General features: G+C 40.8%; 100 protein-coding genes, 5 tRNA genes and 1 pseudogene (1 of these 106 running past the window's edge). 24 read left to right on the top strand and 82 right to left on the bottom strand.

Features of this window, described 5'->3' with window-relative positions; genetic code table 11:
* The 3 genes from rnr to HMPREF9145_RS01380 form a co-directional block, all read left to right on the top strand.
* Positions 1 to 47: the 3' end of a ribonuclease R gene (gene rnr, locus HMPREF9145_RS01390; RefSeq protein ID WP_021824582.1), read on the top strand. The gene continues 2149 nt to the left of window position 1, outside the view; 47 of the gene's 2196 nt are visible here — the last part of the coding sequence; its start codon lies beyond the left edge, outside the window; the stop codon is at positions 45 to 47.
* A 232-nt stretch (positions 48 to 279) separates the two neighbouring features.
* Positions 280 to 936 carry a PAQR family membrane homeostasis protein TrhA gene (gene trhA, locus HMPREF9145_RS01385; RefSeq protein WP_036906179.1) on the top strand — a complete coding sequence of 219 codons (657 nt, stop codon included), beginning with the start codon at positions 280 to 282 and terminating at the stop codon, positions 934 to 936.
* 33 nt (positions 937 to 969) lie between these two features.
* Complete coding sequence (locus HMPREF9145_RS01380) at positions 970 to 3447, top strand: zinc-dependent metalloprotease (protein WP_021824738.1); 2478 nt, start codon at positions 970 to 972, stop codon at positions 3445 to 3447.
* A 1029-nt stretch (positions 3448 to 4476) separates the two neighbouring features.
* Here the strand turns inward: HMPREF9145_RS01380 and HMPREF9145_RS01365 are convergent.
* Both HMPREF9145_RS01365 and HMPREF9145_RS12600 read right to left on the bottom strand, forming a co-directional pair.
* Positions 4477 to 5625, bottom strand: coding sequence for a mechanosensitive ion channel family protein (locus HMPREF9145_RS01365; RefSeq protein ID WP_021824591.1), 1149 nt, complete (start codon positions 5623 to 5625; stop codon positions 4477 to 4479).
* Positions 5626 to 6420: 795 nt separating this feature from the next.
* Positions 6421 to 6627, bottom strand: coding sequence for an Abi family protein (locus HMPREF9145_RS12600; RefSeq protein ID WP_008777678.1), 207 nt, complete (start codon positions 6625 to 6627; stop codon positions 6421 to 6423).
* A 639-nt stretch (positions 6628 to 7266) separates the two neighbouring features.
* On the opposite strand from HMPREF9145_RS12600, the gene HMPREF9145_RS01360 reads away from it, so the two are divergent.
* Entirely contained in the window at positions 7267 to 8232 is a 966-nt protein-coding gene (locus HMPREF9145_RS01360; RefSeq protein ID WP_036906175.1) for a CfxA family broad-spectrum class A beta-lactamase, read from the top strand.
* A gap of 92 nt (positions 8233 to 8324) precedes the next feature.
* On the opposite strand, the gene HMPREF9145_RS01355 is transcribed toward HMPREF9145_RS01360, so the two are convergent.
* From HMPREF9145_RS01355 to tnpA, 7 genes are all read right to left on the bottom strand, one after another.
* Positions 8325 to 9728: a hypothetical protein gene (locus HMPREF9145_RS01355; RefSeq protein WP_004339684.1), complete on the bottom strand. Its 1404-nt coding sequence runs from the start codon at positions 9726 to 9728 to the stop codon at positions 8325 to 8327.
* Between the two features lie 283 nt (positions 9729 to 10011).
* Entirely contained in the window at positions 10012 to 11127 is a 1116-nt protein-coding gene (locus tag HMPREF9145_RS01350; RefSeq protein WP_004292742.1) for a DUF6371 domain-containing protein, read from the bottom strand.
* Positions 11128 to 11130: 3 nt separating this feature from the next.
* A complete protein-coding gene (locus HMPREF9145_RS01345; protein ID WP_004338330.1) occupies positions 11131 to 12228 on the bottom strand; it encodes an AAA family ATPase in 1098 nt (365 codons plus the stop codon).
* Between the two features lie 5 nt (positions 12229 to 12233).
* The gene (locus tag HMPREF9145_RS01340) at positions 12234 to 12608 is read right to left on the bottom strand and encodes an excisionase family DNA-binding protein (RefSeq protein ID WP_004338328.1); all 375 of its coding nucleotides are present in this window, start codon (positions 12606 to 12608) and stop codon (positions 12234 to 12236) included.
* Positions 12609 to 12807: 199 nt separating this feature from the next.
* A complete protein-coding gene (tnpC, locus tag HMPREF9145_RS01335) occupies positions 12808 to 13665 on the bottom strand; it encodes a transposon Tn4555 protein TnpC (protein ID WP_004339687.1) in 858 nt (285 codons plus the stop codon).
* Between the two features lie 247 nt (positions 13666 to 13912).
* Complete coding sequence (locus HMPREF9145_RS01330) at positions 13913 to 15031, bottom strand: tyrosine-type recombinase/integrase (RefSeq protein ID WP_004338318.1); 1119 nt, start codon at positions 15029 to 15031, stop codon at positions 13913 to 13915.
* Positions 15032 to 15172: 141 nt separating this feature from the next.
* On the bottom strand, positions 15173 to 16108 hold the full coding sequence (tnpA, locus tag HMPREF9145_RS01325) for a transposon Tn4555 protein TnpA (RefSeq protein ID WP_004292844.1): 936 nt from the start codon (positions 16106 to 16108) through the stop codon (positions 15173 to 15175).
* A 791-nt stretch (positions 16109 to 16899) separates the two neighbouring features.
* Here tnpA and HMPREF9145_RS13350 point away from each other — a divergent pair.
* The 7 genes from HMPREF9145_RS13350 (at position 16900) to HMPREF9145_RS01295 (ending at position 23473) form a co-directional block, all read left to right on the top strand.
* Complete coding sequence (locus HMPREF9145_RS13350) at positions 16900 to 17055, top strand: hypothetical protein (protein ID WP_155945250.1); 156 nt, start codon at positions 16900 to 16902, stop codon at positions 17053 to 17055.
* Positions 17056 to 17133: 78 nt separating this feature from the next.
* Entirely contained in the window at positions 17134 to 17955 is an 822-nt protein-coding gene (locus HMPREF9145_RS12455) for a GLPGLI family protein (protein ID WP_021824776.1), read from the top strand.
* Positions 17952 to 18749: a GLPGLI family protein gene (locus HMPREF9145_RS01315; RefSeq protein WP_021824580.1), complete on the top strand. Its 798-nt coding sequence runs from the start codon at positions 17952 to 17954 to the stop codon at positions 18747 to 18749. The genes HMPREF9145_RS12455 and HMPREF9145_RS01315 overlap by 4 nt, the downstream gene beginning before the upstream one ends.
* 150 nt (positions 18750 to 18899) lie before the next feature.
* Entirely contained in the window at positions 18900 to 21458 is a 2559-nt protein-coding gene (locus tag HMPREF9145_RS01310) for a carboxypeptidase-like regulatory domain-containing protein (RefSeq protein WP_021824605.1), read from the top strand.
* Positions 21459 to 21576: 118 nt separating this feature from the next.
* Positions 21577 to 21849, top strand: coding sequence for a YbjQ family protein (locus tag HMPREF9145_RS01305; RefSeq protein WP_007134531.1), 273 nt, complete (start codon positions 21577 to 21579; stop codon positions 21847 to 21849).
* Positions 21846 to 22580 (top strand): SDR family NAD(P)-dependent oxidoreductase, encoded by a 735-nt coding sequence (locus HMPREF9145_RS01300; RefSeq protein ID WP_021824694.1) that lies wholly within the window; start codon positions 21846 to 21848, stop codon positions 22578 to 22580. Before HMPREF9145_RS01305 ends, HMPREF9145_RS01300 begins: the two co-directional genes overlap by 4 nt.
* A gap of 251 nt (positions 22581 to 22831) precedes the next feature.
* Positions 22832 to 23473 carry a septal ring lytic transglycosylase RlpA family protein gene (locus HMPREF9145_RS01295; protein WP_036906267.1) on the top strand — a complete coding sequence of 214 codons (642 nt, stop codon included), beginning with the start codon at positions 22832 to 22834 and terminating at the stop codon, positions 23471 to 23473.
* Positions 23474 to 23759: 286 nt separating this feature from the next.
* On the opposite strand, the gene HMPREF9145_RS01290 is transcribed toward HMPREF9145_RS01295, so the two are convergent.
* Together HMPREF9145_RS01290 and HMPREF9145_RS01285 are read right to left on the bottom strand one after the other, a co-directional pair.
* On the bottom strand, positions 23760 to 24599 hold the full coding sequence (locus tag HMPREF9145_RS01290) for a glycine zipper (protein ID WP_021824773.1): 840 nt from the start codon (positions 24597 to 24599) through the stop codon (positions 23760 to 23762).
* Between the two features lie 266 nt (positions 24600 to 24865).
* The gene (locus tag HMPREF9145_RS01285; RefSeq protein ID WP_021824702.1) at positions 24866 to 25711 is read right to left on the bottom strand and encodes an aldo/keto reductase; all 846 of its coding nucleotides are present in this window, start codon (positions 25709 to 25711) and stop codon (positions 24866 to 24868) included.
* A 134-nt stretch (positions 25712 to 25845) separates the two neighbouring features.
* Here HMPREF9145_RS01285 and HMPREF9145_RS01280 point away from each other — a divergent pair, with 134 nt between their 5' ends.
* Entirely contained in the window at positions 25846 to 26685 is an 840-nt protein-coding gene (locus HMPREF9145_RS01280) for an AraC family transcriptional regulator (RefSeq protein WP_021824608.1), read from the top strand.
* 244 nt (positions 26686 to 26929) lie between these two features.
* Here HMPREF9145_RS01280 and rplQ read toward each other — a convergent pair whose 3' ends face one another.
* The 44 genes from rplQ to HMPREF9145_RS01065 form a co-directional block, all read right to left on the bottom strand.
* Positions 26930 to 27415 (bottom strand): 50S ribosomal protein L17, encoded by a 486-nt coding sequence (rplQ, locus tag HMPREF9145_RS01275; RefSeq protein WP_021824714.1) that lies wholly within the window; start codon positions 27413 to 27415, stop codon positions 26930 to 26932.
* 35 nt (positions 27416 to 27450) lie between these two features.
* Entirely contained in the window at positions 27451 to 28443 is a 993-nt protein-coding gene (locus HMPREF9145_RS01270; RefSeq protein ID WP_007134538.1) for a DNA-directed RNA polymerase subunit alpha, read from the bottom strand.
* A gap of 12 nt (positions 28444 to 28455) precedes the next feature.
* A complete protein-coding gene (gene rpsD, locus HMPREF9145_RS01265; RefSeq protein ID WP_007134539.1) occupies positions 28456 to 29061 on the bottom strand; it encodes a 30S ribosomal protein S4 in 606 nt (201 codons plus the stop codon).
* Positions 29062 to 29101: 40 nt separating this feature from the next.
* The gene (gene rpsK, locus HMPREF9145_RS01260; protein WP_007134540.1) at positions 29102 to 29491 is read right to left on the bottom strand and encodes a 30S ribosomal protein S11; all 390 of its coding nucleotides are present in this window, start codon (positions 29489 to 29491) and stop codon (positions 29102 to 29104) included.
* Positions 29492 to 29509: 18 nt separating this feature from the next.
* The gene (rpsM, locus tag HMPREF9145_RS01255; protein ID WP_004350207.1) at positions 29510 to 29890 is read right to left on the bottom strand and encodes a 30S ribosomal protein S13; all 381 of its coding nucleotides are present in this window, start codon (positions 29888 to 29890) and stop codon (positions 29510 to 29512) included.
* A 106-nt stretch (positions 29891 to 29996) separates the two neighbouring features.
* Positions 29997 to 30113 (bottom strand): type B 50S ribosomal protein L36, encoded by a 117-nt coding sequence (gene ykgO / locus HMPREF9145_RS01250; protein ID WP_004350205.1) that lies wholly within the window; start codon positions 30111 to 30113, stop codon positions 29997 to 29999.
* A gap of 20 nt (positions 30114 to 30133) precedes the next feature.
* Positions 30134 to 30352: a translation initiation factor IF-1 gene (gene infA / locus HMPREF9145_RS01245; protein ID WP_004341775.1), complete on the bottom strand. Its 219-nt coding sequence runs from the start codon at positions 30350 to 30352 to the stop codon at positions 30134 to 30136.
* A gap of 16 nt (positions 30353 to 30368) precedes the next feature.
* Positions 30369 to 31154, bottom strand: coding sequence for a type I methionyl aminopeptidase (gene map / locus HMPREF9145_RS01240; RefSeq protein WP_021824639.1), 786 nt, complete (start codon positions 31152 to 31154; stop codon positions 30369 to 30371).
* A gap of 14 nt (positions 31155 to 31168) precedes the next feature.
* Entirely contained in the window at positions 31169 to 32506 is a 1338-nt protein-coding gene (gene secY, locus HMPREF9145_RS01235) for a preprotein translocase subunit SecY (RefSeq protein WP_021824536.1), read from the bottom strand.
* A 4-nt stretch (positions 32507 to 32510) separates the two neighbouring features.
* Complete coding sequence (gene rplO / locus HMPREF9145_RS01230; RefSeq protein ID WP_021824644.1) at positions 32511 to 32957, bottom strand: 50S ribosomal protein L15; 447 nt, start codon at positions 32955 to 32957, stop codon at positions 32511 to 32513.
* 25 nt (positions 32958 to 32982) lie between these two features.
* Positions 32983 to 33159 carry a 50S ribosomal protein L30 gene (gene rpmD / locus HMPREF9145_RS01225; protein WP_007134544.1) on the bottom strand — a complete coding sequence of 59 codons (177 nt, stop codon included), beginning with the start codon at positions 33157 to 33159 and terminating at the stop codon, positions 32983 to 32985.
* Positions 33160 to 33171: 12 nt separating this feature from the next.
* On the bottom strand, positions 33172 to 33684 hold the full coding sequence (rpsE, locus tag HMPREF9145_RS01220; protein ID WP_007134545.1) for a 30S ribosomal protein S5: 513 nt from the start codon (positions 33682 to 33684) through the stop codon (positions 33172 to 33174).
* A 6-nt stretch (positions 33685 to 33690) separates the two neighbouring features.
* Positions 33691 to 34035 carry a 50S ribosomal protein L18 gene (gene rplR / locus HMPREF9145_RS01215; RefSeq protein ID WP_021824749.1) on the bottom strand — a complete coding sequence of 115 codons (345 nt, stop codon included), beginning with the start codon at positions 34033 to 34035 and terminating at the stop codon, positions 33691 to 33693.
* Positions 34036 to 34055: 20 nt separating this feature from the next.
* On the bottom strand, positions 34056 to 34628 hold the full coding sequence (rplF, locus tag HMPREF9145_RS01210) for a 50S ribosomal protein L6 (protein ID WP_021824693.1): 573 nt from the start codon (positions 34626 to 34628) through the stop codon (positions 34056 to 34058).
* Between the two features lie 15 nt (positions 34629 to 34643).
* The gene (gene rpsH / locus HMPREF9145_RS01205; RefSeq protein WP_021824620.1) at positions 34644 to 35039 is read right to left on the bottom strand and encodes a 30S ribosomal protein S8; all 396 of its coding nucleotides are present in this window, start codon (positions 35037 to 35039) and stop codon (positions 34644 to 34646) included.
* A 267-nt stretch (positions 35040 to 35306) separates the two neighbouring features.
* Positions 35307 to 35609: a 30S ribosomal protein S14 gene (gene rpsN, locus HMPREF9145_RS01200; protein WP_007134549.1), complete on the bottom strand. Its 303-nt coding sequence runs from the start codon at positions 35607 to 35609 to the stop codon at positions 35307 to 35309.
* Between the two features lie 5 nt (positions 35610 to 35614).
* Positions 35615 to 36169: a 50S ribosomal protein L5 gene (rplE, locus tag HMPREF9145_RS01195; RefSeq protein ID WP_007134550.1), complete on the bottom strand. Its 555-nt coding sequence runs from the start codon at positions 36167 to 36169 to the stop codon at positions 35615 to 35617.
* Positions 36169 to 36486 carry a 50S ribosomal protein L24 gene (gene rplX / locus HMPREF9145_RS01190; protein WP_021824750.1) on the bottom strand — a complete coding sequence of 106 codons (318 nt, stop codon included), beginning with the start codon at positions 36484 to 36486 and terminating at the stop codon, positions 36169 to 36171. Before rplX ends, rplE begins: the two co-directional genes overlap by 1 nt.
* Before the next feature lie 22 nt (positions 36487 to 36508).
* Positions 36509 to 36874, bottom strand: coding sequence for a 50S ribosomal protein L14 (gene rplN / locus HMPREF9145_RS01185; protein ID WP_004380837.1), 366 nt, complete (start codon positions 36872 to 36874; stop codon positions 36509 to 36511).
* A 2-nt stretch (positions 36875 to 36876) separates the two neighbouring features.
* Entirely contained in the window at positions 36877 to 37143 is a 267-nt protein-coding gene (gene rpsQ, locus HMPREF9145_RS01180) for a 30S ribosomal protein S17 (protein WP_007134552.1), read from the bottom strand.
* Positions 37144 to 37145: 2 nt separating this feature from the next.
* Positions 37146 to 37340 (bottom strand): 50S ribosomal protein L29, encoded by a 195-nt coding sequence (gene rpmC, locus HMPREF9145_RS01175; protein WP_007134553.1) that lies wholly within the window; start codon positions 37338 to 37340, stop codon positions 37146 to 37148.
* 3 nt (positions 37341 to 37343) lie between these two features.
* Entirely contained in the window at positions 37344 to 37772 is a 429-nt protein-coding gene (rplP, locus tag HMPREF9145_RS01170; protein WP_004371782.1) for a 50S ribosomal protein L16, read from the bottom strand.
* Between the two features lie 14 nt (positions 37773 to 37786).
* Positions 37787 to 38512 carry a 30S ribosomal protein S3 gene (rpsC, locus tag HMPREF9145_RS01165; RefSeq protein WP_007134554.1) on the bottom strand — a complete coding sequence of 242 codons (726 nt, stop codon included), beginning with the start codon at positions 38510 to 38512 and terminating at the stop codon, positions 37787 to 37789.
* An 8-nt stretch (positions 38513 to 38520) separates the two neighbouring features.
* Positions 38521 to 38925, bottom strand: a complete 405-nt coding sequence (gene rplV, locus HMPREF9145_RS01160; RefSeq protein WP_007134555.1) for a 50S ribosomal protein L22 — start codon at positions 38923 to 38925, stop codon at positions 38521 to 38523.
* A 35-nt stretch (positions 38926 to 38960) separates the two neighbouring features.
* Positions 38961 to 39230 (bottom strand): 30S ribosomal protein S19, encoded by a 270-nt coding sequence (gene rpsS, locus HMPREF9145_RS01155; protein ID WP_007134556.1) that lies wholly within the window; start codon positions 39228 to 39230, stop codon positions 38961 to 38963.
* 10 nt (positions 39231 to 39240) lie between these two features.
* Positions 39241 to 40068, bottom strand: a complete 828-nt coding sequence (gene rplB, locus HMPREF9145_RS01150; protein ID WP_021824782.1) for a 50S ribosomal protein L2 — start codon at positions 40066 to 40068, stop codon at positions 39241 to 39243.
* A gap of 7 nt (positions 40069 to 40075) precedes the next feature.
* Positions 40076 to 40369, bottom strand: a complete 294-nt coding sequence (rplW, locus tag HMPREF9145_RS01145; protein ID WP_021824758.1) for a 50S ribosomal protein L23 — start codon at positions 40367 to 40369, stop codon at positions 40076 to 40078.
* A 16-nt stretch (positions 40370 to 40385) separates the two neighbouring features.
* Positions 40386 to 41015, bottom strand: coding sequence for a 50S ribosomal protein L4 (gene rplD, locus HMPREF9145_RS01140; RefSeq protein ID WP_021824494.1), 630 nt, complete (start codon positions 41013 to 41015; stop codon positions 40386 to 40388).
* Positions 41015 to 41629 carry a 50S ribosomal protein L3 gene (gene rplC, locus HMPREF9145_RS01135; protein WP_021824522.1) on the bottom strand — a complete coding sequence of 205 codons (615 nt, stop codon included), beginning with the start codon at positions 41627 to 41629 and terminating at the stop codon, positions 41015 to 41017. The genes rplD and rplC overlap by 1 nt, the downstream gene beginning before the upstream one ends.
* 41 nt (positions 41630 to 41670) lie before the next feature.
* Positions 41671 to 41976, bottom strand: a complete 306-nt coding sequence (gene rpsJ / locus HMPREF9145_RS01130; RefSeq protein ID WP_021824741.1) for a 30S ribosomal protein S10 — start codon at positions 41974 to 41976, stop codon at positions 41671 to 41673.
* Between the two features lie 99 nt (positions 41977 to 42075).
* Positions 42076 to 44190, bottom strand: coding sequence for an elongation factor G (gene fusA / locus HMPREF9145_RS01125; RefSeq protein WP_021824685.1), 2115 nt, complete (start codon positions 44188 to 44190; stop codon positions 42076 to 42078).
* 20 nt (positions 44191 to 44210) lie between these two features.
* Positions 44211 to 44687 (bottom strand): 30S ribosomal protein S7, encoded by a 477-nt coding sequence (gene rpsG, locus HMPREF9145_RS01120; RefSeq protein ID WP_004371792.1) that lies wholly within the window; start codon positions 44685 to 44687, stop codon positions 44211 to 44213.
* Between the two features lie 134 nt (positions 44688 to 44821).
* Positions 44822 to 45205, bottom strand: a complete 384-nt coding sequence (gene rpsL / locus HMPREF9145_RS01115; protein ID WP_004335835.1) for a 30S ribosomal protein S12 — start codon at positions 45203 to 45205, stop codon at positions 44822 to 44824.
* A 215-nt stretch (positions 45206 to 45420) separates the two neighbouring features.
* Entirely contained in the window at positions 45421 to 45810 is a 390-nt protein-coding gene (locus HMPREF9145_RS01110; RefSeq protein ID WP_021824737.1) for a DUF1634 domain-containing protein, read from the bottom strand.
* A 1-nt stretch (position 45811) separates the two neighbouring features.
* Positions 45812 to 46648 (bottom strand): sulfite exporter TauE/SafE family protein, encoded by an 837-nt coding sequence (locus tag HMPREF9145_RS01105; RefSeq protein ID WP_021824493.1) that lies wholly within the window; start codon positions 46646 to 46648, stop codon positions 45812 to 45814.
* A gap of 250 nt (positions 46649 to 46898) precedes the next feature.
* Positions 46899 to 47216, bottom strand: coding sequence for a DUF3467 domain-containing protein (locus HMPREF9145_RS01100; protein ID WP_007134565.1), 318 nt, complete (start codon positions 47214 to 47216; stop codon positions 46899 to 46901).
* A gap of 465 nt (positions 47217 to 47681) precedes the next feature.
* The gene (locus HMPREF9145_RS01095; protein ID WP_036906167.1) at positions 47682 to 48278 is read right to left on the bottom strand and encodes a hypothetical protein; all 597 of its coding nucleotides are present in this window, start codon (positions 48276 to 48278) and stop codon (positions 47682 to 47684) included.
* A 206-nt stretch (positions 48279 to 48484) separates the two neighbouring features.
* The gene (locus tag HMPREF9145_RS13345) at positions 48485 to 49594 is read right to left on the bottom strand and encodes a hypothetical protein (protein ID WP_155945249.1); all 1110 of its coding nucleotides are present in this window, start codon (positions 49592 to 49594) and stop codon (positions 48485 to 48487) included.
* Between the two features lie 111 nt (positions 49595 to 49705).
* Complete coding sequence (locus tag HMPREF9145_RS13340; RefSeq protein WP_021824756.1) at positions 49706 to 51184, bottom strand: PF13149 family protein; 1479 nt, start codon at positions 51182 to 51184, stop codon at positions 49706 to 49708.
* Between the two features lie 848 nt (positions 51185 to 52032).
* Positions 52033 to 57501 (bottom strand): porin family protein, encoded by a 5469-nt coding sequence (locus HMPREF9145_RS13890; protein ID WP_231369734.1) that lies wholly within the window; start codon positions 57499 to 57501, stop codon positions 52033 to 52035.
* Between the two features lie 21 nt (positions 57502 to 57522).
* Positions 57523 to 59931 carry an OmpA family protein gene (locus tag HMPREF9145_RS01080; protein ID WP_036906264.1) on the bottom strand — a complete coding sequence of 803 codons (2409 nt, stop codon included), beginning with the start codon at positions 59929 to 59931 and terminating at the stop codon, positions 57523 to 57525.
* 20 nt (positions 59932 to 59951) lie between these two features.
* Positions 59952 to 60509, bottom strand: a complete 558-nt coding sequence (locus HMPREF9145_RS01075) for a DUF3575 domain-containing protein (RefSeq protein ID WP_021824504.1) — start codon at positions 60507 to 60509, stop codon at positions 59952 to 59954.
* A gap of 17 nt (positions 60510 to 60526) precedes the next feature.
* Complete coding sequence (locus tag HMPREF9145_RS13885) at positions 60527 to 62164, bottom strand: DUF3575 domain-containing protein (RefSeq protein ID WP_021824701.1); 1638 nt, start codon at positions 62162 to 62164, stop codon at positions 60527 to 60529.
* A gap of 20 nt (positions 62165 to 62184) precedes the next feature.
* Positions 62185 to 63618 (bottom strand): tetratricopeptide repeat protein, encoded by a 1434-nt coding sequence (locus tag HMPREF9145_RS01065; RefSeq protein WP_036906261.1) that lies wholly within the window; start codon positions 63616 to 63618, stop codon positions 62185 to 62187.
* Between the two features lie 491 nt (positions 63619 to 64109).
* On the opposite strand from HMPREF9145_RS01065, the pseudogene HMPREF9145_RS12575 reads away from it, so the two are divergent.
* Positions 64110 to 65016: pseudogene (locus HMPREF9145_RS12575) on the top strand (IS982 family transposase).
* 273 nt (positions 65017 to 65289) lie between these two features.
* On the opposite strand, the gene rpoC reads toward HMPREF9145_RS12575, so the two are convergent.
* The 17 genes from rpoC to rpsU all read right to left on the bottom strand — a co-directional run bounded on the left by rpoC (position 65290) and on the right by rpsU (position 79907).
* Positions 65290 to 69612 carry a DNA-directed RNA polymerase subunit beta' gene (gene rpoC, locus HMPREF9145_RS01050; protein ID WP_021824540.1) on the bottom strand — a complete coding sequence of 1441 codons (4323 nt, stop codon included), beginning with the start codon at positions 69610 to 69612 and terminating at the stop codon, positions 65290 to 65292.
* Positions 69613 to 69639: 27 nt separating this feature from the next.
* Positions 69640 to 73449 (bottom strand): DNA-directed RNA polymerase subunit beta, encoded by a 3810-nt coding sequence (gene rpoB, locus HMPREF9145_RS01045; protein WP_007134576.1) that lies wholly within the window; start codon positions 73447 to 73449, stop codon positions 69640 to 69642.
* A 142-nt stretch (positions 73450 to 73591) separates the two neighbouring features.
* Entirely contained in the window at positions 73592 to 73969 is a 378-nt protein-coding gene (rplL, locus tag HMPREF9145_RS01040) for a 50S ribosomal protein L7/L12 (RefSeq protein ID WP_004373941.1), read from the bottom strand.
* A 68-nt stretch (positions 73970 to 74037) separates the two neighbouring features.
* Positions 74038 to 74556, bottom strand: coding sequence for a 50S ribosomal protein L10 (gene rplJ / locus HMPREF9145_RS01035; RefSeq protein WP_021824628.1), 519 nt, complete (start codon positions 74554 to 74556; stop codon positions 74038 to 74040).
* A gap of 18 nt (positions 74557 to 74574) precedes the next feature.
* Complete coding sequence (gene rplA / locus HMPREF9145_RS01030) at positions 74575 to 75267, bottom strand: 50S ribosomal protein L1 (protein ID WP_007134578.1); 693 nt, start codon at positions 75265 to 75267, stop codon at positions 74575 to 74577.
* A gap of 21 nt (positions 75268 to 75288) precedes the next feature.
* The gene (gene rplK / locus HMPREF9145_RS01025) at positions 75289 to 75729 is read right to left on the bottom strand and encodes a 50S ribosomal protein L11 (protein WP_007134579.1); all 441 of its coding nucleotides are present in this window, start codon (positions 75727 to 75729) and stop codon (positions 75289 to 75291) included.
* Positions 75730 to 75786: 57 nt separating this feature from the next.
* Positions 75787 to 76332 carry a transcription termination/antitermination protein NusG gene (gene nusG / locus HMPREF9145_RS01020; protein ID WP_021824559.1) on the bottom strand — a complete coding sequence of 182 codons (546 nt, stop codon included), beginning with the start codon at positions 76330 to 76332 and terminating at the stop codon, positions 75787 to 75789.
* An 11-nt stretch (positions 76333 to 76343) separates the two neighbouring features.
* Positions 76344 to 76535: a preprotein translocase subunit SecE gene (secE, locus tag HMPREF9145_RS12570; RefSeq protein ID WP_081697674.1), complete on the bottom strand. Its 192-nt coding sequence runs from the start codon at positions 76533 to 76535 to the stop codon at positions 76344 to 76346.
* A 16-nt stretch (positions 76536 to 76551) separates the two neighbouring features.
* A tRNA-Trp gene (locus tag HMPREF9145_RS01015) sits at positions 76552 to 76624 on the bottom strand.
* Between the two features lie 62 nt (positions 76625 to 76686).
* A complete protein-coding gene (tuf, locus tag HMPREF9145_RS01010) occupies positions 76687 to 77883 on the bottom strand; it encodes an elongation factor Tu (RefSeq protein ID WP_021824579.1) in 1197 nt (398 codons plus the stop codon).
* A gap of 79 nt (positions 77884 to 77962) precedes the next feature.
* Positions 77963 to 78034, bottom strand: a tRNA-Thr gene (locus HMPREF9145_RS01005).
* An 11-nt stretch (positions 78035 to 78045) separates the two neighbouring features.
* Positions 78046 to 78118 (bottom strand) — tRNA-Gly (locus HMPREF9145_RS01000).
* A gap of 18 nt (positions 78119 to 78136) precedes the next feature.
* A tRNA-Tyr gene (locus HMPREF9145_RS00995) sits at positions 78137 to 78218 on the bottom strand.
* Positions 78219 to 78262: 44 nt separating this feature from the next.
* Positions 78263 to 78336 (bottom strand) — tRNA-Thr (locus tag HMPREF9145_RS00990).
* Positions 78337 to 78434: 98 nt separating this feature from the next.
* Positions 78435 to 78734 (bottom strand): ribosome hibernation-promoting factor, HPF/YfiA family, encoded by a 300-nt coding sequence (gene hpf, locus HMPREF9145_RS00985; protein ID WP_007134583.1) that lies wholly within the window; start codon positions 78732 to 78734, stop codon positions 78435 to 78437.
* Between the two features lie 21 nt (positions 78735 to 78755).
* Complete coding sequence (gene xerA / locus HMPREF9145_RS00980) at positions 78756 to 79637, bottom strand: site-specific tyrosine recombinase/integron integrase (RefSeq protein WP_021824656.1); 882 nt, start codon at positions 79635 to 79637, stop codon at positions 78756 to 78758.
* Between the two features lie 78 nt (positions 79638 to 79715).
* Entirely contained in the window at positions 79716 to 79907 is a 192-nt protein-coding gene (gene rpsU / locus HMPREF9145_RS00975) for a 30S ribosomal protein S21 (RefSeq protein WP_007134585.1), read from the bottom strand.
* A gap of 674 nt (positions 79908 to 80581) precedes the next feature.
* Between rpsU and HMPREF9145_RS00970 the strand changes: the two genes are divergently transcribed.
* The 3 genes from HMPREF9145_RS00970 (at position 80582) to HMPREF9145_RS00960 (ending at position 83729) form a co-directional block, all read left to right on the top strand.
* The gene (locus HMPREF9145_RS00970) at positions 80582 to 81541 is read left to right on the top strand and encodes a sodium Bile acid symporter family protein (protein ID WP_021824787.1); all 960 of its coding nucleotides are present in this window, start codon (positions 80582 to 80584) and stop codon (positions 81539 to 81541) included.
* 136 nt (positions 81542 to 81677) lie between these two features.
* On the top strand, positions 81678 to 82523 hold the full coding sequence (locus HMPREF9145_RS00965; protein WP_021824537.1) for a DUF3737 family protein: 846 nt from the start codon (positions 81678 to 81680) through the stop codon (positions 82521 to 82523).
* 6 nt (positions 82524 to 82529) lie between these two features.
* Positions 82530 to 83729: a MalY/PatB family protein gene (locus HMPREF9145_RS00960; protein WP_021824613.1), complete on the top strand. Its 1200-nt coding sequence runs from the start codon at positions 82530 to 82532 to the stop codon at positions 83727 to 83729.
* Positions 83730 to 83923: 194 nt separating this feature from the next.
* On the opposite strand, the gene HMPREF9145_RS13330 is transcribed toward HMPREF9145_RS00960, so the two are convergent.
* Together HMPREF9145_RS13330 and HMPREF9145_RS00955 are read right to left on the bottom strand one after the other, a co-directional pair.
* On the bottom strand, positions 83924 to 84121 hold the full coding sequence (locus HMPREF9145_RS13330) for a hypothetical protein (protein ID WP_155945248.1): 198 nt from the start codon (positions 84119 to 84121) through the stop codon (positions 83924 to 83926).
* Positions 84122 to 84130: 9 nt separating this feature from the next.
* Positions 84131 to 84901: a hypothetical protein gene (locus HMPREF9145_RS00955; RefSeq protein ID WP_021824666.1), complete on the bottom strand. Its 771-nt coding sequence runs from the start codon at positions 84899 to 84901 to the stop codon at positions 84131 to 84133.
* A 593-nt stretch (positions 84902 to 85494) separates the two neighbouring features.
* Here HMPREF9145_RS00955 and HMPREF9145_RS00945 point away from each other — a divergent pair.
* The 3 genes from HMPREF9145_RS00945 to HMPREF9145_RS00935 all read left to right on the top strand — a co-directional run bounded on the left by HMPREF9145_RS00945 (position 85495) and on the right by HMPREF9145_RS00935 (position 89842).
* Complete coding sequence (locus HMPREF9145_RS00945) at positions 85495 to 88398, top strand: M16 family metallopeptidase (RefSeq protein ID WP_021824746.1); 2904 nt, start codon at positions 85495 to 85497, stop codon at positions 88396 to 88398.
* 13 nt (positions 88399 to 88411) lie between these two features.
* Positions 88412 to 88936 carry a nitroreductase family protein gene (locus tag HMPREF9145_RS00940; protein ID WP_021824690.1) on the top strand — a complete coding sequence of 175 codons (525 nt, stop codon included), beginning with the start codon at positions 88412 to 88414 and terminating at the stop codon, positions 88934 to 88936.
* A gap of 411 nt (positions 88937 to 89347) precedes the next feature.
* Complete coding sequence (locus HMPREF9145_RS00935; protein ID WP_021824594.1) at positions 89348 to 89842, top strand: hypothetical protein; 495 nt, start codon at positions 89348 to 89350, stop codon at positions 89840 to 89842.
* A gap of 108 nt (positions 89843 to 89950) precedes the next feature.
* Here HMPREF9145_RS00935 and HMPREF9145_RS00930 read toward each other — a convergent pair whose 3' ends face one another.
* Positions 89951 to 92086: an HD family phosphohydrolase gene (locus HMPREF9145_RS00930; RefSeq protein ID WP_036906165.1), complete on the bottom strand. Its 2136-nt coding sequence runs from the start codon at positions 92084 to 92086 to the stop codon at positions 89951 to 89953.
* 95 nt (positions 92087 to 92181) lie between these two features.
* Here HMPREF9145_RS00930 and gltX point away from each other — a divergent pair, with 95 nt between their 5' ends.
* The 3 genes from gltX (at position 92182) to HMPREF9145_RS00915 (ending at position 95821) form a co-directional block, all read left to right on the top strand.
* Positions 92182 to 93699: a glutamate--tRNA ligase gene (gene gltX, locus HMPREF9145_RS00925; RefSeq protein ID WP_021824646.1), complete on the top strand. Its 1518-nt coding sequence runs from the start codon at positions 92182 to 92184 to the stop codon at positions 93697 to 93699.
* Positions 93700 to 93738: 39 nt separating this feature from the next.
* Positions 93739 to 94962, top strand: coding sequence for a 3-deoxy-D-manno-octulosonic acid transferase (locus tag HMPREF9145_RS00920; RefSeq protein ID WP_036906163.1), 1224 nt, complete (start codon positions 93739 to 93741; stop codon positions 94960 to 94962).
* 118 nt (positions 94963 to 95080) lie between these two features.
* Positions 95081 to 95821, top strand: a complete 741-nt coding sequence (locus HMPREF9145_RS00915; RefSeq protein WP_021824532.1) for a hypothetical protein — start codon at positions 95081 to 95083, stop codon at positions 95819 to 95821.
* A 70-nt stretch (positions 95822 to 95891) separates the two neighbouring features.
* On the opposite strand, the gene HMPREF9145_RS00910 is transcribed toward HMPREF9145_RS00915, so the two are convergent.
* Entirely contained in the window at positions 95892 to 96464 is a 573-nt protein-coding gene (locus HMPREF9145_RS00910; protein WP_021824772.1) for a hypothetical protein, read from the bottom strand.
* An 886-nt stretch (positions 96465 to 97350) separates the two neighbouring features.
* On the opposite strand from HMPREF9145_RS00910, the gene HMPREF9145_RS00905 reads away from it, so the two are divergent.
* Entirely contained in the window at positions 97351 to 99780 is a 2430-nt protein-coding gene (locus HMPREF9145_RS00905; RefSeq protein ID WP_021824538.1) for a DUF3943 domain-containing protein, read from the top strand.
* A 215-nt stretch (positions 99781 to 99995) separates the two neighbouring features.
* Here HMPREF9145_RS00905 and HMPREF9145_RS00900 read toward each other — a convergent pair whose 3' ends face one another.
* The 6 genes from HMPREF9145_RS00900 to HMPREF9145_RS00875 all read right to left on the bottom strand — a co-directional run bounded on the left by HMPREF9145_RS00900 (position 99996) and on the right by HMPREF9145_RS00875 (position 113754).
* The gene (locus HMPREF9145_RS00900) at positions 99996 to 101534 is read right to left on the bottom strand and encodes an OmpP1/FadL family transporter (protein WP_021824803.1); all 1539 of its coding nucleotides are present in this window, start codon (positions 101532 to 101534) and stop codon (positions 99996 to 99998) included.
* Between the two features lie 268 nt (positions 101535 to 101802).
* A complete protein-coding gene (gene priA, locus HMPREF9145_RS00895) occupies positions 101803 to 104073 on the bottom strand; it encodes a replication restart helicase PriA (protein ID WP_021824514.1) in 2271 nt (756 codons plus the stop codon).
* A 684-nt stretch (positions 104074 to 104757) separates the two neighbouring features.
* A complete protein-coding gene (locus HMPREF9145_RS00890; RefSeq protein WP_021824612.1) occupies positions 104758 to 106521 on the bottom strand; it encodes a RagB/SusD family nutrient uptake outer membrane protein in 1764 nt (587 codons plus the stop codon).
* 27 nt (positions 106522 to 106548) lie between these two features.
* The gene (locus HMPREF9145_RS00885; RefSeq protein ID WP_021824733.1) at positions 106549 to 109734 is read right to left on the bottom strand and encodes a SusC/RagA family TonB-linked outer membrane protein; all 3186 of its coding nucleotides are present in this window, start codon (positions 109732 to 109734) and stop codon (positions 106549 to 106551) included.
* 194 nt (positions 109735 to 109928) lie between these two features.
* Positions 109929 to 112214, bottom strand: a complete 2286-nt coding sequence (locus HMPREF9145_RS00880) for a GH92 family glycosyl hydrolase (RefSeq protein ID WP_021824491.1) — start codon at positions 112212 to 112214, stop codon at positions 109929 to 109931.
* Between the two features lie 88 nt (positions 112215 to 112302).
* Positions 112303 to 113754: a glycoside hydrolase family 125 protein gene (locus HMPREF9145_RS00875; protein ID WP_036906159.1), complete on the bottom strand. Its 1452-nt coding sequence runs from the start codon at positions 113752 to 113754 to the stop codon at positions 112303 to 112305.
* A gap of 760 nt (positions 113755 to 114514) precedes the next feature.
* On the opposite strand from HMPREF9145_RS00875, the gene HMPREF9145_RS00870 reads away from it, so the two are divergent.
* Entirely contained in the window at positions 114515 to 115225 is a 711-nt protein-coding gene (locus HMPREF9145_RS00870) for a CPBP family intramembrane glutamic endopeptidase (RefSeq protein WP_021824618.1), read from the top strand.
* Positions 115226 to 115343: the final 118 nt, after the last annotated feature.

Below are 115343 nucleotides of genomic sequence, written 5' to 3'. Positions count from 1 at the left end.
AAGCCAATCTTGAGAAGAAACAACTCGACTTTACTGTGGCAGAATAGTCGGTAAAGCCATACAAAGAAGGCGCTTTCTCCATGACTTAAATCTAAGAGAAAGCGCTTTTTCAATGAATAATCCCATAGGAATGTAGAATAAAAAGCGTTCATTACACCCAGCAATTTGCCTAAACAGGGAGGGTGATTTCTTTGAAATCGGCGATAAATTAGAAATAACTCACTCAAAAATTTGACACATTACCAACAAACAACTAACTTTGCCGAAAGTACTAATTGTATGAAACTGAAAATCCATTTCAATCATCGTGAAGAACTATGGAACTCATGGAGTCATGCCGGAGGAATCATCTTGGGCATTGTTTTCGGTGTAATCTTTCTTATATGGTGCTTTCGTGAGCACAATGGTTGGGCCACAGCAGGAGTCATTCTCTATCTCTTTGGCATGCTATGTTCATATATTGCCTCCACGATTTATCACGCATTGTCGGCTTGGAGCAAGTGGAAAGAGCGACTAAGGAAATGGGATCATGCCGCTATCTATTGGCATATAGCCGGCAGTTACTCCCCCATCACACTCATTGCACTGCGAGATCAAGGCTACTGGGGATTCACTTTGTTTTGCTTTATATGGGCATGTGCCATAGTGGGGACTATCATTAGTTTCATCAATCTCAAGGACCATAGCAACTTAGAAACCATTGCTTTTGTCGGCATGGGACTAAGTGTGTTAGTTGCTTTCAAACCACTTACGAGCTCACTCACTACAAATGCGCTCATGTGGATTATCGGAGAAGGAGCTTGTTACATAACAGGTGCCGTCTTCTATAGCGTCAACAAACGTAAGTATATGCATACCGTCTTCCACTTCTTTGTGCTTGCTGGTAGCGTTTGTCACATCATTGCGGTGTGGAATATACTACTGAAATACATATAAAAACAAAAAGAATAAAACACATTACCAAACAAAATGAAACATTTATTAGTAGCACTCACGCTGTCGTTACTATCTACAACGCCAGCATGGTCAATGCCACGACACTATGATTCATTGGCAAAAGACTCTACAGAAGTAAAGAAGAATGACGAGAAAAACAAGAAACAACCTGAGAAAAAGGAAACGGAATATGAGAAACTCATCAAGAAAGGCGGTTCTTTTCAAGAGGGATTGTTTGGTGTAAGGCATATAGAGAAAGACTGGTTCTTTGAGATTCCAGAGGCAGCGCTTGACAGATTGTTCCTCGCTGTGACTCGTTTTGTGTCTGTACCACAGGACTTTGGCTTGCTGAGTGGAGAGGAAGTAAACAACAATACGGTTTATTTCGAACGCTATGATGACAAGACTTTGTTCCTCCGTTCATGGGCCCATACGCAATCAGCTGACCCAAAAAGCAACATCGCTGCACTCGTAAAGAAGTCTACTATCGACCCTATTGTCTATAAATTCGATATTATCGGTAAAGACAATAAAACGGGAAATATGCTCATTAACGTAACAAAGCTCTTTAAAGGTGACAATAAGATTGGTGGGTTTACAGCCTCAGATCGAACTGAAACGAAGTTAGGTGGACTGCAAGATGACCGCACTTTCATCGACACGATTAAGGCTTATCCTATTAATATAGAGGTATCGACATTGCGAACTTATGCTGCAACGCCTGGAAAATCAATGGCTTCACGCGATGGTTTCATGACGTTGAGCCTCAACACCAGCATTGTTGAGCTGCCCGAAAAACCTATGCGACCTCGTTTAGGCGATGAACGTGTGGGCTATTTCAATAAACCTTTGGTCACATTCAGCGACAGAGAAACCAGCAAGCACGATGCCATCATCTCACGTTATCGCTTAGTTCCTAAAGACAAGAAAGCTTATGCGAAAGGTAAACTCTCTGAACCTGAGCACCAAATCGTTTATTATATAGACCCAGCAACGCCAAAAGAGTGGGTGCCTTACCTCATTCAAGGCATCAACGACTGGAATAAAGCTTTCGAAGCTGCCGGTTTCAAGAATGCCATCGTAGGCAAAGAAGTCCCCGAAGGCAGTGATATCAGCCCCGATGATGCCCGTTATTCCTTCCTACGTTACCTGCCTTCAGAGCAAGAGAACGCTTATGGTCCGCGCATAGTTGACCCAAGAAGCGGCGAGATTATTGAGAGTCATATCTGTTGGTACCATAATGTTATGAACTTATTAACCAAATGGTACATGACACAATGTGGTCCATTAGACAAGAGAGCGCAAAAGATGACCTTCGACAAAGACTTGATGGGCAAGCTCATTCGCTTCGTTTCAAGTCATGAAGTGGGCCATACCTTGGGCTTACGTCACAACATGATAGCCAGTCATGCGACGCCCGTTGAGAAGCTACGCGATAAGAATTGGGTCGAGAAATATGGCCATACAGCAAGTATAATGGACTATGCTCGCTTCAATTTTGTTGCTCAACCAGAGGATAATATAGGTGAAGCTGGCCTCTTCCCCCGTATTAACGACTACGATAAATGGGCTATAAAATGGGGCTATCAGTATCGTCCGGAGTTCAAAGATGAGTTTGAAGAGAAGAAGGTTTTGCGCAGTGAGGTGACCAAAGTACTTACAGCGAATCACCGACTACGCTATAAAGGCGACGAAGGTCGTGGGAGAGATCCACGTTCCCAGACTGAAGATCTCGGCGATAACGACATTACTGCTGCCGAATATGGCGTCAAGAACCTCAAGCGTGTGATGCAGAATATCGTAAAATGGACGGCACAACCCGATGATCAGACTGACGATTTAAGCTCTATGTACAGTAGTGTTCGCGGACAGTTCCAACGTTACAGCAACCACGCTCAACGTCACATTGCCGGTGTTTACAGTGATAACTGGCCCTCTGCCCGCAAGAACGACATCGTGCCGGCAGCCCTCCAGAAACAAGCTATCGCTTGGTTTGGCCGTCATCTATTTACAATTCCCACATGGCTCTACCCTGACAGCATCGTCAACAAGCTTGGAGTTGATGCCGACAACGAGGTTACCATGCGCGCCAATGCTGTGCTTTCCTACCTCCTTTCGGCCTATATTCTCTACAATTGCATCAACAACAGCTTCACCGCAAGCCAGCCTTATCCTGTCAACGACTATCTGAATGATGTCTTTCAGGCTGCATGGAAGCCCATGAGTAAAACCGACTTACGTGGCAATAACTTCCGCCGCAGATTGGAACAGAACTACGTTGAGCACATCGGACAAGCCATTTACACCTCCAAGACACCCAAGGAAAACATCAAGTTCACGCGCTCTGATGTCACACTCTATGCGTTGAAGCATCTTGACAAGATTGACAACTTCTGCCGTCAACAGCTGAAGACTACTGATGCCAACAGCATCAATGCACTTCACTACAACAACCTGCTGCTGAAAACAAAGAAGATACGCGATGCTTACAATAAGCCGGATAACGATTAAACAAATGCAACTCTAACACATGAAAGCCCGAGAAAACCGCTAATTCCGTTTTTTCGGGCTTTCTTGATATAGAATAATTAATTCCAACGACGGCCATGATTTACCACGATTTCTTTGTCCATATCCTAACGTGGCACTAACTTTGCAGTGCAATTCAAAGATAAAAGGATAATAATGACAGGAGCCTGACGAGGTTCCCTAAAACTAAAAGAAAGGTAAAAAGATTATGATAACATTAATGATTCTATTAGCAGTGGTCGTAGTAACAGTTTCACTCGCAGTGAATGTGAACGACAAAATCTCTATGGGATGCTAAACTTGGTGTTCTCTTTGAAAGAGAAAGTTTTTCAAAATCAAATATAATGGCGGTTGGATGCAATAGCGTTCAACCGTTTTTTCATTCTTTCTGTTTATGAAAAGACGACCATCGAATGCACAGACACTTTGACTTCGCATCTTTTTCCATAACATAATGTCCTCCCGAGTGAAACGCAACATCCTCCGCATAATAAAAGATTACACAACAACGAACTGCCCGCTACGATAAAGAAGTGAGTAAATGCCGTCGTAATCTGTTATCTGCTGGATATCAAACTGCATAAAAACAACCAACCTATCAGCGTCTGACATCAACGCAGTTACATAAAAAATGGCCGACCATTTCCAGGCCAGCCATCCTATTTTTAGAATTAAGTCATCAGCAAATCTAAGCCTTTTACAGGCCTTAGGTGTACCAAACATCAGATTCAATAATGTGCACCTTGGTTGTTTCATTGTCGTCTTCTCTGCGTAAGTCTTGCAGAATCTGAGGAAGAACAGTTTTTTTCGTGCTCATAATAGTCTTTCTATTAAAGTTGAATAACATCTGATTTATCAATGCAAATATATGAAATTATCAAATACGTGTCAATAGTTTGCACCCTAAAACATATCACTTTTAATATAAATAACGTTAAACAAGCACCAAAACGCTTATTAAAAGACAGCAATAAATGCCTTTTCCTTACGATTTAATACTATTTAGTCAAATTACTGAACAGGTGTAGCTTCGTAGATAGTAAGCCCAAAGTCTGGCGTAACGGCATAGACATACTCCATGATTTCGGCTAATTGATGCTCATACTTTTCCCATTCCTTATCTCTCAAAAAGAAATAAAACTCAAGCGGAAGTCCAGTGTTTGTTGCCTCTTTTTGACATACAATATAAACCATATCGGTGTTAACATAGGCATTATGGCTAAGATATTGTTCGATGAAACGACGATATAAAGCCATATTTACAATATTCCCGGTGAGCTCTTCTGCCTTAAAATAACCCTTATCCACTAACTTCTTACGCAGTGAATCATCTATAACCTTCACACTTCTAAAGTCATAATAGACCATTCTTTTCACTCTTCTACCTGCACTTTGCTGCATCCCCAACCAGTTTTGAAACGAGTCTTCAACGAGTGTTTGCGGTGTAACCGTGACAATAGTATTATCAAAATTCCTCACCTTTACAGTCGTAAGTGAGATCTCTTCCACGATACCATCCACGTTAGATTTAGACACTGTAATCCAGTCTCCCTTATGAAGCATGTCATTACTCGTTAGTCGTATGCCGGCAACAAGGCCTGAAATCGTGTCTTGAAACACCAACATCAAAACGGCAGAAGTGGCACCCAATCCGGCAAACAGCGTCATTGGGCTGCGTCCTATGCCTATCGCAATGATGAAAATAGCAGCCATAAAGATAGCCACAATCTTCAAAACACCTCGCAAAGACTTGAGATATTGCTGCTTAGCCGACCGCTCTGAGGCCGTAATCTCATCGAAACTATCAAGCAAAGCAATGAAAGCTCGCGTCACCATCACCGTGATATAAATGGCTGTAACACGTGCCACAAGCTCACGCACCATATGATATTGATAGAACACGAGCGGCAAAAGTTTCCATACAACAATAGCCGGAACAACGCGACATACCGAAACTAACAGTGCATGATTCCATTTAAGTCCCTTCCGAGAGACTACTTTCGTAATCAAAAGAATCACCCGTCGTGCCACAAAATAGCTCAACCAAGCCAGAAATACAACGGCAACAATCAGCAAAACATGGCGCAAAATGGGAACACCTGCACCATGAACACCACATCGAATGATGATTTCCTCAACAAAATATCTTATTACTTCCATTTCTTTTTACCCTTTATTGGACGTCACAAAGGTAGAACTTTTATCGAAGAATCTATCAGAAATTGACAGAAAATGTGTGTGTCCTCCAAGCGCCTCCACCCTTCCAAACTTACGTTGCGATAGCCTTCTCAAAATGATTGCATTTGAAAACAAACCCTATATCACTCCATATAACACTTTGTTTTCAGAACTTTATAATACATTGACCATCAAACTATTATAAGAAACGAGCCATATCCTAGACAAAAACATATCCAATATATATGTAATTTGCATCAAATCGCACCACAATAACTATCAAATCATCGTGCAATTTGATGTAGAACACAAAGACATTTGCATCATTTTACTTTATGCGTTCCACTAATTTACAAAACATTCTCATAATAAAGAAGTTACAATCAAATTATGTATTTACAACCGATTATTACTCAATATTTTATAGATAATAAGTCAGAAATATGGTTGTTATTTTTAATTGCACATTCTAAAAGGTGAAGATTTAACGCTTTTATTGATTATTAACTCAAAAAGGACATCAACTTGGGTCGTTTCTTCTCTTTTCCTTGCTATTCGTTTCCGATATTCCACTTTTGTTTTGGTCTATCTCATATGTACTGCAAAGGTATTGATTTTTGTTTGATATTGCTCCTTGCTTGCTCCTTGTCGTAGATTAATTTTCACACAGGAATTTTTGTTCTCTTTCTATAGGGGCTTGAAACAATCCATTTATTGGAAACAATTAAAGACGGAGCTGGTTTGCCCCAGTGCTTTTTAAGAAACAGGGCAATTATTTTATCTCCACAAAGGCTCTTGTTCCCAATTATGAGGAAAGCCTAATAAACGAGTTCTTACTGATGGGTATTTCGATAAAAGCTGCTTGAAATCTGCAACAAAAGTGTTGCCCATAGAAATGGAGTTAAGCCAATACACCACATAGCAGAGTTGCGGATAAAGTGTTTGTTCACGGAACGAGAAATCCGTAATCCATGTGTTTGGCATACGCATAAGGCATCATTGGCTTGACAGGAAAGACCCGATTTGACAGTCTTGAATGATGGGCGCAGCAATTACGAAGTACGGGTCTGGGTACGGATTAAAAGGCTAAGTGATTATTTTCAGTCATTTAGCCTTTTTAATTATCTAATTTTTCCCCACATTTTCCCCACAGCTGTCTATTTATATACAGGGCAACCGCATCAAAATAACGTTAGCTTAGGAAACAAACGTAGTTTTCAACCTCCTCCTCTCCCTTATTGTCCATTTTCCTAAAAAAACCATTGGTCCAAATCGAAACTACTACCCCATAAAAATTGATTTTTTGCCCCATATAATTCAAATTTCCCTTGCGGGTAATATTTTTTAAGAAACATGATTTTTGACAACAGGCTATTATTCAGACAAATACAAAATTATGCATTTTTAAGGGGGGATATTGTAAATTGTTGAAACTTCTCATCCTTGTATCCACCCCACTTATCCCTATTAATACAAAATCGACAAGTATTGATTATCAGGTTATTGACATTTTGATGCGGTTGCCCTGATTTATATATTTTAGAAACATATTTTTCCGTAAAGTTATGTACCTTTGTCGGCAAATAAAGATATTCTCGTCAAACAAATATAAATAATATAAACATGGAAAAAAACAGAAAAAAACAAATCGTAGTTTTGAGTATAGCTTTAGTTTGCATTTTCATCTTGGTATTTTCATTGTTCCATAAATCAGCGACAAAAGATAGCGCAAATCCTCCTTTAACAAATGTTTTGACTGATAGCATTTCTCAAATTGTCTCAGCTTGTCCTGGCGAAATTGGTGTGGCGGTTATTGTTAATAACAGAGATACGGTTAAGGTCAATAATAAGAGTGTTTATCCTATGATGAGTGTGTTTAAGGTTCATCAGGCATTAGCTCTTTGTAATGACTTTGACAATAAAGGAATTTCACTTGATACCTTAGTAAATATAAATAGGGATAAACTTGACCCAAAGACTTGGAGTCCTATGCTGAAAGATTATTCAGGGCCAGTCATATCATTGACAGTGAGAGATTTGCTGCGTTATACTCTTACTCAGAGTGACAACAATGCAAGCAACCTTATGTTTAAGGATATGGTTAATGTCGCTCAAACAGATAGTTTTATAGCCACACTCATTCCTCGTTCAAGTTTTCAGATAGCTTATACGGAAGAGGAAATGTCGGCTGACCATAACAAGGCTTACTCTAACTATACATCTCCTCTTGGTGCTGCAATGTTGATGAATCGTTTGTTTACTGAAGGTCTTATCGATGATGAGAAACAAAGTTTCATTAAGAATACGTTAAAAGAATGCAAAACAGGTGTAGATAGGATAGCAGCTCCACTTCTTGATAAAGAAGGGGTTGTTATAGCGCATAAGACAGGTTCAGGTTATGTTAATGAAAATGGTGTTCTTGCAGCTCACAATGATGTTGCCTATATATGTCTGCCTAATAATATCAGTTATACCTTAGCGGTATTTGTTAAGGATTTCAAGGGAAATGAATCACAAGCGTCACAATATGTTGCGCATATATCAGCTGTAGTATATTCTTTATTAATGAAAACTTCAGTAAAATCTTAAACTGCACTTGCTTTGATAATTAATGATAAACAATCTAAAAGCACTCTAATCGTTATCGGAGTGCTTTTAGATTACTAATCAAATTGCTTCTATTATAATTTGAATCCTCTACTTTTTCTTTCTTCCTGTTGCGGCACTCTTGCTCCATATCTAAGCCTGTGCCATTGCTCCCTGAACCAGTCGGCAATCGGCTTCCTGTTTATTGTCAGGTTCAGCCTGCTTTCATCGTCAGGGTCATTTTCCACCCTTAAAATATCATCCTTTATATCAAAGTTCCGCCTGTGTTGCTCGGAATAGATTTTACCGCTACATTTCAGGGCTTCTTTTTTGACTATAAGACTTTCAGTCATTTCTTTAGAGAATCCCAGCATGGCACAAAACTTTTCCATGCGCAGCATTTCCCTGAACATCGGAAACCACCTGAAAGCCTTGTCTATGATTCTGGCGAGCCGTGACAGTTCTTTTTCTTTCATGTCAAGTTCCTGCCTGTGCATTTCTCTGAGATTGTGGATTTGCGTATCATGCTGTTTCTGCATCTGCTGTACTTGGCTCTGCAATTTTTCAATATTGGTGTTCCGTTTTGAAACCTCGTCTTGCAGTTTTTCGTTGGCACGTTCCAGTTCTTTCAGTTTTCCACTCCCGAAAAGAGAAGCAACTCCACTAGTTATGGCTGTCGCTGCCGTGGTGGCTGTCTTCTTTAACTTGTCAGTGCGTATTTCTGATTTCACCTGTTTCAGTTCCTGCTCGGCAAGATTTATCTGTTCTTCTTTGTGCCGTTTGGCTGCATCCATGCGTTGCAGTTCAGCTTTCTGCTTCTCAATGATAAAGTCGTTCCGTTCCAGATGCTCCTTACCAGTGACAGCCTTTGACTGCCCGCGTTCCATCAGCAGGATGTCGGATGCAAGGGTCTGCATCTGCATCATGTCATCGTCATTGAGCTTTCGGCTCTTTCCTGTTTCGTGGTTCATCCAGTCGAAAACGATATGGGCATGATAGTTCGGCTTGAACCATCTGTCCCCGACTTTGAAGCTTTCCCTGTCTTCCGCTTCCGGCTGACCGTTCAGCCAATGCCCTTCATCCTTGTGCAGGAAGATTTGCAGCGGTGTGATTCCCCAGCGTCTTTGACACTCCTCACCGAATTTACGCACGTCTGCCAGTGTGGTGTCCGACCTGACAAGCAGCACTCCTTCACGTATGGGGGAGCATCCCGCAATCTTGACTATTTTACCGTTCTTGCCTTTGCGTTCACGCTCCTTTTCCTGCATGGCACGTCCGGTCTTTTCCTTTACCATCTGTCTGATATTGTCATAATGCATCCGCAAATCCGGACTGCCGAAGTCGGGATTTATCCACTGCTCATTATCGGTGGAGAGTTCTGGAACCACATAGGTTCTGGACTCTCCGATGTGGCGCATGTATTCGGCAGTCCTCCTGTTGTGAGCCTCACTCGATGCGATATTGCAGGGCTTGATATGTATGCTTGATTTTGTTGCCATAGATACTTGTTTTTTGGGTTTGTACTTTATTGTTTGCTTTTCCGCTGTCCGTAAACGCATGGGGTTCTTAGGGGTGCAACCCATAAGCGGAGATTGCAAAGAGAGGGTCACTCTTTGCTCTGGGTTCTCAGGGGAGAAACGCCCTGAGTGGGTCATTAGGGTAAAACCCTAATCCCCTCGGGAGAGCCCACAACTACGTAAGCGGAGCGTGTAGTTATAGTGGGCTATATCAATGGCAAGCCATTGTCTGCAAACTCCAGCCTACGGCTTCCGCTCTCCTCCGTCAGGGAGGTTTTTCATCATCGTTGCCGATTGGAGATGCACCGACCAGCACAAGGTCTAAATCGTCTATCAGTTTTTGCAGGACGGGATTCTTCTCTATCATCCGCTGGAGGATTCTCTCAGCCTCGACCAAGTGGTTGGCTGTACTCATCACCTTGCCCTCCCGTATCTGAAAGATAATCCAATCGGCTATGTCGATATGGGCTTCTTTTTGTTTCGGGGTGGCATTCCTTTCGATGATGTCCGAAACCACCACCTTACAAAAGTACATGCTCTCGGCTCGCTGTTTCCACTCGGCATAAGCATCGGCATCGGGAAAGAGAAGCACGGTTCGCCCTGACAGTACACGGAGTTTCTCTTCTCTCATCTGACTCTTACCACCCGTAGCCAGCCATACATAATCGGGGAAGATAGCAGAACCGATAACGGCACTCTTCTCGGATTCCACCAAGACCACCACCTTGTCGGGATGCGTTTTCAACAAGTGTTCCCCGAAAAGGCATTGGGATAGTTGCCAATCCTCTGCCAACACACGCTGCTTTTTCAATATGCTGTGTATCCAGTTCACTGCCGATGTCTGTCCTCCCTTGATACGGTGTCCGTCTTCGGGATTGTACTGCATCACCTTTCCCGTGCGTACCTTGCCCGTCCTGTCTATCTGCCAAAAGATAACAGAGCCGTCACGGGTAGCCCCCAAACGGTATTCCTCCAACAACCGCTTCAACACCTCTTTCGCCTTGTCGCCATAGTAGGAAGTAAGGAGTGTGAAGAGGAAACGGAAGAAATTGCTACGCTCGCTTTGCGACTTCTCCACATAGTGAGGGGGAATATAGCCGATGGCTGTCGGCTTACTTTGCTGCTTCACTTTCTTCTGCTCTGCTCTTTGCCTGTCAAAAGAGAAATCATTGGTAGTTCTGTGTTCAGGATGCTCTTGAAAATACTCTTTCGGAGTGTAGTGATACCCACAACCGCTTTCGTGGTTACATCTGCCGACCGATGGATGCAACGGCACATTATTTTCGTCCACGTAATAGACGAAAGAATGCCTGTCTCCGCATTTGGGGCAGGTATGCCGTGTTGCCGTTCCTTTATACTTCTGTAATGAATAATTGCCCATAGCTTAGTCCGTTTTTGATGGTTGATTGTCGGCTGTCCCATCCTGTCCCATTGTCCCACACTCTAAGGGTTGGGACAGTGGGACACTTGGGACACCTGCGTTTTTACTCTCTTTGCTGCGCTGGATGATACGGTTTACGGTGGACTTGCCACAATTCACCTGTGAGGCTATCTCCCTGACGGACTTGCCCGATTGGGAGAGTTGCAGAATTTGGCAATCCCTTTGGCTTGATTCATTGTCGCCCAATTTTTTCAAGTGTTCCTTTTCCGTGGAATAGCCCCTGAACACGAACTGCAAGAAAGCATCCACCTTGTCAATCTCGTAAACGATTACATTATCCGCATCATGAGAGAACGTGCCATAGCGCACTTTAAGCTGCTTCACATAGCGAAGCCCTCCGTCTTGGGCACTTTTTCCAATGGTGAACACGCTGTCAAAGAAATTGTAGAGCCGTTTGCTTCCGGCAAGGTCGTTGGATGTGATGGGACAATCCAAAGAGCGTTTGGGCGTATGTGCCAGGACAAGGATAGAGAGCGCATATCTCTTTTTGAGATTGTTCAGCTGAATCATCAGCCGTCCTGCGGCATCGCCTTTCTCCATGGCGCAACACAGGTAGGTAAGATTGTCAATGATGAAAATCTTGCAGTCGGTCTGCACAGCCATCTGTTCAATGCCGCCTATGATAGCTTCCTCAAAGTTGGCATCCAAAAGCTGGTTGCAGTCAATAGACACCCGATAGATTTTGTCGGGAAAGGTGTAGAGCTCTCCATGCTCGTTGGTATAGCGGAGCTGGAACTGCTTTTCGGACAGTTCAAAGTCCAGATACAGCACATTGTCGGTTCGGGCGATGCGGTCGGCTATCTGCACGGCAAGGATGGACTTGCCCACGTTGGAATCGGCAAACAAGCAGGAGAGTTCCCCCTCGTACCAAAAGCTGTCCCACAGCGCACGGGGCGTAGGCAATAACGATGCTTCAAGAATGGTTTGGTTTGCCGTCTTGATATTCATCATGCCTACACTGTCGGGCATACCGTTATGCGCTTGGGATGCTTTTGTGAGGTCGCCACGTATCAGGTTGATATAGTTCTTATCCTCTTCCATATCATTCACCAGTTACGTGGGTTGGGCTTGCGACGGTGGGAAGAGGATAAGGACTTGTTCAGTTCCTCGTCTGACAACGGTATGGGATTCTTTCGGGCGGTTTCCAGCCACTTGTCCAGTTCGTCACGGTAAAGGCAATAGCGTTTGCCGGGCTTGGTGGCAGGGATTGTCCCTTCTGACAGTTTCATGTAGAGCGTACCCTTAGGGATACCTAAATACTCTGCTGCCTCGTCCACAGACATGGGCACGTGGGTGTCCACCGTTTTGGCATTGTTCACACTGCGCTGCTCGGCGAGCAGGCTTTTCAGGCTCATCACTTCGTCTCGAAGCTGAGCGACAACCTCGGGGAGGTCGTTGAAGGTAAGAATTGATTTTTCCATTCGCGTACTCGTCTCTTTTGTAAGACTTGGCGCAAAGGACTGAAATGATATATCCGTGAATATCTCCACGACACGTCATTGCAAAATAATTCCCGAATAATTAAGCCCAGCCATAAATGACGGGTAAAATTACTCGGGAAACGATGTAAAACAGGCGGTTATGAGTTACCGGATGGTTGTCGTTGGTGTCGTGATTATCCTAATTCCGCACATAATCCTCGGGATAGTGGAAATCAAGTTTGCCGTTTTCGGGTTCATCAATGGGAATTTCCGTCTTTAACGGCTCTACCTTGAAATTCTTGATGGTTGATAAGTCTGTATCAGCAAACGATTTCGGGAAAAGGGCTTTGATGAACTTGGCACGGTTATCCCCATTGTAGTATCTCTTGTACAGGAAACGCTCAGAGATATTCCATACGAAGTGACGGAGTGGAATGTTGTTGATGTCTTTGGTAAACGGTCTTTGTATGGGCTTCGGGGTATAAGTGTTAAGATTCATCCATTTGTCCACCTCAGTACAGATGTGGTTCACGGTTTCTTGGTCGGCAATGCGAGGCAGGTAATAATGGCAATACTCCATGACCATGCGGATGCGCTCTTCCTTTTCCCGTTGCTCTCTGCTTGCGTAATTGGCACGGTTCTTTTCGTGAAGATCCGGGGCGATAGTAAGCTCTATCGGTTGTGTTTGGATAAGTGTCTCTTCTTTTGTCGGGGATGATTCGGGTACAGGCTCAGGGACTGATGTAGGTCCAGGCACAGATGTGGCTTCTTCAAGTGTATTTTGTGACAGTTCTTCCTGCACCTCTATGGCTTCGGCAATCGTTTCTTTCTTGCCGAACTTGATTTTGTAGATTTCGTATGTATCAAAGATAAGTGTCTGAAAGGAGAGATAGAGCAACCATCCCAACAGGTTACAGCATACGAATACTATCCACCTGACAAAGTTGTCTTGGTTGAAGCTGTCCGCTATTACCAGCGTGGCAATGGAAGATATTAGGACGATGGCGAAGCCGACAAAGCCCAAGATGATGTATTTGTCCTTGATTGATGATTCCATATTTCGTTGAGAGATTGAATGTTCCTGTATTATTTTGTGCAAAGTTAATGCTATTTTTCCCAATTACTGCCCGTTATTTGCGGTTAGAACGGTCTTTTTCAATGTATTTCACGAAATGTCATCATATCATACTCTGTTTCATACTCTGAGGGGCTTATAAATGGTGGCATCAAGCCAAAAACATAGAGGGGCGATTATAGCCTTGTAGCCATAACCGCCCCTCTGAATACCTGTCAATGTGAGACATTTATGCCTCCTTGCGCTTCAAGGTTATCTTGTCCACCACCTGACACATCTGCTGCGCTGCTATCTTGGAATAGATTTGTGTGGTGGTAATGTTCTTATGTCCGAGATAGGCTTGGATGACAGCCATGTCCGTTCCCATTTCCACGTGCAGGCTTCCGAAGCTGTGGCGGGTACAGTGAAAGGTGATTTTCTTGGTTATCCCTGCTGCCGTGAGCCACCGTTGGAGTGGTCCTTGCAGCATCTTGTCCTTGAAATCCTCAAAGATAAGTCCCTCGCCCCGTTCTCCCAGCAGTCCATAGGCTTCATCACTGATGGGGTTATGCACTATTTCTTTGGTTTTCTGCATACGGGTGGTAACGAACATCCTGCCGTTGGTGTATGGTTGTATCTGCTGCCACGTGAGCTGTCTGATGTCGCTCTTTCTCAGTCCCGTAAGACAGGCGAAAAGAAAAGCTTTTTTCAAGACCTCCTCCTCACAGGGTGTTTCGGCAAGCCGTATCAGTTCCTCTTGGCTCAAATGCTCCCTGATGGTGGGAATGCACTCGATGCGGTCTAAGAAGCCGTTTGGGTTCTCCTTTATCTTCCTGTCACGGTAGGCGGTGTGCAGCACGGCACGGAAAGTTGACCAATAGCCTGCTGCGGAGTTGATGTGCAGCTTTTGGTTGGTGTGGATGGATTGGGGTGCATCAAGCAGGTATTCCATGAACTTGCGGCACAAATCCACATCCACCTCCTCAAAGGTGCATTTGCCGTTCACGAACCGCTGGAAATGCTTGTATACGTGCTGCCACTTGATATTCTTGCGGTCAGCCAGTCCTTTGAAATAGGCAAGGAAATCGCCCTTCATCTTGGTCTTGTCAAAAAAGCCGTTGTTTTCATTGAAAATGGCTTCGTAGCGCTGGTTGCGCAGGATGACCGCTTTCTTCATCATGCGTGCGTTGAAGTCCCGTTCCTGCTGGTTTGCAGGTTTGGCGAAGATGTAAATTCCTAAGGCTTCACGTGTAATCACTCTCATGGTGACATTGTCACGGTAGCCGGGATAGTAGTCAAGGCATAGTGAATACTGTGTCCCGTTCTTAATCTTGCGCTTACGCAAGGTAACTGTTTTGCATTTACTCATAATAATTATGTTTTAATTGGTTGTATACATTTTGGAGTTGTATCCATGTTTCCGATGGCAAAGGAACAACGTGAAATATCCGTGAATACCTCCACGATACATCATTTTGAAATAATTTTCGATAATCCCGATTTTTCACGGTTATTTGTTCCTTTCAGCCATGACACGCTCCACATCTGAGCGCAAAAGCAGGTTTTTCACACCCACCTTTATCTTTTCGATGTGCTTCACCTTGACGATATGGCAGATGTTGGCTGACGAAAGACCATAGATTTGCTGCACCTGCTCAACGGTATAGTAGCGTTCATCGTTCACAAGGTCAGTTCTGCGGAGTTCGTTCAAATGTGATTTGGAGTAATAGGTACGCCCGTACTCTCTTTTAGTGGGTATCTTATGGCGATAGGTGTAGGCACGGAGTGCGGTCGGCTTCATGCCGAACAGTTCCTCCACCTCCTCGGTCAGTAGCCAGTCGGTAATTTCGCTAATATCAACTGCCACACCGAAAAACTCGTCAATATGCTTCTTGCTGTAATAGTTCTTTCCTGCGATACGGCAGATGGGGATATGGTTACGCTTGGCGGAAGTGTAAAGCCATGACTGCTTTACCTTAAAAAGGGACATCACCTCCTCGCCCGAATAGAAGTCCAACACTTCTTCGCTTTCCTTTTCCCTTTTTTCTCTTTTGGCAGGTAAGGAAGATGAAGATGATTTCCTTGGTGTGGAGGTGTTGCCGGGCAGGATGCGGTGATAGGGATTGCCCTCCAACATCTGCTCGATGTCGGCTCTGCGGATGAATGCCATGCGGTTGCTGATGCGTGAGGCTTTCAGCTTGCCGATGGCTACAAGTTTGTAAATGTACTGTCGGGAACAGCCCATGAGGATGGCTGCTTTGGAAAAGGTGAGATACTCCTGATGCTGTATCTCCATCAAGGGTTGGGCGACTTTGAAGAGGTTGTTCTTCTGCATCACTCTGGCTCGTTTGGCTTCTGCCTGACAAGCCTCACTGCAATATCTTTGCATACCGCTTCGGGTTACAAAGGACTTGCCGCAAAAACTGCATTTTCTGGTTGCTTTCATACCGTTTTATCGTTTAATGGTTCATTTCTTCAATCCTATATCTCTGAAATGGTAAACGGATGTGAACGGAAGTCAACCATTGTCGCTTTTCTACACAGTGTGACTGTTTCCGCATATCGGGGCGGTTATTGTCGCTTGTCGTAAACGGTTGTAAACCCTTGTCAACTGTCTGCACGGTGTGACAAAAAACAAGCCCCGCAAATTCTCCACGTCAGAAATACGTCTCAAAAATATGTGGAAATTTGGGAAGCGACAAATGGCAACCGAAAAGTGTTAAATTTTAGAATATGCTGGTAATTAAAGATTTACACTCGGATATTTCTGATTAGTTTTGGTTGTTCTATGGTTATAAATACAATCTGAAAACATCCCATTTCTTCTATTGTGTAAGTGTCAAGAAAACTAAAATAAAGAGATAAAGATTTGCAAACAACAACCCACAAAATCTTTTATAATAGAATCATACCACAGAAAACGACTTTAGAATTATTAATATTTAAGCAATGTATCATTATATTCTTATCCATTAAGAAATGCTAAGTAATAGATAAGAGCATACTTCACATATTGTAATTATAAGCTATTTTAAGTAAAATAAAATAAAAAGAAAGTTTTTCCTCTATTTACTTTGAGAATCAAAAGCCTTTTCTTACTTTTGTATTGAATTTGTTTTTGAAGACCTATTCTACAGACCAAACTGTTAAAAAGGAGTGTTGCCGAAAGGCATTATAAATAAAATGACCTAATAAACAAAGGATTTATGAAACGTATTCTTATAAATTTTTGTAATCATGTTAGGCTGCATGAGCACCTATGCAAAGCATGTTGACATCACCATTACTACTTCATGTGGTTATGAATACCACGTTAGTAAAATCGGAGACAACGTAAATGGTAGACTGATGGTTGATTTTGCGGAATATATAGAGTATGCATTCTGCGGATAATATAACAAAGTAAAAACCTAAAATTGCCATTCGTTCCTGCATCAAAAGCAGGATTGGATGACATATTTATAATCTTATATGTATCAGAAACTTTTAGTTTTCATACTTACAATTATACCTAACTACTCCATAAAAGCTCAAAACTCATTAAAAGCAAACAAAGAGATTAGATATTGTGTGACTTCTATCATTGACACGGTTACCAATCGCGTTGCTACAGATACCTGCCATTTAAGATTGAATCCAGACGTTTCACTTTTCTTCAATCAGGACGATTTCAAGTTAGATTCACTAAGACATAACGACTTTAGTAAATGGACTGAAATGATGAGTAATAGTCTTTCGAAGAAAATAAGAAATGGAGATGGGAACTTTACTTGTATAGTTCAAAAAGACTTTAAACAGAGAAGATATACTTTTGAGGATAGAATATCTACTGATAGATTCAGATATGTTGATAGTATTCCTACCTACAAATGGGAAATTATAAAGGAATTTAAACTTATAGCAGGGCGGAAATGTCAGAAAGCTATAATGACATATATGGGAAGAAACTATGTAGCATGGTTCGAAATTAATAGCAATCTGCATGATGGTCCTTGGAAATTGTGTGGTTTGCCAGGATTAATCCTTGAAGCTTATGATTTGAAACGCGAGTATGTTTTTACCTATATTGATGAATATTCGACTGACACCGAGATGTCACTCCCTACTTCCAAGCATTACAATATAGACAAATCAACGTTTCTCAAACAGCAAACTGAATTCTATAAGAACCCTATTTCATACATGGAACAAAATTCAACAATCAAAATAAAGTTTGGAAATTCACAGAATCCGATGAGAGATGAGTTATCAAACAACTACAGACATAAACCTTTAGAAATAACAACAAAATGAAAAAGATTATATCATTACTTATCCTAATATTAGGAACTATTACATGTATGGCCTCATCAGACAATGCATCTATAGAGTGTTTCTATCGATTAACTTACCTTTCTGACACTGTCAATCAAGTAAAAAAGGAAGCTACAATGGTGCTGAGGGTCGGGAAAACTAAATCATTGTTTTATTCAGAAGCAGCATTTGAACGCGATTCTCTATTAAGAAAACAGTATTCAAGTATGGCAGAAATTAAAGCAATCAATGATAGTATAAAAAATAAATATGGAAGAATCAATGCTTCTTATTATGTATTAAAGGATTTCCATACAAAGAAATTAGAGTTCATCGACAAGGTAATTCAGACGTATGAGTATACGGAAAGTCTCCCACAAATAAAGTGGACACTCGTAAATCAGAAAAAGAAAATTGGCGCATATGAATGCCAAAAAGCTACATGCAGCTATGCAGGGAGGAACTATGAAGCATGGTTTACCACAGATATACCTCTTAGTGATGGCCCATGGAAATTCAATGGACTTCCAGGATTAATACTCGAAGTCTATGATACACAACACCATTACGAGTTTACTTTCCTTGGAATACAAAACTGTTCAGGTAATATCTACATTCCAGTAGATGATTATGTAAAAACAACGAAAAACGATTATCTACATATAAAACAACGTTCTATTGATGATCCTAAGGCATTCCTTGCAGGATTGGCTACCACTCTTGGAATCAAAGGGAATGGAGACAAACTTCCACAGAAGCGTATTTTCTATGCAACAATGGAACGCTTACGTTAAACGATATGAGTATTACCAAGATTACTTGCTTAAGATTATGAAAAGAATTAAGTATTATTATACAATAGTTCCTACTTAAAGGAAAGACAAAACAAGCCCTTTTAATAAATGAACAAGACTAAATTGAGGGCTTGAGAAACTAATATAGAGATGAGATTTAAGGTTTTTCTCATATTATTATTACACTTTTTATCCCTAAGATGCCAGGAAATAACCCTTACAGGTATAGTTACTGACACTGAAAATAATGCTCCAATTGCAGGTGTAATGATAAGCCTTCAAAATAGTAATGGGTTTACATATAAGAATACGACTACTACACAAGAAGGATATTTTAAGCTTAGTATTTCAAAAGAGCTATTATCTAATAGTAAATTATTTGCCAGTTGTATTGGCTATCAAACAGAATCTATATCTTTAACTGATAGGCTAAATTATAACTTTTCACTGAAATCAAAAGCATTTACCATAAAAGAAGTATACGTAAAATCATCCAAAATCACCCATAAAAACGACACAACAAGTTACCTTGTATCTTCTTTTGCTACAAAAAAAGACAGAACAATTGGTGAGGTTCTACGGAATATGCCGGGAATTGAAGTTAATAAAGATGGTAAAATTGCCTATAATGGTAAAGCTATTGATAACTTCTTTATAGAGGGGGTTGACCTTTTTGATGGCCAATATAACATTGCAACTCGAAATATCTCACATGAAATTATCTCTCGAGTCGATGTCATCGAGAATCATCAAACAGCAAAAGTATTACGGGATAGCAAGAATATAGGCGGAACTATCTTAAATCTTAGTCTTAAAAATAAGGTTAAAGGAAAATGGACGGGTAAGTTTAGACAAGCAGATGGATTACCCAAACTGTGGGAAAGCGAATTATTCGGAGCGAACCTTACAGCTAAAAGACAACATGCTATCACCATAAAGAGCAACAATAGTGGAAAGGATATATTGACAGAGAACAAGAGCCTAACACTTGAAGAATATCTTGAAAAGAGCAATAGGAATATACTCCAACCTCTGATGTCGATTTCACAACCTATCCCCTACATGCTTTCTGAAGACCGAGTACGTAATGGTCGAACTCACTTATTAAACTTTGGTTCAATAAAACCCATCTCAAATTCGACCATACTACGTACGAAACTTTACTTCACGGATTATCGAAACAAAATCAGGCAGACTGAAAACGTGTCTTATTTCATGACAGACACGACATTAATCCGTTCAACAAAAGAAACTAATATACTCAATGATAAAGAGTTGGGTGCCTCAATCTTGCTTAAAACCGATGGGGAAAAATATTTCTTTTCCAATGAGCTTAAGTATTCTTCACAATGGCAACGTAGTAGAAATATCGTCAAAGGAGATTATAACAACACTTCAGATATTCATTCAGATATACATCATTTTGAGAACAAACTACGTTGGGTTAAACCCTGGAATAAAAATTACTTGCAGGTAATTTCAACTAATGAATTTACAATTATGCCTGAAAAGATTGACCTTTTATACAAGTTTCAAAAAGAACAACATATTAACAGGCAACTCTTTTTGTCTTCTAATAAATTAAATTATACTTGCAATATCGCTCGGATAGCAGTGGCATTAGAAGCTGAAACACAAATATCGACTTTAGCTGCTAAATCTAAATACTTCCAGAGTGAGAATGATTCTATTCATAATGCAAACTTCAATTATAATTATTTTGCCGAAATTCTCAAAGCTATTTTTACCTACAAGTATCATGGGAAGCATATAGAGCTGCAACTCCCCTATAGTATCTATCATTATATTCATGCCGATAAGAATAATAAAATATATTGTGCACCAAAGTTAAAAATAGAATGGCAGTTCAATGCAAAATGGAAATCACGAGCTACTATGACATTAGGGACCAAAGAACCAATGGTAAACACTTTCTTTCCCATTAATGTAATGACTGATTATAAGACGCTCCACACACGACCATCATTTATTCAAAGTAATGAGAATCAAAGTGCAAGTTTAGCTTTATTCTATACAGATTATCAACACATGCTCTTTGCTAATCTTAGTGTTGGCTATTATTTGAATAACAACAAACTTCAAACGATAAAACAGATTGACAGAGAACAAGTTCTTTATTCATGGATAAAAGGAGACAACAAAATCAAAATGAAGATTCTTATGGGGAATATTAGCAAACAAATTGACGCAATTCATGGATCAGTCAATGTTAAATGGAATATTACCAATAATGAAGCTGCAATATTACAAAATGGTAATACTATTCCCTATAATACTATATCATCATTAACTTCACTTGAAATAAATGCATCACCTTATTCATGGTGGGATATAAACTACAGCTTAGACTATAATAAAAACACTCTAAAGCTATTCAAATCTACAAGTACATCTAAAATATTTAAGATGAATTTGACTTCATCCTTCTATCCTATTGAATCATTAGAACTATCTACTAAAGTTGAATATAATAAGTATCAATCTAATCACAACAAAGTACTCAATACGATTCTTTGTGATATGAATATCATATATAAATATAAGAAGATAGATTTTACACTTAGTTTCAGTAACCTATTTAATCAAAAGTTTTATTCAAACACTTCATTTAACGATATAAGCTATTTAGAACAATGTATATCTTTACGTAAAAGAAATGTCTTACTTGGAGCAACTCTCTACTTCTGAACTGATAAATTATAACACCTTTTCCACCGAACAATAAGAAGTTTTATATTTACTTTCATCACATTCTTGATTGTTCTATGACTTTTTTATATCTTTGTCACAAACAAAATATATAAAAATGAGTTTATTTAGCAGTGAAGTTGATGAATCAAAATTTGTGATTGATCAACAATTTGTAAGCACATTACCAAACATTATGGGTTATGAGATTAAGGAACAACGTGGGCTTTTCGTAGATTATAGTAGGAGAATCAATCCTGAACGCTGCTTAAGAAACGTGATACAAAAGGCTTATGACGCTGGCTGTAATGCCTTTGTAAACCTGCGAATCAGCGCTTCTGCAGACCAGACTGTTGTCTATGGTGACGGCGTAATTATCGAACGAAGATGAAGAAAGCCATTATCATGGGAGCCAGTAGTGGCATTGGCTATGAGCTTGCAAGGCTATTGATTGCACAAAACTGGGCAGTTGGCGTGGCCGCACGACGTGAAGACAGGTTGGAAAAGCTACGGAGTTTGGCACCAGAACGTGTCTTTGCGGCTCGCATAGACATTCAAGAAGAACAGGCTGTAGACGCATTGCACAAGCTCATTGAACGCATGAAAGGAATGGATCTCTATCTTCATGTGTCGGGAATTGGGTGGCAAAACCCCGCATTGGATAGCGAAAGAGAACTACAAACCATGCAAACTAACGTCATTGGATTTACCAAAATGGTAGATGCCGCCTTTCATTTCTTTTCGTCGAAAGGCGGAGGTCACATTGCCTGTATCACGTCGATAGCCGGCACAATGGGGCTGGGTCCTGCACCAGCTTATAGTGCTTCGAAGGCAATGCAAAGCAAATATCTTCAAGCTTTGGAGCAACTTGCCGCCAATCGGAAGTTGAATATCCGCTTCACTGATATTCGTCCAGGCTTCGTTGACACGCCTTTATTAGGCGAAACAACACATTTCCCAATGCTCATGAAAACAAAAGATGTGGCAAAATCTATTCTTCGTGCGATTGAAAAGCAAAGACATTGCTATGTTGTTGACTGGCGTTGGCACATCGTCACGCTTTTATGGCAATGTATTCCTAATTGGTTATGGCGAAACATGCGCTTGATCAGGAAAACATAAGGGCTGAAAACAGAAAATGATTTGTGGCAAATCACGCTGTAAAATGAGGGAGATTGCGACATTAACAGCGTCATTTTATCGCGTAAAGTCATAGTGTTCACAAAACAATAGATTTGGAACTTACGTAAAGTTTTTGTATATTTGCAGCATCGTTGAATTGCAATCAATTGATTACAAACGTATTGAGTGTGTAAATCATATTGGGATTTGTTTAATCCAATATGGCGAGTTACGAACGAAAAAACGGATTTGTGGACAATAAAAGATTTCTATTTATACTGATAAATCTGCTCTTATCGCTGTCACTATGTGCTCAACAACAGAGAGGAAAGGCCTCTTATTATTCAAAAAGAGCTACTGGAGCCAGAACCGCCAGCGGCGAACGACTACACCATGACAGTTTAACGTGTGCGCATCGCACCTATCCTTTCGGCACGTTATTAAAAGTAACAAACCCTAATAACGGTAATAGCGTGGTCGTGAAAGTAACAGATCGCGGTCCGTTTGGTCATGGACGAATCATTGATTTGTCGTATGGCGCTGCCAAACAACTTGGCATTTTGTCGAATGGAGTAGCCACTGTGATGGTTGAAAAGATAGGAAAAGGCGTGCCTTATTTGGATGACGAGGCCGATGATCTACCCAGAATAGATTTTGAAGCATCATCCGTTAGATATAGTATTGTGGATGATTGGAAGAACAGACAAGGCATTGTGAACAAGACTATCAATCGCGATGCGAAGAAAATTGCCAGTCAACAGAAACCTCTTCAAACCAAAACGGCAAACAAACCGAAAGAAGACGCCACGAAAGACGAAAAGAACACTACTACGAAAAAAGACAAAGAAAATCGGTGGAACAGCGTATTTGAGAAAATAAAAGGGATGTTTTAAAAGATAAAACACCCACCCCTACCCTCCCAAAAGGAAGGAGTCATGGGCCGAGCAATATAAGATTGAGGAACCAAAGATGATGTCATTACCCACTGAGAAATAGGGATGATGTCATGAAATAAATGAGACAGAGCACTTTATTCGCTGTTATATATGCCTATCGGCACCCAACAGACGATGGAAATCATTGCAAAATCAAGTACGCTGTCAGTCGTTTCAGCACATAAACGGCCTGTCTTCTCTCCCTTCTTTCGCGAGGATTGTTGCGAGTAATGACTGCTTTTTTCTACTTCTTTGTAGGGATATTAAACTCCGTTACCTTTGAAATGGCCTTATTTCCTTGGAGAACAGAGACGCAAATCTTTGCATTTCCATCTTTCAACCGATTGTCAGCTTTGACAAGAGCAGTATAACGTATGCCCTTACGCGGCTCTATTTTCTCGATATGAATGCTTGGAGAGATTTGCAAATGGCGGTTTTTATTGGCCTCAATAACCACGGGAAGGACATCATATATGGGTTGATTACCACGATTCATGACTTCAAATATCACCTTAGAAAGCTCTCCGCGTTCTATCGTTCCGTCTTCATTTGCATCAAGAAAACGTGCATTTCGCACCTCAATATTAGGCGCATACTTCAATCTTTCAATACGATTGTCGGCATTACATGAGTCAGGAAGTCTTGTGGTTGCCGTGCGAGTAGTCACATCACTCTGGTAATCTTTGCCCGTGAAATCATAGATACGATCGTCTCCTGAGTTAGTTTCGTCGAAGCCACTATCCGTAGAAGGTGCCTCTTGATAACTGCTTTCACCTGCTTGTTGCTGGCGTTCTTTCATCTTACGGTCATAGTTTCGCTTTGCACGTTCATACTGATATTGCTCTTGATCGGCTGCGCGTCGCTGGTCAGCTGCCTGACCTATCATTGCACCTACAGCGGCTCCGCCTGCCATTCCAATGATAGTCCCGATGTCAGACCCACGTGGGCCATCGGCAATTCCACCGATAGCACTGCCCAAAATGGAACCTAAGGAGACGCCAGCATAAGCACCTGACCCCGTATAACTATCGCAACTGCTGAACAACAGCGTTGCACATGCAGCATAAATCAACACTTTTTTCATCTTCGATTCAATCTTATATGGAGACAAAGATAAGTATAAAGCAACAATGTTAAAGGATGTTTTCCCTATATATCAAGGGGGAATTCCCTAAAAAAACAAACAAGTTTTAACATGTTGCCTTATACTTAGCACTAAGGAATTAAACATTACTTCGGATGGAACAACTCAAGATACTATCCATTTTGTAACATATTCTAACCTATTATCAACTTTATCCATATTCGTTTTCAGCTTATGAATGAAAATAATAAAGCCATATTTCACATTTATCCATAGTTTTCAATAAGATACTTTACAAAGTCTGGCGAAGTAAAGTCTCTAAAACCAGCATCCGATTGATTCATCGTTGCAATCTTATCCATATCTTCTTTCGTAAGAGAGAAGTCGAAAATATCGAAGTTTTGCTGCATACGTTCTATGTGACTACTCTTTGGTATGGCCACAATACCACGCTGCGTAAGCCATCGAAGCGCTACTTGTGCTGCCGACTTACCATATTCTTGTCCAATGCTTGCAAGCAGTTCGCTCTTCACAATACCATCAACACCCTGGCCACCAAGTGGTCCCCAGGACATTGTTTTTGTGTTTGTTTCTTGTAAAATAGGCTGTATGCCGTTCTGTTGTGCCATTACATTGCATTGCAACTGATTGACCATAGGCTTTACATCGACAAAATGTGCGAAGTCAAAGAAGCGTCCTGCCTGGAAGTTTGATACTCCGATAGCCCTAACTTTGCCCTCTTTATAAGCCTTTTCCATAGCACGCCATGTTCCAAATACATCGCCATAAGCCTGATGAATGAGTAAAAGATCGACATAATCAGTATCAAGTTTACGCAGACTTTCATCTATACTTGCTGCAGCTTTCCCTTCTCCTGAATTACTAATCCATATCTTTGTAACAAGGAAAAGGTCTTCACGCGCAATACCACTCTTACGCCATGCGCGACCAACTCCTTCTTCATTGCCATAAGCTTGTGCGGTATCTATCAGACGATAGCCCACTTTTAGTGCATCACTCACACAGCGTTCACACTCTTCTGGATTAACCCTGAACACACCATATCCCAATAACGGCATCTCAACACCATTCACTAATTTAATATTTTCCATATCCTTTATTTTGTTGTTACGATTGCAAAGTTACGATATCTATATGAGATTATAGTTTCACATATTAGACTTAATTTTTCACAAAAACGCCAAAACCGCTTGTTTTATTGGCGATTTAACTATAATTTTGAGGCATGGAGCAAGTTAAGTTCATTTATATCACTGATTATTATGCTATCAATAATCAACAACTAAATGGTTATTGTGGCCATATGATATGCTTGGAAGGTGAAGGAAGCTTTGTATTTAATGAAAAGAACTTTCACTTTTGTGCCGGAGATATATTAATTCTGACACAACCACACAAGTTAAAGAACCTGGCAGGAGTTAAGGAATTAAGAGTAGAATTCTTTGCTACACAATACAACTTCTTATACAAACAATTGCCTTCTAATAGCTTTGCCATTGGAGGGAGTATCAGTTTGAATACTAATCCCATAATTCATGCAACCAAAGAAGAAGGCGAACAGTTCTTAAATGACCTTCGTGTCATCAACAAACGCATGCAGGAGAAAGATAAACACAGGTTTTATATGGAAATGATGGCAAGTCTTTGTTGCACGATGATGTATGACTTGTTTTCTTTTCATGCACATCAAAATGAACTTCTACAAAGTACAGACAGACAGAGTTACGTCATAAAGGAATTACTGAACATACTTTCTGCAGGGCAATCACGTACACAACGCAGTGTGGAATACTATGCTAAACAACTAAATATCACGCCAAAATACTTATCAAAAACCGTGAAACAAACTACAAGTTTCAGTGTAAGTACTTTCATCAACCGCTATACTATACCCATCATTAAAGATTATCTTAATAATGAAAAGCTTTCACTCAGCCAGATAGCAGACGTGATGAATTTCAATTCTCTTTCCTACTTTAGCCGCTATTGCACCAAACATCTCGGTGTTACTCCAAGTGAATATCGAAAGAGTTTACAACCATCAAAACAACCCTTTGACCTCTAAAACGTTATAATATGATGCATTTTAGAGTGCGTTTTGACGTATTTCAGTGGATAATATGCATCAAATAATCAGGTAAAATGATATGAACGATTACGGCATTTCCAACTTTTGCCTACAACATAAGTATGGAAATACAATCATTTTTAACATACACAGCAGCACAAAAACAAAGTAAGGACAAATAAAAAGCGTAGTGAAAAACTTCACTACGCTTTCATTATAGGTTTGAATATTAATCGTGAGATTACTCTGCTTTAGCCTCTTCAGCTGCTGGAGCTTCTGTAACAGGAGCCTCTGTAGCAGCTTCAGCCTTGGTAGACTTACGGCTACGGCGAGTCTTCTTAGCAGCCTTCGGAGTCTTAGCCATGTTCTCATCGAAGTCAACGAGCTCGATGAAAGCAATTTCAGCAGCATCCCCCTGACGGGTACCCAACTTGATTACACGTGTGTAACCACCTGGACGATCAGCCACCTTAGCAGCAACCGTACTGAAGAGTTCCTTGATAGCCTCTTTCTTTTGAAGATAACGGAAAACTACACGGCGTGAGTTTGTAGTGTCTTCTTTAGAGCGAGTGATCAATGGTTCTACATACTTCTTCAAGGCTTTTGCCTTTGCAAGGGTCGTAGTGATTCTTTTGTGCATGATCAATGACACTGCCATATTTGCGAGCATAGCGTCACGATGAGATGCAGTACGACCCAGATGGTTGAATTTTTTATTATGTCTCATTTTATTCTTAACGTTTAAGAGGTAGAGAGTTTGTTTTACTCTCTATCTAATTTATACTTTGAAATATCGGTTCCAAACGACAGATTCAGACTTTCGAGCAAATCATCAAGCTCTGAAAGCGATTTCTTACCAAAGTTGCGGAACTTCAAAAGGTCAGTCTTATTGTACTGAACGAGATCACCAAGTGTCTCAACATCAGCAGCCTTCAAGCAGTTAAGTGCACGAACACTGAGGTTCATATCAACTAATCTGGTCTTGAGCAACTGGCGCATATGAAGCACTTCTTCATCAAATTCTTGATTACCATCTTGATCAGGAGATTCAAGAGTAATCTTCTCATCAGAGAATAACATGAAGTGATAAATAAGAATCTTCGCTGCCTCTTTAAGCGCATCTTTCGGATGAATGGAACCATCCGTAGAAACTTCAATAACTAACTTATCGTAATCGGTCTTCTGTTCAACACGATAAGGCTCTACTGAATATTTCACATTACGGATAGGGGTGTAGATAGAATCGATTGGAATAACGTTGACATCAGTGCAAAACTCACGATTCTCATCAGCCGGAATATAACCGCGTCCTTTGTTAATGGTGAGATCAATCTGCATTGAAGCTTTGGCATCTAAATGACAAATCACCAAATCAGGGTTTAACACTTCAAATCCAGTCAGATATTTACCAATATCACCAGCTTTGAATTCAGTGGAATTCTCTACGGTGATACTAACTTTCTCGTTCTCGAATTCTTCTACTACTTGCTTGAATCTGACTTGTTTCAAATTCAAGATAATGTTGGTTACATCTTCCTTTACACCAGGAACTGAAGAAAATTCATGCTCAACACCAGCAATACGGATGGTGTTGATAGCATAACCCTCCAGTGATGAAAGAAGAATGCGGCGCAATGCATTACCAATGGTAACACCAAAGCCTGGCTCAAGAGGACGAAACTCGAACTTGCCGAACTTATCATTGGCCTCCAACATTACAACTTTATCAGGTTTTTGAAATGCTAATATCGCCATTAATTCAATGATTTATTTAGAGTACAACTCAACGATTAACTGTTCCTTAATATTCTCAGGGATGTCGGCACGCTCTGGCTTATGCAAGAACTTACCACACTTTGCATTATCGTCCCACTCAATCCAAGGGTATTTACTGTGATTGAAACCTGCAAGTGCAGCTTCGATAACCTCGAGAGACTTTGATTTCTCACGAACAGCAACAACCATTCCTGGCTTAACAGCAAAAGATGGGATGTTTACAACTTTACCGTCTACAGTAATATGCTTATGACCTACAAGCTGACGAGCAGCAGCACGCGTAGGAGCAATACCAAGACGATATACTACATTGTCAAGACGACATTCGAGATTCTGAAGTAGAACCTCACCAGTAATACCATCAGCCTTAGCTGCTTTCTCAAACATATTACGGAACTGACGCTCAAGTACACCATATGTATACTTAGCTTTCTGCTTCTCTGCCAACATGACTCCGTACTCAGACATCTTTCTGCGACGGTTATTGCCATGCTGTCCAGGAGGGAAGTTTCTCTTGGACAAAACTTTGTCGGCGCCGAAGATGGGCTCACCAAATCGACGTGCAATTTTAGATTTCGGACCTATATATCTTGCCATAATATAAAAATATGTGCTAAATTTATTATTGTATCAATGATTATACCTTGCGACGCTTTGGTGGACGGCAGCCATTATGTGGCAATGGAGTTACATCAACAATCTCTGTAACTTGAATACCAGCTGCGTTCACGGCACGAATAGCAGACTCACGACCATTACCTGGACCTTTTACGTAAGCCTTAACTTTGCGCAGACCAAGGTCAAACGCAACTTTCGCACAATCTTCACCTGCCATCTGAGCTGCATACGGAGTATTCTTCTTTGAACCACGGAAACCCATCTTACCAGCAGAAGACCAAGAAATAACTTGTCCCTCGCTATTAGCTAATGATACAATGATATTATTGAATGAACTATGAACGTGAAGCTGACCGATTGCGTCTACTCTTACGTTTCTCTTCTTAGATGTTGCTTTTGTCTTTGCCATAATTAATTTACATTAAAATTACTTAGTAGCCTTCTTCTTATTAGCAACAGTCTTCTTTCTACCCTTACGAGTACGAGCATTGTTCTTAGTGCTCTGACCACGAACCGGAAGACCATTACGATGTCTAACTCCACGATAACAACCAATATCCATCAGTCGCTTGATGTTCATTTGGATCTCAGAACGGAGATCACCTTCTACTTTAAACTCAGCGCCGATAATTTCACGGATCTTGGCTGCTTGGTCATCAGTCCATTCACTGACCTTCAAGTCACGGTTCACACCAGCCTTATCCAATATCTTTGCTGAACTACTTCGACCTATACCATAGATATAAGTCAATGCGATTTCGCCACGCTTGTTCTGGGGCAAATCTACTCCAACAATTCTTATTGCCATTATTTAATTGATAAAAAATTAATAATTTAAATCTGTTTTCTCGTCAAAGAACGTGTAAAATTAGAAATAAAAATTGATTTATTTAACCTTTTACGATACTTTAACACTAACCCTGACGCAATTTGAACTTAGGGTTTTTCTTGTTAATAACGAACAAACGACCTTTGCGACGAACAATCTTACAGTCGGGTGTACGCTTCTTCAATGATGCTCTTGTTTTCATATCAGTTTATATATGAGTAATTATTTGTATCTGAAAACGATTCTGCCTTTTGTCAGATCATAAGGACTCATCTCAACCTTTACCTTGTCACCAGGAAGTATTTTGATATAATGCATACGCATTTTACCAGAGATGTGCGCAATAATCTGAACCCCATTCTCAAGTTCTACACGGAACATCGCATTAGACAGACTCTCTACAATTGTTCCATCCTGCTCAATAGCGGATTGTTTTGCCATAAAATATTCTTCTAACTTAATGATTTTCTATTTCTTCAAACGTTGATAAGATTTCTGCTTTACCTTTCCGAATAGCAATAGTATGCTCAAAATGTGCTGCAGGTTTACGATCACATGTAACAATACTCCACTTATCTGGTAACATTCCTATGTGATAATCATCCATTGTAATCATTGGTTCGATTGCAATACACATTCCAGCTTTAAGCATAACCCCATTACCATGACGCCCATAATTAGGAATCTTAGGCTCTTCATGCATTTCCTTACCTATTCCGTGACCTGTAAGTTCTCTAACTATACCATAACCAAAGCTCTCACAATAATCTTGGATAGTAGCCCCAATATCTCCTACATGTTTCCCAGCAACGGCCTGTTCAATTCCTCTAAACAAGGAATCCTTTGTGACATCCAGTAATTTTCTCACTTCAGGTGAGACTTCTCCCACAGCAAAAGTATAACAGGAATCTCCATTATATCCATCAAGAAGAGCTCCACAATCTATAGATATGATATCTCCTTCTTTCAGAACAACGTCGGCATTTGGAATCCCATGCACTACAACATCGTTTACAGAAGTACATATTGAAGCAGGGAAAGGCTCCCCATAAGGATTAGGGAAATCCTTAAAAGTTGGTATTGCACCATGATCTCTAATGAATTCCTCTGCTATCTTATCCAGCTGTAAGGTTGTTATACCAGGCTGAACATGTCGACCTAACTCTGCAAGAGTAGAACCAACAAGTTGGTTTGCCTTACGCATTAGGTCGATTTCATCTTCCGTCTTCAGAAATATTTTCATTGGACTTAATCTGATTAATAAACTGAGACACCACTATTACGTGTGTGTCCAGAGTTCAGAAGTCCATCATAATGACGCATCATCAAGTGACTCTCAATCTGTTGTAATGTATCAATAACAACTCCAACAAGAATCAACAACGAAGTACCACCAAAGAATTGTGAGAATCCTTGTTGTACATTCAGAAGTCCTGCGAGAGCCGGCATTATAGCAATAAACGCAATAAACAACGATCCTGGGAAAGTAATACGAGACATAATGGTGTCAATATACTCAGCAGTATCTTTTCCAGGTCTTACTCCTGGAATAAAGCCGTTATTACGTTTCATGTCTTCAGCCATCTGAGTTGCATTCAGTGTTATTGCTGTATAGAAATATGTAAACGCTATAATTAGTATTACATAGATTACATTATACAACACACTGCGATTGTCCATTAAAGATCGAACAACCCATGATGCATTCTCACTCTGGTATTGAACTATAACCAGTGGAATAAACATCAATGCCTGAGCAAAGATGATTGGCATTACATTAGCGGCAAACAGTTTCAGTGGAATGTATTGACGAGCGCCACCATATTGCTTATTACCAACAATACGCTTAGCATATTGTACAGGCACCTTACGAGTTCCCTGAACCAACAGAATTGAGGCACAAACTACTGCATATAAGATGAGCAACTCAACAATAAACATAACTATACCTCCACCAGAGATAGCAGTGAATCGTGAAGTTACCTCCTGTACGAATGCCTGTGGGAGTCGAGCTATGATACCAATCATAATGATTAATGAGATACCATTCCCTACACCTTTATCCGTAATGCGCTCACCAAGCCACAAAATAAACATACTTCCCGCTGCGAGGATAACTGTTGCAGAAACTATAAAAGCAGTCCAAGAGACACCGCTGGCCAAAGCCTGGCCAGCTTGTGTCTTTAGATTCATGAGGTATGCGGGTCCCTGAAAAACCAGAATGGCAATTGTCAGTAGACGAGTATACCAGTTTATCTTCTTTCTGCCGCTTTCACCTTCACGCTGCATCTTTTGGAAATAAGGTACAGCTACAGCAAGGAGCTGCATAACGATAGAAGCTGAGATGTAAGGCATAATTCCAAGTGCAAAGATAGATGCATTGGAAAATGCTCCACCAGAGAACATGTCCAAAAGTGACATTAAGCCACCTGCGGTTTGCGACTGAAGTGATTCCAACTTAGCCGGATTAATACCAGGAAGTACGACAAATGATCCAAAACGATATATTGCCGTGAAGAGTATTGTTATCAAAAGTCGCTGACGCAAGTCCTCAACTTTCCAACAGTTCTTTAGTGTCTCAATAAACTTTTTCATTTACTTAGATTATAGTTGCGTTACCACCTACTGCCTTTATAGCTTCTTCGGCAGTCTTAGAGAATGCATTTGCTTCAACATCTATTTTTGCTTTCAACTCACCATTGCCAAGAATCTTCACAAGCTTTTTACCATTAGTAAGACCTGCTTCTTGAAGTTCTGCAATACCAATCTTTGTGAGATTCTTTGCCTCTGCAAGAGATTGGAGTGTTGAAAGGTTTACAGCGAAGTACTCTTTATGGTTGATATTCTTAAAACCAGCCTTCGGTACACGACGCTGAAGTGGCATCTGACCACCTTCAAAACCAATCTTTTTCTTGTAACCAGAGCGAGCTTTAGCACCCTTATGTCCACGAGTAGATGTACCACCTAAACCGGAACCAGGACCACGACCAATACGACGACGTGTATGTGTTGAGCCTTCTGCTGGTGTCAAATTATTTAATTTCATAATTGATTCAATATTAAAAGATTAATTATTCAACTACGCTTACCAGATGATGAACCTTACGGATCATACCGCGGATACTAGGAGTGTCTTCTACTTCAATAACTTGAGAGATCTTATGAAGGCCCAAAGCATGAAGCGTGCGCTTCTGATCAACTGGATAACCGATTTTACTCTTAATCTGTTTGATTTTAATTGTTGCCATTATTTTCTCCTATTAACCGTTAAAAACTCTATCCATACTGATACCACGTTCACCAGCTATCGTATAGGCATCACGCATTTGAGCTAATGCTGCAATTGTCGCCTTTACAAGGTTGTGAGGATTTGAAGACCCCTTTGACTTTGCAATCACGTCAGAAACACCAGCACTTTCAAGCACTGCACGCATAGCACCACCGGCCTTTAGACCTGTACCAGCTGCTGCTGGCTTGAGTAGTACTTGAGCACCACCAAAAGAAACTTCAATCTCATGAGGTACAGTTCCTTTTAATACAGGAACTTTCACGAGATTCTTTTTTGCAGACTCAACACCCTTAGAGATTGCTGTTGTCACTTCACCAGCCTTACCAAGGCCCCAGCCGACAACACCTTTGCCATCACCTACAACGACGATAGCAGCGAATGTGAATGTACGACCACCCTTTGTAACCTTGGTTACACGGTTGATAGCAACCAGACGATCTTTCAGTTCTACGTCACTATTTACTTTAACTTTATTCATTGCCATAATCGTTTAGAATTTAAGTCCACCTTCACGAGCTGCATCTGCGAGAGCCTGTACACGGCCATGATACAAGTAACCGTTACGGTCGAACACTACTGACTCTATGCCGGCAGCCTTTGCTTTTTCTGCAACAAGTGCACCAACTTTCTTTGCCTGTTCTATCTTTGCCAACTTTTCAAGGCCTAATGAACTTGCAGAAGCAAGCGTCTTGCCAGTCAAATCATTAATAACCTGAGCGTAAATCTGCTTATTAGAGCGGAAAACACTTAGACGTGGACGCTCAGCTGTTCCGTTAACACTCTTACGAATGCGGAACTTTATCTTAATTCGTCTTTCTACTTTCTTTGTTGTCATAATCGTAAAATCAATTAAAATTACTTAGCTGCAGCGGTCTTACCAGACTTTCTACGAATAACTTCACCCTTGAACAGGATACCTTTACCCTTATAAGGCTCAGGTTTACGGAAAGAACGAATTTTTGCACAGATGAGACCAAGCAACTGCTTGTCACATGACTCGAGTGTAAGAATTGGGTTCTGGTTTCTTTCTGATTTAGACTCAACCTTGATTTCTTTTGGAAGTTCCATGAAAATAGGGTGAGTATAACCCAAAGAGAATTCAATGAGATTACCTTGATTAGAAACACGATAACCTACACCTACAAGTTCAAGTACTTTCTGATAGCCTTCGCTTACACCAACAACCATGTTGTTAACAAGTGAACGATAGAGACCATGGAAAGATTGTTTCTGCTTAATATCTACAGGGCTATTCTCATCTACACTGAAAGTGATATGACCATCAGCTATTTCCATCTTAATAGAAGGATCTACATACTGAGAGAGTTCGCCTTTAGGACCTTTAACTGTAACTACATTTGTCTTCTCATCGAAGTTTACTGTAACTCCTGCTGGAATACTAATTGGCAATTTACCTATTCTTGACATATTAAAATCCTCCAATTAATAAATGTAGCAAAGAACTTCACCACCGATCTTTAAATCGGAAGCTTCCTTGTCTGTCATTACACCTTGAGATGTAGATAAGATAGCAATACCTAATCCGTTAATTACTCTCGGCATGTCTTTATAACCGGTATACTTACGCAAACCTGGTGTAGACACACGCTTCAAACTCTTGATAGCGCTCTGCTTTGTTGATGGATCGTACTTCAGTGCGACCTTAATTGAACCCTGAGGACCATCTTCAATGAACTTGTAGTTCAAGATGTATCCCTTCTCGAAGAGGATCTTGGTGATCTCTTTCTTCAAGTTAGACGCAGGAACTTCAACTACACGGTGATGAGCCATGATTGCGTTTCTGAGTCTTGTCAGATAATCTGCTATTGGATCTGTCATAAAATATAAATGTTTAATTAATCGGGACAACCCCGACAATATTAAAAAAATCCGTTTAAGAACGATTAGAAGTAAAGTGACTGATGTTCTTTTGTAAAGTAAGCCGAGTAGATTGACTTTCCGATTCCAAAGAAATCATCGTATAAAAGCTATCAAATTGTAGCACAATATGACGCTTATTACCAAATGAAATATTAGGAATTATAAAGCTGATCAAAAGGAGCTTAATTACAGATGCTTAAACATCATTCACTTTGCTATTCCAAATTACCAGCTTGCTTTCTTCACACCAGGAATCAAACCAGCTGATGCCATCTCACGGAACTGAATACGAGACAAACCGAACTGGCGAATATAACCTTTAGGACGGCCCGTAATCTTGCAACGGTTGTGTAGACGGATAGGATTAGCATTCTTGGGGATAGCCTGAAGTTTACGTGCAGCTTCATAAGCTTCAGCAACATCTTCAGACGTAGCGATAATCTTTTTCAGAGCTGCGCGCTTTTCAGCGTAACGAGCAACAAGCTTTGCACGCTTAACCTCGCGAGCTTTCATTGATTCTTTTGCCATATTCCTTAATCGTTTTTAGCGTTCTTGAATGGAAGTCCGAATGCCTTGAGAAGAGCAAAACCTTCTTCATCAGTTGCTGCTGAAGTAACGAAAGTGATGTTCATACCCTGGATACGGTCTATCTCATCGATATTAATCTCTGGGAAGATAATCTGTTCGGTAATACCTAAAGTGTAGTTACCGCGACCATCAAACTTTGTTGTGATACCCTTGAAGTCACGAATACGTGGAAGAGAAACACGGATAAGTCTTTCTAAGAACTCATACATGCGCTGACCACGAAGTGTTACCATGACGCCGATTGGCATCTTCTTACGCAGTTTGAAGTTTGCAATATCCTTCTTAGAATAGGTTGCAACAGCCTTCTGACCAGTGATAGCGGTAATCTCATTAACTGCAACATCGACAATCTTCTTGTCTTGTGTTGCATCGCCGAGACCCTGATTAATCACAATCTTCTTCAAAACAGGAACCTGCATTGCTGAAGAATAGTTGAACTGCTTCTGAAGTTCAGGAGCTATAGTCTCCTTATATACTTTCTTTAACTGTGCTGTATCCATTATTTAATTTCCTCCCCTGACTTTTTAGCGATACGAATCACATTCTTGCCTTCATGCTTGATGGCAACTCGAGTAGCTTTACCACTCTTGGGATCGATCAGACTCAGATTTGATACATGAATAGGAGCCTCCATCTTTACAATGCCCCCCTGAGGATTCTTTGCTGAAGGCTTAGTGCTCTTTGATACAAGGTTACGTCCCTCTACGATAGCACAATTCTTGCTAACTAACACCTTGAGCACTTTACCTGTTTTGCCCTTGTCTCTTCCGGCAAGAACAACAACCTTATCGTCTTTTCTTATATGTAACTTACTCATTACTTACTTGTTTTATGATTAATTAAAGAACCTCAGGTGCTAAAGAAACGACCTTCATATTCACCGCACGGAGTTCACGAGCAACTGGACCAAAGATACGGCTACCACGAAGTTCTCCTGCATTGTTAAGCAATACACAAGCGTTATCGTCGAAACGGATATAAGAACCATCTGCACGACGGATTTCCTTCTTTGTGCGAACGATCAAAGCTTTTGATACTGCACCCTTTTTCAAATCACTTGATGGGATGACGTTCTGGACAGCTACCACAATAACGTCACCTACGCTGGCATAACGACGGCCGGTACCACCGAGGACACGGATACATTTTGCTTCACGTGCGCCGCTGTTATCACATACTGTAAGTCTTGATTCTGCCTGTATCATAATTACTTAGCTTTTTCTACAATTTGTACTAATCTCCATCTCTTAGTCTTTGACAGAGGACGAGTTTCCATAATCTGAACTGTATCGCCTACATTTGCCTCATTCTTCTCGTCATGAGCGTGGTATTTCTTTGTCTTTTGAACAAACTTACCATAAATAGGGTGCTTCTCTTTGAACTTAGAGGCTATAACAATGGTTTTATCCATCTTGTTGCTGACAACAACACCCTGTCTTACTTTTCTTAAATTTCTTGTTTCCATCTGGACCATTATTATTTATTAAGTTCTCTCTGACGAAGTTCTGTTTCGATACGTGCAACATTACGACGAGCTGCCTTAATCTGTGATGGATTTTCAAGAGGAGCAACTGAATGGTTCAGCTTCAATTGATTAAGCTGTGCCTTTTCACTCTCCAACTTCTCTGCCAATGCCTTGACATCGAGTTCTTTTAATTCTTTCATCTTCATAGCTTAAGCGTTTTTATCGAAATCACGTCTAACAACAAACTTAGTCTTTACAGGAAGCTTCTGTGCTGCAAGGCGCAAAGCCTCTTTGGCAATATCAAATGAAACTCCCTCTACTTCAAAGAGGATACGTCCCGGAGTTACCGGTGCAACCCAACCTGCAGGATCACCTTTACCTTTACCCATGCGGACATCAGCAGGTTTACGAGTGATTGGTTTATCAGGGAAAATGCGAATCCAAACCTGGCCTTGACGATTCATGTAGCGGTTTACGGCTACACGAGCAGCCTCTATCTGTCGGCTATTAATCCACTTTGGCTCAAGCGTCTTGATGCCGAAAGAACCAAAAGCCAGCTGTGTACCTCTGTGAGCATTGCCTTTATTACCACGCCCATCTTGAGGTCTTCTATATTTTACTCTTTTTGGCTGTAACATGATAGCTTTTTCTTTTAACGGTTATTGTTTCTCTTTCGACTACCGCGGCCATTACGGCTATTAGAACGGCCACCAACTTGTTTCTCCTGAGTAAAGTTAGGGGTCAATTCACGCTTCCCGTAAACTTCACCTCGACAAATCCATACTTTTATACCCAAAAGACCAACCTTTGTTAAGGCCTCAGTAGCACAGTAATCAATGTCTGCACGGAATGTATGCAAAGGAGTGCGACCTTCCTTAAACATTTCCTTACGTGCCATTTCAGCACCATTCAGACGACCTGTAATTTGAACTTTAATACCCTCAGCACCTGCACGCATCGTATTCTGAACAGCCATCTTAATGGCACGACGATATGAAATTTTGCCTTCCACTTGGCGAGCGATGTTGTTAGCAACGATATTTGCATCTAGTTCGGGCTTCTTAACCTCAAATATATTAATTTGGATGTCTTTTTTATAGAGTTTCTTTAATTCCTCTTTCAATTTATCAACATCCTGACCACCTTTACCAATGACGATACCTGGACGGGCTGTGCAAATAGTGATGGTAACGAGTTTCAATGTACGTTCTATTACAATACGCGATACACTTGCCTTCGCCAAACGCTCATTGAGATACTTACGAATCTTACGATCCTCAACAAGGTTATCACCAAAATTCTTGCCACCAAACCAGTTTGAATCCCAACCACGGATTATACCAAGTCGGTTGCTTATCGGATTAACTTTTTGTCCCATTCTATTCTTTATTTTTCGTCGTTAGTTTTGGCATCAACAAACAAAGTTACATGATTAGAACGTTTGCGAATCCTGTAACCACGTCCCTGTGGCGCAGGTCTCATACGTTTCATTGTAACACCTTCATCTACAAAGACTTTGCTGATATACAATTCACCATCTTCAGCTTTGCGGCCATTCTTTGTTTCCCAGTTAGCAATTGCTGAGCGAAGTAATTTTTCAACGTCCAAAGCAGCTTGCTTCTTAGAGAACTTGAGTACTCCGAGAGCACGCCCTACTTCAAGACCACGAACCATATCTACGACATAGCGCATCTTACGTGGAGAAGAAGGAACCCCCTTGAGCTTTGCGAAGTACAGATTTTTGCGAGCTTCTTTATTTTTTTCAGCTGCGATATGTTTTCTTGCTCCCATTATTATTCTTTTTTATTAAATGGATTTAATCCCGCTTACTTCTTGTTATTACCAGAGTGACCGCCAAAACGACGTGTAGGTGCAAACTCACCGAGTTTGTGACCAACCATATTCTCAGTAATATAAACAGGGATGAATTTATTTCCGTTATGAACTGCAACAGTGTGTCCCACAAAATCAGGGGAAATCATTGATGCTCTGGCCCAAGTCTTCACAACACTCGACTTACCACTCTCGTTCAAAGCGAGAATCTTCTTCTCGAGCGACACGTTGATATATGGACCTTTTTTTAATGAACGACTCATAATTTACTCTTTATTTTTTATTAGCTCTTTCGATAATATACTTGTTTGAAAGCTTCTTAGGTGCACGAGTCTTGAGACCCTTAGCGTAAAGACCTTTACGAGAACGTGGATGACCACCACTCTGACGACCTTCACCACCACCCATTGGGTGATCAACAGGATTCATAACAACACCACGGTTATGTGGTCGACGACCTAACCAACGAGAGCGACCGGCCTTACCAGACTGCTCCAATGCATGATCAGAGTTACCAACACTACCTACTGTAGCTTTACAAGCACTCAAAATCTGGCGGGTTTCACCAGAAGGGAGCTTAATAACACAATAACTGCCCTCACGAGAAGTCAACTGAGCAAAGTTACCAGCCGAACGAACAAGCAAAGCACCCTGCCCCGGACGCAATTCAATGTTGTGAATTACCGTACCGACAGGAATGTTTGCAAGTGGAAGAGCATTACCGATTTCAGGAGCAGCCTCTGCACCAGACATCAGTGTAGCACCTACCTGCAGTCCGTTAGGAGCAATAATGTAACGTTTTTCACCATCAGCGTAGAACAAAAGTGCAATGCGAGCAGATCTATTAGGATCATACTCGATTGTCTTTACTACAGCTGGAACACCATCTTTCTCTCGCTTAAAGTCTATCAAACGATACTTCTGCTTATGGCCACCGCCAATGTAGCGAACGGTCATTTTACCAGTGTTATTTCGACCACCAGTAGAATGTTTGCCGTAAACGAGAGACTTCTCTGGCACGGATGCAGTAATATCTTCGAACGTGCCAATAACCTTGTGTCTTTGTCCCGGAGTAACCGGGTTTAATTTACGTACTGCCATTTTTTATTTAAATATTGCTGTAAAAATCAATTGTATCGCCATCCTTTACTGTAACGATAGCCTTCTTAAACGCATTCTTTTGGCCTTTAATAAGACCAGCCTTTGTATAACGACTTGAACGCTTGCCGGCATAACGAAGTGTATTCACTTCAACTACTGTAACATTGTATAAGGCTTCGACTTCCTTCTTAATCTGGAGCTTATTAGCCTCTGGACGAACGATAAAGCCATAGCGACTCGCGTTCTTCTCAGTAATCTTAGATTGCTTCTCAGTAACCAATGGTTTAATGATAAATGCCATAATCTAAACCTCCTTATTATTTATTTAAGATTCCGTCAATAGCCTTAAGAGCACTTTCTGCAATTACAACAATATCTGCATTCAAAACTTTATACGTATTGAGAGATGTTGCTGTCATTACTTCAGTCCCTTGAATATTACGAGCGGACAAATATACGTTTTTATTAACTTCTGACAAAAGAACCAAAGTTTTCTTTCCTTCTACTTTTATATTTTTTGCAAAATTTACAAATTCTTTAGTCTTTGGAGCTTCAAAATTTAAGTCCTCAACTACAATTATAGCATTATCTTGAACTTTGTAAGATAAGGCAGATTTACGTGCAAGAACTTTTACTTTTTTATTTAATTTGAAGTCATAATTACGAGGTTTCGGACCAAAAACACGAGCACCACCAACTAATACAGGTGAATTAATATCACCACGACGTGCACCACCACCGCCTTTTTGGCGACCGAGCTTACGAGTAGAGCCACTTAATTCACTTCTTTCTTTCGTTTTGGCTGTTCCTTGACGCTGCGCAGCAAGATACTGCTTGACATCTAAATAAAGCACGTGATCGTTAGGCTCTATTCCAAAGATAGCCTCATTAAGAGTCACCTTCCTTCCAGTCTCCTGACCTTTAATATTTAAAACACTAACTTCCATTACTTTTTGATTAAAACGGTTGAACCATTACATCCAGCAACAGAACCCTTAACAAGAAGGAGATTGTGCTCTGGAATTACCTTTAACACCTGAAGATTTTGAGTAGTAACACGATCACCACCCATTTGACCACCCATGCGCATGCCCTTAAAAACCTTTGCAGGATAAGAACAAGCACCGATAGAACCCGGCTTACGAGCTCGGTCATCCTGACCGTGAGTACTCTGGCCTACACCACCGAAACCATGACGCTTAACGACACCCTGGAAACCTTTACCTTTAGAAGTACCTACTATATCTACAAATTTAGCGTCAGCGAAAAGCTCAACAGTAATTGTATCACCGAGGTTATGCTCCTCATCGAACTTGAACTCGGCCAAGTGCTTCTTTGGTGTTGTGCCTGCCTTCTTAAAGGTTCCCATCATTGGCTTAGAGGTACGATTCTCCTTAGCCTCTTCGAAACCCAACTGAAGTGCTTTGTAACCATCTTTTTCTTCTGTTTTTACTTGGGTTACAACACAAGGACCAGCTTCGATAACAGTGCACGGAACATTCTTACCGTCGGCACTGAAAACGGATGTCATTCCGATTTTTTTTCCAATTAATCCTGGCATTTCAATAAAAATTTATCAATTAATAATTTACTACTTTGAAATTAGACTTTGATCTCTACTTCTACACCTGAAGGCAATTCCAACTTCATCAATGCATCAACGGTCTTAGCAGTAGAACTATAAATGTCAATAAGACGTTTATAATCTGAAAGCTGAAACTGTTCACGAGCCTTCTTATTTACGAAAGTTGAACGGTTTACGGTGAATATACGTTTGTGAGTTGGCAATGGAATAGGACCACTAACGATTGCACCTGTAGTCTTTACGGCTTTCACAATCTTTTCAGCTGACTTATCAACCAACATGTGATCGTAAGACTTCAGCTTAATTCTAATTTTCTGACTCATACTTTTTAAATTATAAAATTGTTAGTAAATGAAGTAAAGAAGTACGTTGTTTAAGAGTCATACGCTAAACAACGCCTCTCAACTTTATAGTTTTCTCATTTAAAGGAGTTCTGCATGGCCATGAACTTCCTCAAGCACTTCCTTAGCTATGCTTGTTGAAAGTGCTGCGTGATGATCATACTCCATTGAAGAAGTAGCACGTCCAGAAGTAATAGTACGCAATGCTGTTACATAACCGAACATCTCTGCTAATGGAACCATTGCTTTAACGATACGTGCACCACTACGAGCTTCTTCCATACCTTGAACTAAACCACGACGTTTATTCAAGTCACCAATCACATCACCCATGTTTTCTTCTGGTGTAACAACCTCAACCTTCATGATAGGTTCCATCAAAACAGGACCTGCCTTCGGGCAAAGTACCTTGAAAGCTTGGTGTGCAACTAATTCGAATGACAACTGATCAGAGTCTACAGGGTGGAAGCTACCATCTGTTAATGTAACTTTCAAGCCTGTCATTGGGAAGCCACCAAGAACACCATTGCTTAAACAATCAGCGAAACCTTTCTGTACAGAAGGGATAAACTCCTTTGGTACGTTACCACCTTTAACTTCATTGATGAACTGCAAGTCACCTTCTGTGTAGTCTTCATCTTTCGGACCGATAGTTACATCAATACAAGCAAACTTACCACGACCACCAGATTGTTTCTTATATGTCTCACGGCTCTGTGCAGAACGAGTGATAGCCTCCTTATAGTTCACCTGAGGTTTACCTTGGTTACATTCAACCTTAAACTCACGTTTCAAACGGTCAATGATGATATCCAAGTGCAACTCACCCATACCTGAAATAATAGTCTGACCACTTTGCTCATCTGTACGAACAGTAAATGTTGGATCTTCTTCTGCAAGTTTAGCAAGACCATTATCCATCTTCGCAACATCTGCTTGGCTCTTTGGCTCAACAGCAATAGAAATCACAGTGTCAGGGAATGTCATTGACTCCAATACGATTGGTGCTTTCTCATCACAAAGCGTATCACCTGTACGGATATCTTTGAAACCTACACCTGCACCAATATCACCAGCATCAATAGATTCCATTGGAATTTCTTGCTTTGAATTCATTTGGAACAAACGACTGATGCGCTCACGCTTACCAGAACGTGGGTTATATACATAAGAACCAGCAACAACCTTACCTGAATAAACACGGAAGAACACAAGACGTCCCATGAAAGGATCGGTTGCAATCTTAAATGCGAGAGCCGATGTTGGAGCATCCTCTGAAGGCTTACGATCTTCTTCTTCATCTGTATCAGGATTCGTTCCAACGATAGCTTGCGTATCAACTGGTGAAGGAAGGAATGCACAAACATAATCCAATAGAGGCTGAACACCTTTATTCTTATAAGAAGATCCTAACAACATAGGACAGCACTCCATAGCAATACAGCCTTTACGAATAGCACGAAGCAACATTTCTTCACTGATTTCCTTACCCTCGAGATAAAGTTCCATCACTTCATCATCAAAGTTTGCTGCACCCTCTACAAGTTTCTCGCGCCATTCAGCAGCCTCATCAGCAAGCTCAGCAGGGATTTCTTCAACGTCGTATTCAGCACCCATGGTCTCATCGTGCCACAGGATAGCTTTCATTTTAATCAAATCGACAACACCTTTGAAGTTTTCTTCTGCGCCGATTGGAATCTGAATAGCGATAGGATTAGCCCCAAGGATATCCTTCATCTGCTGAACTGTCTCGAAGAAGTTAGCACCTGAGCGGTCCATCTTATTCACATAACCGATACGTGGCACGTTATACTTATCTGCCTGACGCCAAACAGTCTCAGACTGGGGCTGCACACCATCGGCAGCAGAATAGGTTGCAACAGCACCATCAAGTACACGTAGTGAACGTTCTACCTCGGCTGTAAAGTCAACGTGTCCCGGAGTATCAATCAAGTTGATTTTATATGATTTACCATCATAGTTCCAGTTACAAGTTGTTGCAGCCGAAGTAATTGTAATACCGCGTTCCTGCTCCTGGGCCATCCAGTCCATTGTAGCTGCACCATCATGCACCTCACCGATTTTATGCGTCTTACCTGTGTAGAACAAGATACGTTCTGAGGTAGTTGTTTTACCAGCATCGATGTGGGCCATGATACCGATGTTACGAGTCAAATGTAAATCGCGATTTGCCATTTTCTTTTTACCTTTATTAATTAGAATCTGAAATGAGCGAACGCACGGTTAGCCTCTGCCATACGATGCATATCTTCTTTACGCTTGAATGCACCACCCTGATTGTTGTATGCATCCATAATCTCAGCAGCAAGTTTCTCTGCCATTGACTTTCCTCCACGCTTACGTGCGAAAGCAATCAAATTCTTCATTGAAATACTTTCCTTGCGGTCTGGACGAATTTCAGTCGGAACCTGGAAAGTTGCACCACCAATTCGGCGGCTCTTTACCTCTACTTGAGGAGTAATATTATCCAAAGCTTGTTTCCAAATCTCAAGAGCTGGCTTCTCTTCTTTAGCCATCTTCTCTTTCACTGTATCAAGAGCTTTGTAGAAAATCTCGTATGAAATGGTCTTCTTACCATCATACATCAAATGGTTTACAAACTTAGAAACCTTCTGATCATTGTAAACTGGATCCGGAAGGATCACGCGTTTCTTTGGTTTTGCTTTTCTCATTTTGTTTTGAAAAATAAATTCTGCATGGGGTTGTCATTCATGTTCTTCAATATCCGCACTCGAATATTTACTCAACCTGCGTCCAACAATTCTCCAGCAAAACGTTTGAATAAAAAAAATCTTTAGCGCAGCAATTACTTCTTAGCTGCCTTTGGGCGTTTAGCACCATACTTAGAACGACGCTGTGTGCGGTTTGCAACACCAGCTGTATCAAGTGTTCCACGAACAATGTGATAACGTACACCAGGAAGGTCCTTAACACGACCACCACGAACAAGTACAATACTATGCTCCTGAAGGTTGTGACCTTCTCCAGGGATGTATGAGTTTACTTCCTTCTGGTTTGTCAAACGTACACGAGCAACCTTACGCATTGCTGAATTAGGCTTCTTAGGAGTCGTAGTGTAAACACGAACACAAACGCCACGACGCTGAGGACAATTATCCAAAGCTGGGGACTTACTCTTGTCTACGATGTCCTTTCTGCCCTTTCTTACTAATTGTGAAATAGTAGGCATAACTTAACTTTTTAATTTATATATTTATTTTATTTATTATCTACTTAGTACAGACAAGGCACACGCTCTCTTATGAAAGTGTACAATCCGCCCTGTCATTTCGGAGTGCAAAGGTACAAAGTTTCCATTAAATGACCTAATAATATGGAAACGAATAGCTTACGCAACATAAGTAATTAACAATAAATAACTATTTATTTATTATTTAACACTCATCATCCTACTCCAACGAGTGAATTTGCAATGATTACAAACAATACAATGCCTGTAATGACAACATACAACCAGTCTCGTTGAATGCCAAAATCCACCAATGAAAGCACAACGCGCATGATGGGTGTAAGCATTAAGACGACAACACTAAGCTGAACCCAACCTATTGGCGAGAAGGTTAAAACCGAATGAATAATCCCACTGAATGTAGTGTAACTGGGATCTCCACCATTTTTAAAGACCGAATAGTCTGGTAAACCCATTCCTGAAGATGAAACGATATACCAAATACCGCCTAACAACGCGATAACACAAGCCAAAAGAACTCCAATTCGCAAGGTATTGCCAATCAGAATATTCATATTATTCTTTGAATTTGAATTGTTTTCCATATCAGAACTTACCTATAATACCATTATATATCATATTTAAAGCCACTAACAAAATAGCAACAGCAAATATCTTTCTTAGGAGTTTAACATCCAAACGCTTCAAAAGTTTTGCTCCACTCATTGCTCCAGCCAACACACCTACCATAATAGGGAAGGCAATTCCTGGCTCTATATATCCTCGTTGCAGGTAAACTACAGCCGAAGTCACTGCGGTTACACCTATCATGAAGTTACTTGTCGTGGTACTAACCTTAAATGGCACCTTCATACAACTATCCATAGCCAACACTTTCAGCACTCCACTGCCAATACCCAATAGTCCTGACAAGGCACCAGCAAGTACCATCACCGCAAATCCACCTGGAACGTTCTTGAGTTCGTAGTTTTGAAGCTTCCCTTCTTTATTCGGATAACTGCCAAAGAGCTTCAATTTCATCGCCAACTTGCTTCCTTTCACGTCCACATAATCCGTCTTTTGTTTGAATTGCATAGCCACTGTGAGGAGTAACACGCCTCCAAAGATAATCGCAATGGCATTTGTTGGCATCCATAATGCCGCTGCTGCACCCAAGACTGCACCGAGACTGGTGGCTACTTCAAGGAACATTCCCAACCGAATATTGGTCATTCCTTCCTTAACATAAGCACTTGCCGACCCCGATGAAGTTGCTATCGACGCTACCAAGGCTGCACCGATGGCGTAATGAAAGTCTATTCCGAAACACAAGGTAAGCAGAGGAATGACTACAACGCCCCCTCCCAAACCGGTTAGCGAACCTAATAATCCTGCACAATAGGCTCCTAAAAACAATAAAATCGTGAAAACAATAATACTCATTGAGCTTTTTTATTTGCAAAATTAGGCAAAATGTTAGAAACCAAAGGGGTGTTTTCTATAAAAAAGGCTGCCAACGATAGAAATAATTGTCATCCATCAGTTCCTAAGCTATCAATGATTATAAACAAAAATGAGATGAATCACCGACTCATCTCATTCACTTATGGTTTTATTCAAAGTCATATTATCTTCTTTCTAAAGAAGAATTGCCAAGTTAAAGCAAGCATAAAAGGCTGCGATTACCCCTACTTTATGACTCCTTTTCCGGCACATTAAATGGTGTTGCCATGCGATCCATCTGCTCTGGAATCACAATCTTACCAAATTGTTGTTCGTACTTATAAATATTTTCTTGTAAAGCCTGCAACAAACGCTTGGCATGTTCGGGAGCCATTACTACGCGTGCACTCACCTCGGGCTTAGGCATTCCTGGCAACATCGTGGCGAAATCCAACACGAAGTCTGAGCTTGAATGAGTAATTAAGGCCAAGTTTGCATAAACACCTTTGGCGATTTCCGGTTTCAAATCTATTTGCAGGTTCTGCTGCTGATTGTTTTCATTTTCCATATATAATAATGTTTATAAAGGTTGTTAATTGAGTTATGGCAAAGATAAGAAAAAAAACTTGAAACCACAAGAAACATCTCATTTAAGAATAGATAACAAATATAGTCATATTTCAGCTCTATAAAACAAAACATCTTGCAAATCAGCAGCTTAACATCTCTATTTTATCACCTCGCAATTTGCATCAGATCACCACGCATTTTGATGCAAATCAGAGCGTGAGTTGAGTCAGGTTACAGCGCAATCTGCATCAAATTACACAGAACTTCTTGTGGAATATCAAAACAAGTTGAATAGTGTCCTCAGACTCATTAAACTATTGTATATCCCCACTGAATTCCGAGTGTCCCCGTCTTTTCCTTGTAAAGCCATAATTCATACAAATACCCGAATAAATAAAAAAGGGTACATCGGCGCCCCAATGTACCCAAACTTTGCGAAAAATAAATTTATTTTAGAAAGACTTTATTTAGGTAACATTACCTTTCCAGATTTGACGATAGCTTCTTTTGCTGCTTTCATTTCGTTACGCAGACTTTCAATCTGCTGACGAGCAGCATCTATCTTTGCCTTATAACCATCTTGTTCTTGAGCCATCTTGGTTTTATAACCTTCCTGCTCTTGAGTCATCTTGGTTTTATGAGCATCCTGCTCTTGAGCCAACTTAGCCTTTGCGTTATCAGCAGATTGCTTCATTTGATTTTTTACGGTTTCTATTTCCTGTGTCAATTGAGCAATCTTGTTCTTGAAACCATCTTGCTCCTTATCCATGGCAGCCTTGTTGCTTTCTTGAGATTGTGCAATTTTTGTCTTATAATTCTCCGTAGATTGACTCATCAGATTCTTACAATCCTCAGCAGATTTATTCATCTGCACCTTGTAATTCTCTATATCTTGAGTTAATTGCGCAATCTTTGCTTCACCTGCATTAAAATCATAAGTTACACCTTGAGGACCAACCTTGGCAAACACATGCTTCACATCTATAGAATCTTTGGGTGACAATGCAAAAGACATCGTTGTAGAGCAAGCCAACAACAACATTAATAATAATTTTTTCATATTCAACTATTTTTATTGATTAAATTATCTGTTCAGATATGATATATAATGAATAATGTGCAAAGTTAGTACTTTTTAATGAATTAACAAACTTTTTTGTATTTTTTTTAGCACATAAATCAAATGCCAGATAATTGAAAGAGACTAAATTAAACTGCCCCAAAAAGCTATTTCGCCTAACTTTCGGGGGTACAGCTTAAAATCAACTATTCAGAGATGGGGCGGACACTTAACCCATAAGACTTGGGGAAAGGCACACGAGGTCCTATACTCCATTGCTGTGGCACATGCCCCAATGCAACACCATTGTAACTTCTGCCATCTACTTCTAAAGTCCAGTAGCCAATATACTCCGACGTTAGTTGACCAATTCCAGCCGGCGAACCCATGTCGGACCACTGGTAAGGACTACCATCACGGGCTGTGGGAATAAAAGGCAAATATATAGAAGCATCATATGGAGGATAAAACTTGTTTTGGAATTCATCACGATCACCATCAACATAATTGCATTGGTTATATCCCCATCCAAAATCATGAGAAAAACCAGTAAAGGCATCGCCATCCGGAACTCTGAAGCCAACAGGACAGGGATCATAGATGGTCTTATCGACATGGGATGGTGTAGGGGAAATTCCTCCATTCATGAACCATACGTTGTCATAATTAAAAGTAGTTTCTCCATCCCCATATATATAGAATGTATCGGGATGTTTAATACTGTTAGGAATAGACATGCCGTCAACACCTGCACTAATTAAATCCTCTGTATAAGTTTTTTTATACATTCCAGGTAGGGCATCTTTACGACCAAACTGATAGACTGTACTATTTCCTTGGCGTACTTTGTGTGCAGCCTGTGAAATATCAAAATATCCTATCTGTTTGAAACCATTACCTGCAGCCTGTTCCACCTTGACCCTTACACTACGTTCACTCGAATAGGTCGTACCTTCCCACTTCGTATATTGCCAGCCTAAAGTTTCCGTAGTAAAATTAAAAATTTTGTTATCCCAGTTATAGCACTTAACGGTAGTGAGTACATCCTGTGGAGCGAACCATAACTGCCAAGACCACATAACTGTGCCCGAGGCATCCTTGACGGAAATGACAGCATTCCCGTTCTTAATCTTATCGGCGGGGACGTGAACATTGACAAAAGAATTCGCACCACTGCCAGTTACAGATAAGCCGTCCACAATATCACTTTTATCTGTCCATACAATACTGGCCTGCATTGCGGGCGCAGAAGCATTCTGTACGTTAATGTATGGCGTAGTGATATTGTGGTTTAGATGATCTTTGAAATTACTCAAGATATAGGTACCCGTATTGCTTGTCTTGTAAGAACTTGGATTATCGCTACCATTTTTGATTGCATTGCCATAAACAAGTGGAATGCTATAATAACCGGGCGCAGAAATAACTTAACAATTAGCTGTACTGCGACTCACCTTTCCTCCCTTTGTAGAAAGATCATAAGGTGCTGATGCGGTTCCTAAAGGCGTTGCTTTCTGAAGTGCTTCGTTACGCAGGGCAAGGAGATCTTTTACGTCCTTACGTACTGTGGCAACTCCGGCTTCTGCAGCATTAGGATCGCCATCGCCACTTTCCTTGCTGAGGTTGGTTAACCAATCCGGCTTCTCTTCCATAGAATAGTTATTATCTTTGTTTGCATCGTAACCGACGATCTTCCAAGCCACCGCCTGCTTCTCATGCGTTGCAGGGTCTTCACGGTAGCTCGTGATTTTGTAAGGTGCAGATGTGGTAGCATTGTAAACCATGGGGGAAGGCCATGGTCCCATTACATTGAATGTGTATTGCCAAGATGAGGTGATCTGACTAATCTTATAAGTACGTGTTGTCCCCGCTTTCCATTTTCCTTTAAGTGGAACTGTTATTGTGGTTCCATCAGTGAAATGGACATAGGCTGTCACGTGGCCGGTGAGTTCCTGTGATATCATATAGAACGTGTAGTTATCAGCGTTTTTACCCATAATAATTACATTAGGGTTTTGGCTGGTACTCACACTAACGCCAGAGAGAACCGCGTTACCACGCGTGGTATAGCCAGTGTGGTCCCATGCTGCGCCTGTACCATCTAATTCCTTAGAAAGCACATACTTACTTTTCAGCAACACACCCTGCAACTCTACACGGTCAATTGTCTTATTCCAAGAAAGGTTCTGGCCTACAGCAAAACGGATACCCGTGAGAGCGTGGCGAAAGTTGAGGTTTGTCTCCGGCGGAACACCTAATGTAGCATATCTCACATTACCAGAACAAGCAGTCATCAAGTCTACTTCTTTCATTACATCAGTTTCCACCTCGAACTCAACACTTGGACTACCTGACGCAGCGGTGTTGTTTACTGTCATCTTTGAGTAGCTCTCTACATTCGGATAAACTGCAAAGAAGCGGGCATAGGGCTGTGCGAATGTCCAGAGAATGGGCGAATAGAGCTCACCTGTCTTTTTCGTCTTCTCAGCATGAAACCACTCGGGAGTAGTAAGAATGCTCGTAGGCCCTACTCCACAAATACCCGAAGCAGAAAAATCACCAAGCGTAGCATCCGTAATGATGTTAGCACGTGTGCGGGTATCTGCCTTAACGGGGTTAACACCCTCGACAGTAGTTTCAATCAGACATACATCAATATTACGATTGTAGCGTGCAGCGAGTTTCCTACCTGCAAGATCACTGCTGCCAAGGCCGGGGGTAATGGCACCACGCGTTTGTGCACCACGGCTAATTGCACTCTCCTGTACATTATTTACATTGAAGTGTACCAAAGTACCATTATTTTGATTAGATGTCAAATCATCGTCAGCACACGAAGTGACTGACAAAATAAAACTACACATCAATAATGGCGAAAGTGCATTGTGGAAAATGCTCTTCTTCATATTGTTTCCTGTTTTATGAATATTTCCTTAATTATGCTCTCATCTCATTTAGCCTTCCAAGTTGTCGTCATCGCCTCCATCTTCTTCCTGACTATCGATAACGTGGATTTCACCTTGATGACCTGGAACGCCACCACCGCCAGGCTGTACTGCCGGACTTGCAGCTAATAAATAGTTGTCTTCATCAATACTTAAAGCTCAAGAGACAGGCTTTAAGTATTCCTGCTTTGATTTTTTGTTCATCATTTGCTCATAAATTTATTTAGAAAGTTTTGTTATAATACTATCATACAGAGAAAGTATATCCCTAATTATAGTTTTCATGTACAAAATGAATAGATAGAAAGCAAAGGAATTACAGAAAATCCTTTGCTTAAAGATGTTGAGTCTATATACTCACGTATATATACGGGAGTAAGAAAAAAGAAGAATAATCTTAAATACGTGGATGCAATTTGAAGCTACCAGAACAAAAAACTTCTTGCAGCCTCTCTCTTTATAAATTACACGCGCAAAACTTTGGCTGATATTAGAGGTAAAGAGAGGGTATGTAGTGTGTGTGTGTTATATTTGAATTGACAAAATAAAAGAGCATAAAAAATACAAACAAATAAAAAAAATATTTGTTCGAGCACTGCCATATTATCATTTATTTCAAAAAACATTCTCACACTTAACTTTGGGTGCAAAGTTAATATAAAAAAATCAGAATAGCAAAAAGAAAGAAACTTAAAATCAAAATGAGCAGAAAACAGATAAGCCCACATTAGTAGTAAAACTACCAACGTGGACTTATTCGTCTATATTACGGAGTGAAATCTACAAATAGACTTCGTGCGTGTCACAGCTTACTTGAAATTATACATTATTCCAAGGTTAAGGTTGTTTGTAAACGTACCATTCGTTGTGAAAGGTAAGCTGTAAGGGTATCTTCCTTTAGGCATGCGGTAAACCGTATTGCTGAAGAATACCGAGAAGTTACGACTAATGTTGTAGCCGACCTGACCACCGACATTAAAGCCTCCCGTCAGTCCTCCCTTACCCATGACAAGACTTGGACCGGCAATGAGATAAACATTCCAACGACGTGCAGGATTAAAACCTGCAAGGGCATTGAATGCATTGAGCTGATAGTCAAGCGACAGCAAGAAATTATTATAATGCTCAGCAGTAGAATTCGTGTTCCCGGGAAGAACGATCTTTTCGCGCATTCCCTCTCCCTGTAAACGAATAGCATGAAGAGTTGAGAAATTATAACCTGCAAACAGCATTGCATTCTTTAAGAAATCACTCTTTTGTTCTGTCAACTTCCATCTCCAAACAGTAGTGTTCCAACCTAAGCCACCACCTACGAAGAAGCCTTGCAAAGGCAAATTATGGTACTGCTCGTCAGAGACTTTTTCGTCATAAAGACGATAATATTTACTACGCATCAACACAGACACCCCTACATTGAGACTGAACTGGTTGTGACGATTATCATCGTCGGCAGACAGTTTGATTGGTGTGAAAGTTGGCTCAAGTGTCAAACGAAGATCATTGGTCAGTTTAGCCCAAAGTTGTCCACCGAAACGATAAGAATGATAATTACCTTCGAAACTATTGATAAAACCGACATTGGTCTTCTTCGCATGGCCAATTTCATAACCTGCAAAGACATTGAAACCAAAGGGTGCATCCCAATTATACTGATGAACGAAACCTAAAGGATTGATCAGTAAATCAAACAAGGCACCACGAGAACCGAAAAGATAGGTGATACGGTCGTTGCCATAGGCCCCTTCATTCCAGTTGGCATTAGTTACATGTACACCACTGCGTACACCAACAGCGGAATTAGCCCAACAACCCACAAGGAACTTCGAATCGAAACCGGTTGTCTTAAACCCACTTAACGGCGTTTTGCCCATCAAAGTCGGCCCAAAACTATATTCGAAGAAGAATGGACGACGTATCGGATCTTCAGCATCATCACGAATGATGAAATTGCGGAATGCATCGAAAGAATACATTACACCAATATTCAAGTTATTGGTATAAGTTCCATCACGTGTATAGACAAGGCTCGTGGGATAATGATGTTTATTCATCCTATAAACGGTATGACTATAGAAGAGTGACATATCATGAGTCAAATTATAGGTAATCATACCACCAACATTCGCAGCCAACTTCGTACCTCCATCTCCCATAACAAGTGTCGGACCACCATAAAGATAAACATTCCAACGATTTATTGGGTTATAACCTGCCATATAATTATACAGATTAAACTGATAGTCGAATGAAAGAAGATAGTTGTTTGGCTTCAAATCTGTAAGACTATTTGTTCCAGGGAATGCAATCTTTTCTCGCATCCACTCACTTTGAAGACGAACTCCGTGAAGTTCATTGAAATGGTAACCACCAAATATGGTTGCATTCTTCATCACACCATGTTGATGGCCAGAGAAACGCCAATCCCAGACAGTGTTGCTCCATCCCATGCCTACACCAAGGAAATATCCCTTCTTCGGTGTATTCTGAACTTCATCGTTTGTAACATCTGCATAATTACGCTCTTCTTGACGTTTAAAGAGAACAGCAAGGCCCGCCTTGAGTGCATATTCGTTGTAGTTGTAACCATTAACACCTTTAAGTCTTACGGATGAGTACATCGGTTCGAGTGTTAAACGGAGACCGTTAGCAAGGCGTGCCCATAACTGAACGCCAGCACGATAGGCATCATAATTTCCTTCATAAGAGCCTATAAATGAAGCCAGAGTACGTTTACCATGACCGAACTCATAACCACCAATAAGATTAAAACCAAAAGGCTGTTCCCAATTATAATCTTTTACAAATCCAAAAGGATTAACCATAAGGTCAGCGGTAACTCCACGAGTTCCAACCAACAACTTTGTAGGATTATTATCATATTGATCTGACTGCCAATCAGCATTGGTGACGTGGATACCTCCTCTAAGGGCAAAAGCTGAAGAGAACCACCAACCGACAGAAGCGTTCGCATCAAAACCACGAGAATTACGCATGCTCAATGGTATACGTCCTAAATAAGCAGGTCCAAAACCATATTCAAAAAAGAGACGACGTTGTGAAGCTGCCTCAAAAATATTATTATTACGATCAAAATCATAAATCAGACCAACATTCAAGTTATTGGTGAAAGTCCCATCCCGAGTATAAACCAGACTTGTTGGGTAATGATGCTTACCCATACGATAAACTGTATGGCTATAGAAAAGCGACACTTGTGGCGTTATATTGTAGGTAATCATACCACCAAAATTAGCTGCCATTTTTGTACCACCATCACCAAGGACAAGAGTCGGGCCACCATAGAGATAAGCATTCCAACGACATGCAGGATTATACCCTGCCATAGCATTGTAAAGATTAAACTGATAATCAAGAGAGACAAGGTAGTTGTTAAACTTCAAATCCGTAAGACTTACAGCACCAGGGTATGCAATCTTCTCGCGCATCCATTCCCCTTGCAAACGGACTCCATGCAATTCATTGAAATGATAACCTCCAAAAAGGGTTGAGTTCTTTAATACTCCATGTTGGTGTCCGGTGAAACGCCAATCCCAAACCGTGTTACTCCAACCTGCGCCCAAACCTAAGAAGAAGCCGCTCTCTGTTATATTACGGACTGAGTCTTCAGGGACGTCCGGATAATTACGTTCCTGCTGACGCTTAAATGTGACAGCTACACCCGCTTTGAGTGCATACTCATTATAATTATAACCATTCAAACCTTTCTGACGAACTGCAGAGTACATTGGTTCAAGAGTGAAACGAAGACCATTAGCAAGGCGTGCCCATAGCTGAACTCCAGCACGATAGGCGGCATAATTTCCTTCATAAGAACCTGTAAAAGAGGCAACTGTCCGTTTTGCATGTCCGAACTCGTATCCACCAACAAGATTGAAACCAAAAGGCTGCTCCCAGTTATAGTCTTTAACAAAACCAAAAGGATTTATAAGAAGATCGGTTGCCAAGCCTCGAGTTCCAAGTAATAATTTCGTAGGTTCATTAGCATAAATACTGTGCTGCCAATCAGCATTCGTCACATGAACACCCGCTCTCAAAGCAAAAGCAGAAGAGAACCACCACCCGACAGATGCATTTGCATCAAAACCACGTGTATCGCGAAGACTTAGTGAGGTGCGACCAAGGTAACTGGGAGCAAAAGCATATTCAAAGAAGAAACGATGCTGCAAGGCTGCTTCAAAAATATTATTATCATGATTAATGTTATAAATAACACCAACATTCAAATTATTTGAGAATATTCCGTCACGAGAATACACCATATGATGTGGATAACGATCCTTAGGCATACGATATACAGTATGGCTATAGAAGAGGGACAGATCACGCGATAAATTATATGTAAGCATTCCTCCTGCATTTGCAGCAAAAGCAGCTCCGCCATCACCCAACAAAAGTGTAGGACCGGCATACACATAAACATTCCAACGGCGGAGTGGATCATAGCCAGCCATTGCATTGAATAAGTTTATCTGATAATCTGTAGAAAGAAGGAAATTATTATAATTAAACTTACCTATACTATTGCCGACCCCATTAAAGAAAGCTTGAGCCTCTTTCATCCATTCTCCTTGTAAGCGTACACCATGAATGGCATTAAAGTGATAACCACCAAAAAGAGTCGTATTCTTAAGAAAATCATGCTGATAACCAGTAAAGCGCCAATCCCATACCGTATTATTCCAACCAAGACCTAAACCAAGGAAGAAACCACGCTGCGGTATATTTTGCACCGAATCCTCAGCGACATCTTGATAATTACGAATAGCCTTATCCCGGAACAACAACGAAAGACCCATTTTAACAGCATATTCATCATAACGCTCGCGGTCAAGATTGCCATCGTAATGCTCGGTCTGCATATAAGTAGGCTCTAAGGTAAGTCGGAGATCATTGGTAAGCTTCATCCAAAACTGCCCACCCAAACGAAATGCTGAATAATTACCTTCGTATGAGCTACCTAAACCTATCATAGCCTTCTTCATAGCTCCAAACTCATAACCGGCAAGGAGATTCATTCCAAATGGTGTATCCCAATTATATTGTCGTTTAAAGCCAAACGGATTAAAAAGAAAATCGAAATTCACTCCACGTGTACCGATAAGGAGCTTAGCTGGATTACTACCAAAAGAGTTAGCACTCCAATCGCCATTTGTGACATGAATACCAGTACGAATACCAGCTGCAGGAGCTAACCACCAACCAACAGCTGCCAAGGCATCAAAGCCACGCGTATTACGCCAATTCAGATGATCAGATTTTCCCACATACATCGGGCCGAAGCTATAGTCGAAAAACATCGGATAACGAAGATGCTTCAACTGACCATTATCAAGGAGATAACGCTGATGATTATCAAATCGCTTCCAAAACACACCAACATGTGCTAAATCTGAAAGCTGCTTCGCAAAATTCCATTGATAAGCGAAATTTACGCCATAACTGAAATCAGGATCACTATAACCAGGGTTATCCAGCAGATTAAGTTTCTTTGTTGCCACCTTAAAATAAGGTTCTAAAGCTACAGAAGCATAAGGACTGGCAAAGAACTTAAACTGAACACCAACATGACCATCAACAGCTGTACCCGAAGTACTCGCACCGACAGAGGTCATATCAGGATTATTCCAAGAATGGAGATTAGCCGTCTGTACACCAAAGCCCAAAATCCCAGAGACACTGAAAGGACGCTCTGGCCGATACCCCATGAGGTAATTGCTGAAATTATAAATGAAATCTACATAACCACCATAGGAATTAAACTGGTTGGTATTGAAAACCGTAGATGAAGCATGTGAATAAGCCCACGATTTCTCTAATCCTAAACGGAAAGAAACCATTGGACTAACTGTTTTTCCTGCAGCAAGACGGAAACTAAAGGTTGGCGTAAAAGATGCAGCTTTAGTGTTGGAATAGAATCCACTAATACCAGCACCTACATTAATAAAGGCATTTCCCCAGAAAGGTGTAGGTACATAGCTATCGCCTTTGAAGCGATGACGACCATCTAATACATAATTTAACGCATTGAAATTCTTTTGCCGAGGAGCACCATAATACGCTGTATCCTGCTTTTGGGCTATGATAGAATCAGGCATTGCTGCTTCCAAGTCACTCAAATCGCGTGCCACTGTATCAGGTTCCTGCACATCGTGACATGCAGAAAGGTGTGTTGTTACCCTTGTAGCAGGACATAATATAGCTCCACTACACACCATATATGTTAATACAGATAACAGTAACAAAAATATTCTTTTCATCTTTCTTTCTGTTTTATCTTTTTATTTGGCTTCCTCAGCCTTCTTATCATCGTCATTAACAGACTGCGTAATATACTTGAAACGCTTCCTATATACAGGAATATCTTCTTCTTTATAAGGATAACGTTTGCGTAAATCATCATTTACACTTGCATCAGTTGCATAATACTTTTTGAATGAAGGTTCCAAATCAAAGCTATGCTGAAAGTAAGCCAAGAAATCTGGACAATCTATAGCCTGAAGCTTCAAAGCCAAATCTGCACCATACTTATTTATCAAATCCGTCATGGTGGCATTCTCCATATCTGGATCATTCGCTGTAATAACACCCTTGAGATACCATTTCTTCGCAAGATTATCGGGCAGAGAATCAATCAAAGGCTCAACCTGCTTATAGGTATATCCCAATTCGGGAGCCAATTCTGTACTCAAAACAGCCCGGTTGACAGGATTGGTCTGCATCACATAGTCAAGAGCCTTCTGTGCCCGTTCTTCTTCTGCTGCAGTTTTATTCTGCTTGAAGAACAATGTTTGCAAATCTATTATCATTTTCAACTCATGGAACTTCCCTGTATCGGGCAACTTATTAGCCAAGAATGCAGCCTCTCCCATTTTACGCTTACGCAAATACATCAATGCTTGGTTGGCAACAATTTCCTTATAGTTGACAGTATAATTATAGGAATTATCAAAAGCTATTGGTCGTGAAACTTCTATACCAGCCTGCATATCAACAAAAGGTGATAACACACTAAGATTTACAGAGTCAGCATCGAGCATATAGCAAGCCACACGATTGGCAATATAAGCTGCAAACGGACTATACTTTGCAGTTTTTCGTACCATATTCTGACGATAAGCACGGAAGACAAGTTTTCGAACTTCAGCTGAATCCTTGATTTGTTTCAATAAATTGTAATAGTCACCATTTGAGAACACTTCCGGCCCATTCTCTACATAACGTGGATCATTATAATAAGTCCAGACCGTTTCAACAGGATCAAGGATTTTGTTCCTACGAATAGTATATGTACTCCTAATCTTACGCTGGTTCTCCATAATGCGTTGAACAAGAGGATTACTAATCATCATACGACCAAGGCCCGCTTTGTCTCCTGCCTGACCATACTTCCGCAGTTCATCAGCTTCACTTTTCTGTCCATGAGCAAGTAGAGAATCTGCAACATCATCCCATGTGAAAACACGAGGAGCCTTGATAATCAAATTCGCGGTATTGATTTGCGACCCTACAATATTCAAGACTCTACGTGCACGACGAGCAGCCAAATCCTTATTAAACTGATAGCCACCTTCTGGGGAAGCACCACCCTGGATAGTAAAACTAACAAGAGAACGGCCGTACGAACGTAGTTCACGAACCAACATGTCAAGTGTCTGTCTGTTTATTGTATCTGGAGTAAGTTCGTCTCGAGCTACAATAAAATATAATTGCAACTCTCTCGGGACTTCCTGTAAACGAGCTCTAACTTGTTCAAAAAAACGAGGGCCAAGATCCATGTCAACCTTTGCCGTATTCAAATCTAACATTTTCCATGGCTTTCGGCTATTTGAAGTTCCCTCCTTTAACTCCTTATAATAAACATGTGTATAATCTTCGAGACTTAAAGTTCCCACCCATTTATAACTCTTATCAGGATCAGGCTTAGGATAAGTTATCTCCCAATCCATTTTTACTGGTTGAGTACTTAAAACCGGGTTATACCTATAAAAAGAATGAAGAGAATCATTCCTATTATAATCATAACTCTTACGACGAATTTGATTGTTATGATATTGAAAACCTTCCAACACTACAGGTTCCAAGTATTGCACCGTGTCCTTAGATTCAATATCTAAAGCTGCCGGCTGGAAAATCAAACGTGAATGCTTAGTAGTATACTCTTCGGGTAGACCAATAGAAACATTCCAATGTAAATTTGGTCCATCATCTAACGGAGCCTGCTCTACGAAATTTACTCCTTTACGCTTTGCATAGACACTGGTACCTTGCAGCATAATAGCATCATCTGCGCCTGAGGCAAACACTATATCGTAATTCAATTGTGTGCCTTTGATCTCAACAAGTTTCACCTGCCCGCCATTCGTCACAAGCAAAGCGCCATTTGCAGACACATCAGCTTCAAAATGGCCTTCATAGTCAGGAGTTACCACATCACTACTCTTGATATTGACCACCCCCCCAAGCTCTTGACTCTTCGTACGATAAAGATTGGCTTGTGCACGTGCCTCTTTCTTATTATCAAAGATATAGACAGGAACAGACAAGGGTTCCTTCCCATTTTTTTTACTATCCAAAGTACGCATCGACTTCGACACATTACCCGTGATATGTATCACCTGTGCATGCCCTTCAACAGCAAACAGGAAGGTAAACATCAGAATATATATGTATTTGATAAATGCTTTCATTTTACAATTCATTATATTTATTACCATATTGTATAAGAAAGAGAGATACCTATCTTTGTTGGCAAAATGTGCAATGACTTAAATCCGTCTTTTGTCAAACCTGAACCATCGTTGAGTTCTATCAACTGCCCATCCATGTGCGTTTTCGTGTGACTTGTCCCTACAAGTCCCACTCCCGCATGCGCATCAATTGACCATTTGTTAGACAAAGCAAAAACATAACCGAAAGTAAGTCCTGCTCCCAAAGCATAACCGTCATAACGCACACCTTTATGAATAACGTTATAATCGGCAGCCAAAAGGCCCACACCTACATAGTGATGATAAAGCGGACGACCACCAAAATAATAACGATACTCTGGCTGTACACCAAACACCTTCATATTGTCATGGATATAGGGATTATGATTACCAAAGACCGTCAGTCCTAAGGTTGAGCGGTTACCAATAGTCATCTCTGCACCAAAGTTATAGGTCTGTGTCGCCAACATCATTAAGTCGGTGTTAACACTCAGCTTTTGTGCATGGGCAATGCATGTTCCCAAAGCCATGATGAAAATCAAAAATATCTTTTTCATTTCTTATATAGCCTTACTTATGCGTATTTTCTCTTTTTATAAAATCCAAGTAATCGAGGTATAAACAGATCTGTTCTATCCACGATAATGCCACAATACAAAAGACTACTCTTTAGTAGATTGTTATCAACTACTTTCTGTAAAGCTATATGAGCAGTATCATTCTTTTGTATAGTAGAATCTATTCCCAATGTGTCAATCGGCTGCGTAGTATGTACCGTATCGCCCGAATGTATGGTTCTTATTGTATCGACTTCATGGACCTCTTTTATCGTATCAGCAGGATGTATTGCAGCTACAGAATCCCGGAGCTGTGTAGGCTGAGCCATATTAGCAGGCAAAGAGGTATCTTTTATTTCTGCAGATGATTTTTTCTTTTTATTACGCTTCTTTTTCTTCTTCGAATTATTTTCATTCGTTCCCTCAGGAGCAATCTTACCTGCTGAACTTGAAGAAACAACCTTATCGGCATTGTTTATCGGAGCAGAGCTGTCTGTTGTATTCGACGGTGCAACTGTTTTAGTTGTATCAACAGTTGTAGTTCCTCCCACCGAGTCAACAGGAACCGAAGTCTCTGTCGAATCTGAAACCAAGGATGTATTTATAGTATCATTCGTAAGAACCACATTAGATGTATCTGCAGATAAAGCGGGCATAACAGAATCTGTAACTGAGACAGAATCATCCTGAGAAGAAGACTTACTATCAAGTTTGCTCTTGAGTTTCAATTTCTTCCGCTCCTGTTCAGCAGCAATTCTCACAGTTCTCAAAGAATCTTGGATATAACGTTTTTCATTTTCCAAGCGCTGTTGTTCAAAACGTTTCTCATAATCAAGTTCCTGTAAAGAATCACGACGTATCTTTAGTGCAACACGATTTGCCTCGTTAACACTATCACGACGCAACTTTATTGAAGCTTGTGCTATACGGTAATCATTATCCACCATAATGCGCTTCTTATACTTATTAGCCACTTTTGGACCAAAATGATAAATCAGTGAAGCACGAATCACATCCGTAGATGCGGCATAAATCAATGGCTGGAATGTCAGTTTATAGTCATTCTCAGGCTTTGTTGTTACATATTCATAACGATTGCCATTGAGGACACGCTCATATTCCTTGAATTTTGCAAACACAACACCACCATTCAAGCCTAAATCAAGGTCAAGGCGACTACCATTCATATAACCATAGAGCTGATGAACATAACCAAACATCAACCCTCCAAAGAGTGAATTACCTTTGCGTCCTATAGCATTGAGTTTGATATCGAAATTATTTGCACCTGCATAGACACCCCAATAAAACACACTTGTGGGCTTCTTGCCATGCCAATACTTTCTCAATTGCACCCGACCATCATACAAATCATAAACATGATAAGGCGTTTCCTTGCTTTGTTCCTTCCAATTCAAGCGTCCCTGCACACCGACTGTCCATTTACTCCAGTTCTTGTTACCTAACGTAAATTCTACTCCTACATTCGGAGTCAAGGCCAGCCAATCCACGGTATTGGTTCTGATGTTGAATCTTTGCCCGAATGTCAGCGTATCTACCTTGTTGTAGTACAGCTGTTGTGCACTTGCTGATGCTACAAAACAAATCTGCACCAACAGGCACACTGCCCATCTACATACTTTAGAATGATTCATAACTATCTATAAAATCGTTATCACTTTACTTTTTCCGTACTTTGCATACCCAACAATTGCTTTGCATAACTATCTTCAGGATCCAATTTAGCAATTTTCTCTGCATAACTCACCGCTTGAGCCATCACCTTCTTGGTGTAGTAATAATAGGAAAGTTGCTTATAACACTCTATCAGATAGTCTTTATCACCATTATTTTTCTCAAGCAATTCTGCTGCCTGTTGATAGTAAGGCTTGGCCAATCCACGTGCACACTTAGGGTCCATCAGTGCATTAGCCTTCGCTCTCCAATAATAACCCACATAGCTATCGGGCTTTAGCCGCGCCACTTCTGCAAAGACATTCTCAGCTTGCTTCAAGGATTTGAGGCAGTCCTCACTCATCTGATTGTCATTTTGATTGTCCGTCGCCTTACGCCAATAGAGTAAGCCCAATTGGAACAAATCGCGTGAACGATCGTAAGAAGAATCTTTTATATTTGCTAAATCATCACGTGTATATTTAATTGCGTTGTCGTAGTCGCCAATCTTCGCATAGGCATTAGCAATGTCTTTATCTATTCTCGGAACATCTTTTGCTAATGCACGCGCTTGTTCAAACTTCTGAATTGCTTCCGGTGTACGCTTCAAGCCATTGAGCACATAACCATAATATAAATAGTCGGTATAGCGTATCTTGGCAGAATCGGTATTCATATCCATCAATTCCTTTGCATTCTCCAAAGCCGTATCGAAATGCTCCAAATCGGTATTACAATACAGCATCAAACGCACAAGGTCTGTATTATGTTGATACACCTCACTTCCCTTTGTTGCGATATCAAGCGCCTTCTCGTAATTTCCAGAGAGAAGCACAGACTGCGCATAGTGAACCAATTCTTTTTCAGGCAACTTGCTTATGTCTTGCTTTTCAAACGATGCAATGGCTGCATCATATTGTTGTGCTCCATAATAGAGATCACCTATCCGCCCATCAATAGAAATATCTGGACGCAACTGCTTAATGAATTCCAGTTTACGTATAGCCTCTGGCATATCGGTGAGCTTCACGAGTTCAGCATATTTGAAATAAGCTTCCGGGTCATGGCGATCGAAATACATGGCACGATTATAATAATATTTAGCAGAATCGGTTTGTCCTTTTGCTTGCGCAATATCCCCACCAAGAATAATTGATTGTACAGTAATCTTGTAACATTGCTTTGCCTTGTTAAAATATTTCTCTGCCTCATCAATTTTTCCAGCCTGCAAATATGCTGAACCGATAGCTGCAATCATATCTGTATTTTTCTTATCCGATTTGATTGCACTTGCTGCATATGATTGAGCCAAGTCTGAATTCGTCTCTATCAACTTTACCATTTCTTCAATATTCCCTTTTTGCATTGGATTTTGAGCGAAAGAAGATGAGATTGCTACCCAAAGAATAACACCTAATAATTTAATTTTACACATAGTTATAGAATTAACTGTGTTACACAACACAATAAAAGAATTCTTTGTTTTGATTTTATATATAAATCGCTGCAAAGTTAACATATTTTTTTTGCAAATAAACAGCGATTCAAGAAGAAACACTAAATTGTTATCGTTTATTAACATTATGATCTGTATTAAAGAAAGAAATACAAAGAATAAATAAAGCCACTCTACCAATAAAATGATAAAGTGGCTCTTTCCATGGATCTTCATTCTATGAATAGATGAAGAAGCGAAACTTACAAATTCTTCATCATTCCCCTACTTCTCCAACTACTGATAGTGGCCCACTTTACCTTCGCGATAGCTTCTTATACTGCAGTTATCGGTCATAATCTGCTGGTCTTAGACTTGTTGTATTTAACGTGAGTTCGATGAATTATAAGTGTCTATAGATTTGGTGATTAGCGAAATTTGTTTGTAATTTTAAGGTGTTGATATACAAATAATTACAAACAAAAATCGCTATGATCACCGAGGACAAAATTACTGAAATATTTTGTATGGCAGACGACTTCTGCAAGTTTTTTGATGCAATGACAGTAAAATATACGCTAAAACCTACCGGAAAAAGAAAATATCATCGAAGTTCCACGATGTCAAAGGCAGAAGTTATGCTGATAATGATCCTTTTCCACGATTCTGGTTATCGTTGCTTCAAACATTTCTATCTTGAAAAAGTATGCAAGCATCTTCGCCATCTGTTTCCAAAAGTTGTTTCTTATAACCGTATAGTAGAATTGGAAAGGGATGTAGTTATACCCTTAACCTTGTTTATCAAGAAGGTCCTCTTGGGGAAATGCACGGGTATAAGCTTTGTTGACAATACACCATTGCGTGTCTGCAAAAACCAGAGAATACATATTCACAAAGTTTTCAAAGGCATAGCCCAAAGAGGAAAATGCTCTATGGGTTGGTTCTTTGATTTCAAATTGCATTTGATTTGCAATGAGAAAGGAGAGCTTCTCAACTTTATGATAACGCCGGGAGATGTTGATGACCGTAAGCCTTTGGAGTACAAAGCATTCATAGATTTTATATATGGTAAGCTATTCGGTGACAAGGGGTACATCGGCAAGAACCTCTTTCAAAAGGCTTTTCGTTGACGGAATACAGCTTATTACTAAGCTGAAAAGTAACATGAAAGGAACTTTAATAAGTATTTCAGACAGGCTTTTACTCAGAAAAAGAGCCATTATAGAAACGGTGAATGATGAACTTAAGAACATTGCGCAGGTGGAACACTCCAGATATAGATGCTTTGACAATTTCATCGTCAACTTATTAGGGGCAATTGCTGCCTATTGTCTGTTTCCAAAGAAGCCGTGCATCAATCTGCAAAGGACTATTGATACACAGCTTGCTTTGTTCTGAATTCGTCGAACTCACGTTATTTAGTAGATAATTCTTTATCTCTATATGTTATCGCCTTGCAATCTGCATCAAATCACCACGCATTTTGACTCAAATCAGGGCGTGAGTTGAGTCAGATTACCCGATGATATGACTTGAGTTACGCGCAAGGGGCATACATGCCCCTACCTTATCATGAAGAACATGAAACAAAATCAGAAATAGAAAAAGAGGAAACAAAAAAGGCTGCGACATTTCTGCCACAGCCTTATATAGGGTCAAGAATATAATCTTTTATTCTGTAACGACCTCACGCTCTGTGAAGTCGAGCACATTCTTGCGATTGGCCTGCATGCGCTCATATTCTTCTTTAGAACCTACGACAAGTTTATCCCACTGGCGGAGTCCCGTACCTGCAGGGATTAAGTGACCGCAGATAACGTTCTCTTTCATGCCTTCGAGGCGATCTTGTTTACCACGGATAGCTGCTTCGTTGAGCACCTTCGTAGTTTCCTGGAATGAAGCTGCACTCATGAAGCTCTTTGTTGCAAGGGCTGCACGTGTGATACCTTGGAGAATCTGAGTAGATGTTGCTGCAACAGCATCACGAACCTGCACAGGTTTCAAGTCACGACGCTTCAATGATGAGTTCTCATCACGGAGCTTACGTGCTGAAATGATTTGTCCTGGCTTCAAAACTTCAGAGTCTCCGGCGTCAACGACAACCTTCTTACCCCATATACGGTCGTTTTCTTCAGCGAAATCAAGCTTATCAACCATCTCCTGTTCAAGGAAAGAAGTATCTCCTGGGTCATCAATGCGCACCTTACGCATCATCTGGCGGACGATAATCTCAAAGTGCTTGTCATTGATTTTCACACCTTGGAGACGATAAACGTCCTGTACCTCGTTGACAATATATTCTTGAACGGCCGTTGGACCCTTGATAGCAAGGATGTCACTTGGCGTGATTACACCATCAGAAAGTGGCGTACCAGCGCGTACAGCATCATGTTCTTGTACAAGAATCTGCTTAGACAAAGAGACGAGATATTTCTTTTGGTCACCAGTTTTAGAGGTAACGATGATCTCACGATTACCACGTTTCACCTTACCCATAGTCACCTCACCATCAATTTCAGAAACAACGGCAGGGTTAGATGGGTTGCGTGCTTCAAAGAGCTCGGTCACACGAGGAAGACCACCCGTGATATCTCCAGCACCACCTACGGCACGTGGAATCTTAACGAGGGTTGTACCTGTATTGACTTTTGCACCATCTTCAACAACAACGTGACCGCCTACAGGGAAGTTATAAGTACCAACCACTTCACCATCTGCACCGATAATATCGCAAGTTGGGACTTTAGACTTGTCCTTAGAGTCTGTGATAATCTTCTCAGTAAGACCTGTAGTATCGTCAGTTTCAGCATGGAAGGTAACACCTTCTACAACATCATGGAACTTCAACGTACCTGCATATTCAGACACAATGACTGCATTGAATGGGTCCCACTTAGCAATAAGGTCTCCCGGTTTAACGCGATTACCTTGTTTAAAGTAAAGAGATGAACCATAAGGAACGTTGAGTGTACTGAGCACGATCTCTGTATTAGGATCTACAAAGCGTATTTCGGCCAAACGACTCACTACCATCTGGCAGTCTTTATCATCGTCGTCTTTGAACGGAACCGTACGGAGTTCGTCGAATTCGACCTTAGCTTCGTTCTTCGCTACAATGCTTGCATTGGCTGCAGCATTACCAGCGACACCACCAGCGTGGAATGTTCGAAGAGTCAACTGAGTACCAGGCTCACCAATTGCCTGTGCAGCAATAACGCCGGCAGCCTCACCAAGTTGAACCATACGGGCTGTAGCAAGGTTTCGACCATAACACTTCATACATACGCCATGCTTGCTTTCACAAGTTAATACGGAACGAATCTCGACCATCTCTATAGGAGATTCATCGATAATCTTAGCCTTAGCTTCGTTGATTTCCTCACCTGCTCTGACGATAACTTCACCCGTTGTAGGATGGATTACATCGTGAACAGAGACACGACCAAGGATGCGTTCATAGAGAGAAGAAATGATTTCGTCTCCATTCTTCAATGCACGACATTCAAGACCACGCAGTGTTCCACAATCTTCTTCAGTAATAATGACGTCATGAGAAACGTCAACCAAACGACGTGTAAGATATCCGGCATCGGCTGTTTTCATCGCCGTATCAGCCAAACCCTTACGAGCACCGTGAGAAGAAATAAAGTATTCGAGCACTGACATACCTTCCTTAAAGTTAGAAAGGATAGGGTTCTCAATAATCTGTTGACCTTCAGCACCGGCCTTCTGTGGCTTAGCCATCAGACCACGCATACCAGAAAGCTGTTTGATTTGGTCTTTAGAACCACGCGCACCAGAATCAAGCATCATGTAAACAGCATTGAAGCCTTGGTCAGCATCTGTCATTTGCTTCATCAAGACATTGCCAAGGTCGTTGTTTACGTGGGTCCATGCATCAATAACCTGATTGTAACGCTCGGTATCTGTGATGAATCCCATCTCATAGTTGGCTTTAATCTGATCGACTTCTGCCTGACCCTTTCCAACGATTGCAGCCTTTTCTTCTGGAATAATGATATCATCAAGGTTGAAAGAAAGACCAGCTACATAGGCCATGCGGTATCCCAAGTTCTTGATTCCGTCAAGGAACGAGCAGGCACGAGCCATTCCGACAGCCTTGATTACATCTGAAATAATGCCACGTAAAGTCTTCTTTGAAATAATATCATTGAAATATCCAACTTCATCGGGGATGATTTGATTGACAATAACACGTCCAACCGAAGTTTCAACCATGTGGCGTACAGGATTATCACCTACCAAATCATCAACAACACACTTAATCTTTGCGTGCAAATCACAGCGGCCTTCGTTATGCGCAATAATGGCTTCTTCTGGTCCATAGAATGTCAGTCCTTCGCCCTTTGCACCGGGACGAATCTTTGTGATATAGTAAAGACCAAGTACCATGTCCTGAGAAGGAACGGTAATCGGGGCACCATTGGCAGGATTCAGAATGTTATGACTCTGAAGCATCAGGATTTGTGCTTCGAGAACTGCCTCATTACTCAATGGAAGGTGTACAGCCATCTGGTCACCATCGAAGTCGGCATTGAACGCCGTACATGCCAATGGGTGAAGCTGAATAGCCTTACCTTCAATAAGTTTAGGTTGGAAAGCTTGAATACCAAGACGGTGAAGTGTCGGCGCACGGTTAAGCATGACAGGGTGACCCTTCATGACATTCTCAAGAATATCCCAAATAACAGGCTCACGACGGTCTACTATTTTCTTGGCACTCTTAACTGTTTTGACGATACCGCGCTCGATAAGCTTACGGATTATAAATGGCTTGTAGAGCTCTGCAGCCATGAGTTTTGGCAAACCGCACTCTCCCATCTTCAATTCTGGACCTACAACGATTACTGAACGAGCAGAGTAGTCAACACGTTTACCAAGGAGGTTCTGACGGAAACGTCCCTGCTTACCCTTCAAAGAGTCAGAGAGAGACTTCAAAGGACGATTGCTTTCACTCTTTACTGCAGACGCTTTACGAGAATTATCGAATAGAGAGTCTACAGCTTCTTGCAGCATTCGTTTCTCATTACGCAAGATTACTTCAGGCGCTTTAATCTCCATGAGTCGTTTCAAACGATTATTACGAATGATAACACGACGATAGAGATCGTTCAAGTCTGATGTAGCGAAGCGGCCACCATCTAATGGTACGAGCGGACGAAGCTCTGGTGGGATAACAGGAACTATCTTTAAGATCATCCACTCAGGGCGATTGACACCCTTAGAAGCACGGAAAGCTTCAACCACCTGCAAGCGTTTTAACGCTTCTGTCTTACGCTGCTGACTGCTATCATTATTAGCATGGTCACGCAATTCATAGCTGAGACTATCGAGATCAATATCTGTCAAGAGGTCATAAATAGCCTCTGCACCCATCTTAGCTACGAACTTATTAGGATCTGTATCGTCAAGATAATCGTTGTTTGGGTCAACATAATTATCAAGAATGTCGAAATATTCCTCTTCAGACAAGAGATCCATCTTGTGAGAGCCGTTCATTTCTACACCATCAGCATCCTTCTTACCTTCCATTGCACCAGGCTTGATGACGATATACTTTTCATAATATACGACAGCATCAAGTTTCTTTGTTGGCAATCCAAGTAGATAACCAATCTTATTAGGCAATGAACGGAAGTACCAAATATGTGCAACAGGCACTACAAGTTCTATATGTCCTGAACGTTCACGGCGTACTTTCTTCTCTGTTACTTCTACACCACATCGATCACAGACGATACCTTTATAGCGAATGCGCTTATATTTTCCGCAGGCACATTCATAGTCTCGTGTAGGACCAAAGATGCGCTCGCAGAAAAGACCATCGCGCTCAGGCTTGTATGTACGATAATTTATGGTTTCGGGTTTGGTTACCTCACCATACGAATTCTCCAGGATCTCCTCAGGAGAGGCCAATCCGATGGTAATCTTCGTGAAATTATTCTTTACTTTTGAATCTTTCTTAAAAGCCATATTTATCTTTTAATTAGGGTGTTCACATTAATCGAGTTTGATACTCAGTCCAAGACCACGGAGCTCATGCAGCAATACATTAAGAGACTCTGGGATACCTGGTGTAGGCATTGTGTCTCCTTTGACGATTGCTTCGTAAGCCTTACTGCGCCCTACTGTATCATCTGACTTGATGGTCAGAATCTCTTGGAGCACATGGCTCGCACCAAAGGCCTCGATAGCCCAGACTTCCATTTCTCCAAAACGCTGTCCACCAAACTGTGCTTTACCACCAAGTGGCTGCTGAGTGATAAGAGAGTACGGACCGATTGAACGAGCATGCATCTTATCTTCAACCATGTGTCCTAACTTCAAGAAGTAGGTAACACCCACTGTTGCAGGTTGATCAAACTTCTCACCAGTCTCACCATCATATATATATGTAGAGCAAAGGTTCGGTAAACCTGCTTTATCGGTCCATTCTTTCAAATCATCCAACTTGGCACCATCAAAGATAGGTGTAGCAAACTTACATCCAAGTTTCTGTCCAGCAGCACCGAGAATTGCCTCAAATATCTGTCCAAGGTTCATACGAGAAGGCACACCCATAGGGTTAAGTACCAAGTCAACAGGACGTCCATCTTCAAGGAACGGCATATCTTCTGTACGTACAACCTTTGAAACGATACCCTTATTACCATGTCGACCAGCAAGTTTATCACCTACTTGAATCTTACGTTTCTTAGCAATATAAACCTTTGCCATCTGCAAAATGCCTGATGGGAGTTCATCACCAATAGAGATAGCAAACTTCTTACGCTTCATTTCCGCATCAAGTAACTTGTATTTGCGGATGTAATTCATAATAAGCTTCTGAATAAGTGCATTCGTATGGTCATCATCCGTCCAGTTGTTACTCTGAATTCCATCGAACTCAAGGTTCTTTAATGCAGGAACTGTGAACTTGCTTCCTTTGGTAATAATCTCAGCACCAGTGTAATCTTTCACACCCTGTGATGTCTTACCTTCAGTAAGCGTCATAAGTTTATCAACAAGAATATCTTTCAGATCGTTGTTCTTTGCTTCATATTCTTCGTCAATCTTAGCTAAAAGCACCTTATCTTGCTTCTTAGAATCACGTGTCTTAATAGCACGTGAGAAGAGTTTCTTGTCGATAACGACACCACTCAAAGAAGGATTAGCCTTTAATGAAGAATCTTTCACATCGCCAGCCTTATCTCCAAAGATAGCACGGAGAAGCTTTTCTTCAGGCGAAGGATCACTTTCACCCTTAGGAGAAATCTTTCCTATAAGGATATCACCTGGCTCTACACGCGCACCTACACGGATTACACCATTGTCATCAAGGTCTTTGGTAGCCTCTTCACTAACATTTGGTATATCGGAAGTGAACTCTTCTACACCACGTTTCGTTTCACGTACATCAAGAGAATATTCATCTACATGGACAGATGTGAGTACATCCTCGCGTACCATGCGCTCTGAAATAACGACAGCATCCTCATAGTTGTAACCTTTCCAAGGAATATAAGCTACAAGTAAGTTTCGACCAAGGGCTAATTCTCCATTTTCTGTGGCATAACCTTCAGTCAAAATATCTCCTGCCTTAACACGTTGACCTTTATTACAAATAGGACGAAGGTCTATTGTCATATTCTGATTGGTACGACGGAACTTTGGAATACGGTATTCTTTCAATGCAGGCTCAAAGCTAACAAATTCCTCTTCTTCCGTACGATCATAAAGAATACGGATAGTTGTTGCATCTACATATTCAATAACACCATCACCTTCAGCAGTAACCATCGTACGAGAATCCTCGCAAACTTGCTTCTCAAGACCAGTACCTACAATTGGTGCATCATTATGAATCAATGGAACGGCCTGACGCATCATGTTACAACCCATCAACGCACGGTGACCATCATCATGCTCTAAGAATGGAATCAACGATGCTGAAACTGAAGCTATCTGCTGCGGAGATACATCTACCAAGTCAACCTCATCAGGAGTAACCACTGGATAGTCTGCATCCTGACGACATTTTACAGTTTCTTTAAGGAACTTACCATCGGTAGAGAGTGGTGCATTACCTTGACCAATAATCTTTTCTTCCTCTTCTTCTGCAGTAAGATAGACCACATCCTTATTGTCCATATCGACCTTATGGTCGTGAACTGTGCGATAAGGTGTTACAATAAAACCAAGGTCATTAATCTTTGCATAGATACAAAGTGAAGAAATCAAACCAATGTTAGGACCTTCTGGACTTTCAATTGGACAAAGACGACCATAGTGAGTATAATGAACGTCACGAACTTCAAAACCAGCACGTTCACGTGACAAACCACCAGGACCGAGAGCAGAAAGTCGACGCTTATGAGTTACCTCGGCAAGTGGGTTAGTTTGGTCCATAAACTGACTCAAAGGATTCGTTCCAAAGAATGAGTTTATGACGCTGGAAATTGTCTTTGCATTTATAAGGTCAGTTGGCGTAAACACTTCATTGTCGCGAACATTCATACGTTCACGAATTGTACGACTCATACGAGCAAGTCCAATAGCGAACTGATTAGCTAATTGCTCACCAACAGTACGTACACGACGATTACTCAAGTGGTCAATATCATCAACTGTAACATTAGAATTGACAAGCTGAATGAGATATTTGATAATCGCAATGACATCCTCTTTGGTCAAAACGCGGACATCCATGTCGATATCAAGACCTAACTTTTTATTTATACGATAGCGTCCAACCTCTCCTAAGTCATAACGTTTGTCTGAGAAGAATAGGTTCTGGAATACCTCACGTGCACTGGCATCATCAGCAGGATCTGCATTACGAAGTTGTCGATAAATATAGTTGACCGCTTCTTTTTCTGAATTACTGGGATCCTTTGATAGTGTATTAAAGATAATCGTATACTTATTTGCGGCCTCTGCGTCCTTATGAAGAAGTATGGTTGAAGCACCGCTATCAAGAATCTCACCGATATTATCCTCAGTAAGCTCTGTTTCGCGCTCCATGATTACTTCATTTCGCTCAATAGAAACAACTTCACCCGTATCCTCATCAACGAAATCTTCGTTCCAACTCTTCAATACGCGCGCTGCTAACTTGCGGCCGACAGCAGCCTTCATGTTCTTCTTGTTGACCTTGATTTCCTCTGCAAGATCAAAAATCTGCAGGATATCTTTATCCTGCTCAAAACCCATAGCACGAAGAAGTGTCGTTACAGGTAATTTCTTCTTACGATCAATGTAAGCATACATGACATTGTTGATGTCTGTAGCAAACTCTATCCAAGAACCTTTGAACGGAATAATACGTGCACTATAAAGAACAGTTCCATTCGCATGTACACCTTGTCCGAAGAAAACGCCGGGCGAACGATGTAATTGTGATACAACAACACGTTCAGCACCATTAATAACAAAGGTACCATTAGCAGTCATATAAGGAATTGTCCCCAAGAAAACATCCTGGATAAATGTACCGAAATCCTCATGATCAGGGTCAGTACAATACAGTTTCATCTTAGCCTTTAAAGGTACGCTATATGTCAAACCACGTTCTAAACATTCATCAATGGAATAGCGAGGTGGATCTATATAGTAATCCAAGAACTCAAGAACGAAATTATTACGAGTATCAGTGATTGGGAAATTCTCGGCAAACACTTTGTATAACCCGTCGTTCTTGCGTTCCTCAGGCGGAGTATCCAACTGTAGGAAGTCACGGAAAGACTTCAGCTGCACATCGAGGAAATCTGGATATGGCAGCGGATTATGCACGCTGGCAAAATTTACTCTGTTATCAACAACTTTTGTCATAAATTAAAATTTAATTGGCCCAACTGGGCTAATAAGCTTTATCAGCCTAAGTAGGCTAATTATTTGTAAAAGACACAAAAAGGTTAGGACCAACCTACTTGGAAGATCCTAACCATATTCTAAAGAAATCTGTAATTCTGAATTACTTCAGCTCTACCTTGGCACCAGCTTCTTCGATAACCTTCTTCAGGTTCTCTGCCTCGTCCTTAGCAACACCTTCCTTAATAGTTGAAGGAGCACCATCTACTAAGTCTTTAGCTTCTTTCAAACCAAGACCACAAGCCTCTTTAACAGCCTTAACAACCTGAAGCTTTGTTGCACCTACTTCAGCGAGGACAACGTCAAAAGAAGACTTCTCCTCAGCTGCAGCTGCACCACCAGCAGCAGGACCAGCAGCTACAGCAACAGCTGCAGCAGCAGGCTCAATACCATACTCGTCCTTCAGGACTGTTGCCAACTCATTTACTTCTTTAACAGTAAGATTTACTAATTCTTCTGCAATAGCTTTAATGTCTGCCATTTTATTCTAAAATTTAATTGTTCTTGTTAAAATTATATTACGACTTTATAATTGACATCATCAATTATTTATTCAGGACGCTCACCTAAAGTCTTAAGCACACCATGAATGGTATTTGCGCCTGATTGAAGAGCAGAAACAACGTTCTTTGCAGGAGACTGCAACAGAGAGACAATCTCTGCGATAACTTCGTTCTTGCTCTTGAGAGCTGCAAGTTCTGCAAGTTTATCAGCACCTACATAGATGCTTTCTTCTGCATATGCAGCCTTGAGTGCAGGAATTCCTTCCTTTTCGTATTCCTTTAATAACTTAGCAGGAACATTAGCTGTTGTTGTAAACATAACAGCCGTAGTACCTTTCAATGTACCATATAAAGGTTCAAAATCAATATCCGAAGCCTCGAAAGCCTTGTGAAGAAGCTTATTCTTCACAACAACCATCTTGATTTCATTCTTGAAGCACTTGCGACGAAGCGAACTGGTAGCCTCTGCATTTAATCCAGTAAGATCTACTAGATAAAAATGAGGATACTCTTTTAGCTTCTCACCAAGTTCAACAATAATAGTATCTTTTACTTCTTTCTTCATTATACAAAACTTTTAGAGTTATTCAACTGATTTAGGATCAATTTTGATACCCTTACTCATCGTGCTTGAAATAAAGATACTCTTGATATATGTACCTTTAGCAGCAGCAGGTTTCAACTTAATAACAGTCTGGATAAATTCCTTTGCATTACCAAAAATCTGCTCAGGAGTCATTGAAATCTTACCGATTGAAGTATGGATAATACCAGCTTTATCAACCTTGAAATCAATCTTACCCTGTTTTACTTCTTTTACCGCCTTGGCAACATCCATAGTTACAGTGCCACTCTTAGGATTAGGCATCAATCCGCGAGGACCAAGCACACGACCTAAAGGACCAATCTTACCCATACATGAAGGCATAGTTATGATGACATCAATGTCTGTCCAACCACCTTTGATTTTCTCAACATATTCATCAAGACCAACATAATCAGCACCAGCTTCTTTTGCAGAAGCTTCCTGATCAGGGGTGCAGAGTGCAAGCACTCGAACAGTCTTACCTGTTCCATTTGGCAGTGAAACTACTCCACGAACCATTTGGTTTGCTTTACGTGGATCAACTCCCAGACGTACATCAATATCAAGGGATGCATCAAACTTTGTTGTGGTGATTTCCTTAACAAGTTCTGCAGCCTCTTTCAATGTGTATGCCTTCCCTGCTTCAACCTTATCAGCTACTGATTTTTGATTTTTTGTCAGTTTACTCATTTTCTTAATTGAAGTTTTAAATTATTCACCAGGGAAGTCCCCTTTTACAGTAATACCCATACTACGAGCAGTACCAGCAATCAGCTTCATAGCCGATTCTATTGTAAAGCAGTTGAGGTCATTCATCTTGTCTTCAGCAATAGCCTTAACTTGTTCCCAAGTTACACTAGCTACTTTCTGACGGTTAGGTTGAGCAGAGCCCGTCTTAACCTTGGCAGCCTCTTTCAGCTGAACAGCCGCAGGAGGAGTCTTAATGATGAAGCTAAATGACTTATCTGTATAGTATGTGATAACAACAGGTAGGATTTTACCTGCTTTATCCTGGGTACGGGCGTTGAACTCTTTGCAGAATCCCATAATATTAATACCCTTAGAACCCAACGCTGGGCCTACTGGAGGTGAAGGATTCGCAGCGCCACCCTTAATCTGTAATTTGATTAAACCAGCAACTTCTTTAGCCATTTTTGTTAATATTAAAAATTGATTGTTATAAAAGGAGATAAACTTCCGTAACGAAGATTATCCTTCCTTCTCTACTTGCATAAAACCTAACTCTAACGGAGTTTTACGTCCAAAGATCTTAACCATCACCTTCAGCTTATGCTTCTCAGCATTTATCTCTTCGATAACACCACTGAAACCACTGAATGGTCCATCTATTACCTTTACAGCCTCATCTACAACATAGGGAACATCAACTGAACCTTCTATCTCCGTATTTTCGGCAGTGCCTAACATCCTATTAATCTCTGATTGAAGAACGGGAGAAGGATTATCTAATCCTCCAAGAAAACCTAAACAATTAGGCATAAAACGCAGAGTATGCGCTACATCCCCAACCAAGTTAGCCTCAACAAAAATATAGCCCGGGAGAGATATTTTCTCCTTAACTATTCGTTTGCCATTACGCAAAGAAGCATGCTTCTCCATCGGTATAAGGACCTGAGATACATGTGTGCTAAGCAACTCGTTATGTTTCATCTCGGCATCAATATATTCTTTCAACTTTGCCTCTTTTCCACTAACAGCACGAAGCACATACCATTTATTTTCTGTTTCAGCCATCTCTTGAAGAATTAACGTGGATAAATCGTGCTCATCACGAACTTGAACAGACTGTCCATTCCGAACACTACTAATGCAATGACAAGGGAAGCAGATAATACAATCATTGCACTATGAGTAAGTTCGGCACGTGTTGGCCAAGTAGTTTTATGCGCAAGCTCGTCATAACAAGCTTTACAGTAATTTACTATCTTACTAAACATATTATCTTCTAATTAGCACGGGAAGCAGGGCTCGAACCCACGACCCTCGGTTTTGGAGACCGATGCTCTACCAACTGAGCTATTCCCGTATATAAGTCCCCGCTACGTATATATAACGAGGACTCTATTATATCCTGAGACTTATTTCGAATTACTTGACATCAGGAAGAATTGCAGTAATTTGACCTGAACCCACAGTACGACCACCCTCGCGGATAGCGAAACGTAAGCCTTCATTCAAAGCAACCTTGTAAATAAGTTCTACTTCAATTTCAACATTATCACCAGGCATTACCATCTCAACGCCTTCTGGCAACTTAATTTCACCAGTACAGTCCATTGTACGGAGATAGAACTGAGGACGATACTTGTTACCGAATGGAGTATGACGGCCACCTTCTTCTTTCTTCAATACATAGATAGAAGCCTTGAAGTGATCATGAGGAGTAATAGCACCCGGATGTACAACAACCATACCACGCTTAACTTCAGCCTTGTCAATACCACGAAGCAACAAACCTACGTTATCACCAGCTTGACCTTCAGCAAGATTCTTACGGAACATCTCAACACCTGTGATAACTGATTTCTTATCTTCACCAAGACCAAGAAGCTGAACTTCGTCACCTACTTTACAAACACCAGTTTCAATACGACCTGTAGCTACAGTACCACGACCTGTGATTGAGAATACATCCTCAACTGGCATCAAGAATGGTTTATCAACTTCACGCTCTGGCTCTTGAATCCATTCATCAACAGTATCCATCAACTTCATTACAGAGTCAACCCACTTCTCAACACCATTCAATGCACCAAGTGCAGAACCGCGTACAATTGGAGTATCCTCTTCATAGCCATACTGCTCAAGGATTTCACGAACTTCCATTTCAACAAGATCAAGCATCTCCTCATCATCAACCATGTCGCACTTATTCAAGAAAACAACCAAGCGAGGAACGTTTACCTGACGAGCCAAAAGTACGTGCTCACGTGTCTGAGGCATAGGACCATCAGTAGCAGCAACTACCAAGATAGCACCATCCATCTGAGCAGCACCAGTAACCATGTTCTTTACATAGTCAGCGTGACCCGGGCAGTCTACGTGCGCATAGTGACGTTTTGCTGTTTCATATTCAATATGAGCAGAGTTAATGGTAATACCACGCTCTTTCTCTTCAGGAGCATTGTCAATCTGATCGAAAGACTTAACATCCTCTGAACCGAAGCCCTTCTCATGAAGAACCTTTGAGATTGCAGCAGTAAGAGTTGTCTTACCGTGGTCAACGTGACCGATTGTACCAATGTTTACGTGCGGTTTGGTACGTACGAATTCTTCTTTAGCCATAGCTTTTCTTTTTATTTATATAAATGTATAATCAATAATCTTGTTTTTCCCAGTGTCTATAGAAATAGAAACCGAAAAGAGCTGTAACTGAGAGTTGAACTCAGGACCTCTTCCTTACCAAGGAAGTGCTCTACCACTGAGCTATTACAGCGTCGCAATGAGAGCGGAAAACGGGGCTCAAACCCGCGACCCCCAGCTTGGAAGGCTAGTGCTCTATCAACTGAGCTATTTCCGCAAAAACTCCTTTCGGATGTGGGTGGTGATGGATTCGAACCACCGAAGGCATAGCCAGCAGATTTACAGTCTGCCCCATTTGGCCACTCTGGTAACCACCCTGTTTAAGATATCCTTAGTAGAAGTCTTTTTCAACTTTCCGTTGAGCCTCTTGTCGGATTCGAACCAACGACCCCGAGATTACAAATCACGTGCTCTGGCCAACTGAGCTAAAGAGGCAAATCCATGCAGCCGATACGACTTTACTAGGACGTGTTCTAAAACGGCTGCAAAGATACGATTTATTTTTTAATCACCAAAACTTTTAATCAGTTTTTTCAATGATTGCGGATTTTTTCCTTGAATTTAGTCAACTGCACCTTCATTGAATCTACTGCTTCATCAATTCCTTCCTCAAATGTATCACAGGTCTTTGCAACAAAGAGCTTTTGTCCTGGAACAGAAACCGTAATACTGGCTTCTTTATTGAGAGCGGTGGCAGGTTTGACTACTTTTAACTGCACCTCTACTTTCTGTATATCTTCGTAATTCTTTTCTAACTTGGCGATTTTCTTTTCAATAAACGCCTGTAACTTTTCGGTAGCGTCGAAGTGAATCGACTGAATTTTTAGTTCCATAGTTAACTCCGTTTTTAAGGATTAAGCCCGAGGATGGGCACTATAATATTCGCGTTTAAGCTGCTCAAAAGTTGTATGTGTATAGATTTCTGTCGTTGACAGACTCTCATGACCGAGCAACTTCTTTACACTTTCAATCCCAGCTTTGTTATTAAGCATTGCTGTTGCAAACGTATGTCGCAGCACATGAGGCGTTCTTTTCTTCAGTGTACAAACCTTTGAAAGATTCCTTTTTACGCCTTCCCTCACTTGACTCGAAGTCATTCGTTGCCCTTTTGCTGTAACAAACAAGGCTTCAGACTGCAGATTCACCTCTTTATCACGACACTTCATGTAATCACGAAGCGTCGCCAAGAGTTCCTCTCCAAAGGGAATCACACGCTGTTTATTCCTCTTTCCCGTCACTTTCAACTGTCGATTCGAAAAATCCACCATGCTATCATCCAGCCCTATCAGTTCAGAAAGTCGGATTCCTGTTTCATAGAAAGTCATGATTATCGTGCGATCACGCATATCTTCAAAACTCTCCGTCCAACTTTCTGCATCGAGCAACCTATCCATTTCATTCTCTTTCAAGAACTGAGGCAAAGGTCTACCCTTCTTAGGTCCCGTGACACCATGTACCGGATCTTTATCAACCAACTTCCTTGCAAGAGCAAAACGATAGAAAGATCGCAACGCACTCAACCTCCTATTGATTGAAGTTGCATTATTCCCTTTATCCATCATGCTCTCCATCCAGTCGCGGATAATATCCGAATCAACCGACTTCCAAGAGTGACAACCTTCTAAGTTCCCATAGAATTCCTTAAAAGCCCGTAGGTCTTCTCCGTAATTCTTTATCGTCAAATCTGAGCGATTACGCTCAAACTTCAGATAGTTTAGAAACTCATTAATCATCATAAAAGCGCCGCTGACATATATATTTACGGCAACGAATTTACGGAATTAAATTCAAACTACCAAATTTTTTAACGAGTTTTATTCCTCGTTAGTACGCAGTTTCTGTACATAGACAGCGTGTTCCATCTTGAGTCTCTTCAAAACAGAAGGCTTGTTGTACTGCTGACGAGCACGAAGCTCTTTAACAACACCTGTCTTTTCGAATTTTCTCTTGAACTTTTTCAAAGCTCTTTCGATGTTTTCACCATCTTTTACGGGTACAATAATCATGTTTGTTTGTTTTTATTAAATTGTTTATATGAAACTCATCTTCAAGTGGTTACGCCTTTTTTATAGACAGAATCCACTATTAGCGGGTGCAAAATTACATCTATTTTCCTAAAATTCCAAATAAAATCCCGTTTTTCTTTGAAAGTCAGCGAGTTCTTAACACATACAAACTGCATGCAAAATCCACACTCATCCACAAGTATCCCAATAATTACCATCAACAAATTTGATATAAAACACAACAAAGTTGCACTACAATCACCCCATATTCCAATATAAATCTAATCTCTTCTACAAATCCGACATCACATCATTCGCGTAACCTTTTATTACCGCATGCAATTCGACACATTCTGTTTCCATTGCGTTCATTTTCAAAAGTCACTCATTTTGCGTCATCAGTCCTATCATTTCATTCGGTAATTCAATAGCCTTTACACCATAAAACGGCACAGATTACTAACACGATGATTATCAATAATAATTCATTCTCCCATTCTGCTTACCATAATTCTTCAAAACTTACAACACAATTTCATTAAAAATCAACTACCTTTGCACATATCTTATACATACACTGCTGGTTAGACATGCAACAATCGAAATGAGATAAAGTTGCCTTTTGCCGTAAAAGGAAGACGAAAGCAGTGATTAAATGACACAAAATTCAACTTATGCGCATCATTAAATTTATCAAACAATGGACACTATTATGCTCCATCGTTTTCGGAAGTCTGGTATATTTGCTTTTCACACATATCGAAATATTGACCCCTTTCGGTGATTTCATCGGCCCAAAGCTAGTAATGGTGCTCCCCATCAACATCTTTTTGATGCTCTATGTCACGTTCTGTAAGATTCAAATGAATGACCTTACACCACGCAAATGGCATTTTATTCTGCAAGGAATCCGCACACTTTTAGCTGCATTGAGTGTCTTATCAGCCAATCTTTGCACGAATCCTACCTATAAACTATTATGGGAAGGCGTCTTCATCTGTGCCATCTGCCCTACCGCTGCCGCTGCTCCCGTGATTGTAGATAAGTTGGGTGGCAACATCGCTTCATTGACAGTATATCTCCTTATCGCTAATGGCTTCACATCAATCATTATCCCTTTGTTCTTTCCACTTATGGAAAAGGGAGCTAATATCACTTTTGCCATGGCGGCATGGCTGGTGCTTCAGCGTGTGTTAATGGTGCTTATCATTCCTCTTTGCTTAGCTTTGCTCTCGCGAAAATACCTTCCCAAGTTCGTCACCTGGCTGAAAACGAAACGCAACCTCGCCTTTTATTTATGGAGTTTCAACCTTTCTATCATCATGGGACTTGCCATGCAAAATATCCTTCACGCTCCAGTTTCGGGATGGGTACTAACTGCTTTGTGCATCATTCCGCTGATATTGGCTGTAGTTCAGTTCTCCATTGGCAAACTTGTCGGCCACCATTATGGCGACAGTATAGGCGCAGGACAAGCTTTAGGGCAAAAGAATACCGTCGTAGGAATATGGCTTACGCTCTCATTTCTTAATCCTTATGCAGCTATTGCGCCTTGCGTTTACGTGATTTGGCAGAACATTATCAATGCCGTTCAGCTGTGGTATAAAGATAAATATGGCTATTTGAAGTGGTAATCAGCTAAGAAGTCCATCACAATATGACAAATGTGTCAGTTTAAGACGAATGAAAATTTGGTATAGTTTTTGCGAATATATCGTAAAAGAGTTATTTTATTACATCACAAATCAAATCAAAACAGGTTAGAAAGAAATGGAAATTATCAAGGATAAAAGCTTTGGTGGAGAGCGTCCTCTCTTTGGATTAAAGGATGCAAGCTTAGAGAATATCACAATTACCGATGGTGAATCAGGCATAAAATGTTGTCAGAACATAACTTGTAATGACTCAAAGTTTTATGGGAAATACCCTTGGTGGCATGTCGACGGGAGTGTTATCACGAATTGTTACTTTGCTCCTGAGAGTCGTTCTGCTATCTGGTATAGTGACAATATGACGATGAAAGACTCGGTCATTGATGGTCCAAAGTTCTTTCGTGAGATGCAAAACTTGGAGTTAGAAAACGTAAAAATCAACGACGCCGATGAGACTTTTTGGAAGGTTAACGGCCTAAAGTTGAAGAATGTCACGCTACATGAGGGCACCTATCCATTCATGTTTTCTCGCAATATCTATGTAGACGGCTTGGTAAGTGATGCAAAGTACGTGTTTCAATATTGTAAGAACGTTGAGATTCACCACGCAAAGATCACTACAAAGGATAGTTTCTGGGAGTGTGAGAATGTGATTGTCTACGACTCTGAACTTGATGGAGAATACTTAGCATGGCATTCCAAGAACATAAAGCTTGTGCGTTGTCACATCAGTGGCGAGCAACCGCTTTGCTATCTCGATGGCATCACGCTTGAAGATTGTACCTTTGACGCTGCATGCGACCGCATTTTTGAAGATAGTCACAATATCAATGCCACCATAAAAGGTGCAATCACCGAAGTCAAGAACCCAATTAGCGGACACATTGTGGCTGATGAGATTGGCCAAATCACATATAACGAGTTTGCCAAAGGTAATGATTGTGTGATTGAAACAAGAAAATAAACAACGATGAACAAATTCAATTTCGATGAGAAAGTAGTGCGTCGAGGCACTAATTCCATTAAATGGGACGAGCCAAAAGAAGATGGTGTGCTCCCCATGTGGGTGGCTGATATGGATTTTAAGACTGCACCTTGCATCCTTGAAGCCTTGAAACAGCGCCTCGATCATGGCGTTTTCGGTTACACCTACGTGCCCGACAGCTTCTATGAAGCCATTATCCATTGGTTCAGCAGACGCCACCAATGGCAAATTCAACGTGAAGACATCCTCTATACCTCGGGAGTTGTACCTGCCATTTCTTGCGCATTGAAGGCTATTACCATGCCGGGTGAGAAGGTATTAATACAGACTCCCGTCTACAACTGCTTCTTTTCGTCTATCCGCAACAGCGGGTGCGAAGTGTTAGAAAATCCACTTTGCCGACAGGGAGATAGCTATGTGATCGATTTTGAAGACTTCGAGAGCAAGTGTGCAGACGAGAAAACCACGGTATTTCTACTCTGTAATCCACACAATCCGGCTGGACGTGTATGGACAAAAGACGAACTTCAACGCATGAACGACATCTGCATGAAGCATAATGTAAAGGTGATTGCCGATGAAATCCATTGCGAAATCGTCATGCCGGGCTACACTTTCCAACCCTTTGCGGCTGTAAATGAGGCGTGTTGTAACAATAGTGTAGTGCTCAATTCGCCTACAAAGGCTTTCAATATTGCAGGACTTCAGATTGCAACTATCATCTGTCACGACGCTGAATTGCGTCGCCGCATCGACCGAGCGATAAATATCAATGAGGTCTGCGACGTCAATCCCTTTGGTGTTATCGCACTGCAAGCAGCATACAACCAAGGAGAAGAGTGGCTCGATGAGCTCAACTTATACATTAATGAGAATTATCTCACGCTGAAACGATTCTTCAACGAGCACCTGCCCAAAATCAAACTATGTCGCTTAGAAGGCACATATTTGGCATGGGCTGACTTGTCTCACACCACATTGACAGCCGATGAAGCGACCCAAAAGCTTTTAAGTCAAGCCAAAGTGATGTTCAATAGTGGCACCATGTATGGCCAACAAGCCGGCGCTCACTATCTGCGCATCAACCTTGCTTGCACCCGTGAGACGCTCATGGAGGGTTTGAAGCGCATCGGAAGAGAGCTTAGTCCATATATGATTGACGAGTCACAAGGATGTCCGATATAGGAATCAGATAGGGTAATCAATATAATCATGCGAGGACGACCCTCTCAAAAAATGGCAAGGAGGAATAGAGATGTTATTTCAAATAATGCTATTAAAGAATAAAATGCAAATAAAAAGGAAAGTTGTCGACCAACTATAAATTATAATATTTATTGATAAATATAGACAACTTTCCTTTTCTATCTTAGATATCTTTATTGTTGTTTCTTGTACTTATAAACATCTATCAACACCTTCACTAAAGTCATAGACAATCCAAAGACAAAAGAAGGTATAAGTAATTCTCGAACTAAGTTCGAAGGTAGCACTTCCATTACTTCACTTATCAGCCACAATCCACTAAACATTAAAAAATACTGGAATATCTTCCAAAGATAAACAAGTCTTTTCATATATCAATATCAATTGAATGCAGCATCTACAGAACCTAATATGCCTCCTGCAGCCCAAGCAAATGCATCAAAACCTGTTACTAAAGAATACAGGCAACCTTTACAATCTGCTCGCAAATATTTTTGGAATGTTTTATTATTCATCTGTTTTGATGTCATCCAATAATGTGCAGGAGGACCAGCAACACCTCTTGTTGTAGTAGAACTATTCTGAACAAAAGTTGTATTCTCTTTCAATGCTTTCCACTTTTCCCAATTAGTTGGATTCGACCAATACTCTCCAGAATCAATTCCTATATACATCATGAAAGCAACAAGAGACTGCTCCTCTTTATTAAGAGAAACAAATTTGGGAGTTTTAATAATCCTTTCGACATAATTTTCCATATCAGACTTACTTGAAGAATGAACAAGATAGTCAAAATAGTTTTCAAAAATTTGTGCGGCTTCGGGAGTTAATTCATAACCTTCATGGGGTATCTCTGAGATAGTATTAACACTTCGAGTCTTTTCTTTCTGAAACTCTGGAATACTCTCAATAAACTTCAGAACTTGAGCAACAATTTCCTCTCTTCCAAAATCTTTTCTGGCTGATCGCGTTTTAGAAGAACTTAATTGTGTATAAGTAAAATCAAGTCCTGACGAATGATACTTACTTATTCGTTTTAATTCAGAAAATTGCTTGGCAGAATTTTCTGTTAAGTCTTCACTCTTGCATGAGTACAATGCAATTACACAAAAAACAAGCAAGATTTTCAAAAATGTTTTTTTTATTTTCATTTTGCTTTAGGTTAAGTTGTGCCTACTCTAAAAACTTTTCGGCTTCCGTTTTAATAAATACATGATCTGAATGCAAAGATATATAATTATTAATATATTATCACTTTTAGAATATAAAATTTAATTTATTTTAATTATACTATTTGTATAATATTCTCTAACAATAAAGAAACAAAACACTTAAAGTGTTGCGTTTTCTTTTACCTAAGTCCTTTTGAAAGTTATAAAAATGCAAATATACTTGGGACTGCGTATAAACGGCGAGTAAATTAAAAGATAACATAATACTTCCGCCGTTGCTTTCTCGTTCAATCTTAAGATTGGATTCTCTCCCTTCGTTTGGTAACTCTACTCTATAAACATTGAACAGCATAGCTGTTTTCTATTTATAAACAAAGTACTATAAATACCCCACCCACTTACCTATCCAACCTTACCAACCACTCCCCCAGCCTTTCTTTCTCTTCCTAAACTAACTTTCACTTTTTTTCACCCTCTGATATATTGTTCTTAATGGAAAAACATTGTATCTTTGTCATGTAATACGTATTCCATCTGTATGTGGAAATAACATGATTTAACAAAGAAAACTGATGAAAATCTTTCTTTTATTTCGTTCAAAAGCAACAAAGAGCATCACATTGTTGTTCTTTTTATTGGCATTTCTGCCCCTATCCGCCCAGCGCGTTGCCATCCATCACCTCAGCAATGGCATGACCGTGTGGCTCAATCCCGATTCCACAGCCTCTAAATTCATGGGTTATGTCGTCGTGAAAGCAGGTGCAAGAGACTGTCCTAACACTGGAATTGCCCACTATTTTGAACACATTATGTTCAAAGGAACACAACAAATCGGCACAACAAACTATGCTAAGGAGAAGCCATTGCTTGATGAAATCAGTCATCAATACAATCTTCTCTCTCAAACAACCGACCCAAAACAGCGCACAACCATACAGCTACAAATCAACAAACTCAATCAGCAGGCAGCCAAATATGCCATTCCTAATGAGTTCTCTAAACTGCTTACACGCTATGGCTCAACTGCTATCAACGCCTATACCACCCTTGACGAGACCGTATATCATAGCGAGTGTGCCCCACAATATATAGCACAATGGTGCCAATTGAACAGTGAACGTTTCATCAACCCCGTGTTTCGACTCTTTCAAGGAGAACTGGAGACAGTATATGAAGAGAAGAATCGCGGCGAGGATAACTTCGGAGTGCAACTCATGGAGCATCTACAAGGTCAGGTGTTTAAGGGTAGTGGCTATGAGTTTCCAGTCATTGGAAGCACTGAAAACCTGAAAAACCCAAGACTTTCTGACATGGAAGCGTTTTACCAGAAATACTATGTTGCCAACAACATGGCATTGATTCTTTGTGGGAAATTCAATGAAAATGACGTCCTTCCGCTATTAGAAAAGACCTTTGGACGTATTCATAACGGCCCAATTCCACAGCGTCAACCTATCAATCTGGCTGACTTTTCACCCGAAAAGACCATAAAAGTAAAGATACCTTTCCCTTTGATTAAGGTCTCAGCACTACTATTTCGTGGGCCAACTCCACGCAATCACGACTACACAGCCTTGCAAATTGCTATGCGATTACTTTCCAACAGCAACGAAAGTGGACTCATTGATTCACTCGTCAGCCACCATTCTATCATGTATGGCATGGCAGAGAGTGAACAAATCTCTATGATGCGCGAAGTTGGTTTGATTGGTTTAGCCGCCGTACCCAACCTTCCTTTTGGTTCAAAACGCAAGGCTGAACGACTCTTGTGGCAGCAAATTAACAAACTAAAAGAGGGAGATTTCTCTACCGAAAGCTTTGAAGCAGCGAAAACCGAATATCAAAAGGTGCAGGAACAACAGCTCGAAAACCTCCAGACACGCATCACCTTGATGACTAACTGCTATCTAAACGGAATGAATTGGAACGACTATTTGCATCAGATTTCCATGCTTGCGACCTTGCAAAAGGATGATGTTGTGGCAGCATGTCGCCATTACTTCAACCAACATTACTTACTCCTCCATAAGAAATTTGGTAAGTATAAGAAGGATAAAATCAGCAAACCACCTTACAAAGCAGTGGAAACCAACAACGGAAATAGCCAGTCTGACTATGCCAAAGCATTGGAAAAGACTCCTACTCCAACGCTAACTCCTCAGTTTGTAAGCCTTGGTAAGGAGGTCACAACACGTCATCTTGGTCAGCAAGCTGACTTATATGTGACGGCAAATCCACAGAATAACATCTTCCATTTGAGGCTTTCCTGGTTGCAAAATCACGTGAATCAACCGACTCATGGCATGTCTGATCTATTCAGTTTTTTAGGCACAACAACGCTCGACAAGCAAGCTTTTGCAAAAAGATTACAAGCCTTAGGCACGACACTTAGTGGCACTTACGACCTCAAAAGCATGCGTATTGAACTCTCAGGCTATGAAAAGAATCTCGCCCCCTCCATCCAATTGCTCGCCGATTTGCTGCAACATCCTAAGACAGACAAGAAATTTCTCTCGGTAATGCGAAAGGATGAACGTCTTGGAGATCAGTTCTTTACTAAGGATATAAGCAGTGTTAGCAGTGCCGTTATGGACAAAATAGCGATGGGCGACAAAGCTTTTGGCTTGCAAGATATGTCAAGAAGTGAACTAAAGAAACTGCAAGTGGCCGACATAGAGGGCTATTTCAAGACAGCACAAAAGGGGAAACTCATCGTCACTTATAGTGGAAAGGCCAATCCAGACAGTCTTACTCACCTGCTGAATCCTATTGTTCAAGAAACCAACAGAACAGATTTCACAGGCTATGATTACACAGTTCAGCAGTCCAAACGCCCCACTATATATCTCTATAACATGCCTGATGCACGCCAAACTATCGTTGGAACATACAATGTTTTGCCTGCACTTAACTCCGAAGAAAAGCGAGCTCAGTTTGTCATTTGGGCGCGTTATTTCAGTAATGGAGGCCTAAACAGCGTGCTCTTCCGCGAGCTTCGTGACCTTCGTTCCTTAGTTTATACCTGCGGAGGATTGGCATATCAACAGGAATTTAAGGCCTATCAAGACCGCCCTATCGGCTATTTTACAACGGCAGGAACGCAAGCTGACAAGGCATTGACAACGCTTTCGCTCATTGATAGCTTATTAAGTAACATGCCCATCCATGCACAAGACTTGCAAAATGCACGTCAATCGGCCATGAACAACATCAATAATTCGCGCCCCACTTTCCGCGATCAACCCGGTTATGTGGCTGGAAACATCATGCGAGGCTATGCAGACGACCCGAACAAAGCCTACGCTCAAGCCATTAATCACACGACAAATGAGCAAGTCATTGACTACTATCGCCAGCACATTCAGCATGCTCCGCGCTCTTATTATGTCATTGGAAACCTGAAAGTTCTTGATAGAAAAGCTCTCGAACGCTATGGAACGGTAGTGGAACTAAAGAAAGAAGATATTCACAAATAAAACAAATCCCACGATGGAAAATGAAGTAATCAAAGCCATTCGCGAGCGAAGAAGCATACGCCGCTTTACGAATGAGCAGATTAAAGACAACGAACTACAAACCATTCTCGAAGCCGGCACGTGGGCACCCACAGGAAAAGGGTTGCAAGATCCATGGATTGTGGCTGTTCAAAACGAGCGACAGTGTAACCAACTCCGCACAATGAACGCTACCATTATGGGCGTAAGTTCAGACCCTTACTATGGAGCACCGACCTTGATTCTTGTGTTTGCCTCGAAAGATTGGTACAATAACACCCGCGATGGCAGTTTAGTTCTCGCCAACATGATGCTTGCTGCCCACGCCATTGGACTTGGAAGTTGTTGGATAAACCGTGAAGATGAGATGTTTGCAACGGCAGAAGGCAAGCTACTCATGCAGGAATGGGGACTTCCCGAAGGCTTAATCGGCATTGGAGCACTGGCAGTTGGCTATCCCGCTTCATGGCCAAAGAAGGTTAAAGAAAGGAAAAAAGACTACTATCGCATAGTGAAATAAAACACGGAATAACGCCTATCATTGGCTATACTGCGCGCGCCTGCCACGCAAAAGAACTCATTGCTAAACTCAACGCTATTGTATGCCGCAAACGAAGTGTGGCAGATTATCGTGTGATTTGCCGTATTTGATGCGATGAAATGAGGCACTTTATAGCATAAAATGGCACAAATCACCTGATGAGTTGCATGCTTCAACACCATAGGGATTGTACTTTCCGAGTACAATCTACCCTAAGTGGTGTATTGGGGCCCACGTAAGAGCAGGCAATTTCATTGGGAGAAATATCATGATAGCAATGACGCCACACACTGACAAAAGGAAGATGAAAAAAAGAAATGAATGTTTTGACCTTTCAAAAAAAATGGGTAATATTGCACATTCAATACTATAGACTTCAAAAAGACAACGATGAAAAAACGCGTGATAAGGTATTTTACTTGCCTCTTTATCACATTCATCCTCCTGATTCTTTGCACTGCACTCTGTAAAATATGGAAGGGAGAAGACTGGATTGGTACTTATTATGGTATCAATCTAAACGAACAATATACCCTTTGGACAGGAGATGCACAAGGAAAAGACTATAATATACAGGACAATGTGGCCTATGAAGAGATGCCTTCGGGTATAGACTCCGTGCAAGTTGTGGGCAATTGTGTCATCGGTCATTGTTCAAAAGGATATTTTCTATTGGACATGACGACACAACGATTGGCTTATTTTGCTGCAAAGCCCATTGGAAAATACTGGAACAACGATTTAACCTTAATACCATCACACGCTTATTATCAACAACGCACAAGGAAAATTGACATCATTTGTGCTTTGTTGTTCTTGATTTCGACAGGAATGATATGGTGGTGGATGGCAAAGCCCCGCAAGCCTCAACACAATCTTGCATGAGAAAGCCTTGAATGCTTACACCATTTCAGCTCTATGTAAGCACCCAACACATGCTATGCGTCAAATCACGGCAATGAGGTGACCTGCCGACGACATTGTGAAAAGCTCTTAATCTGTTTTCTCTTTTTCAGCAAGTTGAAGTTCGTTTCTTTGCTTTTCAGCAGCAGAAGGTTCATGAACATCAGCTTTTGCGCGTTGACTTAATTCGGGATATTGGATTCGAGTGTGGTATATTGCCATCAAACGAGCAGTGATAAGTTTCTTCGCCAACGAGATATCACGGAACGTAATGGGGCAATCGGTGAAGAAACCAGAGGCAACTTGGTCGTCAATCAGTTTGTTGACGAGTTGACTAATGCTCTCTTCGGTGTATTCATTCAATGAGCGTGAGGCAGCTTCTACCGTGTCGGCCATCATCAAAATGGCTTGTTCGCGCGTGAAAGGATTAGGTCCTGGATACGTAAACTTCTCCATATCAATGTCTTCATCGGGATGTTCGTTCTTATATTTGATATAGAAATATTTTGTGACTCCACGCCCGTGATGCGTCAATATGAAATCTTTGATGACGTTAGGCAAATTGTATTTCTCTGCCAACTTCACGCCTTCAGTGACATGACTGATAATAATCTTCGCACTTTCTTCGTATTTCATGTTGTCATGTGGATTCACTCCAGCTTGGTTTTCGGTAAAGAACACAGGGTTAGTCATCTTTCCTATGTCATGATATAGCGCCCCTGTACGTACTAACAAGCTATCAGCGCCGATGCAGTTGGCTATCTCTGCCGCCAAGTTTCCTACCGTAATAGAGTGTTGGAACGTGCCCGGTGCTATCTCACTCAGGTCGCGTAACAAACCAGTATTAGTATTTGAGAGTTCGATAAGCGTCACATTAGACACGAAACCAAAGGTTTTTTCGATGAGATACATCAGTGGATAGGCCAGCAACAGCAGCACTCCATTAACCAAGAAGTATACATACATGTCGCGATCAAGCTTCAACAAGTCATTGCTTTGCAGCAATTGGAGCGACACATAGACGGCGATACTTCCGAGAGTAACCAGTAAACTGGTTTTAAACACCTGCGAACGACTTGACAATTCGCGCAGAGAATAGATGGCAATCAAGCCTGCTACGAGTTGGATAATAATGAATTCATACTGATATCTGACTGTAGCGGCACAGATAAGAATCATCACTGCATGGGTGATAAAGGCCGTTCGGGAATCCATAAACACACGAACGAAGATAGGAACCATCGTAAACGGCAACACATAGACACTGAAAATGCTGTGACTCATCATAAGCGATACGATGATAGGGAATACAGTCAGCATCGCATAGAGCATGAGAATGTTTCGCGATTTGAGGAAATAGTCCTTGCGGAATAAAGCAAGATAAATCGTGAAAAGCGTCACAAGTATGGTCACAAACAATAGTTGTCCGATGAGCGTATTAGTGATTTCAGCTTCTGAAGCGTTGCGTCTTTGCATCTCACGCTCAAAAGAATTCAACACACGATAGGTGTAATCGTTGACGATTTCGCCTCTATCAATGATCTTTTGTCCACTCATCACCATGCCACTTGCAAGCGGAATGCTACTCAAAAGATCAGATTTCTCCGTGTCACTACGTTGTTTGTCATAAATCAAATTAGGCAAAACATAGTCTGTTAGATTGCAGCGTTGCAAGATGGAACGATAGGGAACTAAAGACGGATGGCGTAGAATTGCCTCATAAGCCGACATCGTTGAATAGAACTTTCCTGCGTTGGCACTCAATGCTTCCTTTCCATTCACAATGCGAATCATGTGTGTTGTGTCAGGAACGAGCCTGTTATATTCGGGTGTAGACATGATTCCATTGAGATAAAGTTCATGCAAGCGCATGGCAATCACATGTAACGTACCCGATGGTGTGCCTTCAATGCCAACACTAAAATCATGATAAAGCTGCTTGAGTACTTTCTTTTCAACCGATGAATCATAATTATAATAGGGTTGGAAATACTTCAAAACAGAGTCTTGTTCGGCTTTAACTGCCTCGTCAGACTTATATACTGGGAAGTCAAACTTAGCGATAAAAGACCCATACATCCATGGTTTCCCAATGTCATAACGTAGTTGTACGCCCTTGTTTCGAGGCATAAAAAACACGATAATCACCACCGTTATAGCGATTAGTGCCAGCCGAATGGCGATGTTTCGCCAGTTCTTATGTTTATATTTCTCTAATATCGTCATATCATTCAATTTGAGTTTACTACGCGAAAATACTAAAAATCTATCCAATACTCAAAAAAATATATTAAATTTGCACAAAAATTAAGTCTCAAGATATGTCAGAAAGAAAAGTAAGAGTGCGCTTTGCACCCAGTCCAACGGGTCCTTTGCACATCGGAGGAGTACGTACTGCCTTGTATAACTACCTCTTTGCACGTCAACACGGAGGTGATCTTGTCTTCAGAATCGAAGATACTGACTCGCATCGCTTTGTTCCTGGCGCCGAAGAATACATCATAGAGTCATTCCGTTGGCTTGGAATCAAGTTTGATGAAGGCGTTAGTTTCGGCGGCAATCATGGCCCTTATCGACAGAGTGAGCGTCGAGAGATTTACAAACAATACGTTAAACAGCTGCTTGATGCAGGCAAAGCATACATTGCTTTCGATACTCCTGAGGAGTTGGAAGCCAAGCGTGGCGAGATAAAGAATTTCCAATATGATGCTCATACGCGTCTACAAATGCGCAATTCTCTTACACTTTCCAAGGCCGAAGTTGACCAACTCATTGCTGATGGCAGTCAATATACCGTGCGTTTCAAAGTAGAACCTGGCATAGAAGTACACATTTTCGATTTGATTCGCGGTGAAGTAATTGTCAAAAGTGATATCCTTGACGACAAGGTTCTATACAAAAGTGCAGACGAACTGCCTACTTATCACTTGGCAAACATCGTAGATGACCACCTAATGGAAATCACTCACGTCATCAGAGGCGAGGAATGGTTGCCCAGTGCGCCTTTACATGTGTTGCTTTATCAAGCATTTGGCTGGGAAGATACTATGCCTAAGTTTGCTCATCTGCCTCTACTTTTGAAACCAGAAGGCAAGGGTAAGCTCAGCAAACGTGATGGAGATCGACTCGGTTTCCCTGTATTCCCATTGGAATGGCATGATCCTAAGACCGCAGAAGTATCCTCTGGATACCGTGAAAGCGGTTATTTCCCAGAGGCAGTCGTTAACTTTTTGGCCTTGCTTGGATGGAATCCAGGTACCGAACAGGAACTTTTTACCCTCGAAGAACTCGTAAAAGCTTTCGACATTAGTAAGTGTTCACTTCATGGAGCGAAGTTCGATTATCAGAAAGGAATATGGTTCAACCACGAGTATATCCTCAAAAAGAGTGATAAAGAGATAGCCGAGCTCTTCGCACCTATCGTTGCTAACAACGGCGTTGATGAGTCAATGAATCGCATTACGCAAGTCGTTCACATGATGAAAGACCGAGTTAGCTTCGTCAAAGAACTTTGGGAGCTTTGTTCTTTCTTCTTCATCGCACCATTAACTTATGATGAAAAGACTGTAAAGAAACGCTGGAAAGAATATTCTGCACAACAAATGGCTGAATTGGCTGACGTACTTGAAGGCATAGAAGACTTCACTGTAGAAGGTCAAGAGCCTGTAGTCATGAACTGGGTAGAGCAAAAAGGCTACAAACTTGGTGATGTTATGAACGCATTCCGATTGACATTGGTCGGTATAGGCAAAGGACCTGGCATGTTTGATATCTCTGCTTTCTTAGGCAAGGAAGAGACTTTGAAGCGCATGCGCAAAGCCATTGAAGTGTTGAAATAAGCAGATTACAGCAACGACAGACAAAACCTACAGAACATCGTGTACAATATCGTAATCTATCTATACTTGATTGGTGTAGCCATTGCAAGCTGCTTCAACAAGAAAGTCATGAAGATGTGGGCCGGAGAAAGGCAAGCTATCAAGATTTTACGAGAGAAAGTAGACCCTAACGCTCGTTATATCTGGTTCCATGCCGCTTCACTTGGTGAGTTCGAACAGGGGCGTCCACTTATGGAACACCTGCGAAAGACTCACCCAGAATATAAGATTCTGCTCACATTCTTTTCGCCTTCAGGGTATGAAGTGCGTAAAAACTATGAGGGAGCTGACATCATCTGCTATCTTCCTTTAGACACAATACGCAATGCACGACGCTTTCTTCGCGCGATAAAGCCAGTGATGGCCTTCTTCATTAAATACGAATTCTGGTATAACTACTTACATATTCTGCAGCATCGCGGTGTTCCTACCTATAGTGTTAGCAGCATATTCCGTCCCGATCAGATTTTCTTCCAGTGGTATGGCAAGGGCTATGGCCGTGTTCTTAAATGCTTCACACACTTCTTTGTGCAGAATATTGAGAGCAAAAATCTATTGGCCAAGCTTGACATTCACGATGTAGAAGTCGTTGGCGACACGCGTTTCGACCGCGTGTTACAAATTAAAGAGGCCAGCAAACAACTGCCTATTGTCGAGAAATTCACAGAAAACACATCGAAAGTCTTTATCGCTGGCTCATCATGGCTACCCGATGAAGAGATATTTTTGAAGTATTTCAATCTTCATAAAGACTGGAAACTCATCGTTGCCCCACATGTTATTGGTGAAGATCACCTTGCACAAATCTTTGAACTCCTAAAAGGTCGTCGTGTGGTTCGCTACACTGAGGCCACTGAAGAGAATGTAAAAGATGCAGAAGTACTCATCATCGACTGCTTCGGACTACTCTCTTCGATTTATCATTACGGCACAATTTCTTATGTAGGTGGTGGGTTCGGCGTCGGCATTCATAATGTCTTAGAGGCTGCCGTGTGGGATATTCCCGTGATTTTCGGTCCAAACAACAAACGATTCCAAGAGGCTCAAGGGTTAATAATGGCTGGGGGCGGCTTTGAAATCAATGATTATCAGAGCTTCCGTGACCTCATGATGCGCTTTGAAACCGATGAAATGTTCTTGCAAACTTCAAAGAAACATGCTGGAGAATTTGTGAAAGGGCGAGCTGGAGCAACTGAAAAAATTATGGGAAGCCTTCCTCTTTAAAGAGCTTCCCAACTTTTATTGAGTTGATTTAGCAAAGACAAAGAACAGCAAACACAGGCACTCCAGCTGGCCTACCTACTTCTAATACAACGCAATCTTCCTCATCAAAGCATATACGATGAACCTTAAAAGCTGTTTTTTCATCCTTGCTTTCGTCCTCAGTCTTTGCACTTTGACATGCAGTTCCACTGATACTCAATTCCAAGAAATCAGTAAACAAGAGTTTGACGAAGCCTTCAAGCAGTATCAAATCTATAACCTTGTGGCTGATACGATGGCAGTTGACAGTGCAACCCGTGCTCAAATCGTCAACAAAGTCAAGCAACATTATCACCAATGGAAGGCGCTTATAGACGTTTTTCAAGTAGGAAAGGTTCACAAAACAGGTGAATATATGGCCATTGTTGTGGGGGTAACAGGCGAACTTTTCATTCACCTCTTCAACAAAAACGCACAACTTATCCCCGTCGATAGCGTGTTAAACGATCGTCTTCCCATGGAATATCATGCCTATTCCAAGGATAGTCTCTGGGCAGGAGAAGACTGGTGGGAAGATGCAGGAGAGCTTCCTTTGAAGCTTCTTGTACGAAAACACGAGGCCGGCAAACTGAAAACCATTCGTGTTATCAAAGATTCTACACGCTGTTTTCCACATGCCTGGGAGGCAAAAAGCATAGAAGAATTGCGACGTTTCATCTTTTGGGGTGCCGATAATACGCTTTATCTGATGTGCTATCGATATGAAAAGCCGAATAAACAGCATCGACAATCATCAGCAAAAGATAGTCCTTGCCCTTATGTTTACCTGAAAATAAAGATAAACGAGAATACAAATGCGTTTGCATCTTACCATGAATAGGGGATAAAATGCAAACGCACATCATGAAAAAAATATGTTTTCAGCCTGTCATCCTGCTATAGTTGAACACTTACTTGCCTGGGATGATATTGGCTTCTGACTGCCATTGTTTTAATTCTTTATCCGACATACGCCGCATATAGGTGAAAAGCATCTGACGAGAGCCGTCTGAATGCACGAAAGGTGACTCGTAAAAACAAAGTTGTTGACTGCTCAACCATTCGCAAGAAAGCAGAGGTTGCGTTTCTCCTTTTATATAAACTTCAAACCTTTTGCCGTCAGTCGACAGCTGTTTTGTATACGCTTTCGTCACTTTTGGGGGTCTTCCACCCAATGCATCGCTATAGAAATAGGTCGTAACAGAGTCATTTGTGAAGTATAAATCAACCGGACTGACGCCTATCATGCCATCATAGAAATTGTGATTTGTTATTTTTCCATTCTCCACGGCATAGCTTACAACATGTTTCCACCCATGACCAACAATGAGTTTCTGCCAAATTGCCTCGTTCACTTGATAGATAGGAGGCTCTATACACGTAGTGGGAACATTTTCATCATCATCACTTGAACAGGCTGTTAGTCCCAGCACACACACCAAAAGACCCAAAAAGAGAAGAAGAATCCTTTTATTTGTTTTCATTTGTAATATGGTTTTTGTTTATCTATAAAATGCAAAGATACGAATATCCTTGCCTCATCCCAACAAGTTTTTTTCTTTTTTTGCTTATCAGCGCATTAAATATGATGCTCAATGTGATATAATCCACGCAATAATGCAGCAGAAACAAGACCTTACGCCCTACCCCATGCCTTCCCCATTTCACAGCCTCAACAAACAGCTACCTATGGTTCCATAAAAAGAGAGCCAAGTAGTTAAACCTCACAATGGCGCAGGTTGTTTGAGGGCTGATTAGAGAGGATGACTCGGTTAATAAAACAATGCAAAATGAATTAAAGCAAATGACCTCGCAATTCATACCATTTCACCGCATGAAATGAGCCAGATTGCAGCATGAAATGAGCCAGATTGCAGCGTAAAATGAGGCAAATTGCAGCGTAAAATGAGGCAGATTATAACATGGCATAAACCCCATTAGTTTGCAACACACATGCATCAACGCCATCGGTATTACGCTTTCTAAGCGTAATCTATTATTTATAAAATCATGAACATATTTGAAAACAACCATAACGCTCATGGCATGACGCGATAACCATGGCCAATCCATAAGAATACATATAAAAAATTGCAAGAGAATGAAATATTGATTAAATTTGCAACACATAGACTTTCTACGTCCATTTAATGCAAAATATATTCATTTGGCTAACGATAAATCAACAAACAAAACGCTATTCAACGAACGAAGAATTTGTGATTTTCGCTGAGTAACAAGAGGATGACGACGTAAAAAGAATGATAATTTGACGCTCTAAACGTAAAAAGATTTATTCATCACCATTCAACCATAAGGATAAATATGAGAAAATGCCTGATTCCCTGCATGATGATAGTGTGTTCCACTATGCTAAATGCGCAAGAACAAGCATCAAAAACCAAGCGCATTACAAACATTGCAATTGGTCTAAACCATCATCATGACTCATTACTCAATAGTCGTTTGAACGTTGGTCTCGTTAGTGAAGTAGACAGTTTGCGTGGTTTGCAGGTGGGATTGCTTTATGGTGGTATTCGACATGACGCTCATGGAGCACTCATTTCAGGGCTTGCCAATGCCTCGCATGCCTTAAAAGGTGTTCAGATAGCAGGCTTTACGAATCTCGTTTTCACACCACTTCGTGGATTGCAACTTAGTGCTTTCACCAATACGGCAATGGGAATGAATGGCGGCTTGCAGCTAACAGGATTATCAAACATTACCGCTGGTGATACACGCGGAGTGCAAATCGCAGCTTATAACTATGCTGACACACTACGAGGAACGCAGATTGGTCTCATCAATGCAGCGGCTTATCGGCCGAAAGGTGTGCAGATTGGCTTCTTAAACTATTCGCGTGATGCGCAAACGCGGCGCTACGGACTCATCAATCTCTCGCCCGAAACACGAGTAGATTACATGCTTTTTGGTGGTACTTCATCGAAAATCAACGCAGCATTAAGGTTTAAGAACAAGACAAGTTATCGCATTTTAGGCTTTGGTACGCATTATATGGGCTTCAACAGAGAGTTCTCTGGCGACATATTTTATCGTTTCGGACAATATATCCCCCTGTCATCTAAGTGGACGTTGAGTGGCGATTTGGGATTATATTTCATTGAGATTGCAAAGAAAAAGACCATAGAAGGACCGCGTCATCTCTATTCTTTGCAAGCACATCTCAACTTGGATTACCAAATCAACTCCGTGGTAGGAGCTTATATTTCGACTGGTTATGGCACCACACGCTACTATGGTTCGCACGAAAACTACCGCAGTAAACCAATGATTGAGGCCGGAATTACCTTACATTATGATCGTAACCATGAGGCCGAAACAAAGTGGATTGACGAGAAAATACGTGACTATAACTTCCAAATGCGCCTACTTGAGCAGGCAAAGAGTGACAGTTTGTTTCGCTTTTACGACCATAACTATACGAAACAACGCTGGGGAAATGCACTCGCGGGCGTGGTGGGAATCAATGTTTTCGTGCATTGTTTTGACCGCTTTGTCTTGCGTCGCGACTTCGCCAAAACCACTTTGAGCAGTACATGGAATAATTTTAGACACGCTTTTGTGTGGGATAACGATAACTTCAAAACGAATCTGTTTGCTCATCCCTATCATGGCAACCTCTATTTCAACTCGGCTCGCAGCAATGGATTTAGCTTTTGGCAGAGCGTTCCCTTTACCATTGGGGGCAGTATGATGTGGGAATTCTTCGGAGAAAAAGAGCCTCCAGCCCTCAACGACATGTTAGCTACGAGCTTTGGTGGCGTTGCAATAGGAGAAGTTTTCCATCGAGTTTCAGCCCTCATCCTTAATGATCGCGCCCACGGAACAAATAGATTGTTTCGCGAAATGGCTGCAACCATCATCAATCCTATGCAGGGATTGAAACGTATTCTCAATGGAGATGCATGGCGAACTCGCAATAAAAACTTTCTCTATCATAACTTTTCAGAGATTCCAGTAGAGCTTTTGATGAGTGTAGGTGACCGATATCTGGCTGACAATGGTACGATATTCCGCGGTGAACACCAACCATTCGTGACGTTTAGTCTACGTTATGGTGATCCCTTTAACCAAAACACATCCTCTCCTTACGATTACTTCACTGCAAATATAGCAATGGGATTCACAGGCAATCAACCTTTTGTGCATGGTTTTCACCTTACAGGCAGACTATGGAGCAAGCTGGTTTATGATGGGAAAGAAGGCCAAACACTTTGTGGTATCTTTCAACACTTCAACTATTATGACTCACAACCCGTGAAAGATGGTAGTTCTCAAACTCCTTATCGCATATCAGAAGCTGCTGCAATTGGACCGGGAATGATTTGGAGATTCCCTGAGATTGGCAATAAAAACAAGTTAGAACAGAGTGTATTTGTAGACTTAATACTCCTTGGTGGGACTAAAAGCGACTATTATTCTTTTATAGATCGCGACTATAATATGGGCTCGGGATATAGCTTTAAGAGTCGAACGGAGATGACTTTTCCTTATCTTGGTCGGCTAAGTCTAAACCTTGACTACTATAGAATCTATACATGGAAGGGCTATGAAAATAAGAATTACACGACAATAGACCCGCTCTATCTAAATGCACAGGGCGATAAGAGCAATGCAGAACTAATGGTTATCAACCCCGTTCTATTGATTCAGATGAAACATAACTGGGGAATGGAACTGTCAAGTAACTTCTATATGCGCAAAACGCGCTATGCCTATCATGACAATGTGGCTACACGCACGTTTGAATTTAGGGCAGGTTTGGTCTATAGATTCTAAGAAACACAGACTAAAGATAGGCTTCCTGCGAGTGTCTTAGAATGCCATTAACAGTTCATTTCTTATGGATTGATAGCCTTTGTGTATGTAACAGCAAGACATAAGGACATAAAAAAAGTCGTTCATAAAGGGGTTTGCCTCTATGAACGACTTTTCATTAGAAAACTTTTCAGTTTGTTTGTGCTTCACTTTTGCAGGTGATAGCACGATCTTCTTTAGAAGTTGATGTCGACACCAGCACCAAACACGTTGTTGTTTCGTGTGAAATCAGCCTTATAAGGAAGTATCGTTCCGTTTAAATTTTCAGTCTTATCACCATTGAAATGGCTATAGAAAGTGTGGAAATAAGCCACATTCAAGTCAATCTTTTTACTTAAATGAATGCATGCACCCACACCAACTGAGTTTGAATTGGCCACAAATGACTTGTCATCCATATATTCTTTGGTCAATCCATAGCTTGTGTTCTGCCAGCCAGCACTAACAGTAATGGTCTTTGTTGCATCAAATTCAACGCCTGCATTCCATTCCATCGTACCGCGTTTGAGTTTATCCTCACGGTGTTGATAGGCAGTTGCCTGCTTGTCGAAATAGTAATGGAAGCCTGCATTGATGCGCAATGCATCAACAGGAGAGTAACCTGCACCAATAGCGAGATAGGCAGGGATGTCTGCAGCGACCTTCTTTCCATCGGCAAACTCACCAGTTGCCTCATCAATCTTTTGGTCGAATTGTTCCTTTATGCCTTTCATTGCACCTAAAACAGCAGGATTTGTGAGCACGGCTTGAGCCTGAGCAGGAGTCATTCCCTTTTGAACGAACATCACACCCAAGGTTTGTGGGAGGTTACCTATACTTGGAAGTTGATTCACTGCCTCATTCTTTAGGCGCATACGCGTTTTGAATTCATACTTCATTGCAAAGTTCCAACGACCTGTTTTATAGTCAATTCCCAACACAGGAGTAAAGCCAACACCAGATTGATCGCAGTTTAACTCAATGTTAGCAGAGCCAGTTTTCGTTGCATCGAGCATGGTATAAAGAGGTACATTGCCTACTTTGATGTTGCGAACGTAGCCATAATAGTTGCTCAAAGCATACACTCCACGTACTCCAGCAAAGGCACTTAACTCGGGCAATACACGGTAAGCAGCACCTAAAGAGAAGCTATAATAATACTGACGGCCACGCATATAGCTGTCGAAGCTATAGCCTTTCTTTCCAAACATGGCTGGCGAAGTGAGACCAAGTGCACCATGTGAGGCGCCATCTAAAGCCTGAGCTAAACCTGTTACGCCCATAGCGGTTTCACCAACTATCTTTTCAAACGAGCCAAGTCCATTGTCGAAGGTGCACTTTCCGCCTCCACCTGTGATGCCAAACATCGCTTGGAAAGAGAACTTTTTCCAGTTATAAGCGGCCTGAATTGATGGTAATACGGGGGCGAATGCTGTTCCTTTGAATTCTCGAGTAGTAGAGTTGTTGTTCTGATTCAAGGCATAAAGCGGGAACTCATTATTGATAATACGACTCTGAAACACGAGTTGCCAGTTCAAAGAAAGATGCAAACCATCTTTTAAAAAGGCTACACCAGCTGGATTAGAATACACTCCATCAATGCCAATAGAAGCCTCACGACTTAACATTCTGTTGAAAGCAACATTCTGATTTGTGTTGGTCAGCAGTCCACCTGCCCATGATGCTTGCGATGAAAAGATAGCAAGCGCGATAAAACTAAATTTTAATTTATTCATCTTTATAAACCTTAATGCAATTCGTCGCAAAGGTATTTAGATTGTTCTTTATGTCAACAAATCTCCCGATATATTTAATTTGTGTTAACATTAAAAGGCAAGTTTTCTGCACATTTCTTATTTTTTGTGCAATAAAATTGCGCATTTCACGAAACTTTGTGCAATGAAAATTATAACTATTCTACGGAAAATCTACTATCAATTGATATAAATTTCTTGCAAAAAACAGGTTCTATACAATAAAAAATAAATTAAAGATGCTGGTCCTTTACACTGGATCAACATCATAATAAATATGTAAGGCAGCATAACGTTTGTCTTGCATCATCTGCTTTTGAACGTAACGAAGCACTTCACGCACACGTTTTTGATCAATTCCATTCTCAAGTTTAATGATAATCTTACGGATATGCATCGTCTTTACGCGTGCAATCGCAGGCTTATCTGGCCCAAGTATACGGTCAGAGAAGTATTGACGCAGGCGACTTCCCATTTCTAATGCTGCTGTTTCTACTATCTCATTTTTGTTATGTTTGAGGTAAACATAAACCAAATGAAAGAAAGGTGGGTAATGAAACAGGGCACGTTCATCAAGTAAATCCGCACAAAACGATTTGAAATCATGCGCTACAACCTGCCTGATTATAGGCAACTCAGCACTCTTTGTCTGTAAAATCACAAGTCCTTGTCGCCCCTTTCGGCCCGCACGCCCACTCACTTGACTCATCATCATGAATGCATGCTCATAGGCACGAAAGTCGGGATAGTTCATCATTGCATCTGCATCGAGTATCCCTACAACGCTAACATTGTCGAAATCAAGGCCTTTACTAATCATCTGAGTGCCTATAAGTATGTTCGTTCTTCCTGCTGAAAAATCGGCAATGATACGCTCATAAGCATTCCGAGTGTGTGTGGTGTCGAGATCCATACGCGCCACCCGCGCTTCAGGAAAGAGCTCTCGAACCTGATTTTCAATCTTTTCCGTGCCATAACCCCTACTGACAAGTTTCTCACTTCCACACTGAGGGCATTTTGTAGGCATACTATATGTGAAGCCACAATAGTGACATGAGAGTAGATTTAGATTCTTATGAACCGTCAAAGTGACATCACAATTCGTGCACTTTGGCACCCAACCACACTCCGTACACTCTATTCTTGGTGCAAAACCACGCCGATTTTGAAACAAAATTACTTGCTTTCCGTCTTGCAAAGCATTGCCAATCGCTTGCAAAAGTCGCGGCGAAAACAGACCTTGCATCATTTTTCTGTGCTGCAAATCCTTTACATCTACCACATCAATCTGAGGCAGTTCTATCCCCTTAAAGCGTTTAGAAAGCGTCACGAGTCCATACTTTCCTTGCTGTGCATTGTAGTAACTTTCCATCGAAGGAGTGGCAGTTCCCAACAAGGTTTTAGCCTTATAGAGCGATGCTAACACGACAGCTGAGCTTCTGGCATGATAGCGCGGAGAGGGCTCTTGCTGCTTAAAACTCGTCTCATGTTCCTCATCTATGATAACCAGTCCAAGCTTCTGAAAGGGCAGAAAGACAGCACTACGCGCCCCAAGCACAACATCATAGGGAGCATTGGAAAGCTGTTTGTTCCATATTTCCACACGCTCGGCATCGCTATATTTAGAATGATAGATGCCCAATCGATTTCCAAAAACCTTCTTCAACCGACTCGTTATCTGCACAGTCAAGGCAATTTCTGGCAAGAGATAAAGCACTTGCTCGCCCCGATCGAGTGCCTGCTGAATGAGATGAATATAGATTTCTGTCTTACCGCTTGATGTTACACCATGCAAAAGCACTACATTTTTCTCAGCAAACTGTTCATTTATCGAGTTAAAAGCTTCTGTTTGAGCTTCGTTCAACGGCTTCATCAACTCAGGATGTGCCTCTTCTGAAGTGTTCAAACGCCCCACCTCCTTCTGATAAAGCACAAGCATTCCGCGATCAACCAATGCTTTGATGACAGCCAACGATGTGTTTGTGGCATTCATCAACTCTTCACGTGTCAGCTCAACCGGCTGTTGTTGAGGCGCATCGCCATGGAGTGTATCCCAATGTGAGAGTGCAAGAAAACCCTCAAAAGCCTTTTGTTGTTTCGTGGCACGCGCCAAAAGATTCAACGCAACATGCAGAGTCTGCTCATTACGATAGGCAGAACCCAGCGTAATATACGTCTCTGTCTTCGGTCGATAGCCTTCTTCCGCCTTCAATCCCGAGGGCAATGCAGCCTTATAGATATCTCCCAACGGCGAGAGATAATAGTCTGAAATCCATTGCCAAAGCCTCATTTGCTGCGGAAGCAATATGGGACGCTGATCAACGACCTCTATGATAGGCTTCACTTCAAATGCCGGCGGCTCTTCAACAAGGCGCATCACGATGCCAATATAATGCTTTGATTTACCTAACGGCACGAGCACACGACCTCCCACCTGTACACTTGCCACTTGTTTCTCGGCAACTGAATAGGTGAACAGCCCGTCTAAGGGCAACGGAAGAACCACTTCTACGAATTTCATGCGCCTGCAAAGATAAATAAAATAATAGAGAATCTGATAACACACCCAAGGAAAAGCAAACCCTCACGGAGTTAACTCCAAAGGCAAAAAGTGCTCATAACACAGGCAGCGCAATCTATAAAGCGAACGCTTTCACGCAACCTCTCAGCCCCTTATTGTCAAAAGTATTCTTAAAAAAACGCCCTTGATTTTCTCTGAAATAGGAAAAATAGAGACCCAAAGTGCCTCTTTCCACCACAAAACCAAGATAAAATCCAACTCCATAATATGATATTGCTCAACAAAACATGCCAAATCACGCTGCAATCTCATGCAAACAGAAGCATAAAAAGCCTGAAATCACAACGTCAACAGACATAGATTGTAACTTCTCTCATTATCAATCAGTTACAATATTGAATCCCAGAATCATGAGTACCTTAATAATTAACGATAAAAGAACAGCGATTACAAGCTCAATACCTTTTTCCTATCTTACCACTACCATATAATAGAATATTTGTTTGAACTCCGGAAGATTAAGATTATAGGATTCCAATAAAAGAATATTATAATATTCATTGATACCAAACAAACAAATAAAACAATCTTTCCAAGGATTTTAAACAAAAGAAGAGTGAGATATATCACTCGGGAAACATCTCACTTCTCCTTATTTCTTAATTTAGTTCAATTGGAATGTTATCATTTCCAACCAGGGTTTTGTACGAGTTTCTTGTTAAGTACTAACTCCTGTGTCGGGAGTGGATACAGAAAACGTCGATCATTAGCCTTCCATTTTCGCCCAGCATCATTAAGTTGCTTAGCAGCTTTATATTGATAGAGATACGTAGCGCCATCATAGTTTATCGTAGGACGCCCTGTTTTACTATCAAATGTGCCTGCAGGGAACTCACTGATTGATTGTGGAGTTATCTTAATTCCCAGCATTGTTTTAGGGTTTTCTAATAATTTCATCGCATTCCAACGCTTTAGATCGTCTAAGCGGAAGCCTTCTGCGACTAACTCTATACGTCTTTCACGGCGAATTTCATATAGTAAATTCGATAATGTATAACCATAATTAATTGGCTTTTCATCAGTAACCGGCGAGATTGTTAGGTGAGGCATTTCTACGCGATCACGCAATTTATTTATCGTTCTGTCTAAAACTGTTTGTGTACACGTATTTAATTCGGCATTAGCTTCTGCATTAATGAGTAAAACTTCTGCGTAACGATAGACAAACCAATCAAAGGTTGAATTGCGAGCTTCCTGTTGTGTTGTATTCGCATGATGGAATTTTACGCAATCATAACCTGTAACACTCTTACTAGAACCAACTCTATTTGCTGCTTCATTAAGGATTCTTTCTCCATTTCGGATATAATATGGTTTATGGTTATTGTCGACTATCTGGTAAAGACGAGGGTCGCGATTTCTAAATTCGTTTTCCATATTATCATCACCAGAATAACCTGAGCCATGGTTATAAATAGGTGTACCATCTTTCATTAGGAAAGATTCAACGAAATCTTTTGATAATCCCATTCCACCATTTTGCACTTGACGACCAAGTTCGTGTGTCAAAACAGAGGGTTCATAGAATCGTGCAAGAATACATTCCTTGTTTGTTGAAAGGTCTTCCTGGGTAAATTGATTTGAATAATAAAGTGGATAGCCAGGGAAAGGCATCTGATCGCACCCCGTATCAGAACCTTTTACGATTTCAAATCTTCCACTATTCATAAGCGTATCAGTTTGATTAACCGCTTCTTTTAACAAAGCATCAGCCGAAAGATTACCAGTACTCGTTTGGTTATGATACTTTTTATAAGTTCCAAAATAAAGATATATGCGTGCTAACTGCGTTCTTGCAGCCTCTTTATTTAAGCGTCCTGATTCTGATAAAGCCTTTTCAGGCAGCCATCTTATAGCAAATAAGAAATCTTCTATCACATGCTGTAGTACAACATCTTGCGGATCACGTGGCTTAAAGAGTTCATTGGTATCATCGGTTTGAAGATCTTGACTATAATAAGGTACGTCTCCAAACATCTTAATCTTATTAAAATAGAGTAGCCCCCGGAAGAATCTTACTTCAGCTACATATTTATTAATTTCATCTTGATTACCAACTACTTTCTTGTAGCGCTTTAAGAAATAATTACAGTCACGGACATCATTCCAGTACCAGCCATTCCCGGCAGACGCTTCTGTCGGAACTGTCATCTCATCAAAAAGGTAAGGACTATAATTAGACGTTACAAAATTATCACTAACGTTATCAAGTGTTGCCGAAGGACTACTCAAAAAACCATACAACCCATTTGCATATAGCTTTAAATCTTTAGTTGAATTCCAATAGGTTTGGTCTGTAAAAGAATCTCTCGGCGATAAATCCGTATAATCACATGCCGCAGTCAGTCCAGCAAGTAACGATAATGCAATATAGTTTCTAAATCTCATAATTTTAGATTTTTAATTGATAAAACATTAGAAAGTTAAGTTTAATCCTACCGCAACCTTCTTATTAATTGGATAAGTCATATTGTTTAAGGTCTCAGGATCAAAGGATTTTATAAGAGATGTAAATGTGAAAAGATTCTCACCTGTAACATAAATCCTTAGACGTGATATTCTAATTTTGTTCAAGATAGCCTTAGGAATAGTATATCCTAAGGTAACATTCTTAAGACGACAATAGCTTGCATTCTGTAAATAGCGAGAACTTACTACACGATTACCTCTATTAGACCAACCTAATTTCGGGAAATAAGCATTTGTTCTCTCTGGCGTCCAGTAATCGAGTGATGTTGTTAATGGCGTTTGCCACTCGTCTGTGAAGCCCCAATAAGCAGAATTTCCAGAGCCAGGGAACCAGTCTCGTTTTCCAATTCCTTGCCAAAACATTTCGAAATCAAACCCTTTATATTCACATCCCGCAGTAATACCATACGCATATCGTGGTGTTGAGTTACCAATTATTTTCCTATCACCAGGTTTCTTTAGCGTATTATCTCCTATATCTATTTTCTTATCACCATTTAAATCTTCAAAACACACATCTCCGGCGCCCCATTTACCACCATAAAGATAAGACTGATTTGGATGAGAGGAAGCTTCTTGATCCGTTTGGAAAAGTCCTTTAGAAACAAATCCCCATATTTCATTCAATTTACGACCTTCATAATATTGACTAATAAGCCCTGTTGGATTATTGAATTTGGTTATAGTTGATTGGTAATCTGAAAGGACTCCCTTTACATGATAAGTTAAACCACAAGCCAATTTGTCATTCCATTCTAATGTAAATTCCCAACCTACAGTTTTCAAATCGGCCGCATTTTGACGAGGAACTTTTGCCCCTAACACAGCAGGAAGTACTTCTCCATCAACAAGCATATCCTTTGTATTACGACGATACCAATCGAATGATAAATATAAACGATTACGAAGGAAATTTGCATCAAAACCAAAGTCTACCTGATCAACTGTCTCCCAGGTAAACGATGGACTTACAAGTCCAGGTGCAGTAATAGCAACAGGACGCTTTCCACCTAACAAAGCCGCATATTTACTATTAATTCCATAAGTTGCTAAATAAGGGAAGTTACCATCAACAACTTGATTTCCCAATGAACCATACGACACACGTAACTTAAAATTATCACACCACGTCTTCATATTCTCCCAAAATCTTTCTTCAGATAAACGCCAAGCAGCCGATACAGATGGGAAGAACTGGTATCTATTCCCCTTTTTAAATTTTGAAGAACCATCATAACGACCATTAAGTTCAAGAAGATATCGTCCAAGAAAATCATAGTTTATACGTGCGAAAAGACCATTAACAGCCCATTGTCCCATATTACCATTAATGCTCATATCACCTGTTGCCTGATTAATAGCAGCATTATTAGAATCTATTAAATCCTTTCTGCCTGCATAATAATATTGAGTTCGTTTCTTTTCTTGATTATAACCCATCATAAACTTAAAATTATGTAGCTTGTTAGCTAAAGACAAACTATACTCTGCAAAAGCATTAAACGAAGAGTAATAATCATCGCTATTCGCATTTGTTACACTACTTGGATTTGTCCATGGATAAAAGTTTTCTGTACCAGGAACAGCAGTATAATCATAAAAATTACGCACATGTTGAGTTGAAGACAAGCCATAATAATTCCAAGTATAGTCTGCATTGATAATAAGTCTTTTGACAGGAATAAGTTTTATCGCAGCGGTCATCCACAAATCATTTTGTTTATAGTGTGCATTTCCACCCTGAGCTTGGATTGCAACAGGGTTAGTAAAGTTACCTTGTCCTGCATAATGACCATCAGGATGCTTTACCGGCATCAGAGGACTTAAATCTGATTTCATCATACCACTATAAGCAGATAGTCCTGAATACGCAGTAGAATTCATTGCAGTAGTACCACCTGTTGGATGCATTTCAGTGGTATAGGTATGTGAAATCTTAGCAGAGACCTCCATCCAAGGTGTTAATTCTGATGTAATATTGATGTTTGCATTATATTTATTGTATTTTTCGTCTGTTGCTTTCAATATACCACCTTGCTTGTTTGCTCCTAAAGAAGCATAATATCGTGTCTTTTGACTTCCTCCACTGATGCTTGCATTGTAAATTTGTGAAAAGGATGTCTTGTATAACTCTTTCCACCAATCCGTATTTCCGCAATAACCATATTTAAAAGCACTATAACTCTTATCAAAGAATACAGGGCTATCGTATTCTCCCTTTGCATATTTCTCGGTATAGGTATATACAAGAGGATTGAAGTAGTGACCACTTCCACCGCTATTCTGATAAGCTAAGTCTATCATTTTTAAGTAATCTGTAGAATTCACATTATGCATTTCTACAGCAGGTTTCTGCCAATATCCAGATGCAGAGAACTGAACTACTGGACGAGAATTAAGCTTACCTTTCTTTGTAGTGATTAAAATTACACCATAAGCTGCACGAGCACCATAAATGGCGGATGATGCAGCATCTTTCAAAACAGAAATAGATTCGATATCATCAGGGTTTACTAAGTTCGGATCCATTTGCACATTATCAACTAAGACTAATGGCTCACCACCATTAAGAGATGTCGTACCTCTGACATTAAAAGTCGAACTAGCACCCGGTGCACCACCTCTACTCATTGATACATTAAGATTAGGAACAACACCCTGTAGTCCTTGTCCAATATTGCTTATGGGACGGTTTTCTAAAACATCTCCATTGACAGATGCAACTGCACCTGTTAAATTTGCCTTTTTCTGAGTTCCATAGCCTACAACAACGACTTCATCCAGTGCTTTTGAGTCTTCATTCAAGACTATCTTTATTGCATTGCCATCCCATTTCTTTTCTTGGTTCAAATAACCAATATAAGAAACAACTATGGTACAACCATTAGGAGCATTGCTAATACTAAATTTGCCATCGAAATCTGTAACTGTTCCCTTTGGCGTTCCTTTTATTACAACTGATGCACCAATAATTGGTTCGCCCTTTTGGTCTACAACTAAACCTTTACAAACATTGTCCTGTTGTTGTACATTAACATTGTTTGCACTTGCTTTCGCTAACAAAGGACAAATAACTGCAGTCCCGGCATATAAACACAGGGCTGCAACTAATTTAGTTCTTACTTTCCTCATAAATTAAAAGTTAATAGAAATTGTTAAATTATTAAATTATTTATATGATGTTTCTCCAATATAGATATTATATACTATAATGAAATTACAATAGATTCAGGCTTTTATCATAAAATATGATTTATTGGTTACGTAACAGATTAATAGTTAAAATAAGACTACGGCTATCATTTCTTTTATAAATAAAAGAGGGGCTATTCTCTTGAGAAAGAGTAAGGAGCCGCATTTATCGTATTTCCACGTGAGAGATTAGGCTGAGCCGAGAGATTGAACACGATGCTTGCGCCCTGTTTTAACTCATTGAGTTTGAGATAATTCATGTTCCATGGCTTTTCATTTAGCGTCATCGAAGAGATATATTTATTCGCAGAAGAACATTGAGGAGCATCAATTGATATGGTCTTTCCATCGTATAGATGCAGCTTTACCTGCTTAAAATAGGGCGTTCCGATGGCATATTCGCCACTTCCTGGGCACACTGGATAGAATCCAAGCGCAGAGAATACATACCAAGCTGACGTTTGACCATTGTCTTCATCGCCACAATACCCATCAGGATTTGCCGTATAAAGTCGATCCATTATATTGCGAACATGAAGTTGAGTCTTCCAAGGCTGGCCCGACCAATCATATAAATACGGCATGTGTTGAATCGGTTGATTGCCATGCGCGTAGTTTCCCATGTCCATAACTTGCATTTCTCGTATCTCATGTATCACTGATCCATAATAACTATCGTCAAAGATTGGCGGAACAATAAATACAGAATCCATCATCTGATTAAACACTTCGTTGCCTCCCATGAGGTTAATGAGCCCTTGGGGGTCATGGAATACGCACCAAGTCCAATGCCATGAGTTGCCTTCGGTAAAGGCATCACCCCACTTATAGGGTGAGAAGGGTGACTGAAACTCTCCGTTTTTCAATCTTCCACGCATCATTTTAACCGATGAATCGAATACATTACGATAGTTTAATGCACGCTTCTTAAACGGCGCTAATTGCTTTTTAGACTTCCCAATGGCCTTACCTAATTCATAAATACACCAATCATCATAGGCATATTCAAGCGTACGGGCCACATTTTCGTTGATTTTCACATCGTAAGGCACATAGCCTAAGCGATTATAATAGTCGAAACCTTTTCTTCCTGAAGAACTAATCTTCGGATGAACTGCCGATGCTCCATGCACAACGGCTTCCCAAAGTGTCTCTGCATCTTTTGTCTTCACTCCCGACAACCAGGCATCTGCCACCACAGAAGCAGAGTTGTTGCCCACCATACAATCACGATGACCGGGCGATTGCCACTCTGGTAAGAAGCCCGATTCACGATAGGCATTAGCAAGCCCTTGTTGAATTTGGAGATTAACTTCTGGATAAAGCAAGTTTAACAAAGGGAATAATGCTCGGAAGGTGTCCCAGAAGCCCGTGTCAGTATACATATATCCCGGCAACACTTTACCATTATAAGGACTATAATGAATGATATTGCCATTGACATCTCGCTCCCAAAGCATGCGTGGGAATAACAAACAACGATATAAACACGAATAGAAAGTGCGCTTATGGTCTATGTTTTCATCGTTCACTTCTACTCTTCCAAGCACCTCATTCCATTGTTTTTGACCATGAGCTGCTATATTTTCCAAGGTCTCACCAGCCTGTTGGAGTTCTTTGAGATTCAACATGGCTTGGTCATAGCTCACAAACGAAGATGCAACGCGGGCTGTTACCTGTTCATTTCTGTGTGAAATCTTGAAACCAACAATACACCCACGTTTCACCTTCTCAGTTAATTTTATTGCCTTTCCTTCAGGATTGAGCATGTAAGCAATAGGATGAGAAAACTGAATGACAAAGTAATTTCGGAAATTTTCGGGTACTCCGCCGTTATTCTTCGTTGTATATCCCATCACCATATTCAGCTCAGGAAGTACTACAACCTCTGAATTGTCGTCGAAAGCATCAATGACTATGCTGGCACTATCAGTCTTAGGATAAGTGAAACGCATCATACACGCACGCTGTGTTGGTGCTATTTCGGCCCTGATATCATAGTCGGCAAGATACACTTTATAATAATAGGGTTTCACATCTTCGGCCATATGCGAGAACCATGAGGCTCGTTTATCCTCATCAAAGACAGGTTTTCCAGTCTCAGGCATAAGAGAAAACATGCCATAATCGTTTATCCAGGGGCTGGGTTGATGGGTTTGCTTCAGTCCTCTGATTTTATGTGCAGTGTAAACATACTGCCAACCATCGCCATTTCTACCTGTTTGAGGTGTCCAAAAGTTCATTCCCCAAGGCAAAGCAATAGCGGGATAGGTGTTGCCTGCAGAGAGTTCAAAGGATGATTCCGCGCCCACCAGGGGATTGACAAACGCAGCATAGTCGCATGATTCGTTAGCCGACTTAATGCCAGTAGTATATAACAACGCTATCAGCAAAAGGAGAAAACCAAATCGTTTATTCATAGTTTAAGGTCTAAATATTGAAGTTAATCAATAACACAACATCGTTCTTATCATTCTGTAGAACGATGTTATGCTATCATCACACATTTTATTTCAAACTGTTTAATAAAGGTGCCTTTCCATCGGCAATGAGTTTTATCACCAGTTCGCCAAAAAGTCCATTCTGCCATGCAAACCATGGGCGCGTGTAATGATTTGGGTCATTCACATCAAAGCTTTCATGCATGAAACCTGTTCCGGCATCTGTGTGCATAAGCATCTTCATATACTTGGCTATTTCCTGGTCATCCTTTGAAACAAACAACTTCATCATAATGCTCATTGGCCATGCCATATTATATCCAATATGTGGACCACCAATACCTTCTCCTGCTTTTCCGCGGAAGAACCAGGGGTTATCTTCACTCCAAACGAAGCGTAAGGTGTTCTGATAGATAGGATCATCGAGCGAAACATCACCCAAATAGCCCATGCCCAGCAATGAAGGAACGTTTGCATCGTCAGCAAGTAGGTGATTGCCAAAGCCATCTACCTCAAGCGCATATATCTTTCCATATTTAGGATGGTCATAAACCGCATATTTTTTCAATGCAGCTTCCACTTCATCGGCCAAGTCATTGCATTGCTTAGCGAGGGCAGGCTTGTGATTAACCACATTGAGAATCTCTGCAGCTTTATGCAAACTGGAAACTGCCATGAAATTAGAAGGGATGAGAAATTGGAAGATTGTGGCATCATCCGAAGGTCGGAAAGTCGACACAATCAGTCCACATGGCTTCACAGGTGCCCCATAACCACCCCAGCCTACAGTATCATAAGCGCGGTCTGTCACACGAAGGAAATGATAAGGTCCCATTCCTTCTTTGCGCTGTTGCTCATGAAAAGTGAGCAAAGTGTTTTCAATTGCTTGCAACCAAGCCTCTCCAAAGATAGAAGTATCACCCGAAACTTTCCAATATTCATAGGCCAATCGAATGGGATAACATTCACTGTCTATCTCATATTTACGCTCATGAACTTCTGGTTTCATAGCCGTGTTGTCGCTTTGCCATTCACCTCCCGTTGGACCATCATTGAAAGCATTGGCATATCTATCGATATTTGTATTCTTAAACTCCCTGAGAATAACGCCCCGAAGCATTTTCTTCAGTTGAGGATCTTCATTGACCAAACGCACATAAGGCCACACCTGAGCTCCCGAATCGCGTTGCCACATGGCGGGAATATCACCGGTATAGACAAATGTATCGTCGTCTCCATCCTTCACCCGATAATGAACAGTCGTCTCAAGTGTATTCGGATAACAGTTTTCAAACATCCAAGCAAGTCGTGGATTGCCCTTCAATATAGCTTTAACGCGCTTAATTTCTTTCTCTATTGCTTTCGACTTGAAAAGCCGTTCGGCCATAGGCGGACGCTTACTCACAAAAGTTGTGGCATCACTTGCAACCTTATCGGTATAACGTTGTGACACTTGAGCAGACACTCCCGCAGTGGAGCACATGAAAAGACAAGCCAAAGTAAATGTTGATAATCTCATAGTATAAAATCTTAGATATTTTCTCGTAGAATCACTCACCATGAAAGATGCCATAAAATAATTCCAACTTTTTTATAGTATTAAATTAAAGCTCAAACAAGATAAGACAATCGATTACGCTTACAAAAGTAAATTAAAGAAATGATTTCACCAAATTTTTTGTTCATAAAACTTAAATAACATCTCATTCTATTTCTGTTTGGCAGAAAAAGCGCCTCATTTTACTCACCAAATTCAGTCAAATTGCGCCCTAAAAAGAATCAAATCACAACACCAAATCAGGCATTTCTCAAGAACAGGAAAATAGCATTATTTCACCGCTTCTTGCCGATAGAAATAAGATTAATCACAGGCATCATCGCAAACAGACTAAGACTCACCCAAATAATGATTTTAGGTGATTAAAGCAAGCAAATGGACCGCGTTCTTTTCGTAAGATATGCGATAAACCTTCACCTATAAGGAAGCTTATATCACCTTATATATCGAAGTATCAAGATTTTTTTATTTAACGTGGATTTACTATCTTTTATGGAGGAATTCATACTAAATTCAGTATTCTATTAGCTTACAAATCATTACTACTCCATGTTTAATATTTCGCAAATATATAAAAATTACTTGTTATGTCAAAATCTTACAAACAGAATCTAATATTTTGATAAAAGGAGAAAATTTTGAAAAGCTATATATGAATCATCTTGCATAAAGGAAAATAAATCGTACCTTTACAGCGAATTTAAAACATATACCATTGAATATGAATACAACAAAGAGAAACAAACCCATAAAGATAGAGGCCTACTTACCCCTTTTCATTTTCTATCTCGTTGCTGTTGCTTGCAGAATTGTCTCCGTTTGCATATTACCCACAATAGTCAAATATAGTAAACACGCGATATGGTTAGAACTCGGTGAAGGTATTGGCCCGGCCTTAGGTGCAGTTATCGTGACCTGTTGTTTCAAAAGGAAATGGACTTGCACCATCGCTGGGAAATCATGGCGACGCAGTGTCTTTTGTCTTACCTTTCCCATAGCCTTATTTCTCATTTTCGATAGAGCGAATGGGCTCAGGACAACATTGTTATTTTTGGGCTGCACACTTTATGCCTTCTTTGAAGAAGTGGGCTGGCGTGGCTATCTGACTGGTGAATTCTTGAAGTTGAATCAATTAAAACGAGTCATAATTATCACCACATTCTGGTTTATTTGGCATATCAATTTTCCATTAGGTATGCATGGACTCATCTTCTTTGCCATTCTTTTATTGGCTTCATGGGGCTTAGACCAAGTGGCACACGACACACACGCGCTCATCTTATGTGCCTGCCTACATGGCATTTTCAATCTTTTCAAACACAACAATGGAATACTCAATAATTATCTCACGCTCTCTCTCCTAATCTTTTCCATCGCCTCATGGTTCATTGTTTGGTACTATCCATGCCATAAAAAGTCTTCTACCAAATAAAAGGATGCCATTATAAGGCAAGAAAAATTATAGGGAATCAGAGACAAACTGCAACACACAGCCCAACTTCTCACAAATGTTTCCGCGTACGGCGAAAGCTTCAAACCATTTGGAAAAT

Origin of the sequence: Segatella salivae F0493, assembly GCF_000477535.1 — a bacterium.
Lineage (GTDB): Bacteria > Bacteroidota > Bacteroidia > Bacteroidales > Bacteroidaceae > Prevotella > Prevotella salivae.
This window is presented reverse-complemented; position numbering and strand designations above follow the sequence as displayed.

Excerpts from the sequence above, each read along its gene's own strand:
- HMPREF9145_RS01075 (WP_021824504.1), bottom strand. The coding sequence starts at position 60,509 with ATGAAAAAGATATTTTTGATTTTCATCATGGCTTTGGGAACATGCATT.
- HMPREF9145_RS00965 (WP_021824537.1), top strand. The coding sequence starts at position 81,678 with ATGGAAATTATCAAGGATAAAAGCTTTGGTGGAGAGCGTCCTCTCTTT.
- nusG (WP_021824559.1), bottom strand. The coding sequence starts at position 76,332 with ATGGCTGAAACAGAAAATAAATGGTATGTGCTTCGTGCTGTTAGTGGA.
- HMPREF9145_RS00910 (WP_021824772.1), bottom strand. The coding sequence starts at position 96,464 with ATGAAAACAAATAAAAGGATTCTTCTTCTCTTTTTGGGTCTTTTGGTG.
- rpsH (WP_021824620.1), bottom strand. The coding sequence starts at position 35,039 with ATGACAGATCCAATAGCAGATTATCTGACAAGACTCAGAAACGCAATC.
- HMPREF9145_RS12600 (WP_008777678.1), bottom strand. The coding sequence starts at position 6,627 with ATGCCAAACACATGGATTACGGATTTCTCGTTCCGTGAACAAACACTT.
- rplX (WP_021824750.1), bottom strand. The coding sequence starts at position 36,486 with ATGAGTAAGTTACATATAAGAAAAGACGATAAGGTTGTTGTTCTTGCC.
- HMPREF9145_RS01300 (WP_021824694.1), top strand. The coding sequence starts at position 21,846 with ATGAAGAAAGCCATTATCATGGGAGCCAGTAGTGGCATTGGCTATGAG.
- HMPREF9145_RS01290 (WP_021824773.1), bottom strand. The coding sequence starts at position 24,599 with ATGAAAAAAGTGTTGATTTATGCTGCATGTGCAACGCTGTTGTTCAGC.
- HMPREF9145_RS01105 (WP_021824493.1), bottom strand. The coding sequence starts at position 46,648 with ATGAGTATTATTGTTTTCACGATTTTATTGTTTTTAGGAGCCTATTGT.
- HMPREF9145_RS00940 (WP_021824690.1), top strand. The coding sequence starts at position 88,412 with ATGGAAAATGAAGTAATCAAAGCCATTCGCGAGCGAAGAAGCATACGC.
- HMPREF9145_RS00905 (WP_021824538.1), top strand. The coding sequence starts at position 97,351 with ATGCTAAATGCGCAAGAACAAGCATCAAAAACCAAGCGCATTACAAAC.
- rpsJ (WP_021824741.1), bottom strand. The coding sequence starts at position 41,976 with ATGAGTCAGAAAATTAGAATTAAGCTGAAGTCTTACGATCACATGTTG.
- secY (WP_021824536.1), bottom strand. The coding sequence starts at position 32,506 with ATGAAAAAGTTTATTGAGACACTAAAGAACTGTTGGAAAGTTGAGGAC.
- rplK (WP_007134579.1), bottom strand. The coding sequence starts at position 75,729 with ATGGCTAAAGAAGTTGCTGGTTTAATCAAATTACAGATTAAGGGTGGC.
- HMPREF9145_RS13330 (WP_155945248.1), bottom strand. The coding sequence starts at position 84,121 with ATGAAAAGACTTGTTTATCTTTGGAAGATATTCCAGTATTTTTTAATG.
- infA (WP_004341775.1), bottom strand. The coding sequence starts at position 30,352 with ATGGCAAAACAATCCGCTATTGAGCAGGATGGAACAATTGTAGAGAGT.
- rpsU (WP_007134585.1), bottom strand. The coding sequence starts at position 79,907 with ATGATTATTGTACCCGTAAAAGATGGTGAAAACATCGAAAGAGCTTTG.
- HMPREF9145_RS12455 (WP_021824776.1), top strand. The coding sequence starts at position 17,134 with ATGTATCAGAAACTTTTAGTTTTCATACTTACAATTATACCTAACTAC.
- HMPREF9145_RS01380 (WP_021824738.1), top strand. The coding sequence starts at position 970 with ATGAAACATTTATTAGTAGCACTCACGCTGTCGTTACTATCTACAACG.
- HMPREF9145_RS00900 (WP_021824803.1), bottom strand. The coding sequence starts at position 101,534 with ATGAATAAATTAAAATTTAGTTTTATCGCGCTTGCTATCTTTTCATCG.
- HMPREF9145_RS01065 (WP_036906261.1), bottom strand. The coding sequence starts at position 63,618 with ATGTGTAAAATTAAATTATTAGGTGTTATTCTTTGGGTAGCAATCTCA.
- rpsS (WP_007134556.1), bottom strand. The coding sequence starts at position 39,230 with ATGAGTCGTTCATTAAAAAAAGGTCCATATATCAACGTGTCGCTCGAG.
- HMPREF9145_RS00875 (WP_036906159.1), bottom strand. The coding sequence starts at position 113,754 with ATGAGATTATCAACATTTACTTTGGCTTGTCTTTTCATGTGCTCCACT.
- rplR (WP_021824749.1), bottom strand. The coding sequence starts at position 34,035 with ATGACAACAAAGAAAGTAGAAAGACGAATTAAGATAAAGTTCCGCATT.
- HMPREF9145_RS01285 (WP_021824702.1), bottom strand. The coding sequence starts at position 25,711 with ATGGAAAATATTAAATTAGTGAATGGTGTTGAGATGCCGTTATTGGGA.
- HMPREF9145_RS01095 (WP_036906167.1), bottom strand. The coding sequence starts at position 48,278 with ATGAAAAAATTATTATTAATGTTGTTGTTGGCTTGCTCTACAACGATG.
- HMPREF9145_RS00885 (WP_021824733.1), bottom strand. The coding sequence starts at position 109,734 with ATGAGGAAAGTAAGAACTAAATTAGTTGCAGCCCTGTGTTTATATGCC.
- rplN (WP_004380837.1), bottom strand. The coding sequence starts at position 36,874 with ATGATACAGGCAGAATCAAGACTTACAGTATGTGATAACAGCGGCGCA.
- tuf (WP_021824579.1), bottom strand. The coding sequence starts at position 77,883 with ATGGCTAAAGAAGAATTCGTACGTACCAAACCGCACGTAAACATTGGT.
- rpoC (WP_021824540.1), bottom strand. The coding sequence starts at position 69,612 with ATGGCTTTTAAGAAAGATTCAAAAGTAAAGAATAATTTCACGAAGATT.
- rpsQ (WP_007134552.1), bottom strand. The coding sequence starts at position 37,143 with ATGGTCCAGATGGAAACAAGAAATTTAAGAAAAGTAAGACAGGGTGTT.
- rpmD (WP_007134544.1), bottom strand. The coding sequence starts at position 33,159 with ATGGCAACAATTAAAATCAAACAGATTAAGAGTAAAATCGGTTATCCA.
- HMPREF9145_RS01270 (WP_007134538.1), bottom strand. The coding sequence starts at position 28,443 with ATGGCGATATTAGCATTTCAAAAACCTGATAAAGTTGTAATGTTGGAG.
- rplJ (WP_021824628.1), bottom strand. The coding sequence starts at position 74,556 with ATGAAGAAAGAAGTAAAAGATACTATTATTGTTGAACTTGGTGAGAAG.
- HMPREF9145_RS01360 (WP_036906175.1), top strand. The coding sequence starts at position 7,267 with ATGGAAAAAAACAGAAAAAAACAAATCGTAGTTTTGAGTATAGCTTTA.
- rpoB (WP_007134576.1), bottom strand. The coding sequence starts at position 73,449 with ATGACAAAAGTTGTTGATAACAGAGTAAATTTTGCCAGCGTGCATAAT.
- rplE (WP_007134550.1), bottom strand. The coding sequence starts at position 36,169 with ATGGATACAGCACAGTTAAAGAAAGTATATAAGGAGACTATAGCTCCT.
- rpsD (WP_007134539.1), bottom strand. The coding sequence starts at position 29,061 with ATGGCAAGATATATAGGTCCGAAATCTAAAATTGCACGTCGATTTGGT.
- HMPREF9145_RS01330 (WP_004338318.1), bottom strand. The coding sequence starts at position 15,031 with ATGAGTAAATGCAAAACAGTTACCTTGCGTAAGCGCAAGATTAAGAAC.
- HMPREF9145_RS01350 (WP_004292742.1), bottom strand. The coding sequence starts at position 11,127 with ATGGGCAATTATTCATTACAGAAGTATAAAGGAACGGCAACACGGCAT.
- fusA (WP_021824685.1), bottom strand. The coding sequence starts at position 44,190 with ATGGCAAATCGCGATTTACATTTGACTCGTAACATCGGTATCATGGCC.
- rplO (WP_021824644.1), bottom strand. The coding sequence starts at position 32,957 with ATGAAATTAAATAATTTGACACCAGCAGAAGGCTCAACACATACACGT.
- hpf (WP_007134583.1), bottom strand. The coding sequence starts at position 78,734 with ATGGAACTAAAAATTCAGTCGATTCACTTCGACGCTACCGAAAAGTTA.
- rplW (WP_021824758.1), bottom strand. The coding sequence starts at position 40,369 with ATGGCATTTATCATTAAACCATTGGTTACTGAGAAGCAATCTAAGATT.
- HMPREF9145_RS00960 (WP_021824613.1), top strand. The coding sequence starts at position 82,530 with ATGAACAAATTCAATTTCGATGAGAAAGTAGTGCGTCGAGGCACTAAT.
- rpsC (WP_007134554.1), bottom strand. The coding sequence starts at position 38,512 with ATGGGACAAAAAGTTAATCCGATAAGCAACCGACTTGGTATAATCCGT.
- HMPREF9145_RS00935 (WP_021824594.1), top strand. The coding sequence starts at position 89,348 with ATGAAAAAACGCGTGATAAGGTATTTTACTTGCCTCTTTATCACATTC.
- trhA (WP_036906179.1), top strand. The coding sequence starts at position 280 with ATGAAACTGAAAATCCATTTCAATCATCGTGAAGAACTATGGAACTCA.
- HMPREF9145_RS00945 (WP_021824746.1), top strand. The coding sequence starts at position 85,495 with ATGAAAATCTTTCTTTTATTTCGTTCAAAAGCAACAAAGAGCATCACA.
- rplA (WP_007134578.1), bottom strand. The coding sequence starts at position 75,267 with ATGAGTAAACTGACAAAAAATCAAAAATCAGTAGCTGATAAGGTTGAA.
- HMPREF9145_RS00870 (WP_021824618.1), top strand. The coding sequence starts at position 114,515 with ATGAATACAACAAAGAGAAACAAACCCATAAAGATAGAGGCCTACTTA.
- HMPREF9145_RS01310 (WP_021824605.1), top strand. The coding sequence starts at position 18,900 with ATGAGATTTAAGGTTTTTCTCATATTATTATTACACTTTTTATCCCTA.
- HMPREF9145_RS01080 (WP_036906264.1), bottom strand. The coding sequence starts at position 59,931 with ATGAAAGCATTTATCAAATACATATATATTCTGATGTTTACCTTCCTG.
- HMPREF9145_RS01305 (WP_007134531.1), top strand. The coding sequence starts at position 21,577 with ATGAGTTTATTTAGCAGTGAAGTTGATGAATCAAAATTTGTGATTGAT.
- rpsK (WP_007134540.1), bottom strand. The coding sequence starts at position 29,491 with ATGGCAAAGACAAAAGCAACATCTAAGAAGAGAAACGTAAGAGTAGAC.
- rpsM (WP_004350207.1), bottom strand. The coding sequence starts at position 29,890 with ATGGCAATAAGAATTGTTGGAGTAGATTTGCCCCAGAACAAGCGTGGC.
- rpsE (WP_007134545.1), bottom strand. The coding sequence starts at position 33,684 with ATGGCAATGAATAAAGTTAAAGTAAATAGTGACGTAGAACTGAAAGAT.
- rpsN (WP_007134549.1), bottom strand. The coding sequence starts at position 35,609 with ATGGCAAAAGAATCAATGAAAGCTCGCGAGGTTAAGCGTGCAAAGCTT.
- HMPREF9145_RS01345 (WP_004338330.1), bottom strand. The coding sequence starts at position 12,228 with ATGGAAGAGGATAAGAACTATATCAACCTGATACGTGGCGACCTCACA.
- rplD (WP_021824494.1), bottom strand. The coding sequence starts at position 41,015 with ATGGAAGTTAGTGTTTTAAATATTAAAGGTCAGGAGACTGGAAGGAAG.
- HMPREF9145_RS01100 (WP_007134565.1), bottom strand. The coding sequence starts at position 47,216 with ATGGAAAATGAAAACAATCAGCAGCAGAACCTGCAAATAGATTTGAAA.
- rplL (WP_004373941.1), bottom strand. The coding sequence starts at position 73,969 with ATGGCAGACATTAAAGCTATTGCAGAAGAATTAGTAAATCTTACTGTT.
- HMPREF9145_RS01315 (WP_021824580.1), top strand. The coding sequence starts at position 17,952 with ATGAAAAAGATTATATCATTACTTATCCTAATATTAGGAACTATTACA.
- HMPREF9145_RS13890 (WP_231369734.1), bottom strand. The coding sequence starts at position 57,501 with ATGAAAAGAATATTTTTGTTACTGTTATCTGTATTAACATATATGGTG.
- gltX (WP_021824646.1), top strand. The coding sequence starts at position 92,182 with ATGTCAGAAAGAAAAGTAAGAGTGCGCTTTGCACCCAGTCCAACGGGT.
- HMPREF9145_RS13885 (WP_021824701.1), bottom strand. The coding sequence starts at position 62,164 with ATGAATCATTCTAAAGTATGTAGATGGGCAGTGTGCCTGTTGGTGCAG.
- map (WP_021824639.1), bottom strand. The coding sequence starts at position 31,154 with ATGAAAATATTTCTGAAGACGGAAGATGAAATCGACCTAATGCGTAAG.
- HMPREF9145_RS01355 (WP_004339684.1), bottom strand. The coding sequence starts at position 9,728 with ATGGCAACAAAATCAAGCATACATATCAAGCCCTGCAATATCGCATCG.
- rplC (WP_021824522.1), bottom strand. The coding sequence starts at position 41,629 with ATGCCAGGATTAATTGGAAAAAAAATCGGAATGACATCCGTTTTCAGT.
- HMPREF9145_RS01110 (WP_021824737.1), bottom strand. The coding sequence starts at position 45,810 with ATGGAAAACAATTCAAATTCAAAGAATAATATGAATATTCTGATTGGC.
- HMPREF9145_RS01280 (WP_021824608.1), top strand. The coding sequence starts at position 25,846 with ATGGAGCAAGTTAAGTTCATTTATATCACTGATTATTATGCTATCAAT.
- HMPREF9145_RS00915 (WP_021824532.1), top strand. The coding sequence starts at position 95,081 with ATGAACCTTAAAAGCTGTTTTTTCATCCTTGCTTTCGTCCTCAGTCTT.
- rplP (WP_004371782.1), bottom strand. The coding sequence starts at position 37,772 with ATGTTACAGCCAAAAAGAGTAAAATATAGAAGACCTCAAGATGGGCGT.
- HMPREF9145_RS13340 (WP_021824756.1), bottom strand. The coding sequence starts at position 51,184 with ATGAAGAAGAGCATTTTCCACAATGCACTTTCGCCATTATTGATGTGT.
- HMPREF9145_RS00930 (WP_036906165.1), bottom strand. The coding sequence starts at position 92,086 with ATGACGATATTAGAGAAATATAAACATAAGAACTGGCGAAACATCGCC.
- rplV (WP_007134555.1), bottom strand. The coding sequence starts at position 38,925 with ATGGGAGCAAGAAAACATATCGCAGCTGAAAAAAATAAAGAAGCTCGC.
- HMPREF9145_RS01340 (WP_004338328.1), bottom strand. The coding sequence starts at position 12,608 with ATGGAAAAATCAATTCTTACCTTCAACGACCTCCCCGAGGTTGTCGCT.
- HMPREF9145_RS00955 (WP_021824666.1), bottom strand. The coding sequence starts at position 84,901 with ATGAAAATAAAAAAAACATTTTTGAAAATCTTGCTTGTTTTTTGTGTA.
- HMPREF9145_RS00890 (WP_021824612.1), bottom strand. The coding sequence starts at position 106,521 with ATGAGATTTAGAAACTATATTGCATTATCGTTACTTGCTGGACTGACT.
- rpmC (WP_007134553.1), bottom strand. The coding sequence starts at position 37,340 with ATGAAGATGAAAGAATTAAAAGAACTCGATGTCAAGGCATTGGCAGAG.
- tnpC (WP_004339687.1), bottom strand. The coding sequence starts at position 13,665 with ATGGAATCATCAATCAAGGACAAATACATCATCTTGGGCTTTGTCGGC.
- priA (WP_021824514.1), bottom strand. The coding sequence starts at position 104,073 with ATGAAATTCGTAGAAGTGGTTCTTCCGTTGCCCTTAGACGGGCTGTTC.
- rpsL (WP_004335835.1), bottom strand. The coding sequence starts at position 45,205 with ATGCCTACTATTTCACAATTAGTAAGAAAGGGCAGAAAGGACATCGTA.
- xerA (WP_021824656.1), bottom strand. The coding sequence starts at position 79,637 with ATGATGATTAATGAGTTTCTAAACTATCTGAAGTTTGAGCGTAATCGC.
- HMPREF9145_RS13350 (WP_155945250.1), top strand. The coding sequence starts at position 16,900 with ATGTTAGGCTGCATGAGCACCTATGCAAAGCATGTTGACATCACCATT.
- HMPREF9145_RS00880 (WP_021824491.1), bottom strand. The coding sequence starts at position 112,214 with ATGAATAAACGATTTGGTTTTCTCCTTTTGCTGATAGCGTTGTTATAT.
- ykgO (WP_004350205.1), bottom strand. The coding sequence starts at position 30,113 with ATGAAAACAAGAGCATCATTGAAGAAGCGTACACCCGACTGTAAGATT.
- rplF (WP_021824693.1), bottom strand. The coding sequence starts at position 34,628 with ATGTCAAGAATAGGTAAATTGCCAATTAGTATTCCAGCAGGAGTTACA.
- HMPREF9145_RS00970 (WP_021824787.1), top strand. The coding sequence starts at position 80,582 with ATGCGCATCATTAAATTTATCAAACAATGGACACTATTATGCTCCATC.
- tnpA (WP_004292844.1), bottom strand. The coding sequence starts at position 16,108 with ATGAAAGCAACCAGAAAATGCAGTTTTTGCGGCAAGTCCTTTGTAACC.
- rplQ (WP_021824714.1), bottom strand. The coding sequence starts at position 27,415 with ATGAGACATAATAAAAAATTCAACCATCTGGGTCGTACTGCATCTCAT.
- rpsG (WP_004371792.1), bottom strand. The coding sequence starts at position 44,687 with ATGAGAAAAGCAAAACCAAAGAAACGCGTGATCCTTCCGGATCCAGTT.
- HMPREF9145_RS01365 (WP_021824591.1), bottom strand. The coding sequence starts at position 5,625 with ATGGAAGTAATAAGATATTTTGTTGAGGAAATCATCATTCGATGTGGT.
- rplB (WP_021824782.1), bottom strand. The coding sequence starts at position 40,068 with ATGGCAGTACGTAAATTAAACCCGGTTACTCCGGGACAAAGACACAAG.
- secE (WP_081697674.1), bottom strand. The coding sequence starts at position 76,535 with ATGTTTAGTAAGATAGTAAATTACTGTAAAGCTTGTTATGACGAGCTT.